The organism is Staphylococcus delphini, from assembly GCF_900636325.1.
GTDB lineage: Bacteria > Bacillota > Bacilli > Staphylococcales > Staphylococcaceae > Staphylococcus > Staphylococcus delphini.
This window is the reverse complement of sequence record NZ_LR134263.1, coordinates 403,701-519,043: the sequence shown is the minus strand read 5'-3', so window position 1 is coordinate 519,043 and position 115,343 is coordinate 403,701. Positions and strand designations below refer to the sequence as shown.

98 protein-coding genes and 3 pseudogenes (2 of these 101 cut by a window edge) are annotated in these 115,343 nt (G+C 39.2%); 24 read left to right on the top strand and 77 right to left on the bottom strand.

Features of this window, described 5'->3' with window-relative positions; translation table 11 throughout:
- From EL101_RS02195 to EL101_RS02180, 4 genes are all read right to left on the bottom strand, one after another.
- A protein-coding gene (locus EL101_RS02195) for a metallophosphoesterase (RefSeq protein ID WP_096598150.1) crosses the window boundary here: on the bottom strand, positions 1-559 show its 5' portion. It extends 263 nt beyond the left edge of the window; the window shows 559 of its 822 coding nt (coding positions 1-559); the start codon lies at positions 557-559; its stop codon lies beyond the left edge, outside the window.
- 430 nt (positions 560-989) lie between these two features.
- Positions 990-1,244, bottom strand: a complete 255-nt coding sequence (locus tag EL101_RS02190; protein ID WP_096598152.1) for a hypothetical protein — start codon at positions 1,242-1,244, stop codon at positions 990-992.
- 153 nt (positions 1,245-1,397) lie between these two features.
- Positions 1,398-1,799, bottom strand: coding sequence for a DUF6941 family protein (locus EL101_RS02185; RefSeq protein ID WP_096542795.1), 402 nt, complete (start codon positions 1,797-1,799; stop codon positions 1,398-1,400).
- 481 nt (positions 1,800-2,280) lie between these two features.
- Positions 2,281-2,460 carry a hypothetical protein gene (locus EL101_RS02180; protein ID WP_019166520.1) on the bottom strand — a complete coding sequence of 60 codons (180 nt, stop codon included), beginning with the start codon at positions 2,458-2,460 and terminating at the stop codon, positions 2,281-2,283.
- A 557-nt stretch (positions 2,461-3,017) separates the two neighbouring features.
- Between EL101_RS02180 and EL101_RS02175 the strand changes: the two genes are divergently transcribed.
- From EL101_RS02175 to sdaAA, 3 genes are read left to right on the top strand one after another with little or no spacing between them, the layout of a single operon-like run.
- Complete coding sequence (locus EL101_RS02175) at positions 3,018-4,049, top strand: PTS sugar transporter subunit IIC (RefSeq protein ID WP_096598154.1); 1,032 nt, start codon at positions 3,018-3,020, stop codon at positions 4,047-4,049.
- 14 nt (positions 4,050-4,063) lie between these two features.
- Positions 4,064-4,741, top strand: coding sequence for an L-serine ammonia-lyase, iron-sulfur-dependent subunit beta (gene sdaAB, locus EL101_RS02170; protein WP_096598156.1), 678 nt, complete (start codon positions 4,064-4,066; stop codon positions 4,739-4,741).
- Between the two features lie 15 nt (positions 4,742-4,756).
- On the top strand, positions 4,757-5,656 hold the full coding sequence (gene sdaAA / locus EL101_RS02165; RefSeq protein WP_096598158.1) for an L-serine ammonia-lyase, iron-sulfur-dependent, subunit alpha: 900 nt from the start codon (positions 4,757-4,759) through the stop codon (positions 5,654-5,656).
- Positions 5,657-6,824: 1,168 nt separating this feature from the next.
- Here sdaAA and EL101_RS02160 read toward each other — a convergent pair.
- The 17 genes from EL101_RS02160 to EL101_RS02080 all read right to left on the bottom strand — a co-directional run bounded on the left by EL101_RS02160 (position 6,825) and on the right by EL101_RS02080 (position 28,203).
- Positions 6,825-7,082: a hypothetical protein gene (locus EL101_RS02160; RefSeq protein WP_096598160.1), complete on the bottom strand. Its 258-nt coding sequence runs from the start codon at positions 7,080-7,082 to the stop codon at positions 6,825-6,827.
- Between the two features lie 78 nt (positions 7,083-7,160).
- Complete coding sequence (locus tag EL101_RS02155) at positions 7,161-8,327, bottom strand: hypothetical protein (RefSeq protein WP_096598162.1); 1,167 nt, start codon at positions 8,325-8,327, stop codon at positions 7,161-7,163.
- Positions 8,328-8,444: 117 nt separating this feature from the next.
- Positions 8,445-9,338: an oligopeptide ABC transporter permease gene (opp4C, locus tag EL101_RS02150; protein ID WP_096598164.1), complete on the bottom strand. Its 894-nt coding sequence runs from the start codon at positions 9,336-9,338 to the stop codon at positions 8,445-8,447.
- 11 nt (positions 9,339-9,349) lie between these two features.
- Positions 9,350-10,312 (bottom strand): oligopeptide ABC transporter permease, encoded by a 963-nt coding sequence (opp4B, locus tag EL101_RS02145; protein WP_086428025.1) that lies wholly within the window; start codon positions 10,310-10,312, stop codon positions 9,350-9,352.
- Positions 10,309-11,295 carry an ABC transporter ATP-binding protein gene (locus EL101_RS02140; RefSeq protein WP_096598166.1) on the bottom strand — a complete coding sequence of 329 codons (987 nt, stop codon included), beginning with the start codon at positions 11,293-11,295 and terminating at the stop codon, positions 10,309-10,311. The genes opp4B (EL101_RS02145) and EL101_RS02140 overlap by 4 nt, the downstream gene beginning before the upstream one ends.
- Positions 11,288-12,298: an ABC transporter ATP-binding protein gene (locus EL101_RS02135; protein ID WP_096598168.1), complete on the bottom strand. Its 1,011-nt coding sequence runs from the start codon at positions 12,296-12,298 to the stop codon at positions 11,288-11,290. The genes EL101_RS02140 and EL101_RS02135 overlap by 8 nt, the downstream gene beginning before the upstream one ends.
- Positions 12,299-12,403: 105 nt before the next feature.
- Positions 12,404-14,125, bottom strand: coding sequence for an oligopeptide ABC transporter substrate-binding protein (gene opp4A / locus EL101_RS02130; protein ID WP_096598170.1), 1,722 nt, complete (start codon positions 14,123-14,125; stop codon positions 12,404-12,406).
- A gap of 229 nt (positions 14,126-14,354) precedes the next feature.
- Entirely contained in the window at positions 14,355-15,248 is an 894-nt protein-coding gene (opp4C, locus tag EL101_RS02125; protein WP_096542814.1) for an oligopeptide ABC transporter permease, read from the bottom strand.
- A gap of 11 nt (positions 15,249-15,259) precedes the next feature.
- The gene (opp4B, locus tag EL101_RS02120) at positions 15,260-16,222 is read right to left on the bottom strand and encodes an oligopeptide ABC transporter permease (protein ID WP_096598172.1); all 963 of its coding nucleotides are present in this window, start codon (positions 16,220-16,222) and stop codon (positions 15,260-15,262) included.
- Positions 16,219-17,208 (bottom strand): ABC transporter ATP-binding protein, encoded by a 990-nt coding sequence (locus EL101_RS02115; RefSeq protein ID WP_096598174.1) that lies wholly within the window; start codon positions 17,206-17,208, stop codon positions 16,219-16,221. Before EL101_RS02115 ends, opp4B (EL101_RS02120) begins: the two co-directional genes overlap by 4 nt.
- Positions 17,205-18,212, bottom strand: coding sequence for an ABC transporter ATP-binding protein (locus EL101_RS02110; protein ID WP_096598176.1), 1,008 nt, complete (start codon positions 18,210-18,212; stop codon positions 17,205-17,207). Before EL101_RS02110 ends, EL101_RS02115 begins: the two co-directional genes overlap by 4 nt.
- A gap of 116 nt (positions 18,213-18,328) precedes the next feature.
- A complete protein-coding gene (gene opp4A / locus EL101_RS02105) occupies positions 18,329-20,053 on the bottom strand; it encodes an oligopeptide ABC transporter substrate-binding protein (RefSeq protein ID WP_096598178.1) in 1,725 nt (574 codons plus the stop codon).
- 283 nt (positions 20,054-20,336) lie between these two features.
- Complete coding sequence (locus EL101_RS02100; RefSeq protein ID WP_096598180.1) at positions 20,337-20,996, bottom strand: SDR family oxidoreductase; 660 nt, start codon at positions 20,994-20,996, stop codon at positions 20,337-20,339.
- Between the two features lie 798 nt (positions 20,997-21,794).
- The gene (pflA, locus tag EL101_RS02095; protein ID WP_096598182.1) at positions 21,795-22,556 is read right to left on the bottom strand and encodes a pyruvate formate-lyase-activating protein; all 762 of its coding nucleotides are present in this window, start codon (positions 22,554-22,556) and stop codon (positions 21,795-21,797) included.
- Between the two features lie 58 nt (positions 22,557-22,614).
- Positions 22,615-24,864, bottom strand: coding sequence for a formate C-acetyltransferase (gene pflB / locus EL101_RS02090; protein WP_096598184.1), 2,250 nt, complete (start codon positions 24,862-24,864; stop codon positions 22,615-22,617).
- A gap of 869 nt (positions 24,865-25,733) precedes the next feature.
- Positions 25,734-26,804, bottom strand: coding sequence for a PTS sugar transporter subunit IIC (locus EL101_RS02085; RefSeq protein ID WP_096542830.1), 1,071 nt, complete (start codon positions 26,802-26,804; stop codon positions 25,734-25,736).
- A 319-nt stretch (positions 26,805-27,123) separates the two neighbouring features.
- Positions 27,124-28,203, bottom strand: a complete 1,080-nt coding sequence (locus EL101_RS02080) for a Glu/Leu/Phe/Val family dehydrogenase (RefSeq protein WP_096598186.1) — start codon at positions 28,201-28,203, stop codon at positions 27,124-27,126.
- Between the two features lie 526 nt (positions 28,204-28,729).
- Between EL101_RS02080 and scdA the strand changes: the two genes are divergently transcribed.
- Positions 28,730-29,404 carry an iron-sulfur cluster repair di-iron protein ScdA gene (gene scdA, locus EL101_RS02075; RefSeq protein WP_096598188.1) on the top strand — a complete coding sequence of 225 codons (675 nt, stop codon included), beginning with the start codon at positions 28,730-28,732 and terminating at the stop codon, positions 29,402-29,404.
- Positions 29,405-29,475: 71 nt separating this feature from the next.
- On the opposite strand, the gene EL101_RS02070 is transcribed toward scdA, so the two are convergent.
- From EL101_RS02070 to EL101_RS02050, 5 genes are all read right to left on the bottom strand, one after another.
- Entirely contained in the window at positions 29,476-30,009 is a 534-nt protein-coding gene (locus EL101_RS02070; protein WP_096598190.1) for a hypothetical protein, read from the bottom strand.
- Positions 30,010-30,013: 4 nt separating this feature from the next.
- Entirely contained in the window at positions 30,014-31,159 is a 1,146-nt protein-coding gene (locus EL101_RS02065) for a glycerate kinase family protein (protein ID WP_096598192.1), read from the bottom strand.
- 168 nt (positions 31,160-31,327) lie between these two features.
- Entirely contained in the window at positions 31,328-31,924 is a 597-nt protein-coding gene (gene srtA, locus EL101_RS02060) for a class A sortase SrtA (protein ID WP_096542838.1), read from the bottom strand.
- A gap of 279 nt (positions 31,925-32,203) precedes the next feature.
- Positions 32,204-33,469 (bottom strand): pyruvate MFS transporter, encoded by a 1,266-nt coding sequence (locus EL101_RS02055; RefSeq protein ID WP_096598194.1) that lies wholly within the window; start codon positions 33,467-33,469, stop codon positions 32,204-32,206.
- Positions 33,470-33,709: 240 nt separating this feature from the next.
- Positions 33,710-34,891, bottom strand: coding sequence for an MFS transporter (locus EL101_RS02050; protein ID WP_096598196.1), 1,182 nt, complete (start codon positions 34,889-34,891; stop codon positions 33,710-33,712).
- 516 nt (positions 34,892-35,407) lie between these two features.
- On the opposite strand from EL101_RS02050, the gene EL101_RS02045 reads away from it, so the two are divergent.
- The 5 genes from EL101_RS02045 (at position 35,408) to EL101_RS02025 (ending at position 41,686) form a co-directional block, all read left to right on the top strand.
- Positions 35,408-37,363, top strand: coding sequence for a fructose-1,6-bisphosphatase (locus EL101_RS02045; RefSeq protein WP_096598198.1), 1,956 nt, complete (start codon positions 35,408-35,410; stop codon positions 37,361-37,363).
- Positions 37,364-38,375: 1,012 nt separating this feature from the next.
- Positions 38,376-39,764, top strand: a complete 1,389-nt coding sequence (locus tag EL101_RS02040) for an alanine/glycine:cation symporter family protein (protein ID WP_096598200.1) — start codon at positions 38,376-38,378, stop codon at positions 39,762-39,764.
- Between the two features lie 197 nt (positions 39,765-39,961).
- The gene (locus EL101_RS02035) at positions 39,962-40,393 is read left to right on the top strand and encodes a pyridoxamine 5'-phosphate oxidase family protein (RefSeq protein WP_236653899.1); all 432 of its coding nucleotides are present in this window, start codon (positions 39,962-39,964) and stop codon (positions 40,391-40,393) included.
- A gap of 20 nt (positions 40,394-40,413) precedes the next feature.
- Entirely contained in the window at positions 40,414-40,797 is a 384-nt protein-coding gene (locus EL101_RS02030; RefSeq protein WP_096598204.1) for a VOC family protein, read from the top strand.
- Positions 40,798-40,945: 148 nt separating this feature from the next.
- The gene (locus EL101_RS02025; RefSeq protein ID WP_096598206.1) at positions 40,946-41,686 is read left to right on the top strand and encodes a MerR family transcriptional regulator; all 741 of its coding nucleotides are present in this window, start codon (positions 40,946-40,948) and stop codon (positions 41,684-41,686) included.
- 910 nt (positions 41,687-42,596) lie between these two features.
- On the opposite strand, the gene EL101_RS02020 is transcribed toward EL101_RS02025, so the two are convergent.
- The 4 genes from EL101_RS02020 to EL101_RS02005 all read right to left on the bottom strand — a co-directional run bounded on the left by EL101_RS02020 (position 42,597) and on the right by EL101_RS02005 (position 48,994).
- On the bottom strand, positions 42,597-44,375 hold the full coding sequence (locus EL101_RS02020) for an ABC transporter ATP-binding protein (protein ID WP_096598208.1): 1,779 nt from the start codon (positions 44,373-44,375) through the stop codon (positions 42,597-42,599).
- Positions 44,356-46,149 (bottom strand): ABC transporter ATP-binding protein, encoded by a 1,794-nt coding sequence (locus EL101_RS02015; protein ID WP_096598210.1) that lies wholly within the window; start codon positions 46,147-46,149, stop codon positions 44,356-44,358. The genes EL101_RS02020 and EL101_RS02015 overlap by 20 nt, the downstream gene beginning before the upstream one ends.
- Before the next feature lie 153 nt (positions 46,150-46,302).
- Positions 46,303-47,583, bottom strand: coding sequence for a (Fe-S)-binding protein (locus EL101_RS02010; RefSeq protein WP_096598212.1), 1,281 nt, complete (start codon positions 47,581-47,583; stop codon positions 46,303-46,305).
- Entirely contained in the window at positions 47,573-48,994 is a 1,422-nt protein-coding gene (locus EL101_RS02005; RefSeq protein ID WP_096598214.1) for an FAD-binding oxidoreductase, read from the bottom strand. The genes EL101_RS02010 and EL101_RS02005 overlap by 11 nt, the downstream gene beginning before the upstream one ends.
- Before the next feature lie 221 nt (positions 48,995-49,215).
- On the opposite strand from EL101_RS02005, the gene EL101_RS02000 reads away from it, so the two are divergent.
- Positions 49,216-49,644 (top strand): 6-pyruvoyl trahydropterin synthase family protein, encoded by a 429-nt coding sequence (locus EL101_RS02000; protein WP_019165920.1) that lies wholly within the window; start codon positions 49,216-49,218, stop codon positions 49,642-49,644.
- Between the two features lie 256 nt (positions 49,645-49,900).
- On the opposite strand, the gene EL101_RS13440 is transcribed toward EL101_RS02000, so the two are convergent.
- The 10 genes from EL101_RS13440 to EL101_RS01950 all read right to left on the bottom strand — a co-directional run bounded on the left by EL101_RS13440 (position 49,901) and on the right by EL101_RS01950 (position 60,493).
- Positions 49,901-50,332, bottom strand: coding sequence for a serine protease (locus tag EL101_RS13440; RefSeq protein WP_240622764.1), 432 nt, complete (start codon positions 50,330-50,332; stop codon positions 49,901-49,903).
- A gap of 574 nt (positions 50,333-50,906) precedes the next feature.
- Positions 50,907-51,617: an HAD family hydrolase gene (locus tag EL101_RS01990; protein ID WP_096598216.1), complete on the bottom strand. Its 711-nt coding sequence runs from the start codon at positions 51,615-51,617 to the stop codon at positions 50,907-50,909.
- Positions 51,618-51,737: 120 nt separating this feature from the next.
- On the bottom strand, positions 51,738-52,487 hold the full coding sequence (trpA, locus tag EL101_RS01985) for a tryptophan synthase subunit alpha (protein ID WP_096598218.1): 750 nt from the start codon (positions 52,485-52,487) through the stop codon (positions 51,738-51,740).
- 2 nt (positions 52,488-52,489) lie between these two features.
- Positions 52,490-53,695 carry a tryptophan synthase subunit beta gene (gene trpB / locus EL101_RS01980; RefSeq protein WP_096598220.1) on the bottom strand — a complete coding sequence of 402 codons (1,206 nt, stop codon included), beginning with the start codon at positions 53,693-53,695 and terminating at the stop codon, positions 52,490-52,492.
- Between the two features lie 2 nt (positions 53,696-53,697).
- Complete coding sequence (locus EL101_RS01975; RefSeq protein WP_096598222.1) at positions 53,698-54,321, bottom strand: phosphoribosylanthranilate isomerase; 624 nt, start codon at positions 54,319-54,321, stop codon at positions 53,698-53,700.
- A gap of 1 nt (position 54,322) precedes the next feature.
- Entirely contained in the window at positions 54,323-55,102 is a 780-nt protein-coding gene (trpC, locus tag EL101_RS01970) for an indole-3-glycerol phosphate synthase TrpC (RefSeq protein ID WP_096598224.1), read from the bottom strand.
- Positions 55,099-56,103, bottom strand: coding sequence for an anthranilate phosphoribosyltransferase (gene trpD / locus EL101_RS01965; RefSeq protein ID WP_096598225.1), 1,005 nt, complete (start codon positions 56,101-56,103; stop codon positions 55,099-55,101). The genes trpC and trpD overlap by 4 nt, the downstream gene beginning before the upstream one ends.
- Positions 56,087-56,671, bottom strand: coding sequence for an anthranilate synthase component II (locus EL101_RS01960; RefSeq protein ID WP_019165911.1), 585 nt, complete (start codon positions 56,669-56,671; stop codon positions 56,087-56,089). Before EL101_RS01960 ends, trpD begins: the two co-directional genes overlap by 17 nt.
- Positions 56,668-58,071 carry an anthranilate synthase component I gene (locus EL101_RS01955; protein WP_096598227.1) on the bottom strand — a complete coding sequence of 468 codons (1,404 nt, stop codon included), beginning with the start codon at positions 58,069-58,071 and terminating at the stop codon, positions 56,668-56,670. Before EL101_RS01955 ends, EL101_RS01960 begins: the two co-directional genes overlap by 4 nt.
- 775 nt (positions 58,072-58,846) lie before the next feature.
- Positions 58,847-60,493, bottom strand: coding sequence for an alpha-keto acid decarboxylase family protein (locus EL101_RS01950; RefSeq protein WP_096598229.1), 1,647 nt, complete (start codon positions 60,491-60,493; stop codon positions 58,847-58,849).
- 234 nt (positions 60,494-60,727) lie between these two features.
- Here EL101_RS01950 and EL101_RS01945 point away from each other — a divergent pair, with 234 nt between their 5' ends.
- From EL101_RS01945 to EL101_RS01930, 3 genes are all read left to right on the top strand, one after another.
- Positions 60,728-61,717: a YeiH family protein gene (locus tag EL101_RS01945; RefSeq protein WP_096598231.1), complete on the top strand. Its 990-nt coding sequence runs from the start codon at positions 60,728-60,730 to the stop codon at positions 61,715-61,717.
- Positions 61,718-62,741: 1,024 nt separating this feature from the next.
- A complete protein-coding gene (locus EL101_RS01935; protein WP_338419000.1) occupies positions 62,742-63,941 on the top strand; it encodes an IS110 family RNA-guided transposase in 1,200 nt (399 codons plus the stop codon).
- Between the two features lie 127 nt (positions 63,942-64,068).
- A complete protein-coding gene (locus EL101_RS01930) occupies positions 64,069-65,199 on the top strand; it encodes a sugar diacid recognition domain-containing protein (protein WP_096596456.1) in 1,131 nt (376 codons plus the stop codon).
- 486 nt (positions 65,200-65,685) lie between these two features.
- Here the strand turns inward: EL101_RS01930 and EL101_RS01925 are convergent, their stop codons facing one another.
- The 3 genes from EL101_RS01925 to EL101_RS01915 form a co-directional block, all read right to left on the bottom strand.
- On the bottom strand, positions 65,686-66,081 hold the full coding sequence (locus EL101_RS01925; RefSeq protein ID WP_096596455.1) for a hypothetical protein: 396 nt from the start codon (positions 66,079-66,081) through the stop codon (positions 65,686-65,688).
- 71 nt (positions 66,082-66,152) lie between these two features.
- On the bottom strand, positions 66,153-67,310 hold the full coding sequence (locus tag EL101_RS01920) for an FAD/NAD(P)-binding protein (protein WP_096596454.1): 1,158 nt from the start codon (positions 67,308-67,310) through the stop codon (positions 66,153-66,155).
- Positions 67,311-67,536: 226 nt separating this feature from the next.
- A complete protein-coding gene (locus EL101_RS01915; protein WP_096596458.1) occupies positions 67,537-68,421 on the bottom strand; it encodes an SDR family oxidoreductase in 885 nt (294 codons plus the stop codon).
- 734 nt (positions 68,422-69,155) lie between these two features.
- On the opposite strand from EL101_RS01915, the gene EL101_RS01910 reads away from it, so the two are divergent.
- Positions 69,156-70,673, top strand: a complete 1,518-nt coding sequence (locus tag EL101_RS01910) for a M4 family metallopeptidase (protein WP_096596453.1) — start codon at positions 69,156-69,158, stop codon at positions 70,671-70,673.
- Between the two features lie 204 nt (positions 70,674-70,877).
- Here EL101_RS01910 and aldA read toward each other — a convergent pair whose 3' ends face one another.
- From aldA to EL101_RS01880, 6 genes and pseudogenes are all read right to left on the bottom strand, one after another.
- Entirely contained in the window at positions 70,878-72,311 is a 1,434-nt protein-coding gene (aldA, locus tag EL101_RS01905) for an aldehyde dehydrogenase (protein ID WP_096596452.1), read from the bottom strand.
- Between the two features lie 31 nt (positions 72,312-72,342).
- Positions 72,343-73,707, bottom strand: a complete 1,365-nt coding sequence (locus EL101_RS01900) for an alpha-L-fucosidase (RefSeq protein WP_096596451.1) — start codon at positions 73,705-73,707, stop codon at positions 72,343-72,345.
- Between the two features lie 29 nt (positions 73,708-73,736).
- Positions 73,737-75,098 carry an MFS transporter gene (locus EL101_RS01895; protein ID WP_096596450.1) on the bottom strand — a complete coding sequence of 454 codons (1,362 nt, stop codon included), beginning with the start codon at positions 75,096-75,098 and terminating at the stop codon, positions 73,737-73,739.
- Between the two features lie 26 nt (positions 75,099-75,124).
- Positions 75,125-75,778: a class II aldolase/adducin family protein gene (locus EL101_RS01890; protein WP_096596449.1), complete on the bottom strand. Its 654-nt coding sequence runs from the start codon at positions 75,776-75,778 to the stop codon at positions 75,125-75,127.
- A gap of 16 nt (positions 75,779-75,794) precedes the next feature.
- The gene (locus EL101_RS01885; RefSeq protein ID WP_096596448.1) at positions 75,795-77,204 is read right to left on the bottom strand and encodes a rhamnulokinase; all 1,410 of its coding nucleotides are present in this window, start codon (positions 77,202-77,204) and stop codon (positions 75,795-75,797) included.
- An 11-nt stretch (positions 77,205-77,215) separates the two neighbouring features.
- Positions 77,216-78,985: pseudogene (locus EL101_RS01880) on the bottom strand (L-fucose isomerase).
- A 166-nt stretch (positions 78,986-79,151) separates the two neighbouring features.
- Here EL101_RS01880 and EL101_RS01875 point away from each other — a divergent pair.
- Positions 79,152-79,904: a DeoR/GlpR family DNA-binding transcription regulator gene (locus tag EL101_RS01875; RefSeq protein ID WP_096596447.1), complete on the top strand. Its 753-nt coding sequence runs from the start codon at positions 79,152-79,154 to the stop codon at positions 79,902-79,904.
- A 61-nt stretch (positions 79,905-79,965) separates the two neighbouring features.
- Here EL101_RS01875 and EL101_RS01870 read toward each other — a convergent pair whose 3' ends face one another.
- Positions 79,966-81,090, bottom strand: coding sequence for a hypothetical protein (locus EL101_RS01870; protein WP_096596446.1), 1,125 nt, complete (start codon positions 81,088-81,090; stop codon positions 79,966-79,968).
- Between the two features lie 186 nt (positions 81,091-81,276).
- On the opposite strand from EL101_RS01870, the gene EL101_RS01865 reads away from it, so the two are divergent.
- Positions 81,277-81,486, top strand: a complete 210-nt coding sequence (locus tag EL101_RS01865; protein WP_019164952.1) for a hypothetical protein — start codon at positions 81,277-81,279, stop codon at positions 81,484-81,486.
- A gap of 81 nt (positions 81,487-81,567) precedes the next feature.
- Here the strand turns inward: EL101_RS01865 and EL101_RS01860 are convergent, their stop codons facing one another.
- Both EL101_RS01860 and EL101_RS01855 read right to left on the bottom strand, forming a co-directional pair.
- Positions 81,568-82,443, bottom strand: coding sequence for an alpha/beta hydrolase (locus EL101_RS01860; RefSeq protein ID WP_096596445.1), 876 nt, complete (start codon positions 82,441-82,443; stop codon positions 81,568-81,570).
- Positions 82,444-82,560: 117 nt separating this feature from the next.
- Complete coding sequence (locus tag EL101_RS01855) at positions 82,561-83,979, bottom strand: phosphate--AMP phosphotransferase (protein WP_164715561.1); 1,419 nt, start codon at positions 83,977-83,979, stop codon at positions 82,561-82,563.
- 421 nt (positions 83,980-84,400) lie between these two features.
- On the opposite strand from EL101_RS01855, the gene EL101_RS01850 reads away from it, so the two are divergent.
- The gene (locus tag EL101_RS01850; protein WP_096596443.1) at positions 84,401-85,111 is read left to right on the top strand and encodes a transglycosylase SLT domain-containing protein; all 711 of its coding nucleotides are present in this window, start codon (positions 84,401-84,403) and stop codon (positions 85,109-85,111) included.
- Between the two features lie 158 nt (positions 85,112-85,269).
- Positions 85,270-85,827: a M23 family metallopeptidase gene (locus tag EL101_RS01845; protein WP_096596442.1), complete on the top strand. Its 558-nt coding sequence runs from the start codon at positions 85,270-85,272 to the stop codon at positions 85,825-85,827.
- Between the two features lie 309 nt (positions 85,828-86,136).
- Here EL101_RS01845 and EL101_RS01840 read toward each other — a convergent pair whose 3' ends face one another.
- Complete coding sequence (locus EL101_RS01840) at positions 86,137-86,856, bottom strand: GTP pyrophosphokinase (protein ID WP_096596441.1); 720 nt, start codon at positions 86,854-86,856, stop codon at positions 86,137-86,139.
- A gap of 334 nt (positions 86,857-87,190) precedes the next feature.
- Positions 87,191-87,820, bottom strand: a complete 630-nt coding sequence (locus EL101_RS01835) for a nitroreductase family protein (protein WP_096596440.1) — start codon at positions 87,818-87,820, stop codon at positions 87,191-87,193.
- Between the two features lie 141 nt (positions 87,821-87,961).
- Between EL101_RS01835 and EL101_RS01830 the strand changes: the two genes are divergently transcribed.
- On the top strand, positions 87,962-88,411 hold the full coding sequence (locus EL101_RS01830; RefSeq protein ID WP_096596439.1) for a MarR family winged helix-turn-helix transcriptional regulator: 450 nt from the start codon (positions 87,962-87,964) through the stop codon (positions 88,409-88,411).
- Positions 88,412-88,629: 218 nt separating this feature from the next.
- Here EL101_RS01830 and EL101_RS01825 read toward each other — a convergent pair whose 3' ends face one another.
- From EL101_RS01825 to cidR, 8 genes are all read right to left on the bottom strand, one after another.
- Positions 88,630-89,454 (bottom strand): hypothetical protein, encoded by an 825-nt coding sequence (locus EL101_RS01825; RefSeq protein ID WP_096596457.1) that lies wholly within the window; start codon positions 89,452-89,454, stop codon positions 88,630-88,632.
- A 268-nt stretch (positions 89,455-89,722) separates the two neighbouring features.
- Positions 89,723-89,908, bottom strand: coding sequence for a hypothetical protein (locus EL101_RS13180; RefSeq protein WP_201748773.1), 186 nt, complete (start codon positions 89,906-89,908; stop codon positions 89,723-89,725).
- 433 nt (positions 89,909-90,341) lie between these two features.
- Entirely contained in the window at positions 90,342-91,100 is a 759-nt protein-coding gene (locus EL101_RS01820) for a nucleotidyl transferase AbiEii/AbiGii toxin family protein (RefSeq protein ID WP_241971472.1), read from the bottom strand.
- 77 nt (positions 91,101-91,177) lie between these two features.
- Positions 91,178-91,777, bottom strand: a complete 600-nt coding sequence (locus EL101_RS01815; protein WP_096543313.1) for a type IV toxin-antitoxin system AbiEi family antitoxin domain-containing protein — start codon at positions 91,775-91,777, stop codon at positions 91,178-91,180.
- Positions 91,778-91,932: 155 nt separating this feature from the next.
- On the bottom strand, positions 91,933-92,334 hold the full coding sequence (locus tag EL101_RS01810; RefSeq protein ID WP_096596437.1) for a transposase: 402 nt from the start codon (positions 92,332-92,334) through the stop codon (positions 91,933-91,935).
- Between the two features lie 335 nt (positions 92,335-92,669).
- Positions 92,670-93,356, bottom strand: a complete 687-nt coding sequence (locus EL101_RS01805; RefSeq protein ID WP_096596436.1) for an LrgB family protein — start codon at positions 93,354-93,356, stop codon at positions 92,670-92,672.
- Positions 93,353-93,745 carry a CidA/LrgA family protein gene (locus EL101_RS01800; RefSeq protein ID WP_019164941.1) on the bottom strand — a complete coding sequence of 131 codons (393 nt, stop codon included), beginning with the start codon at positions 93,743-93,745 and terminating at the stop codon, positions 93,353-93,355. The genes EL101_RS01805 and EL101_RS01800 overlap by 4 nt, the downstream gene beginning before the upstream one ends.
- 77 nt (positions 93,746-93,822) lie before the next feature.
- Entirely contained in the window at positions 93,823-94,752 is a 930-nt protein-coding gene (cidR, locus tag EL101_RS01795; protein ID WP_096596435.1) for a cidABC operon transcriptional activator CidR, read from the bottom strand.
- 157 nt (positions 94,753-94,909) lie between these two features.
- Here cidR and EL101_RS01790 point away from each other — a divergent pair, with 157 nt between their 5' ends.
- On the top strand, positions 94,910-96,139 hold the full coding sequence (locus EL101_RS01790) for an MFS transporter (RefSeq protein WP_096596434.1): 1,230 nt from the start codon (positions 94,910-94,912) through the stop codon (positions 96,137-96,139).
- 636 nt (positions 96,140-96,775) lie between these two features.
- On the opposite strand, the gene EL101_RS01785 is transcribed toward EL101_RS01790, so the two are convergent.
- The 11 genes from EL101_RS01785 to EL101_RS01735 form a co-directional block, all read right to left on the bottom strand.
- Positions 96,776-96,973: a hypothetical protein gene (locus tag EL101_RS01785; RefSeq protein ID WP_096596433.1), complete on the bottom strand. Its 198-nt coding sequence runs from the start codon at positions 96,971-96,973 to the stop codon at positions 96,776-96,778.
- A 67-nt stretch (positions 96,974-97,040) separates the two neighbouring features.
- Positions 97,041-98,240, bottom strand: a complete 1,200-nt coding sequence (locus EL101_RS01780; protein WP_096596432.1) for an ATP-grasp domain-containing protein — start codon at positions 98,238-98,240, stop codon at positions 97,041-97,043.
- Complete coding sequence (locus EL101_RS01775; RefSeq protein ID WP_096596431.1) at positions 98,237-99,484, bottom strand: ATP-grasp domain-containing protein; 1,248 nt, start codon at positions 99,482-99,484, stop codon at positions 98,237-98,239. Before EL101_RS01775 ends, EL101_RS01780 begins: the two co-directional genes overlap by 4 nt.
- Positions 99,485-99,502: 18 nt before the next feature.
- Positions 99,503-101,188 carry a hypothetical protein gene (locus EL101_RS01770; protein WP_096596430.1) on the bottom strand — a complete coding sequence of 562 codons (1,686 nt, stop codon included), beginning with the start codon at positions 101,186-101,188 and terminating at the stop codon, positions 99,503-99,505.
- Positions 101,188-101,448, bottom strand: coding sequence for a ferredoxin (locus EL101_RS01765; RefSeq protein WP_096596429.1), 261 nt, complete (start codon positions 101,446-101,448; stop codon positions 101,188-101,190). Before EL101_RS01765 ends, EL101_RS01770 begins: the two co-directional genes overlap by 1 nt.
- 231 nt (positions 101,449-101,679) lie before the next feature.
- Positions 101,680-102,102, bottom strand: a complete 423-nt coding sequence (locus EL101_RS01760) for a universal stress protein (protein ID WP_096543304.1) — start codon at positions 102,100-102,102, stop codon at positions 101,680-101,682.
- A 262-nt stretch (positions 102,103-102,364) separates the two neighbouring features.
- Entirely contained in the window at positions 102,365-103,267 is a 903-nt protein-coding gene (locus EL101_RS01755; protein ID WP_096596428.1) for a CobW family GTP-binding protein, read from the bottom strand.
- A complete protein-coding gene (gene dcd, locus EL101_RS01750) occupies positions 103,268-103,813 on the bottom strand; it encodes a dCTP deaminase (RefSeq protein WP_096596427.1) in 546 nt (181 codons plus the stop codon).
- A gap of 339 nt (positions 103,814-104,152) precedes the next feature.
- Positions 104,153-105,868, bottom strand: a complete 1,716-nt coding sequence (gene ureC, locus EL101_RS01745) for an urease subunit alpha (protein ID WP_096596426.1) — start codon at positions 105,866-105,868, stop codon at positions 104,153-104,155.
- Positions 105,865-106,221 (bottom strand): urease subunit beta, encoded by a 357-nt coding sequence (locus tag EL101_RS01740; protein ID WP_096596425.1) that lies wholly within the window; start codon positions 106,219-106,221, stop codon positions 105,865-105,867. Before EL101_RS01740 ends, ureC begins: the two co-directional genes overlap by 4 nt.
- Positions 106,222-106,233: 12 nt before the next feature.
- Entirely contained in the window at positions 106,234-106,536 is a 303-nt protein-coding gene (locus EL101_RS01735) for an urease subunit gamma (RefSeq protein ID WP_014612952.1), read from the bottom strand.
- A 248-nt stretch (positions 106,537-106,784) separates the two neighbouring features.
- Here EL101_RS01735 and yut point away from each other — a divergent pair, with 248 nt between their 5' ends.
- Positions 106,785-107,702: an urea transporter gene (yut, locus tag EL101_RS01730; RefSeq protein ID WP_096596424.1), complete on the top strand. Its 918-nt coding sequence runs from the start codon at positions 106,785-106,787 to the stop codon at positions 107,700-107,702.
- A gap of 146 nt (positions 107,703-107,848) precedes the next feature.
- On the opposite strand, the gene EL101_RS01725 is transcribed toward yut, so the two are convergent.
- Both EL101_RS01725 and EL101_RS13175 read right to left on the bottom strand, forming a co-directional pair.
- Positions 107,849-108,793, bottom strand: coding sequence for a cation diffusion facilitator family transporter (locus tag EL101_RS01725; RefSeq protein WP_019166332.1), 945 nt, complete (start codon positions 108,791-108,793; stop codon positions 107,849-107,851).
- A gap of 84 nt (positions 108,794-108,877) precedes the next feature.
- Positions 108,878-109,021, bottom strand: a complete 144-nt coding sequence (locus EL101_RS13175; protein WP_164715559.1) for a hypothetical protein — start codon at positions 109,019-109,021, stop codon at positions 108,878-108,880.
- A 346-nt stretch (positions 109,022-109,367) separates the two neighbouring features.
- Between EL101_RS13175 and EL101_RS13780 the strand changes: the two are divergent.
- From EL101_RS13780 to lip (EL101_RS01715), 3 genes and pseudogenes are all read left to right on the top strand, one after another.
- Positions 109,368-109,421, top strand: a pseudogene (locus EL101_RS13780) (hypothetical protein); the annotation flags it as partial.
- 24 nt (positions 109,422-109,445) lie between these two features.
- Positions 109,446-110,834, top strand: a pseudogene (gene lip / locus EL101_RS01720) (YSIRK-targeted triacylglycerol lipase); the annotation flags it as partial.
- Positions 110,835-111,308: 474 nt separating this feature from the next.
- The gene (lip, locus tag EL101_RS01715) at positions 111,309-113,399 is read left to right on the top strand and encodes a YSIRK-targeted triacylglycerol lipase (protein WP_096596422.1); all 2,091 of its coding nucleotides are present in this window, start codon (positions 111,309-111,311) and stop codon (positions 113,397-113,399) included.
- Positions 113,400-114,164: 765 nt separating this feature from the next.
- Here lip (EL101_RS01715) and EL101_RS01710 read toward each other — a convergent pair.
- A complete protein-coding gene (locus EL101_RS01710) occupies positions 114,165-115,340 on the bottom strand; it encodes an ABC transporter permease (protein WP_019166330.1) in 1,176 nt (391 codons plus the stop codon).
- A protein-coding gene (locus EL101_RS01705; protein WP_096596421.1) for an ABC transporter ATP-binding protein crosses the window boundary here: on the bottom strand, positions 115,324-115,343 show its end. Its footprint extends 676 nt past the window's final position; only the last 20 of its 696 coding nucleotides appear in the window; its start codon lies off the right edge, out of view — the gene reads right to left on this strand; its stop codon occupies positions 115,324-115,326. The genes EL101_RS01710 and EL101_RS01705 overlap by 17 nt, the downstream gene beginning before the upstream one ends.

Genomic DNA, 115,343 nt, shown 5'->3' with positions numbered 1-115,343 from the left:
GATGGGTCACGACATGGGTCACTAAAATGACTTGACGATCTGTATAAGCCGCCAAATCTTGCCACACTTCATCGGCAAAACATTGCGAAAGTTGTGGATCAGACACGCCAAAAGCGGTATGTACTTTATCTTGCCAAGTCGCACCATAATGCTTGCCTTTTGCTAACTTGTCATACGTAAAGCGATCAGCGGCAAAACTATAGTCATACCAGCCGATATGTCCGGCAATCACATAATCGCCGACTTCCACAGGCGTCCCCATCAAACATTGCGGATGGTCTTGATACAATCGCAATATCTCTGCTGTCGTCAAATGTTTATCAGATTGGCGCCATAAATCATGATTCCCCGGTATGAAGTAAATCGGAATCGTTGCATTTGATGTCAGTTGCGCGATAAACTCAAATGTCGTCGAATGATGGTTGGAAATATCACCCGCAATGATGAGCATGTTTAATGTTTCTTGATCAATGAGATTCACTACCGCTTCAAGATAATCTTGCATCGTTAACTGTTGATGTCGATCAAAATGCAAATCTGCTATCGTTCCTATTCTCATCAGTCGCCCTCCTATCTTCCTCATTATCTCAAAAGAAACGATCACCTGTGTAGTCGAATGCTTTACGTCTTGTTTTCAATAGAGTTGTCTACGTGGCTAAACATGCGTGCGTTTTGAAGAGGACCATGCCATATCAGTCTTTAAGAAATCGTATGAATAGGTATTTTTTCTCTTATATAAACGAAAGTAGGTAGTGATAAAATCCCTTGCTGTAGTTGTAAAGTAAATTTATTAGCCGTACATATTCTTATAGTCTATGATTCGAATTGTAACGATCAAAGGTTTTTATTAAATTGAATCATTTTTAATTTATTTTTTCAATATGTTAAAAATGTGTCCTTATGAGTTTCTTTATCATTTGCAAGGTGATTTTTCATTCGATTAGCCTGTTTTTTTTCTGTACTAAAAAACCACACCTATTAAAGTGTGGTTAGAAAATAAAATTAAATAGAAATGTTAATAATGCAACGATGATACCTGTTCCTGTCAAACTCCAAGTGATAATTGACTTTTTGTCGTCTTTTCTCTCTTTTCTTATTTTCTCTAATTGTTGATTTAAGGCTATTTCCATTTTATCACTAAATCTATCAGGTAAGGAGTCAATTTTAGAATTTAAATGCTTAAAGTTGTCCTCTATACGTTTTTCTAATTGTTCAAACTCTTGTCTACTTATATACTCACTCATATTAATCACCTCTTCATAAGTAGAACTTGAATTTTGATAAAACTCGTAACTACCGCTCGCTTTTGTTAAATGTTTTGAATCAAATGTTACTCTCTCATCTTTGGTTTATAAATTAAACACATCTAGTCTACTCACTTTTTCATAACCCATAATTTATGACACCAAATTTACATTAAAATTAGACTGGGCTTGTGAGTCATCTATAGATAATTTAATAGTATATAACCCTTCTTTTTGAAATTTAAAATTGTTAAAATTTGCATTTGATTCAAAGACATTATTAATTTGCTTATTTGTATTATCCTGTATTAATTTTTGATGATCAATACCAACATGAGTATCAAATATAATTTGGTCTTCAGGGTCTAAAATTTGAAAATTCAAATCATATTGCTTTGTCTCTTCTACATTAATTATCCCAAAAGATATATTAAAAGAAAAATTATTTGGTAGTGCCTCTAATTCAATAAAGGATAATGGTTTTTCAATGACTAAGCCTCCTTGATGATTATTAAATACTCCCTGAGATGGTATCATCCATGCTATTTTTGCCATTTAAATACACCCTCTTACTATAATTAAATATATAATACATCAAAATTGAATTGGACAAAAGTCAGAATATTTCTAAACCATTCTCCACTTTTTATTTAGTTGGGTGTTCATTTAAAAAAAGGAAATATTAAGCTTTTGAATAGCCATTGTGCAGAAGCTTAAATGAGCTTAGTGTAAACCACTTATCCATATGATAACACGAAAAAAGAGGATCCAGCTGTAAAAATCGCTCTCAAAATTATAGAGTATGAACATTTTAACTTCTGGCTTTCAATGTTCTTTAGATTAATTGAACGAGTAACCAGAGACTTTTGATAATTCTACTCATTCTCGCGAGGGGAGACTTAACAGTCTACATGTAGCCCTTTTAAACACACAAAAGCACCAAACAACCCACGTTGCCTGATGCTTTATCAGTCGAACTTTACAAAAAGCTCAATCATCTATTAAAGTCTCCTTAAATCCTCGCTTCTGCATCCCTTTATGCCGCAACACTTTTGGCATAATCATATAAACGTTCTGCATCTTTTAAAGACACATCATCAAGTGTACGATAACCAGATCTCAAATCAGAAATCACACCTTGACTGACACCTGTGTGAATGTAAATATCGTAGCAACTTTGGTTAGAACGGATTAATCTTAATATTGATTCTCTCATGTTTAACACATCCTTTAGTTATTACTTCTTTCTTACTTTCATTATACCCCTTATTCGCAAAATCACTACATTTTTGTGATGTTTTTCACATAATCATCACAATTGCAAATCAGCACCTATTACTTCCGAAATTCAAAATTGAAACTATTCAAAAATAGCGATAAAACTTCAATCCTCTAGTCCTTTAATCCTCATTATTATGCTTATATACATATAACGTTTTGTACAATTATTATTTTACACTTTATCTATGTTTGAAAATTTATAAAATTTGAACTTTAAATCTTTCACAAATACGCCATATTATAAAATTTACTCTGATACTTTAATATTTTAATGTGAAATAGAACTAAAAATCGTTTTATACCAGTTCTTTTGTATAAACTATATTTTCACAATCTATATTTTTTTGTTTTCAAATAATTATTTTCACACAATAAACCGCATTCCACTCCAATGTAAGGGCTTGCATAAGCAAAATGAAGCACTTAGAATGGTGGTTGTTTGGGATAGCTATCTAATTAAAACATAAAAACAAAAGAGAGAAGGAACTAAATATGGATTTTATTTTGGGAATCGGGACATTACTCGTTGTTTTACTTGCAATGACTTTATTCTTAAAATTTGCCCCGAATGGTAAAGTCAGTTTACAGGCTTTATCCGGCGCTGCTTGTGCTTCGTTTTTACCGGAAGCATTCTTAAAATACGCAATCGGTGGCGTGTTTCACTCAGACTATTTTATTAAACTAGGGGATGTTGCAGGAAGTTTAAGTGGTGTTGCTGTGGGCATTCTCACTTGTTTAAAATTCGGTATTAATCCTGTATTCGCCGTTTTAACAGGACTCGTTTTATTTGATTTTAAACTATTGCCTGCTTTTATTGCGGCATATGTCGTTGCTTTTGGTATTAAAGCACTTGAAAAATATGTGCCTGAAGGGTTAGACCTAATCGTGGTGATCTTATTATCTCCTGCCATTGCATATGGTATTGCGTCTATCGTATCACCTAGTGTCACTGCCGTATTGAAACAAATCGGTACTGCCATCACAGCTGTAGGTGATAATAATCCGTACGCCCTTGCACTTGTTATCGGTGCGATTGTACCCGTTGTAGGTATGACACCATTAAGTTCAATGGTTTTCACAAGTTTGTTAGGACTTACGGGTATTCCAATGGCAATTGGTGCACTCGGTTGTATGGGTAGTTCATTTGTCAACTTTGTGATGTTTAGAAAACTTAGAATCGGCAATGCAGGAAAAGCCTTTGCCGTTGCTGTCGAACCATTAACACAAATCGATACGATCGCAAAATATCCACTTCAGCTTTATGGTACGAATGCAGTGGTAGGTATGGTCAATGGCTTATTTATCACATACATGGGTATCGTTGTGAACCAACCAGGCATGGCGACACCTATTGCCGGTCCGATTGTAGCGTTAGGCTTTAATGAAGTGGTGCCTACCGTGATTACGATTATCATCGTAGCAATCATCAGTATTATTATGAGCTTTTTCATCGGCACATTCATCAGTAAGAAACGACCAACGCTGGACATTAAAGTGCCTCATGTTAACCAACAAACAAATTAAGGAGCGGATGAATTATGGCACGTACAAAAGATTACCAAAGTGCGTTTGATATTATCGGCCCAGTGATGATGGGGCCATCGAGTTCACATACAGCAGGTGCAGTAAAAATTGGTCAGGCCGCTCGTGCTGTCCTTGGTGATACACCTGAGAAAATCGTTGTGAACTATTACGAATCTTTTGCAGAAACGCATAAAGGTCACGGCACGGATTTAGCGATTATCGGTGGCTTATTAGGTTTTAGTACTTTCGATTCTCGTATTAAAACATCGACAAAAATTGCAAGAAGCGAAGGCATTGACTTTGAATTTATCGAAAAATCAGGTTCAAGTTTAGGTGAACATCCAAATTGTGCAGTCATCGAAATTGATCACGGTGACCGTCATGTCGAGTTAAATGGCATTTCAATTGGCGGTGGCGCATTCAAAGTGAAAAGTATTCACGTTAACCAAATGTGTATTTTGATGGCACATACACCCCCTATTCTTGTCATTGATGGGGAATGTCAAATTGCAGAAGTCAATCATTTAATTAACGATTTAATCGAGCATGAAGTCGACATCAATGAAGAGATTAAAACGATGACAAAAGGCCATTGCTTACTTGCCTTACATTTGAATAAACCGATTAAAAGTGAACTACTTGAATCAATCAAAGAAAAATATGCGTTTTTAAACTTTTCATATATAGATTAAATTGGAGGGACTCCCATGTTTGATACAATGAAAGAATTAATCGACTATGCGACTGAAAATAACACAACTTTTTCAGAAATTATGATTAAACATGAAATGGAAACACGTGGTATGACGCGCGAAGAAGTCATGGACATGATGCAACAAAATCTTGACACAATGCGTGAAGCTGTTCAAAAAGGCACGACAGGTGAAGGGGTTAAAAGTGTGACAGGTTATACGGGTCAAGACGCGATTAAAGTCCACAAATATAACCAAAACAATAAAGCCCTCTCTGGATATGATATGATGTCAGCTGTTGAAGGCGCGGTTGCCACTAATGAAGTGAACGCAGCAATGGGCATTATTTGTGCGACACCGACTGCTGGTTCTTCAGGGACTATTCCAGGGATACTCTTTAAACTAGAGCAATCACACGACTTAACGAATGACCAAATGCTTGAATTTCTATTTGCTGCCTCGATGTGCGGTATGATTATCGCGAACAATGCATCCGTTGCTGGTGCAACAGGGGGCTGTCAAGCAGAAGTGGGTTCAGCATCCGCAATGGCTGCCGCTGCTGCTGTGCAAACATTCGGTGGTACGCCAGAACAAGCTGGACACGCCCTTGCGATTAGTATTAGTAACTTGCTTGGTTTAGTGTGTGACCCTGTCGCAGGTTTAGTAGAAATTCCTTGTGTGATGCGCAATGCGATTGGTTCAGGCAATGGATTGATTTCAGCTGACCTGGCACTTGCCGGTGTGGAAAGTCGCATCCCAGTAGATGAAGTCATTGGGGCTATGGATAAAGTGGGTCGTAACCTTCCTGCATCATTACGCGAAACAGGTTTAGGTGGTCTTGCTGGTACGCCAACAGGTGAAGCAATTAAAGCTAAAATCTTTGGTGATTCCAAACGATCCGAAGTGTTCTCTTAATATAGGAGGAAAAAAGCTCGAAGTGAGATGACTACTGTCGTCTTCACTTCGAGTTTTTTGATGTGAATAATCGATGATGTTGTTGAATAATTCAGGATGTTGTACACATGACATTTCGGGTTAACACACTTGCATATTGCATATCACATTTCAATTTTTTAAACTTGTGTATCACTTTTCTTAGTTTACACAATGGATTGCTATCTTGGACTCGCGTTCCTAGGCGCCTCGCCTCAACTCAATTTGGCTTGATTGAACTGTTCACTTGAAGGAAGCCAAATTGGATTTTCGTCTTCGGCTCTATGCCTCAGGAGTCTCGTCCTGATTTGCAATCCATTCTTGAACATTTCGGATTGAAAGAATTAGAAATGATGAATCACTTATTTGTATTAACAACAATCACGAAGAAACATATCAATAGCATAATGTAACAAACATCATAAACAATGCCACTTAAAAACTTACTCTATTAGATACATTTCCATTAAAATACAATTGCTAAAATGGTCGTGACTCCTGAGGGAATGTATGCATACTGTCATCCCCCTTTTTCACTTGAATAGTGGGTGCTGTTTATCGCAGTAGTTCTCTGACTTGCGAGGGACAAGTACGACGATATCTTTGTTACACATGAGATTTCTGTACTGCTCCCAAAATCTACTAATCCCTCAACAAGCGTAACATTTTAACCAAGCGTGAGTGAGTTGAAAGGTCATAACACTCCTAAGAAACGCGAGTCCATGAGGCAATTGGATTAAAATATATCAAATTAAAAAACGAGAATGGGACATTATGTTTCCCAGTTCCTCTCCTACGATGAACGAAAAGCAAAATATAGAAATATAAAACAATTAAGGTAAATGGGGATAAAATTTTTGGGTTTTATCACCTTATAAAGATAGCTTCATTGATTCACAGCATTTAAATTCAAATTGCTAAAATGGACGAGACTCCTGAGGGATCAGACGCAGCCGAAAATCCGCCAACGCTTCATTTATGTAACAGTTCAATCAAGCGTTGGCTAGTTGAGGCAAGTCCCCTAGGAACGCGAGTCCATGATAGCAATTGTGAAAATTTAAAAAGGTGATCAATGAAGCAATTTGATGAAAATATATCAAGGTAGGACAATTGAAAAATTTCAATGGCCCATCTCCATTTTATTATAAATTTATTTACGAACTAACCGTTTCTTTACTCTTTCATCATCTGGTTCTTCTTTAACGACAAATTGACGTTCCTGATGACGGTCTTCTTGCCGCCTTTCTTGCAATTGGAAAACGACAAAATGATAAATAAAAAACAATATCAATGCGAGCGATATCGATTGCATGAATAAATATTGCCAAGTACCTGCAATCAAATACGTTTCTGCAATCGTTGTCGTGATGACCATTCCAAAAAACAATAGCATTAATTTTTTTAGCATTGCACTCATCCCCTTGGTCGCGACAATCGCTAGTTGTCTTTTTATACGCTTCTCATGACTTGAACACTGAATCGACAGTTACTTTTTACGTTGTTGATATTGATGAAAGTCTACCACATTTTCATACTTTTCGCTTGAATGATTTAAAATATTCTCAAATTCTTCTGATGTATGACCTAAATACAACCAACTTCTCATATGTTTCAACATCTCTTCAAAGAGGACCAAACCCGTTGAGAAAGCATCTTCATCTAATTCACCGTCTTCAATCCAGCCTTCAAGCACTGGTGCAAAATCATCAGGCTCACTGATATGCTTTAACAATAATAGTAATTCTGTTCCAAGTTCTTCGGCCTCTAAGTTACGGTCGATAAAATCCATGTATTCATACTCAATAAAATGGTCTTTTACCCATTCAATGACACGATCACATCGCTCGGGGTCAATCCCATAAAGGCGCTTGCTATATGTCAGCATCTCTTCTTTTGTTTCAGGTAAATAATAGGTCACCTTTGACGCAATTTCTACCATTTGTGTCTGGTCGAACTGAAAATCTATATGTGTGATGACATCATCTTTAACTTCATAATTTTTGAAATCAGGATTCACTTCTTCTACTAAATCAAGCCAGTCTTTCAATGCGTCCAATGTTAATGTTTGATCCATATATTTTTGGTAAACCACTTGGAGCTGCTCTAACGGGAGTGAACCGTATAATTCCACACTCGCAATCAATAAACGATACTGATCAGATAGTGCTTTCAAAATCTCCTCTGTTTGAACCGCTTCTTTCATTTTCTCATCAATCTCATGAGGAATTAAAATTTCGCCCGTGTCATCAAACGACATTCTTGGTTTATACATCAAAAATGACTGTGGGACATCCAGCGTTGTTTCGAAAGGAATGCCGACTTCAATCATTTGCTGTGTCAACACGAGTAGCAGTTGATGCGCCCGACTCATGTGTGCAACACTTTCTCGAATATACTCAGGCGTCACTAAATGTGTAATGAAATGAACGAGTAACTCTGATTTATTCATGCCAGAGTATCCCGTGATATCATGCTGCTTACATAACGCCTTAATGTCTTCAATAGTGTAACGATTTAATAGCGTAACGATACTTCTTTCTTCATCCGCTTCTCCTAGTGTCATCGCGATCACTTCATGGAGTAATTCGTCTCGTTCATCTTCAGTTAAGTTAGAAAAAAACGCTTCAAATTCTTCATCACTGTATCTCATCATTTTCACCTACTCATGTCATTTTAGTTATCATTATTGTATCCGTAAATACATGAATTGTGAAATTATTTCTTATCACCATTTATATGATTTGTGTTCTTTTCGATACGTTCCACATTTTTACCTTCTTGATTTTGGATTAAGGGCGTCTTTTAATCCTTCACCGATAAAGTTAATACATAAAATTGTGACTGTAATAATGAGCGCGGGTGGCATCCAAATCCATGGCTTGCTTCTTAAAATGTCGCCTTCTTGCGCATCTGTTAACATATTCCCCCATGTCGGCACACTTTTACTAATCCCAAACCCGAGGAAACTGAGTCCCGCTTCGGCCACGATTTGTACGGCAAATACGAGTGTTGCTTGCACGATGACCACACTTAAAATATTCGGTAATAAATGCTTAAATAAAATCTTATATACAGGCGTTCCGATTGATTGTGCCGCCAAGAAATATTCATTCTCTTTCTCTTGCATCACTTTACCGCGAACAATCCTTGCGACACCAACCCAAGATAAGGCGATGAGCACTAAACCTAACACAATAGCTGAACCGTATTGATTTTCGATTTTACCACTGAACGTCGCATTTAATACGACTGCGAATGGAATAAATGGAAATAACATGACAAACTCTGTAAAACGCATGAGCACGGTATCCACCCAGCCACCGTAATAGCCAGAAATCATGCCGATCAATACGCCGATTGTCATAAGTCCAATAGAAGTAAAAAATCCAAATAGTAACGATACACGCCCCGCATACAACAAGCGGCTTAAAATATCTCGACCACCAGAATCTGTACCGAGCCAGTGTTCTGCTGACATCTCGCCCTTAATCAACACTAAATTTTGTAAGTTCGGATCATAAGGTGCAAGCAGTGGTGCTAAAAATGAAATGATCGCGATGAGACCCAGTATCACAGTCGCTATCATTGCCGGTTTGTTTTTAAGAAATTTCTTACGCGCCATTGTGAGTGGCGATTTACTTTTTGCTTTTTTCAACTTATCCATCTGTATCCCCCCTAATTACTCTTAATTCTCGGATCGACTATGCTATACGTAATATCTGAAATTAAGTTAGCGAGTAATCCTAAAAATGAGAAAAATAGTAATAGTGCCATCATTAATGGATAATCTTTACCACTAATCGCATCAATGAGCAGTTTTCCGATACCGGGATATGAAAAAATCGTTTCTGTAATGACCGCACCACCAAATACAGACAATACATCCGCACCAAAAAACGTCACAATCGGAATAATCGAGTTTCTTAAAATATGTTTGTTATATACTGTAGACTCTGATAAACCTTTTGCGCGTGCGGTACGAATATAATCTTTACGTGCGTTTTCGATGATATCATTTCTTAAAAATTGAACATAACTCGCTGTTGATAATAAACCGAGCACGGTCCCTGGCAAAATCGTATGATAAATCTTACTGATATAATATGCCGCAGAACCAGGTTCGACACCGAGTGCAACGGAACCTGAAAATGGAAAGAGTCCGAGCTGAAACGCAAAAATATAAATGGCGAATACCCCTGCAACAAATGACGGGATGGCGAGCATCAAATAATTTAAAAATTGAATGCTGTAATCGTATAAACTATACGGCTTGCGTCCTGAGAGTATGCCGAGCGGAAATGCAATGAGATATGTAATGACTAAACTTGTGACTCCTAACAAAATGGTATTCGGCATACGTTCTTTCACTAAATCCATGACCGGACGTTTATAGCGAATAGAATCACCAAAATCGCCATGGAGGACACGTTCGCCCCACTTCATATATTGCACAGGGAGCGGGTCGTTTAAGCCTAAGCGTTCACGTTCTTGTTCGTAATATTTCGCGCCAGCTTTTGGGTCCATATTACCTGAAAATGCGTCACCGGGTTGTAATTTAGAAATGGTAAAGATGACGACTGACATTAAAATGAGCATCGGAATCATTAATAAAATACGTCGAATGATTAATGTTGTCATTGCGCGACACCCCCATTTTCTAACAACACACATGCTGCATAATGATTGGCACTGACTTCCACTGATGGCGGCTTCACTTCTGCACATCGCGCCTCAGCTACCGGACATCGCGTATGAAATGGACATCCAGATGGCGGGTCACTTGGCGACGGTAAATCACCCTCGAGTAAAATGCGTTCCTTACGCTGACGTGGATCAATTTCTGGGATCGCTGAAATGAGTGCTTTCGTATAAGGATGACTCGGATTTTCATAAATCGCTTCAGCAGGACCTTGCTCTAAAATATGACCTAAATACATCACACAAATATAGTCACTGACATGCTTAACGACACTTAAATCATGCGCAATAAACAAATAGCTGAGTCCAAACTCTTCTTGTAACTCTGCCATAATATTGAGCACTTGAGACTGTACAGAAACGTCTAACGCACTGACTGGTTCATCGGCAATAATAAGTTTCGGTTTGAGCGCTAAAGCACGCGCAATCCCGACACGTTGGCGTTGTCCACCTGAAAACTCATGCGCATATTTATAGTAGTCCGCTTCGTTCAGTCCGACACGTTTTAACAAGTCTTTCACTTCATCTTCAATGTCACGCTGCTTTTTATGGTAATAATTACGAATCGGTTCACCGACAATATCGCCCACCATTTGCATCGGATTCAATGACGCATACGGGTCTTGGAACACCATTTGAAAACCTTTTCGCGCTTCTCTTAATGCACGTCCTCTCAGTTTTGTGATGTCTTGCCCGCAAAATTTAACCTCTCCTGAATGGGCTTGCTGCAACTGTAAAATTGTACGTCCAGCCGAAGATTTCCCACAACCTGACTCGCCTACTAGTCCGACAGTTTGCCCAGGTTCAATCACAAAAGAAATGCCATCTACAGCTTTCACTTCGCCAATTTTACGTTGAAATACGCCACCTTTAATCGGATAATACTGCTTTAAATCATTCACTTCTAAAATGTAATTAGTCATGTTGTCCTACCCCCTTCAGTTGTGTTTCATTTTGATATAAATGACAAAACACGTGATGCGCATCTGCCACTTGAACGCTACTGACATCTTGCGTTTGACACATTTCCATCGCATGTGGACAGCGATTGACAAAACGACATCCTTGTTGAGGTAAATGAACTAAACTCGGTACAGAACCATTGATTGTTTCAAGCGTGTCTTGTTGCACATCTAACCGCGGTATCGCCTTTAATAACAACTGTGTATAAGGATGTTTAGGATGTGTAAAAATCTCTTCTACAGGTGCGAGTTCTACAATTTTTCCCGCATACATGACTGCTACACGGTCGCACAATTCTGAAATGACACCTAAATCATGTGAAATGAAAATGACACCCATTTGCGTTTCTGCTTGAATCCGTTTTAACAGCGCTAAAATTTGTGCTTGCACCGTTACATCGAGTGCGGTCGTCGGTTCGTCAGCAATGAGCAGATGTGGGGCACATGAAATCGCCATCGCAATCATGACCCGTTGACGCATCCCACCTGATAATTGATGTGGATATTCATCGACCACTTTATTCGCACGTGGAATACCGACATCTTGAAGTAATTGAATCGCTTTAGCCCGTGCCTCACTTTTGGATAGCTTTAAATGCAACATGATCATTTCCATTAACTGATTGCCAATCGTAAATACAGGATTGAGTGAGGTCATCGGCTCTTGGAAAATCATCGCCACCTCGTTACCCCGTACTTTGTTGAATGCTTCGTGTGACATATTATCAATGCGTTGACCTTTATAGCGGACTTCACCTGAACGAATCGTCGCAATCTTCTCAGGTAATAAATTCAAAATGGATAAACTTAGCACTGATTTGCCAGAGCCAGATTCACCTACAATACCTAAAATTTCTCCTTCGTTAATTTCTAAATCAATATTAGAAATCGCATCGTACTGTTGTCCCTCTATTTCAAATGCGGTAGACAAATTTTTAACTTCTAGTAATTTGCTCTCATTCATATTTTCACCCCTATGCCCGTATCAAAAATAAAAATGAATCTCTTTCTTTATATAAGAAAAGGGGACGGACGTTCGCCGCCACGTATCCCTTTTCTCAACCATTTGTTATTTCTTGTCTTCAACTGACCATTCATAAATCGGGTTAGAACCTTTCAGTGACACTTCAAAGTTTTTCACTCTACTGTTCACTGCAGTGACGTCTTCTAACTCTACAATCGGAATGACAGGTACATCTTCAGCCATGATTTTTTGCCATTCTAAATATTTTGCTTTACGTTTATCATTGTCGTCGCCCACTACTTTTGTATCGACGGCTTCATCTAAAATTTTGTCTGCTTTCGGATTGTCGTAACGTGATTCATTCCAAAGTGCTGTCGATCTGTATAACTCAGATGGATCAGGGTCTGCCCCTTGTACCCATGTTCTAAAATACACTTCCATATCTTTAGAAGCATTTTCTAAGTCACTGCTGTACTTACCGAATTCTTCCATTTCAACTTTTGTTTTGAGTCCGACCTTTTCCCAATAACCTTTAAGTGCTGCTGAACGTGGTTCGAAGGTTGGGTTAGAACCAGCATAGTGCTTCAGATTCACGACGAATGGCTTGCCTTGAGGGTCTTCACGGAAACCGTCACCATCTTTATCTTTATAACCCGCTTCGTCTAATAATTGTTTCGCTTTATCTACGTCATATTTATATTCTTTAACATCGCCTTCTTTCGCACCACTCCAATGTGCGGAAGGGATTAAACCGTTAAGTGGTTTGCCGTAGCCATAGTAAAATGCGTCAATCCACTCTTTTCGATTAATCGCGTAAGCCATTGCTTGACGTAACTTTTTATCTTGATATTTCGGTCTTTCTTTACCGATTTTTTGTGCTTTTTTATCATAATCATTTAACACGAAACCGACGATCGCATAAGATGTTGACGGTGCTTGTAGCAATTGTAAGTTTTCGCTACCACTATCTTTAATTTCTTTCGCGATTGGTGCTGTAATTGTTGCCATATCAATATCGCCATTTTCAAGCGCTTGTGTCATCGATGTTTGTTCTACGACACGTAAGTTGATATTGTTAATATTTGGTTCCCCGCGCCAGTAATCTTTATTTTTAACAAGTTCCACTGATTCACCATCGACAATACGCTTCACTTTATAAGGTCCGATGCCGATTGGATTTTTACGTACGGCGTCTGATTTCGCCATATCTTTAACTGGAATATCTTTAAATACTTTTTCGCTGATAGGTGCAGATGTCCACAATTCTAATAAATTATTCGCTTTATGTTCTTTAAATGTGATTTCTGCTGTGTAATCATCAATTTTTTTGATACCACTAATGCTGTCCGCTTCACCATTACGTTTTTCTTCCGCACCTTGAATGACCGCGACACCACTATAACGCGGGCCATCGTAGTCAGGATCTGCTAGTGTCTCTAAAGTAAAAATCCAGTCATTCATTGTAAATGGGTTACCGTCTTGCCACTTAATCCCTTTTTTAACTTTGAATGTATATTTCAAGTCATCATTTTTGTCTTTTTCCCATGACAAAATTTTGGGTTTAATCTTTAAATCATCACCGACATCAATCAGTGAATCATTAAAGAAATCAATCACATTAGAGTCACCTATACTCCCTGCAAAAATAGATTGGAAGTTCCCCTCAGGCGGTTCCGCTATCCCTACTGTCAATGTCCCGCCTTTCGTATCGCTTTTGCCGGTTTTATTCGACGTATTCGATGGCTCATTTCCACCTTTTCCACATGCTGAAAGTACAACGACAACAATTAATGATAAAAACCATAAATATCGATAAGCTTTTTTCATCCCATTTCCTCCCTAATTGTTAAATGTTTAAAAACTCCTTTCTCTTATTATTGTATTTTTCCAAATTTTTTGTCAATGAAATTTTGCAAAAATCTAAAATTTTCAAACATTTTATATTGAAAAGTTTAAAACAAATACAGGAAAGGAAACAGGATGTGTCATCGCATCAAAAATAAGAGCCCAACTATGTCAATAACATAATTGAGCTCTTACCTTTAGTTATATTGGTTTAACGCTTCGATTTTGGATTGAGTGCGTCTTTCAATCCTTCACCAATAAAGTTAATACATAGAATGGTTACTGTAATAATTGCGGCAGGTGGCATCCAAATCCAAGGCTTGCCTCTTAATACATCACCTTCTTGTGAGTCTGTCAACATGTTTCCCCATGTAGGTACTTCTTTACTAATCCCAAAGCCAAGGAAACTGAGACCCGCTTCTGCGACAATTTGTACGGCAAAGACGAGTGTCGCTTGAACGATAATGACACTTAAAATATTGGGTAATAAATGCTTCAATAAAATTTTGTATACTGGTGTCCCAATTGATTGTGCGGCTAAAAAGTATTCATTTTCTTTCTCTTGCATTACTTTACCACGGACGACACGCGCGATACCCACCCATGATAACAAGACGAGCACCGTTCCTAGTACAATCGCAGAACCGTATTTACTTTCAATATCGTGACTGAACGTTGCATTTAATACGACCGCAAATGGGATAAATGGGAATAACATCACAAATTCTGTAAAACGCATCAATATCGTATCAACTATGCCACCGTAGTAGCCCGAAATCATGCCGATAATGATACCGATGACCATTAATCCAATCGATGTAAATAATCCAAATGACAGAGACACACGCCCCGCATATAATAGTCGACTGAAAATATCACGTCCGCCTGAATCTGTGCCAAGCCAATGTTCAGGAGACATATCACCTTTAATCAACACTAAATTTTGAACGTTTGGATCGTGAGGCGCAATGAATGGTGCCAAAAATGAAATGATCACAATGACGCCGAGTATCAGTGTCGCAGCCATAGCGGACTTGTTTTTCAAAAATTTTTGACGTGCAATTTGTAACGGTGACTTACTTTTTCTAAATTGTGTTTTTTCCATAATGGCCCCTCCTAGTTACTCTTAATTCTTGGGTCAACAATACTGTACGTAATGTCCGAAATGAGATTGGCGAGTAATCCTAAGAATGAAAAGAATAACAGAAGTGCCATCATTAATGGATAATCTTTACCTGTGATAGATTCAATGAGTAATTTACCGATACCAGGGAATGAAAAAATACTTTCTGTAATGACTGCACCTCCGAATACTGATAATACATCTGCGCCGAAAAATGTCACGATAGGAATAATTGAGTTTCGTAAAATATGTTTGTTATAGATTTTAGACTCAGATAACCCCTTTGCTCGTGCTGTACGAATATAGTCTCTACGGGCATTTTCGATAATATCGTTACGTAAAAATTGAATATAGCCGGCTGTTGACAGTAATCCAAGTACAGTCCCAGGTAATATGACGTGATACAACTTGCTGACATAATATTCGAAAGATCCGGGTTCGAGACCGATTTCAACGGAACCTGAAAATGGAAAAATCCCAATTTGAAACGCAAACACATAGATTGCAAAAACCCCTGCAACAAACGATGGAATGGCGAGCATTAAATAATTGAGCAATTGAATACTATAATCATAGAGACTATACGGCTTTCTACCAGCAAGAATACCGAGTGGAAAAGCAAGTAAATACGTAATGATCAAGCTGACTGTCCCTAACAAAACTGTGTTCGGCATACGTTCTTTAATTAAATCCATCACCGGTCGTTTGTAGCGAATCGAATCACCCAACTCACCGTGAAGCACGCGATTGCCCCATTTCATATATTGCATTGGGATCGGATCATTTAAGCCTAGTTTTTCACGTTGCTCTTCATAATATTTTGCCCCAAGTTTTGGATCCATATTACCTGTGAATGCGTCTCCAGGTTGCAATTTCGCAATGGTAAAAATGACAACAGACATCAACAACAACATCGGTATCATGAGTAATAAACGACGAATGATTAAGCTGATCATAGTTTCACCTCTCCCTCTTCAAGTAATAAGCATGACGCATAATGTTCTTTGCCGACCTCGATTGCTTGTGGTTTTTGTTGTGCACATCGCGCCTCAGCTACCGGACAACGCGTATGAAATGGACACCCCACTGGTGGGTTGCTTGGTGATGGTAAATCTCCTTCTAATAAAATGCGCTTCTTACGCTGTGATGGATTAATATCCGGAATCGCTGAAATAAGTGATTGTGTATACGGATGTTGCGGATTCTCGTAAATTGCATCAGCTGGTCCTTGTTCTAAAATATGCCCTAAATACATCACGCAAATATAGTCACTCACATGTTTTACCACACTTAAGTCATGGGCAATAAATAAATAACTCAACCCCATTTCTTCTTGTAATTCATCCATAATGTTCAACACCTGAGATTGTACCGAGACATCGAGCGCACTCACCGGTTCATCCGCGATAATCAATTTCGGCTTTAATGCTAATGCACGCGCAATCCCGACACGTTGACGTTGCCCGCCTGAAAATTCGTGTGCATATTTGTAGTAATCTCGTTCATTCAAACCGACACGTTTCAACAAATCTTTCACTTCATCTTCAATCTCTTTTTGTTTTTTATTGTAATAATTACGAATCGGCTCTCCCACAATGTCTCCAATCATTTGCATTGGGTTCAATGACGCATATGGATCTTGAAATACCATTTGAAAACCTTTACGCGCCTCACGTAACGCCTTGCCTTTTAATTTCGTCAAATCTTGCCCACAAAATACAATTTCGCCCGCTGTCGCTTTTTGTAGACATAAAATAGTACGCCCGGCTGAAGACTTCCCACAACCTGATTCCCCTACAAGGCCAACCGTCTGACCCTTTTTAATCTTGAACGAAATATCATCCACTGCTTTCACTTCGCCTACTTTCCTTTGGAAGACCCCTGCCTTAATCGGATAATACTGTTTTAAATTTTTCACTTCTAAAACATAGGATTCTGTCATGAGATATTCGCCTCCTTCAATGCCTCATCTTGCGTATAGAGATGACATTTCACTTGATGATGAGCGTCAATATTTTGAAGTTCAGTATCTTTTAATGTACAAACTGTCATCGCATGCGGACACCGGTTCGCAAAACGACATCCTACTTTCGGAAACGCATCTATACTCGGTACCGACCCTTGAATCGTCTCTAGTTTATCCTGTTTAACATCCAGTCTAGGAATCGCTTTTAACAATAATTGTGTGTACGGATGCTTCGGTTGATTAAAAATCGACGTCACGTTAGCTGTTTCAACGATTTCACCTGCATACATGACAGCGACACGATCACAAATTTCAGAAATAACGCCTAAATCATGTGAAATAAAGATGACGCTCATGGCCGTCTCTTCTTGAATTCGTTTCAATAAATCGAGAATTTGAGCTTGTACCGTCACATCCAGGGCAGTCGTCGGCTCATCTGCAATAAGCAATTGCGGTGAACATGAAATCGCCATCGCAATCATGACACGTTGACGCATCCCACCCGATAATTGATGGGGATATTCATCCACAACTTTTTCAGCCCGTGGAATCCCTACTTGCTTCAACAATGAAATCGCTTTTTCTTTTGCTTCCGTTTTCGACAATTTTAAATGTAGCATTAACATTTCCCTTAATTGATTACCGATCGTAAATACTGGATTTAGAGAAGTCATCGGCTCTTGAAAAATCATCGCAATCTCTTTGCCCCGTATTTGATTCATTTGTTCTCTGCCATAGTCGTCAATCCGTTGTCCTTGATAAATAATCTCTCCAGACGCGATGTTGGCGATTTTTTCCGGTAAGAGCTTTAATACTGATAGACTGAGCACAGACTTACCTGATCCAGATTCACCTACAATCCCCATCACTTCACCTTGTTTAACGGTTAAATTAATATTCGAAATGGCAGCGTAATCTTGCCCTTCAATATCAAAAGTAGTCGTTAAATGGTTGATTTCTAATACGTTATTCTTGTTCATAAGCGCACCCCTTTTCCTGTTCATTCATTTAGAAATCTAATTTTATCCATAATCAATCCATTAAAAAAAGGGAAGAGACAGTTCTGTCATCATTCCCTTTCTCCGTTTATGTGCTATTATTTTTTATCTTCAACTGACCATTGATAGATTGGGTTATAACCTTTTAATGAAACTTCAAAGTTTTTCAGTCTATTGCTCACCGCTGTTGTTTCTATTAATTCCGTAAGAGGAATAACTGGAAGATCTTCAGCCATAATTTTTTGCCATTCAATATATTTTTTACGACGTTTATCATTATCATCACCAACGATTTTACTGTCGATTGCTTCATCTAACAGTTTGTCAGCTTTCGGGTTATTGTAGCGTGATTCATTCCATAGTGCTGTCGATTTGTATAAATCTGATGGATCAGGATCAGAACCTTGTTGCCAACTTCGGAAATACACTTCCATATCTTTTGAGCCATTTTCTAAGTCCTTATTGTATTTACCGAACTCTTCCATTTCAACTTTTGTTTTAAGGCCGACTTTTTCCCAGTAGCCTTTGAGTGCTGCTGTCCGTGGCTCAAACGTCGGGTTAGAGCCTGAATAGTGATTTAACTTGATTACGAAAGGTTTACCATTCGGATCTTCACGGAAGCCATCACCATCTTTATCTTTATAACCCGCTTCGTCTAATAATTTTTTCGCTTTCTCTACGTTATATTCGTATTCTTTTACTTCACCTTTTTTCGCACCGCTCCAATGCTCAGATGGAATAAGACCAATGAGTGGCTTCGCATAACCATAGAAGAAAGCGTCATTCCATTCTTTACGGTTAATCGCATAAGCCATCGCTTGACGTAAACGCTTATCTTGATATTTAGGACGTGGAGCACCGATTTTTTCAGCTTTTCTATCATAATCATTTAATACAAAGCCGATAATCGCGTAAGAAGTAGACGGTGCTTCTAACACCTTCACATTTTCTGCTTTACGATCTTTTATTTCTTTAGCGATAGGGCCAGTCACTTCTGCCAAATCGATATCGCCTTTTTCAAGCGCTTGTGCTAAGGCTGTTTGTTCAACGACACGTATGTTCACCTTGTCAATGTTCGGTTCACCTTGCCAGTAGTCTTTATTTTTTACAAGTTCTACAGATTCGCCATCGACAATATTTTTCACGATGAATGGTCCGATACCGATTGGATGTTTACGAACAGCGTCAGACTTCGCCATATCTTTAATCGGAATATCTTTAAAGATTTTTTCACTAATAACTGATGACGTCCATAATTTAAGCAAGTTGTTCGCTTTATGTGCTTTAAACGTCAATTTCGCAGTATAATCATCAATCTTTTTAAGACCGCTAATTGTTTTCGCTTGTCCTTTATGCTTTTCTTCTGCACCTTTAATCACTTCAGCACCACTATAACGTGGCCCATCATAGTCTGGATCTGCAATTGTTTCTAAAGTGAAAATCCAGTCATTAATAGTGAATGGATTACCATCTTGCCATTTGATACCTTTTTTCACTTTAAATGTATAGGTTAAATCATCATCTTTACTTTTTTCCCATGATAAAATTTTCGGTTTCATATTCAGATGCTCATCTGTCTCTGTAAGGTCATCATTAAAATAAGCTATAACATCAGAATCGATTTTCGAACTTGAAAATATGCTTTGGAAACTACCATCTGCTGCTTCTGGAAGCGCTACATTTAAAGTTCCTCCTTTCGCATTACTTTTTTCAGTTTTGCTATGATCATTGCTCGAAGTTTGCGAGTTATTTTTTCCACATGCTGATAAAACAAGAGTGACAACTAACACTAATATCAACGCGTAACGCCAAGTCTTATTCATCCATGTTCCTCCTTCATTGATGTACTTATTTATTTCATTATTATATTTTTCTGAATACTTTGTCAACAACTAAATTTACAACATAATCTAGTTTCTTTTAAAATTAGAATCTGTCACACTTTTTTAATTTCATCATAAGAGAAAGAGTGTCACATTTGAATAAGACTTGATCATATGCAAATGCTGAGAGGCGTAAAAGATAAAAGCAAAAAAAGATATGTGAGGGAGGCACTCAAATTGATAGCCTACTCACATATCTTTGAACCATTAATATTTCTAAATTTTATAGAGAAGCAAGGGCAGTCGAAATCGCCGTATCTCCCGTCAGCACTTGAAACTCTTTTCCTTGATGTTCCGTATTAGTAGCCACTTCATACAAGACAGCTGCCACATCTTCACGCGGAATTTGACGGAGATCTGGTTGCGTAAATAATTTTGCTACTTTCACTTTTCCTGTTCCTTGATCGTTTGTCAATGCACCCGGATGCACAATAGTCGCGGTTAATCGGCTATGTCTTAAATAATCATCGGCATAATGTTTCGCAATCGTATATGGTTTCAAGTCACCACTTGCGTCAAATGCTTCACGACGAGCGTCATACGTAGACACCATAATGAAGTGCTCAATGTTCGCTGCTTCACTCGCTTTAATCGCTTTGACCGCGCCATCTAAATCTACAATGATTGTTTTGTCTGCACCTGTGCTTCCGCCAGAACCGACTGAAAAAATGACTTGATCATAAGGGAGAAAGGCTTCTGTTAAAGCGTCAATCGTTGCTGTTTCTAAATCAATCAATGTTGCAGAAATGCCTTGTGATGCTAACGCTTGCTGTTGTTCTTCTTTTCTCACAGCCGCAGTAAAATCTTCACCTTGTGCGCGCATTTGCTTCACAAGATGTTGTCCTACGCCACCGTTCGCACCTAAAATTAATGTTCGTGTCATCCAACATCCTCCTCTTTCTCTTTCATACGTGATTAATCATTGTAATTCCCTTTATCTCACTTTCAAAACACCATATAGTTGCACACCATACTTTTACTAACGTCATTTTCACTTTGAATCACTTTTAAATGACATTGAACTGGCTCGATGCAATTAACATTGACGTCCTCAACTTCTCACGCTTTATGTTTAGTTACACTTTTGTATCGACACATCCACATAGGACTGAGTGACTTCCCATCACCTCTGACAAAAGAATCCAGAGTGATGCGCATTGACTGTGTTGGACATATCTTGCTATTCTTATTTTTGTACTTTCAACAATATCCCTCGCCATACCTCAGATTGCAAGAACCTTGCAAGACTCCCGAGGGATACGTGCATATTACTAACAGTTACTTCTTTACTCTAATAGTGGTTACTGTTTAACGCAGTAGCTGTCTGACTTCTCAATACTGATGCTTTTGAGAAGTCTAGTCAGCCTTGCGGGGGCAGTACGACGAAATCTTTGAGACACATGAGATTTCTGTACTGCTCCCGAAAATCCAATTTGGCTTCCATTCAGTTTACACTTCAATCAAACCAAATTTAGTTGAGGCAAGTCCCCTGGGAAAGCGCAGCACGGTTCTTGCAATCGGCTGATGGACACCTTTTCAAAATCAAATACTACAGCATATTCCCAAAACAACCCAAAAAGCTGAGACGCAACATCACATCGCATCCCAGCCATCTCTTCAATATCATTTAAAGTCAAAAAGTTATTCATAGCGAAAATAGAATCATGTCATTTTTTATTATTTAGCTTACAGGTGTCAGAGGGGTTACACCTGTAAAGCCGACGTATGCATATGCACGTTCTACATCTTCATCTGTCGGGGGTTCAACATCATTCAATGCATACGGTACACCTAAGGCCTCCCATTTGTGCACACCGAGTTGGTGATAAGGTAAGATTTCAAATTTCTCAACGTTGCCAAGTTGGTTGATAAATGTGCCAAGTGCTTTCAAGTCTTCGGGGGCGTCGGTAAGACCTGGTACGAGCACATGGCGAATCCATATCGGTTGGCCTTTGTCTGCTAAATATTGAATATATTTGAGTATATGAGTATTAGGTTTTCCGGTTAATTGTTGATGCTTTTCATTATCGATATGCTTAATGTCCACCATCAATAAGTCTGTATGTGCTAACACTTGATCGAAATGTTTCTTAAAAGCTTCCGTATCGTTTGCACAGCCAAGTGAGGTATCGATACACGTATGAATCCCTTGTGCGTGAAGCTTTTCAAACAGTTCTTCGATAAACGGCATTTGCAAGAGAGGTTCACCACCACTGATCGTGACGCCCCCTCCTGATGCCTGAAAGTAAGGGAGATACGGAACAATTTCATTCACGAGTTCATCTGCTGTTGCTGTACGAGAGGGCTCATTGACTTTCCAAGTATCTGGATTATGGCAATAAAGACATCTCAGTAAGCAACCTTGTGTAAAGATAATGTAGCGTAAGCCTGGGCCATCGACTGTACCTAAGCTTTCTATTGAATGAATGTGTCCTTTAATCATCGTTCTCCCCCATTTAATCATGTCAAATTAAGACTGTTAGTGTTGTGTTGCTGACTCGTTACATAGATTCGTGGAATGTACGAGAAATAACGTCGAGTTGTTGCTCGCGTGTTAATTTAATAAAGTTTACTGCATAACCTGATACACGTACTGTGAGTTGTGGGTATTCTTCTGGGTGTTCCATAGCATCAAGTAATGTTTCTCTGTTAAAGACATTGATGTTCAAGTGATGACCGTGTTGTAATGCATAGCCATCTAAAATGCTGACTAAGTTTTGTTCTTGTGTTGCTTCTTCTTTACCTAATGATTTTGGTACGATACTAAATGTGTTAGAAATACCGTCTTTACAGCAGTCATAAGGTAATTTTGATACTGATGATAATGATGCCAGTGCACCGTGATCATCGCGTCCGTGCATTGGGTTCGCACCTGGCGCAAATGGTTCGCCTGCTTTACGTCCGTCTGGTGTGTTACCTGTTTTCTTACCGTAAACAACATTTGATGTGATTGTGAGTACACTCATCGTATGTTCAGAGTCACGGTACGTTTGATGTTTACGTAATTTTTTCATGAAGCTTTCAACTAACTGCACTGCGATGTCGTCTACACGTGGATCGTTGTTACCATACTTTGGATAATCGCCTGTTGTTTCAAAGTCAACTACGAGTCCGTTTTCATCGCGAATTGTGCGAACTTGACCATATTTAATGGCAGAAAGTGAGTCCGCTGCAACTGATAAACCTGCAATACCTGTTGCCATTGTACGGTGCACATCTGTATCATGAAGTGCCATTTCGATACGTTCATAGCTGTATTTATCGTGCATGTAGTGAATGACATTTAATGAGTTGATGTAAACCCCTGCTAGCCATTCCATCATTTCATCAAATTGACGGTACACTTCATCGTAATCTAAAATTTCAGATTGAATTGGAGCGAAGTTTGGCGCAACTTGAGCACCTGATTTTTCGTCTTTACCACCATTGATCGCATACAATAATGTCTTCGCTAAGTTGGCACGTGCACCGAAGAATTGCATTTGTTTACCGATACGCATTGCAGACACACAACATGCAATACCATAATCGTCACCGTAGCTTTCACGCATTAAGTCATCATTTTCGTACTGAATTGAGCTTGTTTTAATACTCATTTTCGTACAGTAGCGTTTGAAGTTTTCAGGTAAACGTGTTGACCATAATACTGTCAAGTTTGGTTCTGGTGCTGGTCCTAAGTTGTCGAGTGAATGTAAGAAACGGAATGAGTTTTTCGTTACCATTGAGCGTCCGTCAATCCCCACACCACCGATAGATTCTGTTACCCAAGTCGGGTCACCTGAGAATAATGCATTGTAGTCAGGTGTACGCGCAAATTTTACTAAACGTAATTTCATGATGAAGTGGTCAATGATTTCTTGTACTTCTGTTTCAGTAATCGTACCTGCTTGTAAGTCACGTTCTGCATAAATGTCTAAGAATGTAGATGTACGTCCTAGACTCATTGCGGCTCCGTTTTGTTCTTTAATTGCAGCAAGATAAGCAAGGTATAACCATTGTACCGCTTCTTTAAAGTTTTCAGCTGGACGACTTAAATCAAATCCGTAACGTTCACCAAGTTGTTTTAATTCGTTTAATGAACGATATTGCTCTGACACTTCTTCGCGTAAACGAATCACATCTTCAGTCATTGTTGATGATAAGTCATTGAAGTCTTTTTGTTTTTCTGCCATTAAGAAATCAACACCGTATAATGCGACACGACGATAATCTCCAATAATACGACCACGGCCATAAGCATCTGGTAAACCTGTAATAATCCCTGCTTTACGACATGCTAACATTTCTTTTGAATACGCATCGAATACACCTTGGTTATGTGTTTTACGATACTCTGTAAAAATGTGTTCTGTTTCTTTATCTAATTCATAACCGTACGCTTCACATGCTGCTTTTGCCATACGGATACCGCCAAATGGTTGCATCGAACGTTTGAATGGTTTGTCTGTTTGCACACCAACAATTTGTTCTAATGATTCATCCAAGTAACCTGCATCATGAGATAAAATAGTTGATGGCACTTTTGTATCCATATCCCAAATACCACCACGTTCACGCTCTTCTTTCGATAACGCCATCACTTGATCCCACAATTTCGTCGTTGCTTCAGTTGGACCGGCTAAAAAACTGTCGTCGCCTTGATAACCTGTGAAGTTTAATTGTATGAATTCACGAACGTCCACATGGCGTGTCCAACGTCCAGTTTTAAAACCTTCCCATGCATTATGTGTAGTTTGAGTGTCTTTAATCATATCTTTACCTCCAATTAGGTTTGTTCATCATTTCACAAGTAGTATACCAAGAATTGTGAATACAATCACTTAAAATTGAAAGCGTTTTATAAAATGTCATGATTTCGCTTTATTTTGTATAATATTTTGTCACAATCTATAAAAATTTCAAAAAGAACTTTTTTGTTGTGTAACTATTTTTATACATTTTCAGGTAACTTGATTGGTCGGTATCAAGGCGTAAATGCTTATGTTTTCTAAAGGTTTACACCCCAAAATTAAAAAGCGGGGACGGGACATAAAAATTTCAAGTCTCAATCCATTCATATATTTTTGACTGATTAAATGATTTTAAAGTAGTTGGAAAATGAGGATGAATGGATAAAACATTGATGCTATTGATTTATTGATTTCATAAACTTGCCCTCAGTTTCGCTGTGTTTAATATAAGATTGCCCAGAAGGCTGAGACTCCTGAGGGAATGCGTGCATACTGCTGACGGTCGCTTCTTTACTTTAATAGTGGTTGCTGTTTATCGCAGTAGCTGTCTGACTTCTCAACGTATACACTTTTGAGAAGTCTAGTCAGCCTTGCGGGGGCAGTACGACGAAATCTTTGTTACACATGAGATTTCTGTACTGCTCCCAAAATCCAATTCGGCATCGATCAAGTGTTCATTTCAATCAAGCCGAATTTAGTTGAAGGGCCAGCCCCTAGGAACGCGAAGCCATGAAGGCAATCTAAAGCCACAAGACATAGGGAGGGCAAGTTTAACAAAAATATTGCATCAATAGCATCAAAAGTTTTCAAGCCCCATCCCTTGGTATACACAACAAAATATAGTAAAGGAGCTGAGGAATCTTAATTTCCCAGCTCCACTTTCAATAACTTTATTTATTATCTTCTGTTGCAGTAAAACGATAGATCTCAGAGTCATACAATTTTAAAACTTTCCACAAAATGTAATCGACAATAAAACCGACAACTAACGGAATGACGAAAAATACCGCAAGGACAATCAGTAAGTTGGTCATACCGTTGCCATCCATTAATTCTAACGCTTTAATTGGACCGACTAAGCCGACAATACCGAATCCCGCTGTTTCTTTCACACCTGAAATACCGAGCAACGCACCTGCTGCCCCTGTTACGGCTGCTGTAATGCCGATCGGTAAGAGTATAATAGGATAGCGAATAACGTTAGGAATCATCATTTTCATACCACCTAGTAAAATCGCAATTGGGACACCAATTTTATTCACACGTAATGTCCCGATGAACAGAACGACAGCTGCAACGGCAACACCAATCGCTGCTGATCCTGCTGCTAAACCTGAAATACCAATCGCTAAGCCAACGCCGATTGTTGAAATTGGGGAAACAATAATGAATGAAAATAAGACTGCAATCAAAACGCCCATCAACACGGGTTGTAACGTCGTAAATGTATTCACTAAACTACCGATAGCTAATGTAATCTTGCTGACATAAGGTAATGTCCAAACACCAATCAATCCAGCGCCACCGCCTACGATAATCGGTAATAAAATTACGTTCAAACTGCCTAAGCGATTACCCAACCATAATACAATGAGCACTGCAATAGATGCCGTAATCATTGTATTGATTAAATCACCAATACCGACCAATTGCCAACCAGCCGGCGTCACTTTAGCGGCCCCTGAACCTACAAACGCTGCTGCGCCCACTAACGCTGTTGCCATTGGATTTAAATTGAATTGTAACGCGATGAGGACACCGACCATAATCGGTAGCGCAAATTGTACCCCTAAGACAACTTGATTCATCGTTGCGAAAATATCAGCGTATTGACTTAAGTATTTAAACAATCCACCTAACACTGCATTCGGAATAAGCCCAGCAATAATTGCGATGGCTAAACCATTTAATACTTTGAACATAAATGTTTTAAATGTCATTCTCTGCTCTGCTGCTTCCATTTCCTTTACCACCTCACTGTTGAATTACATTTGAATCAATGAACTTCAAATGGTTTTCGAGGTACGACGTTCATTCTACTTTTCCACTTTTTCTGTCCCCCTTCAAATGCGCTTCGTACCACAATAGTGATAGCGTAACTGAACAAAGATCATTTATCAATACCATTTTTTAAAATATTCGCAATTTAATGTGACTTAATTCAATCCCACTTCATTTTATTTTAACTTGTCGTTTATCCCACACATCATTCATTTTCCACGCAAAAAGAAGAGACAAGGACACATTAAAGTTTCCCTGCCTCTTGTTATGCTTGTATGATTATTTTTGAGTTGCTGAATATTTACTATGTACACGCATCATCGTATCAATTCGTGATTCTGCAAGATGTTCCGCTGCTTGTAATGGTAAAATACCTTCTTCTTTTGAGATCGTGAAAATTTTGTCCATTTGCTCGTAAATGTTTTTCACTTTCTTTTCAGCACGTTCACGATTGTATTGACCGTACAACTCGTCTGCTACGTTGATGACACCACCGCTGTTCACAACAAAGTCAGGTGCATAAATAATGCCGCGTTCTTTTAACATTTGACCGTGCTTGTCATCTTCTAGCAATTGGTTGTTGGCACTACCGCAAACCATTTTCACTTTTAACTCTGGAATCGTTTTATCGTTTAAAATACCACCCAGTGCACATGGCGCAAAAATGTCAGCGTCAACTTGATAGATATCGTTAATTCCTACCGCTTCTGCATTAAAGTCATTCACTGCACGTTGCACGGCTTCTTCATTGATATCAGTCACGATGAGTTTCGCGCCTTCTTCATGTAAGTATTTACACATATGATAGGCAACGTTACCTACACCTTGTACAGCAACAGTTTTCCCGTCTAAACTGTCAGAGCCAAACGCTTCTTTTGCCGTACGCTTCATCGCATAATAAACACCTAATGCCGTCATCGGACTTGGGTTACCACTTGAACCGTAAGACTCACTGACACCTGTCACATATGGTGTTTCTAAACGAATGAAATCCATATCTTCTACCGTAGTTCCTACATCTTCGGCAGTAATGTAACGGCCATCTAAACTATGGATGTAACGACCGAGTGCTCTAAAGAATGCTTCAGATTTATCTGTTTTCGGATCACCGATGACAACAGTTTTTGCGCCACCTAAATTAAGGCCGGCAGTTGCATTTTTATATGTCATTCCTTTAGCCAAGCGCATCACGTCGACAATCGCATCTTCTTCACTTTCGTAATTCCAGAAGCGACAACCTCCTAACGCTGGACCTAAAGTTGTGTCATGAATACAAATAATTGCTTTTAAACCTGTTGTTTCGTCGTGGCAAAAAACTAACTGCTCGTAATCAGCTTGTGCCATCTTTTCGAAAATCATTGCCATTCCTCCTTTGTGTTTCACATTTCCCGTCATGAAACCACATATTATCAGAATGGAACGTCTTATCTATTCAATTAAGTGAGATATCCGTCCCACTCCACATTATCCAATATATCATATTTGCTATTTTTTGACCCCTTCAGCAAATGCAACACAATGGCGTAAGCGGTTCCAATTCTATATTATAGCACATTCAAAAATTTTTGTATCCTTACACATTTGCTTTTTTGAGATATTTTTAAAATTAAAATTTATGTAGCGATGCTCGTTTTTCCTTTCATTGACACAAACCCCTATTTTACCAGTGTCATTAAAGTTTCTATCCTCTTGCATTGCGCTGGGTCTCTGTAAAAAGGTGACCTGTGTACTTTTCCGTTATTTGCAATTCTAAAATTTTTGAACTAAGGAGATCATCACGTCAAATATATCCATTTTTTGAAGTAAACACCTCCTTTTCCCTAATGTTCATTTTTTCACATTTTCAATATAATGAAGGTATTACAAGACGAAAGGAAGTTTTAGTATGATCGCTACCCAAGATAAAGTTGCCGATATCGTTACACACTATCCTAAAACAGCAGACGTTTTCCGCAAACATGGCATCGATTTTTGCTGTGGTGGACAAATCTCTCTTGAAGAAGCTGTTTCAAACCATCCTAAGCTATCACTCACACCACTTCTTCAAGAATTAGAAGATGCAAGTCAACACCAAGGTGAAGGGATGCAACCACAATATTTATCCGTTCCTTCTTTAATTCAATATATTCAAGCGCGCTATCACGACACATTAAGAGAAGAGTTCAAGCAGCTGACACCATATGTGACAAAACTCTCACGTGTGCATGGTCCAAACCATCCGAATTTAGTGACATTAAAATCAACATTTGATGCATTTAAATCAGCAATGTTGACACATACAGATGAAGAAGACCAAAATGCTTTTCCTAAATTGGTGCGTTCTGCCAATGGTGAAGCTGTTGAAGATATAGATGCCGTCATTCAATCGCTCGTTGATGATCATGATGAGGCGGGCGCATTACTTCAACAGATGCGTGAATTGACGCATGATTTTCAACCGCCAGCTGAAGCATGTGGGACTTGGCGACTCGTTTACGATCGGATTACACATTTAGAACGAGAAACACATGCGCATGTCCACTTAGAAAACCATGTGCTCTTTCCTAAAATAACAGGTTGACGACACCCACGACCACACGTGAAGGTATCACCAACCTTTTTGAATACGAAATCACTGAGACATCTTTTGTTTCAGTGATTTTTTCTTGCGATTGAAATGAATTCTTGTCCTGCTTGGAAGAGTAAAATCAACAGCGCTGGATGAATCATACTGTCATGAATTTCAATACGGTATTCGGGCTTAAACTTAAAAATCGACGCCTCCACAGACATCACATCACGCCCCGATGCATCGCGCACTTCAGCATTGTATGTAAAAAAGCGAAATTTAAACTTAAAACGGTCGCCCTCCGCTGTATCATAGTAAAAGCGTATCGGCAAAAGATAACTCGCACGAAAACGCCCCATATACTGTTCATTGTGATACACTTGCCACGTCGGTAATAACCAACTGAATCCACCTTTATCGCGCGTTAAATAAAAATGATTTTCGCCATCTGCAATTTCATACTCTTGCCATAAATAATTGAAAAGTAATGACAACTTAAACCGCTGTTGACCGCGGCCTAACTTCAATTGATATACGGGTTCGTCTTTGTCATTAAAGACCGTCATGATTTTTTTCGTAACATCCCAAAAGTGTTCTTTGTAATGAAATTTTTGCATCGGTTTACCTCTTCTCTTTCATCAGTTGATAAAATTTTGCCATATGTCGTGCCCACTGTTTTAAGTGTACAGGTCCTTCATTGATCGCTTGTTCTAGAGACATCGGCCCTGTTGACATACTGTATACCGCATCAATCCCGTGTTTTTCAACCGCTTCATACCCTGTACCCAATTTACCAGCGACCGCGATCACAGGCTTTCCATACTTTTTCGCTGCTTTTGCGACGCCCACTGGAGTTTTACCGTACACTGTTTGTCCATCAATCGCACCTTCCCCAGTAATGACAAGGTCTGCGCGTTTCACATGCGCGTCAAATTGCGTCACCGAGAGGACAATATCAATGCCACGTTTTAAGTCGACCGGAAGACATGCTAACAAGCCTGCACCTAATCCCCCTGCAGCACCTGCACCTGGAATGTCGGCCACTTGTCGCTTTAAATCTCGTTCAATTACGGTATGAAAATGTGACAAAGCGGCTTCTAATATCAGTTGATCTGCTTGACTTGCCCCCTTTTGCGCACTATAAACCGCAGTTGCCCCATTCGGACCGAGCAATGGATTATCAACATCACAAGCGATTTCAAGTTGCACATTTTGAAATCTCGTATCTATGTGCGACATGTCGATGTGATTTAATTGGGCCAAAGCTTCACCGCCACGAGAAATCGGCTGACCCTTTGCATCTAAGAGTTGAACCCCTATCGCTTGGAGTAACCCAGCACCTCCGTCATTCGTCGCACTGCCGCCAATCCCTAAAATGATACGTGACACCCCTTGTTCAAGCGCATCCAACAACAATTGTCCCGTGCCATACGTAGAGGTGATACGTGGATTACGTTCATTTAGCATTACTAAATCTAATCCAGAAGCTGCCGCCATTTCAATGATTGCGGTCTGTCCTTCATTCGCGAGGCTGTACGTCGCTGAAATAGAACGCCCTAATGGATCTTGAACCGAAATCGTTCGACACGTACCTCGTAGTGCATCGTGAAGTGACTGGGTCGTGCCCTCTCCCCCATCTGCCATAGGAATTTTATGAAACGTTGTCGTATCACCCGTAACGTTACGCCAACCTTGTTCAATCGCTGCTGCAGCTTCCATGGCGGTCATAGATTCTTTAAATGAGTCAGGTGCAATGAGTATATGCATCAGTGATCCTCCCTTAACTATAGTACTTCTTATATTATAGGGCAGGTGACGAGAATTCAAAAGAAGTATGAAATCGTTTGCAGTAACATGGACATGCCAAATAAAAAAAGGCAATGCCTCGCACATGCGATATGACATCACCTTTAAGTTTAAATATACATTTGACGATTACACACGTTCTGCTACATAAATTTTACGTGTCAGCCATTGACCTGTTTTCTCATCGTAATCATCACAAGTAATCAGTGTCAGTTGGTCTTTATCTTTCTTCATCTCATCCAACACTTCCACTTGATACGGGTCGACATCTTTAATCGACGTAATTTGATATTTGCGCGTTTCCTTGCCCACTTTAAAAGTCACTTCTGCACCCTTTTTCGCTTTGTGTAACTCTGTAAATTGATAGTTCAAACTATAATTTGTATGTCCGGCAATAGCGATATTTTGGTCTTTGAGTGATTCATCCTTTTCCGCCAAACTCACACCGCGCTCCAATTGTTCAGGTGTCGCTGGACCAGGGTACACAGCTTCTTTTATACCGACTGACGGCACTTCTAATATCCCCACGACTTTCGACGGGTCTTTCGGAATTTCAGGCACTTTTGATGGTGCGTTTTGTTGACTTTCTTCATATGCTTCAATTTTTTGTTCATTTTCTTTATTCGTCAAATATGCATCAATTTTCGGCTTAAAGATTAAATATATGCCTGCTAAAATCAATGCGATACCCATAAGTGGAACCAGCCCACGTGTTAATTTTTGCATCAACTGACCTCTTTCACGATGATTTTATGCCTCTTATTATATCCCCTCAAGCCCAAATTGAAAATAAAAAGAGACCAACAAAGTTTTGATTATCTTAAAACACATGATTTTAACAAATTAGGTTTCATTGATAATCATTCTGAGTTTTCACAATTGCCATGATGGGTTCGCTTTCTTAGAGGCCGTGAGTAAGAAGAATTAGATTTTTTTATATTATAACTTTTCATAAAACGTAACAAAAGAGGATGAGATACTCAACATCTCAGCCTCTTCTAAATATTACGCTTCGTCTTTAACTAAAGGATGATCTGGTTTTACGAAGAACCATAATACAATCGCAACAACCACTAAAATTAGCATTGAACGTAATGTTGGAATCCAACCAATCATTTCTGCAAGATACCCTGCAAAAATCGGGCTCAATACCGCACCGATATTACCCCATAAGTTCATCCAACCTGAAACTGTCCCCGAATAGTTGCGTCCTAAATCTGTCGCTGAAGCCCAGCTCATAACCATCGCTAAACCAATACTACTCAAACAAAGTGACATCCAGACAATATTTTTCACTAAAGAATCTGAAATAATAGCGAAGTTTAACGCCACGCCAAACATCACAAAACCTGCAATCGCAATAATGCCACGTGCCGCAAAACGTGACTTACCACTGCTCAAAATCTTATCTGAAATCGTACCACCACTTAAAATGAACACGAACATGACTAACCAAGGAATTCCTGCAATTTTACTCATTGTATCACGATCAACGTTGAACTGTTCCATTAAGTACGTTGGATACCAATATAAAAACAATGTAATCGTAAATTGAACTACAAAATACTGTAGTGCAATCGCATAAAAGCTAAATCTTGAGAAAAAAGTCCCCCATGGGGGCGTACTCTTATTTGTTTTTACTACGTCACGATTTTCCATAATAAAGCTTTTCTCTGCTTCATTAACCATTTTATGATGTTCAGGTAAGTCTTTCGCAATAATTACCCATAATATCGCAATCAAGAAGCCAATTGCACCGAAAATATAAAATACAGCTTGCCAACCCAATGCATTATAAATTGAGATTGTGATAATCGGTGCAATAACAGGTCCAAAATAAGAACCTGCCAATAATGTACTCGCAGCACGCCCTTTTTCATGTTTACTGAACCAATATGTATTGAATACAGCGTTAGACGGAAACATTGGTGATTCACCCGCACCAAATAGAAAACGGACAAAGAATATTAAACCATGATTTTTTATCATACCTGTAAAAATTGTAAAAGCACTCCACCATACTAACGCAATCGTAATCATTTTTTTAGGACCATATTTCTCTGCTAAAAATCCTGATGGAACTTGCATAAGGGCATAACCCAAGTAAAAAAATGAACCGAGTAGTCCGAATTGCCCTTTTGTAAGATGTAAGTCTTCCATCATTGGTGCAGCGATGTAAGAAATATTTGTACGATCCATATAGGCAATAACACCAATTAAGAAAAATAGACCTGCAAACAGCCAGCGGACATTTGTTTTCTTTTGACTCATAATTTTGACCTTCTTTCATTTGGTCATCTGATGACCTTTTGTGTAGCTCTATGAATATACCACACGAAGAAAGCGGTTACAATATAAATTTGAACATTTTTTGAACGTTTTTAGAAAATTATTTAATAAATTACACTTTAATTAACAAAAATGGCTTAAATCTCCATCATTACAAGAGATTAAGCCGTTTTTTTAAAATACTACTTTATTATTTTTTTGGTTATTTACTATGCATCACAACTATTGCGTCACTTCTGGTTGACGACGACCATGAATGAAGGCATATAAAATGATGCATAACAATAAAATGACACCTATCGCTACATACATCATACGATAGCCGATAGCAGGTAAAATTATGCCGAGTAGCGCTGGACCAAAACCAACACCAACATCTAGTCCGATGAAAAATGTGGAAGTTGCAAGACCGACTTGATCTGCACGTGATACTATGACAGCTACAATATTACCGACAGCCGTCATACTCCCATAACCAATACCGACTAACGCACCAGACAATAACAATGCCCATCCACTATGCGCCATCGCTAATATTAAAATACCTATACCAAATATCACTAAAGCAGGATACGCGACCCAATTTTCATGGAAGCGATCCAAAATACGACCGACAAATGGACGTGTTAAAACTGAAGTGATGGCATAAAAGATAAAATAATAGCTCGCCACTGCAGATAAATCAATTTCTACAGCATACAATTGTAAAAATGATAACACAGAAGCGTAACCTAAACCACAAATGAGGACAACAAGCGCAATCGGAATCGCAGGTACTGAAATAAATTGTGAAATATGAAAGCCTTGATGCTTAGATTGTTGTTCAGCCATTTTAACATTGACTTTTAAAAACAATGCAAAGACGAACGCTAAAATCGCAACAACAAGACAGACGGTAAATAAAACGAATGTCGGATAAAGCCCTGCTAAATCTAATCCTAAAAACGGACCAATCGCGGCACCTATCACTAAACTCAAGCTAAACAGACTAATCGCTACACCTCGACGTTCAATAGGTGCAATGAGCGGCACAATCGTTCCTGTCGCAGTTGTTGCAATCGCAAGCGCCACCCCATTTAAAAAACGAGTCACGAATAAAAAGATAAGACTCCCTTCAATGAAATAAAAACATTGCGTGATGATGAATAACACTAATCCAATCATCAACAAACGTTTAGGTCCCACTTCATGAATGTAACGTCCACCTACAAAACGTCCGATCAATGCGCCGACGATAAAAATACCTGTAATCAGTCCTGCAACACCGGTAGACACGTCATAACGTTGAATGGCGTATTGTGCGATGACAACAATGAGTAAATACATCGCAAAATAAACAAAAAAACTGACTAAAAAGTTGAAGATGTAATTTTTTATAAACGCTTGATGCTCTTGATTTTCCACTCAAATACCCCTTCCTCAATTTGGTAAGCTAAGCTAACTAATAACTTTGATATTATATCGCGCCAAGGTCATAAAATCAAGGGCATGACATACAAAATGCAAAGTGTATCAATAATATTCAAAAAGTTGCGCAGCTTCATTGCAGACAACCTACATAGAAACAGGTTCGTTTAACTTCTATCCTTAATATGGTTTAATAGAGTTGAAACGGTTAGACACAGGTCAACTTCATATTCGATAAATAAGGGCATCTTGGCTTGTCATGGTGATTGAAGACGGGTGAGAAAGATTCGTATTGTGCTGGCCGTACAACTTTCATTGAACGTGCTATTGAACACAAGATCGTGTGCTTTCCTGATTCATGCACATCAAGTACGCGGAACACCATTTCCCACTGACGATCTTCCTCTATCACACAAGTTCATCCATTTTGAGTTACCTTAAACAAAGAGCATCATCATTCATGCCCTGCGATGATTTAAAAACGAACAATTTATGGGTAAAGGAGAAATTCATATGTCATCTCAAACAGAAAAAGAGTTAAAAAGGCAGTATTTAGATTTAATCGCTGAAAAATTCGATTCAGAAGAAAAAGTTGCGACTAAAATTATCCATTTAGAGTCGATTTTGGATTTACCTAAAGGCACAGAACACTTTGTCAGTGACTTGCACGGTGAATATCACGCATTTCAACACGTGTTGCGTAATGGATCTGGTAATTTACAACAAAAGATCCATGACATTTTCCAATCACGATTAGATCCCCAAGAAATGAATGAATTGATTGCGTTAGTCTACTATCCAGAAGAAAAAATTAGGCGCATTAAAAATGGTTTTAACTCGAAAGCTGAACGTCACACATGGTATAAAAAAACGATTAATCGGTTACTAGAATTAGTGAAATATACCTCTTCCAAATATACACGTTCAAAATTGCGTAAATCATTAGCGCCAGAATATACATTTATCATTGAAGAATTACTCTATAAAAGTAACCAATTCAACAACAAAAAAGATTATTATGATGCGATTCTGAAACAAATTATCCAATTGAACCAAGCGGATAAACTCATTATCAGTCTCGCAAATACGACACAAAGATTAGTTGTAGACCATCTCCACGTCGTTGGTGATATTTACGACCGTGGTCCTCACCCAGACAAAATTATGGATACACTCATTGATTACCATTCTGTCGATATTCAATGGGGGAACCATGACGTTTTATGGATGGGTGCGTACTCTGGTTCAAAAGTGTGCCTCGCGAACTTACTCCGCATTTGTGCACGTTACGACAATCTCGACATTATTGAAGATGCTTACGGTATTAACTTGCGTCCATTATTAACGCTAGCCGAAAAGTATTACGATGATAATGAGGCATTTCGTCCGAAAAAACATCCTGAGAAAAATCCATCAGAGTCAGAAATTTTACAGATTACTAAAATTCATCAAGCAATTGCGATGATTCAATTTAAATTGGAAGGACCGATTATTAAACGTCGCCCTGAATTTGAAATGAATGAACGTTTATTGCTCGATCGTGTGAATTATCGTGATCATACTCTCGAACTGAACGGCAAAGTCCATACGATTGAAAATACATGTTTTAGAACTGTAGACCGTCGCCAACCTACTGCACTCCTTGAAGAAGAACAAGAAGTGATGGATAAGTTACTCACATCTGTACAAGAATCTGAAAAATTGCGTCGTCATGTAGACTTCTTGATGAAAAAAGGAAACTTATATTTACGTTACAATGGCAACTTACTCATTCATGGCTGCATTCCTATCGACGAGCAAGGTGAAATGGAAGGTATGACCATTGATGGGCATTTCGTGACTGGACGTGAACTGATTGATGAATTTGAAAAACACGTCCGTTATGCCTATGAACATAAAGAAGTAGAAGACGATCTTTCAACGGATTTAGTCTGGTATTTATGGACAGGTAAATATTCATCATTATTCGGTAAACGTGCGATGACAACATTTGAGCGTTACTTCATTAAAGACAAAAGCACGCATAAAGAAGTTAAAAATCCGTACTATCGATTACGTGAAAACGAAGACGTCGTAAGAAAAATGTTAGAAGAATTCGACATGAATCCTGAGCAAGGTCGGATTATTAACGGACATACACCTGTGAAAGAGCGCGATGGTGAGAATCCTATTAAAGCAAACGGTAAAATGCTTGTTATTGACGGTGGTTTCTCTAAAGCGTATCAATCGACGACAGGTATCGCGGGCTACACGTTGTTGTATAACTCGTTTGGTATGCAGCTTGTGGCGCACCAACATTTTAATTCAAAAGAGAAGTTGCTAGAGACGGGTGAAGATGAGTTGTCTATTCGTCGTGTTGTGGATAAAGAGTTGGAGCGTAAGTTAATTCGAGATACAAATGACGGGGCCGAGTTGCAGAAAGAGATTGACATGTTGAAGGCGTTGATGTCGTATCGTTATATGAAGTGATGTGGTGTTTAATAAAAACAAGTAGGGGGTGGGGCTTGAAAACTTTTGATGCTATTGATGCGATATTTTTGTTAAACTTGCCCTCCCTATGTCTTGTGGCTTTAGATTGCCTTCATGGCTTCGCGTTTCCTAGGGGCTGAGGGGAGGTTGTGACAAAAGCGCTTAGGATTTGAGCAGAACCGAGCGATGAGCAAAATTGATTTCCAAATTTTGCCGAAATCGCGGGAGTTCTGTCGAAAATCCTGCTTTTGGAACACCGTTTATTAATTCCCAGCGCACCCATTCATTGTCGGTTTTGGGAGCAGTACAGAAATCTCATGTGTTACAAAGATTCCGTCGTACTGCCCCCGCAAGGCTGACTAGACTTCTCAAAAGTGTATACGTTGAGAAGTCAAACAGCTACTGCGATAAACAGTAACCACTAGTTAAGTAAAGAAGCGACTGTCAGCGGTATGCACGCATTCCCTCAAGAGTCTCGCATGATTTACAATTCAATAAGGCAGCTTTTTTAACGAATCGTTCGTTCATTCTTTCATTTGATCCCAAAACAAACACACCTCTCTCCTTCTATTTCCATACAACTTCACTTTTATGGGTTGCATGCGAAAAGGTCTACTGTCACTTTTGCAGTCACTATTCAACTCTCCAAATATGGAATGTCCCCTCACCTATAACACTCGTTTTCATCTGCATGATTCATATATTTTCGAGTAAGAAGAATACTATCTGTTGATTTCTCTAATGTTTGGAAATGAAAATTCAAATAAAAGTGGTAATGTTTGAAAGAAAGGTGTAAAATTTGGGAGTGCGTTTTTAAATCACTTGCACGCAATCAACAAGGTGTAATGTGGTAACATGCGACGTGTTATGGGAAATGGCATTGCGATGTTGATATCTATTTAATTTAAAAGAGCAATAATTAGATTTTAGTATTATTTTACATTTCAAATCTATGTGTATTATAATGGTGAAAGCGTTTACTTGAGAGATGCAAATATTGGAGGGGTACAGTGTGATGAATATCCTAGAAAAATTAAATGCGATATTATGGGGCGCACCGAGTCTCATTTTATTAACGGGAACGGGGTTGTTTTTAACCTTTGTGTTGAAAGGCATGCAGTTCACCAAACTGATTCATGCATTCAAACTTGCCTTTGTTCCTAATAAAAAAGAAGCCGAGAGTGAGGGTGACATTAGTAACTTTAAAGCGCTAATGACGTCACTTGCCGGTATGATTGGTAACGGGAATATCGCAGGTGTTGCGACAGCTGTCACTTTAGGTGGTCCTGGTGCGATTTTTTGGATGTGGGTCGTGGGTTTGCTCGGTATGACAACGAAATATGCCGAGGCGTTGTTAGCGATGAAGTTCCGCGTTCAAAATGATAAAGGTGAATATTCAAGTGGTCCGATGTATTACATAGAAAAAGGATTGGGACATCGTTTCAAATTTTTAGCGATTGCCTTTGCGATTTTCGGTGCCTTTGCTGCATTAGGTATCGGGAATAGTGTACAGTCCAATACGATTGCTGACGTCATGACGAATAGTTTTAACGTGAGTGGTTTCATCACTGGGATTGTATTAGTCATTCTCATCTCACTCATTATTTTTGGTGGGCTGAAACGGATTAGTAACGTGGCAGGGTTCTTCGTTCCAATGATGGCGATTTTTTACATCGGTGCATCTGTGACAATTCTCATCATTAATTACGATCAAATTTTACCGGCATTCGGTTTAATTTTTAAATATGCGTTCACACCGGTATCTGCTGCCGGCGGATTTACTGGCATTATGGTCATGCAAGCGATTCAAAATGGTGTATCTAAAGGGATCTTTTCAAACGAAGCTGGTTTAGGTACGGTCGCATTGATTTCTGGTAATGCCAAAGCCGGACATCCAGCAACACAAGCACTTGTCGCTATGACAGGTACATTTATCGTGACAATTATTGTTTGTACGATGACAGGTCTTGTTTTACTCGTAACAGGCTATTGGGATCCAACAGGTGGTTTATTGTCTGGTGTATCACATGATCCAAAATTAGAAGCTGGTGCACTGACAAGTATGGCATTCGGCGCAAGTTTGGGCACTTTAGGCGAATATGTCGTATCACTTTCGGTTATTTTCTTCGGATTTTCTACCATTATCGCTTGGTTCGTATACGGTGCGAAATGTTTCGAATATTTATTTGGTGTAAAATATGTCATGCTTTACGGTGTCATTTATGTCATTGCTACGTTTGTAGGAACGATTGCTAACCTTAAAACAGTGTGGCTGTTTGCAGATACGGCTAACGCGATGATGATGATTCCAAACTTAATCGGTATTTTATTCTTATATAAAGTCATTAAGCAAGAAACTGAATCCTATTTCAAACCAACTACGAAAAACTATTCTAAATAAAATCCTTTTCGAAACGATAGGATCTGTCATTTTTGATAGGTCGTATCGTTTTTTATTGCACTATGAAATGATTTTCACTAAAAAACGCTATTCAGCCGATGAACGTGATACAAAGGATGATAAGTTTTGTCGTCATACTCAGCAATGCAGCTTCGTTTGTCATCATTGATACAGGGTAAACTAACTTTGAGGTGATAATGATGAAACAACAAGCAATTGAAAAAATCAATCAAGTGATCGAACAGTCACGTATTGGTGTACTCTCTACTGCTGTCAATAACAAACCAAATAGCCGTTATATGATTTTTTATAACGATGGCTTAGATTTATATACAAAAACGAGTCGTTCTACACGCAAATTTGAAGAACTGACACAAAACCCAGATGCTCATGTATTATTAGGATATGAAGAAGGTTCAGGTCAGCCTTACGTCGAAATTGAAGGTCAAGTCGATATCATCACCAACTCAAAAGAAATCGATTGGTTGTGGCAAGAACAAGACCGTACATTTTTCGACTCTAAAAATGATCCTGATTTAGTGGTGTTACGTATTATTCCATCACATATTACATTATTGAATAGTGATGAAACAGCAACCCCATTTGAAATTGATGTGAGCCAACTGTAACTAAAAAAGGACGTGTTTAAATGATTCAACGTTTACAAGAAGTCATGTTATACGTGCAAGACCAAGAAAAAGCCAAACAATTTTGGACATCGCATTTTGATTTCCAAGTTGCATCAGATGAAACATTTCAAGGGATGCGCGTCATAACGTTAAAGCCAACAGACGTAGCACAAACTGCCATCGTCCTCCAAGACAAAGCCAAAGTTGAAGCGATGGGCATGGGCGTCAATACAGGAACCCCTTCTCTCATGTTCGGGACAACCGATATTGACGCGTTGTATGATGACTTAAAATCAAAAGGCATTCAAGTCGGCGAAAAAATGACTTTACCAACAGGCAGCGTGTTTAACTTTGCGGATGATGAAAACAACTATTTTGCAGTCCGCCAAATCGAACAATCATAAAAAACAAACACTATTCCTCAACAGCGCATTTTCAACCCTTAGCGCTATGGAGAATAGTGTTTTTTATATTTAATTACAAATTGCGCTTGACCTTCACGTTACGTCAACCATTACACTGACATTATTCCAAAGAGAAAGGAGGTTCAAGATGTATACCATTAAAGTTGTGTCCGAATTGACAGGATTATCTACACGCACTTTACGCTATTATGACGAAATCGGGCTTCTACATCCGAGCAACTCGAGTGAAGCAGGTTATCGTCTTTACAGCGAGAAAGATATTGAGCAATTACAACAAATTATGATTTATAAAAATATGCAATTGCCACTTGAACAAATTAAAGCTGTTTTAGAGGAAACAACTTGTATTGAAGATACACTTAACAGGCATTTGCACTATTTAGAACAGCAACAACAGCAGATTGACAAACAAATCAAACTCATCGAAAAACAACTTGGAGGGATCGAAATGACACAAAAAGAAAAATTCAGTCAGTTAAAAGCAGATACACTCTCAAAAATTAACACAAAATATGGTGAAGAACTTGCACAAAAATACACTTCAGCACAAGTTAAAGCGCAACATGAACATTTTAAAAATTTAACAAAAGACGAATATCAATCAGCAGAATCAGCCGAAACAACACTATTTTTATTGTTAAAAACGATTGAGGAACAAGAATTGCCTATCGCGCATCCAACAGCAGAACAAGCCTTTCTAGCACATCAAAATTGGCTCAAGCACATGGTTCCTAACTATTCGACAGACTATCATCAGCAACTCGCAGACCTTTATATTCAAGACTCACGATTCAGTGCCTATTACCAACAATATGCAGGAGAACAGGCTCCTTATATTTTAAACAAACTCATCAAACATTATACGTAAACATAAAAAAACAGACGTCACCTTGGTCCTTTCCAATTGACGTCTATTGTTACTAACCTTTGCAATCCATTTAAGACGCATTTCTAATAAAGACTCGTGCAGCACTCACCTATCCTACAAACCAAAAATGAGACTTTGAAATGCATTAAGGTTTCATTTATAAAATGTTCAGTAAGCCTTAACGTGAAAGTGATTTGTATATCATTAACATGCACACATTTGCGTCTTGAGGTTCAACCACAGATCGCAAGAACCTGTGCTCGCTTTTAACAGACAAGTAAAAATGGATTGTTAAGCCGGGCGAGACTCCTGAGGGAATGAGTTAATGGCAAAATAATGTCATTTAACTTTAATAGTGGCTAACGTTTAACGCAGTAGCTGTCTGACTTCTCAATGCGCATGCTTTTGAGAAGTCTAGTCAGCCTTGCGGGGGCAGTACGACGAAATCTTTGGTGCACATGAGATTTCTGTACTGCTCCCAAAATCCACCAACGCTTCAACTCTGTCCCCTTCCAATGAAAGCGTTGGTTAGTTGTAGCGAGAGCGCCTAGGAACGCGAGCCCAAAGCGTGTAATCAGTAAGTAATCACCTATCCTACAAACCAAAAATGAGATTTTGAAATGCATTAAGGTATTATTCATGAAATGTTCAGTCTAACTCAATGTGAGAGTGATAATCATCATAAACGTAAATATTTGCGTCTTGAGGCTTAAACACAGATTGCAAAAAACGTGCAAGACTCCCGAGGGATAGAGCCGAAGCGGAAAATCCAATTTGGCTTCCATCAAGTGTAAACTTCAATCAAGCCAAATTTAGTTGTAGCGAGGCCCTGGGAAAGCGCAGCACGTTTCAGCAATCTGAAGGTAGATGTTCTCCTCACAATATGTTTCCCAAATGCTACTAATCCCCATCACTCACCTTTAAGCTGCAACTGATACATTTTATAATAAATGCCGCCTTTCGCAATCAAAGCCTCATGCGTACCTCGCTCGACAATCTCACCTTGATTCAACACTAAAATCTCATCTGCATCTTGAATGGTCGACAAACGATGCGCAATCGCAATGGTCGTCCGTCCAGCACGCATTCGATTCAATGACTGCTGAATTGCTTCTTCCGTTTCAGAATCAATATTCGCTGTTGCTTCATCTAAAATTAAAATTTTCGGGTTAATTGCCATCGTACGAGCAAATGCAATCAATTGACGTTGCCCACTTGAGAACGCACTGCCCTTTTCAATCACCTTATGATCATAGCCCCTGTCCAACTGCTCAATAAACGCATGCGCATGTACAAATTCCGCTGCTGCTTTCACTTCTGCTTCCGTCATTGTCGGGTGATACAACTTAATGTTAGAAGCAACCGTGCCATAAAACATAAATGGATCTTGTAACACGAGACCAATATTGCGCTTTAAATGTTCATGTGGAAAAGTCTTAATCGACTGACCATCAATGAAAATATTGCCTCGGTTAAACTCATAAAAACGCATAAACAAGTTAATAATTGAACTTTTCCCTGAACCAGTATGCCCGACTAATGCGACGGTTTGACCTGGCTCGACGGTAAACGAAATATTTTTCAACACATCATGCTCACCGTCATAACTAAAGGACACGTCATCAAACACGATGCGTCCTTCTGTTATTTCACTATGACCTTGTGGATCTTGTAATGGCGCGTGTGTCGGATTATCCATCATTTTAAATACACGACTGGCCGATACAATAGCTTGTTGGAAAATGTTTAAGTTTTGACTGACTTGGTTAACAGGTTCAAAAAAGCGTTGCATATATTGAATAAAGGCATAGACGACCCCTGCAGTCACCGTTGTCGAAAAACTCAAAATACCGAAATACGCCAAAATCATCACGGTTGAAAACGTTGATAACATCGTAATGGCTGGACGTAACAACATCCCGTCTAAGCGAATCGTTTTCATCGAGTATTGATAATGAGACGCGTTAATCTTTTCAAATTCGTCACGTAAGCGCGCTTCTTGATTAAACACTTGAATGATTTTCATACCTTCAATAGATTCACCGAGTTTCGCGTTCAAATCAGATAAGCGACGTCTCGTTTCATAAAAGTAAATCGATGCATATTTACGATAAACAGCGAGGACGATAAAAACTAATGGTGTAAACAATATCGCGAAAAATGCCATGCGGACATCTAATATGAACATCATCGTAAAACTTGCCAAAATCATGAAAAAGGCAATTAAAAATGATGATAAGACGCCTGTAAACATTTCAACAATCGCTTCTGTATCATTCGTCAATCGCGAAACAATACTCCCGCTCGGTGTCGCATCAAAAAATTTCATACCTAGTCGACTGATCCGTTTAAACGCATCAATTCTAAGTTGTTGAATGACTTTGAACGCTAAATATTGTAAATAATAAATACTTAAATAGGTCGTTACAGCACCGATCAGTTGGATGCCAATGAACACAATTAATAGCATCACGATATCATTACCTGGGAAATATCGTGGTGTTAAATATTGGTCGATAAAGATTTTAACTAAATATGGGACCGACATGCTCGCAGCCGTCGATAATGATAGCATCGTAATCGTTAAAAAGATCAATTTTTTAAACGGAAATGCATATCGGAGGAGTCGATATAACGTTCGCGCTTGTTCTTTCGTCGTCAATTGGGGATTACTTTCTTGTTGTTTCATTCGTGTCACCTCCATTGACTTCGCTTTCTAAATCTTGTGTTAAACGGCTTTGCATTGCTTGAGATTGGAATGTTTCAGCATACCAACCGTGCTGTTGCAACAATTCATCATGTGTACCACGTTCGATAATCGTACCGTCACGCATTACGATAATGAGATCTGCATGCATGACCGCACTCATTCGATGGGCAGTAATGATGTTCGTTTTACCTTGTCGTTCTTTTTTTAAATTACCTAAAATGGCAGTTTCAGTTTCGGCGTCCACAGCTGACAATGCATCATCTAAAATCAATACTTGCGGATGGGTCAATAATGCACGGGCAATCGAAATCCGCTGTTTCTGTCCACCTGATAGTGAGACGCCACGTTCACCCACCACTGTGTCATAAGCAAGGGGTAACGTTAAAATATCTTGGTGAATATGACTCATCGCACTCGCATGATGAACCGCTTCATCGTCAATATCGGGTTGACTAAACGCAATATTCCCTCGAATCGTTGAAGAAAATAAAAAGTGTTCTTGCGGGACATAACCGAACTGTGCGCGCAACTTTCGAATATCATAGTCACGTAACGGATGATGGCCATATTGAATATCTTCAGGTCGCTCAGTATCAAATTCACGCAACAACAAGCGAATGAGTAAACTTTTACCTGCGCCTGTATGACCGACAATCCCCACGGTCATCCCTTGTTGAATCGTAAAGTTGATATCATGTAAACTGTCATGCGCTGTATCTTCAAACTGAAATTGCTTTAAATTAAAATCAATATCGCCAGTCGGTGTGTCACTGATTTGGGATGTCGTTACAATACCACTGGGCACACTTTCAATTTCTTGTATACGGTCATATGACGCTGCCCCTCTTTGAATGATGTTAAAGAAAAAGCCTAACGCTAGGAGTGGCCAAACAAGCATCCCTAAGTAAGTCGTGAACGTAATCAACTGTCCAATCGTAATCGAATCGTCAATGACCATATAAGCCCCAAATACAACGCTCAGTAAATAACTCGCGCCAATGACCAACTCAATCGTCGGGTCAAACAGTGCATCAATTTTCGAAACGACTAAGTTTTTCGCTACGACACGATCACTTAATTGGCGAAAGTCATCTTCATCTGCAGTTTCATAGCCAAATGATTTGGTCACTTTCACACCTGCAATACTTTCTTGCGTTTTATCATTCAACTCACTAAACGCCCCTTGTGCCTCTTTAAAGCCTTTATGTAATAAGCGACCATAATAACTCGTTGAAATCACTAAAATCGGCAGTGGAATCATCGCAATGAGCGTTAACTTTGGACTAATCGTCACAAACATCATCACTAACGTCATTCCACCTGTAATCATTGCCTCTGAAATGGTCATCACACCAATGCCAGCCGTATTTTGCACAGCACGAATATCATTGGTTGCATGCGCCATCAAATCACCCGTTCGATATTTTTGGTAAAATGATGGGCTCATTTGTGTATATTTCTCGTACAATTGTTCTCTTAAAATGCGTCCTAATTTAGCACTGGCTCCGAAAAAGCGGGTGCGTAAAAAGTAACGTAATCCATAGACAAGCACACCAACTGAAAAAATAATGAGAAGGTACATCGTCAAGTTTTGCGGCGTTAATGTTTTCGCCGTAATATGGTCGATTACAAAACCTATAATTTGCGGTGGAATCAAACTCGATAATGCCGCGACGAACAACGCCATCAACGCGGTCACATATCGCCATTTCTCTTGTTTCAAAAACCACCCTAATTGTTTAAAAACTTTCATGCTGTCACCTACTTTCGGTTGTTCCGTGTCAATACTTATCCTTCACTATCGAAGTCTTTTAAAATACCATTCATTTCATATATTTTGCAATTTTGCTGTTTGTAAAAATGGATTGAGGCTAAAAACTTTTGATGACCCATCTCCACTTTTTCATTACGACGCACGTATGCCACATGCTTCTGCGATGACTTCAACGATATGTTTCACTGCCACGCGTTGACCTAAGCCTTCTCGTTCCACGCCTAACTTCATCTGTAAATGACAACCTGGATTAGACGTAATAATCAACTCTGGTCGGGCTTGTTTCACATTTTGCATTTTGTGATCTAAAATTTGCATCGAGGCATCATAATGCACAAGGTTATAAATCCCCGCTGAACCACAGCACATCTGTTGCGACTGCATGTCCACGAGCGTCAGCCCAGGTACACGTTTCAATACATTTTCAGGGGCTTCGAATACTTTTTGAACATTTTCGAGATGACATGACGGTTGATATACCGCCCGATACGCCACTTCATGCGTCATTTTCAACTCAATCTGTGTCATAATTTCAGAAATATCACGAACTTTTGCGACAAACTGTTCGGCACGTTGACGCCACATTGTCCCTTGCTCAAACAATAAATGGTATTCTTTCAATGCTGCGCCACAACCCCCAATCGTATTTACAATATAATCAAAATCGTACTGCTCATACGCAGCAATATTCGCTTTCGCCAATGCAATCGTATGTGCCGTCTCACCTGCATGATGTTGAAGTGCACCACAACACGTTTGTTGCGGCACATTCGTCACATGGACATCATGTTGGCGCATAATCCGCATCGCGAGTGCATTCACTTCACTGAAAAATGCATCCATCATACAGCCTTGAAAAAAGCCCACTTTCATTTGATGCGGACGTGCTTCATCACCGTTGTCCTCAATAGGATGCGTGAGTCGCACAGGGGGTAATATTTTTTGAAGTTGTGCGTATTTCGGGAGTGGTTTTAAAACTTTCGTCGCTGTGACCGCTCTTTCGATACCTGTCCGTTGATAAAAATAGAGCCCTTTGTTCACTAAACGTAACGCTTTCTTACTTTTTAACACACCTTCAAAGGCCACTGTTCGCATCACTTTCTCGACACGTGATTGCGGCCGCTCTTCATGGAGCACTTCAACAGCTGAACTTAAAATATCTCCGTAGCGCACATGCGTCGGACAAATCGTTTCGCACGCACGGCAACCTAAACACAAATCAATGCCAGATGCCATATCATCCAACGAAATTTTATCTTCTGCTGCCATTTTCACTAAATTAATGCGACCTCGTGGCGAATGTTTTTCACTTTTGAATGACACATACGTCGGGCACACCGGCAAACAATACCCACATTGTACACAGTCAAATGTCGCTTCATAGTCTAAACGTTCCTTTAAATCAGTCGTCATGGCTCAACACCAACCTTGTTTCACCTGCTGCCGGAAAAATCTTTCCAGGGTTAAGGCGATAATCTGGATCTAACGCATCTTTAATCGCTTTTTGGAATGCCAAACTTGCCGGGTCAAATTCACGCGTCATAAATGGCTTTTTCATCGTACCAATCCCATGCTCTCCCGAAAGCGTTCCTCCCAGTTCAATCGCATAATTAAAAATCTCCTCAACCGCACGTTCGACATTTTTTACAGCTTCAGGATCACGCATATTCGCACTAATCGTCGGATGTAAATTCCCATCTCCCGCATGACCAAATACGACCAAATTCAAATCGTATTTTCGTTTAATTTTATCAATTTTTTCAAACATGTGCGGAATTTTGCTCAGTGGTACCGTCGCATCTTCCGAAATTTTCGTAAAACCGCGCTCCACAACGGCGGGTGACACTGCTTTACGCACTTGCCATAACTCAGCTTCTTCTGCTTTGGACGCAGCAATTTCAACTTGAGTGACACCAATTTTGGCGAGTGCAGCTTTAATCGTTGCTAATTCTTTTGGTAAAATCGCTTCATCACCGTCTACTTCAACTAACAGTACTGCCGCAGCATCTCTAGGCAAATCAACGCCCGCATAGTCTACCACTTTATTAATCGCATGGTGATCGAGTATTTCCATTTTTGATGGTCGTACCCCTGACGTTAATATTTGTGAAATCGAACGTCCTGCTGAACCGAGATCTTCAAAAACAATCAATGCGGTTTGCGTCGCTGGCGGTTTCGGTATTAAACGTAACGTTGCTTCAGTAATAATGCCGAGTGTGCCTTCCGCGCCGATAAGTAATTTTGTTAAGTCGTAACCTGTCACGTTTTTGATCGTATTGCCTCCCGTCCGTATGATGTCCCCTTGTGCTGTCACGACCTCTAAACCAATGACATAATCTTTCGTAACGCCATATTTCACGCCATGAGGTCCACCTGCATTTTCAGCTAAATTGCCTCCAATCGTACATACAGAAGAAGAGGACGGATCAGGTGGGTACATGAGCTGATATTGTTCTGCCAGCGCATGAATATCCGCCGTTTTCACACCTGGTCTCGTTTTAATGATCAAATCATCAGGGTAAATCGTCAACTCGTCATTCCATTGTGAAAAATCAAGGACGATGCCCCCTTTCACTGGCAACGAACCGCCCGACAAGTTCGTCCCAGCACCCCTTGGATAAATCGGTAAATCATACACATTTGCAAGTTTTACAATTTGTTGCACTTCGCTCGTCGCTAACGGTTGCGTCACAAAATCAGGCAAATATTGTCCAAATGAACCGTCATAGCCGTAAGACACCCGCTCTGCAACATCGACAAACACACGCTCTCCCACAATGTCGCGCAATCGTCGTTCAATTTCAAGTTGACGTTGTTGTCGCATTGAAATCCCCCCTATTTCATTTGCTTGATGTCGGAATATTTTGATAAAGTCGTTATTTCTTATTCTATCACACTTCCAAAAATGTAACATGAGGAATATTTTTCTAAATAAAAATAAACAGTTTGATACAAAGTAGGGCAATGATTACATCAAAGCGCACATGCGACATCGCTGAAAACGTATGTTAAGCTAGTACAAAAGAGAAGAAAAGAGGAGAATTCATGTCAAAGTTTGATCATGTGCAACCACCGAAACATTTTGCGCGCCATCATAAAACATTAATCGTCACGACGCGCTATCAATTCACGAGTGATAACCGCATTTACTTTTCAAATACAGAACATGTCGATTTAGAAAACCATACGTATACATTGGAGGTCGAGCTATGGTCTAAAACAGATGAACACGGCATGGCAGTCGACTTTAAAGACATTGATAAAGTATACCGCGAACATTTGGAACCTTTATTAGACGGACAGTTGATTAATGATACATTACCAGATATGAATACAACGGTTGAAAATATCGCGCATTGGATTTGGTTACGCTTTAATGAATATTTGCCTGAAGGTGTATCGTTGAATACCATTGCGCTGTATGAGACACCTGAGCAAGGCATTAAATTAACACGTAATATTATGGCACAGTAAAGTGAGTACGATTGAATAACAAGGTTTAAGAAGATGAATAAGACTGGCATTGAGGTGGAATGGAAACTCAAATGTCAGTCTAATGATTTGTGCATAGGTTAGATTTGGGAATTGAACTTAAATGTGATTTGAATATTGCTTACTAGTAAGACAAAAGATGACTGAACTGAAGTCAATCGTTTCAGTTCAAGCCTCCTTTGTCTATGTGAGGAGACCTAATTCACTTTTTAGATTACTTTTAATCCCTTATTCTTTGTTATTCTGTGTTTGGATCAATCCACTTTTTTAACCGATGATCAATAGGATGGATTTTCGCACTCCTATAACCTATATTACTCTCATTGCTATAGAGTACACCTACCAAATGACTATTTTGTAGATAGACGCCAGAGCCCGATTGTCCCGGAAACGCAGGCATCGTCGTACGTAATTCCTTAGTGTGTTGATTCACTCGAATTATGACGCCTGTACTTAAATATTGCTTAAAGCCTTCTTTATCACCCGGGTAGCCGTAACTATAAATGGCTTGACCAATCATACTTTTAAGTTTTTCATAATTATATTCATATGTCGATGTCCCGAAACCTCTCATATCATACTTATAAGCAGTCGTTTTGTCTTTATCTCTCCCCTTAATTATCGCAATATCATCGGCACTATCAGGTAAAAAGTCTCTAATAATCATCATGCCAAAAGGTGTCGACCACCCAGATTGCCCCGGATAAACTTGACCTATGTAACCGATTTGTGGCTGTACCCCAGCACAATGTCTTGCGGTTAACTATGTATTGGGCGTAATTAACGTCGCAGAACAATAAACTGAATGACCCGGATCATATCTCGCATTTAATTTACCATTCGGATCCGTCGTCGTGTTGATTACTTTTTGAGTACCTGGTTTTGGATTAACGCCTGCACTGGCATTACCCATCATTAACAGCGAAATTAAAAATTATAAGTATAGTGTTATCGTTCTCTTTCTTTTCATTTTTGTTCCATCCTTGTTTTTTCTTTCGCCAAACTATCGCCTTTGCTTCTTATCCGAAATGTAATATTACAATTTTAAATCACCCCTATTGCATCCAAAAATATAAGGGGCTACACGTTGAAATATTACAGTTTACGGAACATTATGTAGCTCAATCTCTTTAGACAACACTCAAAAAATGTTGGACAATTTACGCTCTTGCAGTAGGTCCTCTAAATATTAGCAAAATAAAAAACATGTGAAAGAAACGTTAACCCTTCCACATGCTTTCATGTTATGCACTTTCTATAATATTTTGAATCGCTTCGAACAATGCTTTTTCCGTCATGACTGTTTTTGTCGGCTGTTGCGTCATATCGGTTTGCGGGCGATTGCGGCGATTGTACCAGATGGCCTTCCAACCGACTTGCATCGCACCTAAAATGTCGTTGTCAAAATGATCACCGATGAAGTATGTGTCACTCGCACCGACAGCCATCTGTTTGCCCACTGTTTCAAAGATTGCGGGATCAGGTTTCGATAAGCCCAGTTCGGCTGATACAAACATATTGGATTCTGGAATGTATTGATCGAGTTCTAAAGCTCTAATTTTGGCACGTTGACGGTCTGACTCCCCATTTGTCAGTAAACCTAATTGGACGTCTTTTTGAACTAAATACTGCAACATTTCAACAATCGTAGCTGACAATTCGATATGTTGTTGTGCATATTCGTATTCACGTTGAAAGGCACGTGCTTTCTCTTCAGGTAACTCGATATCAAAGTCCGCCACTGCTCGTGTGATGCGGATGACGTGCATGTCAGGCACCGACAATTCTCCTGTTTGTGTAGCTTCGAATAATTCTTCACTATATAAACGAAAATGACGATAAAGTCTTTCTACACCGATATCCGTATCACCAAAATGACGGTAATACGGATATTCAAAACTTGAAAGTTGATCATATAACGTATCGTCTAAATCAAAAATCATCACTTTATTCATTATTCAGCACCTCTTTATTTTAAAACTTACCCCTATAAGTATCATTTTTATACTGACACTTATTATATAACGGGTGTGTCTGAATGAATAGCGTTTGAACTTCACTGCTGATATGATGAATTACTGCGCAGTTGCACTGTCCTTATCAAGTACTTCACGTATCGTCGTTAAATATGCTTTCGTCGCTTCGATACCTTCTTCGTTAAAACGGCGAACGATTTCACTTCCGATAATGACACCATCAGCCACTTCGATGATGTCTTTTACGTGTTCAGGTGTACGAATACCAAATCCAGCCATCACTGGCACATCACTATGTTGTTTGATATCTGAAATATTTTGTTTCAATTCAGGATGGAAATTGCCGTTTTGACCTGTAATTTGATTCATTGTGATCGTATAAATAAACCCTTCTGCTGATTGAGCAATACGTTGACGTCGTTCAGGTGCAGCAGTCATCGCAATCAGTGAGATGAACTTCAACTGACGCTCTGGATAACGGGCTTTCAATTGTTCGATATATTCAAACGGCATGTCCGGAATGATGAGCCCTTCTACACCGGCTGCTTCTGCTTCAGCCATAAATGCCGCTTCTCCATAAGTTTCGATGGTATGATAATACGTCATTAGTAAATAGCGTGTGTTCAGCTGACCGTTCACTGTTTTCAGCTGATCAAAAATTTTCTGGGCCGTCATCCCTGCTCGAATCGCCGCTTGTCCTGCTTCCATAATGATTGGACCATCCGCGACAGGATCAGAAAATGGGATGCCGATTTCAACATAATCCGCGCCAACATCATCTAATGCTTTCAATTGTGCTGTAAACTCTGGACCACCCATAATGTACGCTACAAATTGTTTCGTATGCATCGTTACGCCTCCTTTCCTTCCATATAAGATTTAATTGTTTCCATATCTTTATCACCACGACCTGACACTGTTACGACGAGAATGTCATCTTTATTCATTTGCGGTGCGAGCTTTTCAACATAACTTAAAGCATGGGCACTTTCAATCGCTGGAATAATTCCTTCCGCTTTCGTGAAACGTACGAGTGCTTCCATCGCTTCTTTATCGTCAGCAGTGACATAATCGACGCGCCCAATGTCATGGTAATAACTATGCTCAGGGCCCACACCCGGGTAATCAAGACCTGCTGAAATAGAATGTGCCAATTTAATTTGATGATTGTCATCTTGAATCAAATACATTTTCGTTCCATGGAGCACACCTTTTTTCCCTTTATTAATCGCTAAAGCATGTCGTTCTGAATCGATACCTTCCCCTGCCGCTTCAACGCCGTACAATTTCACTGATGCATCTTCAATAAATGGATAGAACGTACCAATTGAATTGGAACCGCCACCGACACACGCGACGACGGCATCCGGTAAACGTCCTTCTTTTTCTTGAAGTTGTGCTTTAATTTCATCTCCAATGACACGTTGGAAGTCACGCACCATCGTCGGAAATGGATCCGGTCCGAGTGCTGAACCGAGTAAGTAATGTGTATCATCGACATGTGCGACCCAATATTGAAGGGCTTTATTCACCGCATCCGACAACGTCCCTTGTCCATCTGTTACGGGTACGACTTCTGCCCCGAGTAATTCCATCCGAAAGACATTCAGTTGTTGACGACGGATATCTTCTTCTCCCATAAAGACAACGAGTTCCATATCGAATAATGCTGCAATTGTTGCACTTGCGACACCATGTTGACCCGCACCAGTTTCAGCGACAAGCTTCTTCTTACCCATGCGTTTCGCGAGTAAAGCTTGACCAATCGCGTTATTGATTTTATGCGCCCCAGTATGATTCAAATCTTCACGTTTTAAATAAATTTTCGCGCCCCCTAATGTTTTCGTATAAGAATCGGCATACGTGAGTGGTGTTTCGCGACCGACATAATGTTTTAAATAATGATGATAATCACGTTGAAATTCAGGATCCTGTTTTGCCGCATCATACGCCTTTTTCAATTCTTCGATGGCTGGCATGAGCGTTTCGGGTACGTATTTGCCCCCATACTCTCCGAAAAATCCATGTTCATCTGCTTCTAATTGAATGTTTTTCATTGTCATTCTCCTTTCAAAAATTTTGCAATATATGCCATTTTGTCATGATCTTTTTGCCCTTTTGCCTTTTCAATGCCACTTGCAATGTCAATGCCCGCAATATTCGGGTGCTGTTGGATTAACTGCTGTACATTGTCACTGTTGACGCCACCTGCCACCAAATAATTCGATGTCGACAATGCATCCAACACACGCCAATCAAATACTTGTCCTGTGCCTCCAAAAGCGCTAGACGGTGTATCAATTAACAGTCGCTCAACAGCATTCCCATAACGTTCGATGTTGTCCGACAATTTTTCATCGGCAGGAATCGCTTTAAACAGTTGTATGTCAGGATAGCGCGCTTTTAATGCAGCAATCATGTCTATAGATTCGGTACCATGAAATTGTATCGTATTAATAGCAGTTTGTTCGATGATGGCTTCTAGTTGTGCCATCGTTGCGTTTACCGTCACTGCCACGCGATCCATCGTTTCAGGAACGTGCGCAGACAGCTTTTGAAGTTGTGCTAAATCCACGTAGCGTGCACTTTTCGGGTACGTGATAAATCCGACTGCTTGTATATCGTGTTGGACTGCTTCTCGGACGTCCGCTTCTTGTGTGAAACCGCAAAATTTCAAATACATGTTACACCTCTTTACGCAATTTAAAGCTTTGGAGTTGTGCTTGAGGATCATCCGCTTTCATCAATGTTTCACCGACGAGGACGCCCGCAATCCCAGTTGGCACAAGCGTTTCGATATCCGCCACCGTTTTAATGCCACTTTCTGAAATGTAATGAATCCCTTGTTGTCGTGAAGTTAAAATTTGTCCGGTATGACTGACATCAGTCTTAAAACTTCGCAAATTACGGTTATTTATACCTACAAATTGCGGATGAACACGGTGCGCTCGTGCTAGCTCTTGTGGGTCGTGCACTTCCACGAGTACTTCTAAGCCAAGACCTGTCGCATAATCATGTAATCGTGCCAATGCTTCATCCGTTAAAATGTTGACGATGAGTAAAATCATCGACGCTCCCGCTTTTTTCGCCACATCGATTTGTCGTTCATCAACCATAAAGTCTTTACAGAGGACCGGCACATCCGTCTGTTTTGTCAAGGCTGCCATCCGTTCATAACTGCCGCCAAAATAATGTTCATCCGTTAAAATCGATATCGCCGACGCCCCTCCTGCTGTATACAGTCGTAATTGTTCCTCTAAATTGCGTTCCGGTATATCTGAAACGGTCGGGCTTTTTGACTTAATCTCCGCGATTACACCAATTGTACGGTCATTTTCAAATTGTTCCGCTACAGTCGGTTTGTGCGACACAGCCACTTCTTCTAAATTACTCAATAACGCTTCATAGTATCCTTCAGTGAGTAACTGCTTTTTATATTCGACAATATCATCTAAAATCGTCATACCACTACACCTCTTGCTTGTTCATATTGTTTGAATGCAGCGCCTGAATCAATGCATGAGGCTGCATGGGCAATCCCTGCTTCAATCGTGTCGACAATTTCTGCTGTGTAAAACGCAAGTCCTGCATTGAGTAACACGACGTCTCTTCTTACAGATTGGTCCGTTCCATTTAAAATGTTTAGTGTTATTTCCTTATTCTCTTCTGGTGTCCCACCTCGAAGCGCTGCATCCGGTGCATAACGTAATCCATAATCCGTCGCATTTACTGTATATTCACGAATCCCTGTCGTTTGGTCCATTTCAACGATTTGATTGTCACCCGATAACGTCGCTTCATCCATGCCGTTCGCCCCATGAATGACAATAGCTCTTTTACGCCCTAATCGCTGTAACACTTCAGCAATTTTCATCATTCTCGTCGGATCAAACACCCCCATCGACTGATAATCTAACGCAAACGGATTAATGATCGGGCCCACAAGGTTTAAAATCGTTGGACGCCCCACTTTCACACGGACCGGCTGCATATTTTTCATCACCGGATAAGATTCTGTCGCACTGACAAAAGCCAAATGTGTGTCTTTTAACTGTTGCATCACAGATTGTACAGGGGTCGTCGCTATGCCCATTGCTTGTAAAATATCCATGCCGCCTGATTGTGACGTGACACTTTTATTACCGTGCTTAACAACTTCTATACCACCACTTGCCGCCACAAATGATACGGTTGTAGAAATATTGAAACTATTCGAGCCATCGCCACCTGTCCCGCAGACACACATACTGCCTGGATATTGGGGTTGTTCTGGGTACATCGTATGAATCAAGTTTTCACATAACGCATACAATTCTTCTGATGTTTCACCTTTCATCGTGTAAGCGACAAGCAATGCGACTTTATCTTCTAACGGCGTCGTTTCAGATAATAACGTTGCTATATACGCGCCCATTTCTTCATGATTAAGTGCTTCAAAGTTCATCATTTTATTCAGTAACGTCATGTGTCAACACACCTTTCTTTACGATTGTTAAAAAGTTTTCTACAATGCCTGCTACCGCGATACTTGCGAATGATTCCGGATGATATTGAATGCCGTAATGCGGTCGGACTTGATGTTCAAACGATTGAATACTGTCGCTTGTTCTACCGGTAATATGGATCACTTCAGGTAACGACTTTTCTTCACAAATGAGTGAGTGATAACGCATAATATCAGAATGTTCTGAAATTCCTTCGTATAACAATGTCGGCTTTTCAAATTGTAACGTATCAATTTTGCCATGCATGACTTTTTCCGCGACGACGACTCGGCCACCATAATACCGATACAATGCTTGTGCACCGAGACAAATTCCTAAAATCGGTATACCTTTAAAATGATCGATAATCTCATGGAGCCGCGTCGTATCATCGGGATGACCTGGACCAGGCGAAATAACAAGTGCATCTGGTTGAAGGTCATACAATGTGTCGTCATCCGGATACTTCACCACAACATCTTCCTTTAACCGAAACATATCGACGAGGTTATACGTAAACGAATCATAATTATCAATGACTAAAATCATAGCGTGACCTCCAATAAACTTTTTGCTTTCAGTTGTGTTTCTGCCAATTCTTTCTCTGGAACTGAATCGTAAACGACACCACATCCCGCTTCAGCATGCACATGGGTCTCATCAATGACCATCGTCCGAATCGCGAGTGCTAAATCTAACGTATGGTCGCAATTAATATAACCGACGCCACCACTATATACCCCACGTTTCAAAGGTTGTGTTTCATAAATGCGTTGAATCGCACGTAATTTCGGCGCACCTGATACTGTTCCGGTCGGTAGTAAACTCGCAATGACATCAATAGGTGAAAGTGTGGGGTCCACATCACCAATGACTTCACTAACAATATGCATCACATGTTCATAACGTTCTATCGTCATCAGTTTCGTCAATTCCAAACTTCCCGGTCGTGCAATACGTAAAATATCATTCCGTCCTAAGTCGACAAGCATTCGGTGTTCACTCAACTCTTTTTCATCACTCAACAAGGTTTCTGCTAATTGTTGATCTTCCTCATCTGTAGCGCCCCGTTTAATGGTTCCTGCAATAGGGTTCGTCATCACTTTGCCTGCTTTCACTTTCACAAAACTTTCAGGAGAACTGCCCACTAAAATAGGACCGCCCATATTAAAATAAAACATGTAAGGACTTGGATTGTTCCGCTTCAATTTTTGATATAACTGATACGTCAATGGATGCAACTGTTCACCAAAATGATGTGCATAACGATAAATGCGTGATGGGACGACTTGGAACATATCGCCTTGTTGAATGCGTCCTTTAAATTGCTGTACTTGTTCAATAAACGTTGCTTCATCAATGTTCGGCTCAATCACTTTGTTTGGCAAATCAGGCACTTGTGTCGTTTCAAACAACTCAATTTGATCGAACTCAGCAATCATCTCATCTAGACGTTCATACAACGCATTTTCCGATGCTTTAGAAAAAAGGTTGGTCGCAATCACGTAAATTTGTTCTTTATAGTGATCAAATACATATACCGATTCAATCATGTAAAAATGGACATCATGCGTTGTACCCGCTGCCGGATATTGTTGGAGCACTGGAAACGCGTGTCGGACTAAATCAAAACTACAATAACCGACAAAGCCTGAAATGAAAGGTAATACCTCAAGCTCTGGTTCAGAAATCTGTGCGTGATATTGCCCTACAAAAGCTTTCAATTGCTCAAACGGTGCAGTCGTTTCTTGAATCGTTTGATGCGGGGTTAAAATGCTTAATTCTGATTCTGTTAAAACGACTTCACCATAAGCATCAAAAGCAACAACAGAATATCGCCCTTTCGTTTGTGATGTTGTGGCACTTTCTAATACAATTTTATGTTGACGATGACGTGCTAAGGTTTCTGGGTTAATCGGTGCATCTAAAACGCGGTAAACAATGTTCATAGGGCTCCTCCTTCAATTTTCGGTAATAAAAAACGCGCATGATTGTCCTCCGAAAAGGACGCTCACACGCGGTACCACCTTTGTTAACAGTATTGTCACTGTTCGCTTTAAGTTATGATTCAGTTGGTTGCTTCAAGTAAGACCCAATTCATTTGAGGTCGGTATAGACTCGCATCAACCGTCTATTTTCTGGAACTACCGATTGTTCAAATTACTTATTCTTACCTCACAATTGTTGGTTTCGGTTGAAAGGAACACGATTCACTTTCTTCCGTTTATAAGACATTTCTTTAATTTTTGGAGATGGGAAACAAAAGCATCAATTTTTTGTCCTATTAATCCTCATTTTCTAACAGTTTTAAAATCATTAATAAACCATCAATCTATGCAGAAATTGATACTAAAAATTTTCATCTCTCAACGCCTCACTACAACTAAACGAAGGTCATTAATGGTTTTGTGATCCTTTTTGCTAGCTGACAAAAACAAAAAACACCACAGTAGACGTCTCTTCTGTAAGGACGCGTTACCGTGGTGCCACCTTAGTTAACATGAATTTCTATCCCATGTTCGCTCTTTTGATTACAATTCAATTGGTCGTATATTGCGATTGCCCAATTCATCTCTACATTGTGCTAACTTGCATCAACCGTTAGCTTTCTGCGTGCTACATCCGTAAAAACTACTTATCAATCATACGTTTTATGAAGTTATCCAACACTATACATGCATTTCAATTTCATGTCAACCATAAAATTTTGCCCTCTACAACAGATTATTTGTTTTGTGCAGCAAAGGCTTTAGAAATTTCGTTTAAGTTCGCTGGTGCATCTAATACATCCATGTGAACCTCAACAACATGCATCGTATCAGGGTTTTGATTGATTTGATCCATTGTTGCTTTTAAGTCATTGGATGTTTTGACGTCATACGTTGGGATGTCTTTGTTGCCGAATAATGCTGGTAATAATTTGTAGTCCCACATTTGAATGTCGTTATATTTGGCATTTTCACCGTGAATTTTTTTCTCAACTGTATAGCCATCATTGTTAATAATAAAGATAACTGGATTTAAGTTTTGACGTACCATTGTAGACATTTCTTGTGCTGTTAATTGTAATGAGCCGTCACCAATGAGTAACACATGACGACGTTCTGGCGCTGCAAGTAAAGTACCTAATGTTGATGGGAGCGTATAACCGATTGAGCCCCATAACGGTTGACCGATAAATGTCGTACCTTCTTGAAGTGCTAAACGGTATGCACCAAAGAATGATGTCCCTTGCTCGCCTAACACAACGTCACCTTTGCGTAAAAACTCTTGCATTAAGTTGAAATAGTTTTCTTGTGTTAATGGTTCATCGTTATATACTGCTGCGGATACATCTGGCCATTGATATTGTGGGAAGTGGCCTTCATATTTGAAATCAATGTCTTTGAACGCTTCTACAATTTCAAGCAATGACGGTTCAGTTGTTGTATAGTCGCCTACTTTAACGTCGCGATGATTCAACGTTACAATCGCATCATTTGAGAATTTTTGTGAGAATCCTGCTGTTGCTGAGTCAGTCAATTTGGCACCTAAAGTAATAACCAAATCACTACCATCAACGTAATCACGGATATTGTCTTCTGCAATATATCCATCGTATACACCCATATATTGTGGACTTTCTTCATTAAACGCGCCTTTACCGAGTGACAATTGTGCGACAGGTAAATTTAATTTTTCGGCTAATGCTTGGATATCTTTTTGTAAACCATAGCTATTGATTTGATGTCCGACAATGAGGGTCACTTGTTGTGCGGCTTGTAATCGTTTTGTTAATTTTTCTACTACAGTTGAAACATTTTCTGCTTTTTGAGTTGTAGGATATGTGACGTCATCTGGTACTTCAATTTCTTTAGCTGCGATGTCAATCGGTAAGTGAACGTGTACCGGACGTTTTTCTTCAGTTGCCACTTTAATGATACGTGGGATTTCTGTTAATGCATTGTCTACAGTTAATACTGTTTGTGCTTCAGTAATTTGTGCATACATTTTTTGATAGTCATCAAATTTGCCGTTACCTAAAGAATGGTGCACGTATTTGCCTGCTTCTTCAACCACTGTCGTCGGTGCACCTGTAATTTGTATCACAGGGACATTTTCTGCATATGAACCCGCGATACCGTTAACCGCACTTAATTCACCGACACCAAACGTCGTTACCATAGCGGCAAGTCCGTTCAAACGTGCATAACCGTCTGCGGCATAACTTGCATTCAATTCATTCGTATTGCCCACCCATTCTAACGTCTTATGCGCTTCAATATCATCTAAAAATGTTAAGTTGAAATCACCAGGAACGCCAAAAATTTTATCAACGCCTTGTTTTGCGATTTCATCTATCAAAAATTGCCCAATACGTTTTTTCATCATTATCCCGTCCTTTTTCTCTTTATTGATTACAATTTACATTTTATACGCATGCGATAACAAAGTCAACATTATTGACCTATAAGCGTATATGCCTATTGAAAAACGATTTTGATACGCCTATACTTGAAAACAAACGAGGATGACTTGTACCATTGTCACTTTACTGAACTTAGCGCAAAAAATGTACGTCATGTTCATATGTTGCGATGTCATTTCACGAAAGGATCGATCACTATGTCAAAAGTAAAAGGATTATGCCTAACGCTCACTATTGCCATTATCGCTACCCTCTTAGGTCACTTTTTTCCAATTGTAGGGAGTGCGATTTTTGCGATGGTCATCGGCATGATTTTGAATAATACGTTAAAACTATCCGAATCATTCAAACCCGGTATTCAGTATAGCAGCAAAAAAGTATTGCATTACAGCATCATATTGCTCGGTTTTACACTCAGTTTTCAATCAATCGGCACAGTGGGTCTCAAATCACTACCGATACTCATTGTGACTTTAATTGTTGCCTTTGTTGTGGTCACATTGTTAGTCAAGTTACTCCATATTGATTTACATACAGGGATTTTAATCGGTGTCGGCACGTCCATTTGTGGGGGTTCTGCGATTGCCGCAACAAGTCCCGTCATTAAAGCCAAAGACAATATCATTGCTTTCAGTCTTTCTACAGTGTTTTTATTTAACTTAATCGCGGTCATTATTTTCCCACCGATAGGCCACTTTTTTCATATGAGTCAAGAAGCATTTGGTTTTTTCAGTGGGACAGCGATTAACGATACATCGAGTGTCGTTGCAGCAAGTGCGTTGTATGGTTCAAAGGCACTTGAAGTCGCGACCATTGTTAAATTAACACGTACACTTTTTATTATTCCGATTACGATTGGTTTGGCATTTTGGATGGCTAAACGTCAACAAACGACAAATGACGGTGGCCAAAGTCAAAATATATGGGCGATGATTCCCAACTTTATTATTTGGTTTATTGTGGCATCACTGATCAGTACCGTTTTTAATTTTTCTGATGGTGTCATTACGATTTTCAAACAAGCAGCACTCTTTTTCATTACGATCGCACTTGCGGGGGTTGGTTTATCAGTCAAATTTAGCCAATTTAAACAAGCAGGTATTCGCCCTATCTTGTTAGGAATGATCACTTGGGTTGCTTTAATTGTGACAAGTTTGATTATTTTAGCGATGATTGGCATGTTGTAAAATCACTCTAAAGGGAGACATACTGTGCATTCGCACGATGGCCCTCCCTTCTTTTTCATTTTCTCCACCACGCAACAAACGTTGATTTCACGCCATTCTTAATCATATGCCTTCTTTTTTAACACTTAAAAATGCCACACTTTTTAACAAATCAGTTTAAAGAAGAAAAATTTTCCTACCCTACTTTAAAATTTAATTTTTATTGTTATAATATAAAATAATGTAACTTTTTCCTAGTCATCATAACTATATTGTTAAATTAATAATATATAACTTCTAAGATAATTAGATATAAATTTGCATAAAAAGTAAAACGTGTTTTATTATAAAAGTACAGTTAACACTAAAATAAGAAAGATTGAATTGCATCTTTACATTGTAAATCAGAGTTAACAAAGTTCAAAAAAACTTAAAGAAAAGATTTCGGTAAACTTAATACAATTAATTCATTCTATGATATGATATATACATTTAATATCATTAAGTGAAAAATCAAGTGTAATAGGACAAAAAAATTATATTCTATTTTTTCTGTTGTTCGTTTAGATAACACGGTATGATATGACGATTGCCCTTTCTCAATATGTATGACAGCAGCCCTTTCACTATAAGCTAGGAAGTGGCGATATTTTGCCAGTCATGAAACGATGCAATCAAAAGTGTTCGTGTGACAAATACAACAGGCCGACTCATCTTCATCTTCTGATGTCCATTCCACTATTCAACAAAAGGGGACTGCTTTACCTTTGTTTAAGAATACATATAAAAAAACATACTAAGATTAGCTGTGAAGAAATTTATGACGATAGATTTCTTCACAGCTATTTTTTATAGTTGTAGAGAGAAGTAGATCGAGCAGCTCCGTGGATCTTTGAATCCGTAAAATAAACTGATCAGCTTTACTCTCCTTTTGAAATTCGATTGAAGTATGTTGGGTTCTAGAAACCGTGTATAGGAAAATGAAATGAAAAAGGCTAAGTAAAGTTAAAATCTTCTCAATTCAATAAAGAAAGGTATGATTTTTATCAACTGTTTAGGCATTGATGTAAGTAAGTCAGAAAGTGTGGTCGCACATTATAAGGATGAAGTTTTGGTTAAAGAATTGGTCATTCAAAATAATCAAAATGGCTATCGTCATCTTGAAAATTATATCAAGCATCTTGATTCCCTATTTATCCTCTTTGAATCAACAGGTATTTATTCAAGGGGCATGAAACGCTTCTGTGCAGTTCACAAAATAGATTACTTAGAAATGAATCCCCTAGAAGCCAAGTTCAAAATGAGTTCATTAAGGTCATGGAAAACAGATAAATCAGACGCACATAAACTTGCACTTCTTGCCTTTAGAATGAAAGATTCAAAGGTACAACGTCAGTCTGAAGAGATATACTTTGAACTGAGAGAACGTGCACGCTTTCACTTAGAAATGGAGACGAACCAAAATCGTCTCAAAGTTGAGTTAGTCGAAACACTACATCAAACATTTCCAGGGTTAGAAAAGTTATTTACTAACAGATATTCAAAAATCGCATTAAATATAGCTAAAACATTTCCTCATCCTGATTATGTAAGCATGTTGTCTGATGATGAATTAGTCGAAAAAGTGCTTCATTCAACTGATAAAGGCATTTCAGTTAATAAAGCTCACAAGTATGCCCAAAAATTAATTGAGATCAAGAATAATAGTTTTCCGAATGTGGACAAGTCTTCTTTTCTAATAAAAAAAGTCCAATACCTATGTGACAAACTGCTTATTGCGATAGAAGAAAAGAAAGTATTTGATCAGGAAATGATTGATCTAGCAAAAAAAACGACTGAGTTTGAAAACATTATTTCAATTCCTGGCATCGGAGAACTCACAGCTGCATTGCTTATTGGGGAGCTTGGTGATATTAGAAATTTTAAAACAAATAAACAACTGAATGCATTTGTAGGTATTGATATTAAACGTTATCAATCAGGAACTTCAAAAAGTAGAGATACAATCAACAAAAGAGGAAATAAAAAAGCGAGACGTTTATTGTATTTGATCATTATGAACATTATTAGGGGAAGAAATCATTATCAAAGCCATATTGTGGATTATTATTACAAATTAAGAGAGCAGCCTCATGGGAAACCCCACAAGACTGCCGTAATAGCGAGTATCAATCGCTTATTAAAGACCATTCACTACTTGATAGTCAATGATAAATTATATGATTATCAGAAAGCACCCCACTAACGAAACCATATAATCATATACATCATAACACCTTATTCAAAAAAGTAAAAATTGGACGGTCTAGTTCAGTAATGTCATTTTTAATTAACACGCCCTTGACAAATCGTAGGAATAGGAGCTGGAGTAAATGATAAAACAACATTGGGCTCAAAAAGTCGTAAAAAAAGCGTCATCTATCATTAAAGCTGAAGTACTGATTACGAATCGGGGCGGTCAAATTATCGCAACGTCTAACCCTGATCGTGTGGGTGAAGTACATCAAGCTGCGCGTCACTCGATTGAACGTAACCTGCCCATCGATATTGAATTAGAAGATATGTCTTTTTGGAACGTACAACACCCCGGTGTTATTCTGCCTATTGAACTACATGGGAGGGTTTACGGCGCCTTACTCGTTAGTGGGAATCCTGACGAAATTCGTGCTTATTCACATTTATTAAAACTACATGCCGAATTTATCGTTGAAGAAGAGTTAGAACATTATTCTCGTTTTCAAGAAACTTTGTCACGTACACAAATGTTGGCACATATTTTATTCAATCCTGACGTTTACTTTCAAAATTACCAACGCAAAAGTTTGGTTGAGCGCTTAGGTTTAAATGATGAATTTACTGTTGCACTCATTTCTATGCAAAGTTCAAGCAAATCTAAAACAACCGCTTTACGAGATGCGTTACTAGCGTTGAGGTTGCCAGGGGATGACGTTGTCGAAATTTCGCCTCAGGAATACGTCTATATTGTCAAAGCGAACCCCAATCGTGGTAAATCTCATGAAGCATTGATTGAAGGCTTTGATAAAAATGTCCAAAATGAAGTGTTTGACCGTACACTCATTACACTAGGCTCATTTACAACTGGCATCAAAGGATTAGTCCAGTCCTATCATGAAGCGCGTTCGTTACAGTCCCTATTACACGATTTAAAAATCCAAGAAGGACTACATACTTATAAATCGCATGAACTCGCAACCATTTGTAATAATATTAAAAAGTTTACACCAGAAAACGAAACAACATTAGTCGCAAATTATAAAAAACTACTGCATTTAGGGGAAGATAAGTATTTAGGAGAAACTGTGGAAGCTTATTTTAGAAACCATGGCAAATTAGTCAAAACTGCGAACGATTTGTTTATCCACCGTAACACATTGAATTATCGTATTAAGAAAATCCATGAAATTACAGGTTGGGATCCGAATACGATTGATGGGATTGTGTTATTAAGAATTGCACAGTTGCTTTATGAAGGTTCGGAATAAATTTTTTATCCCATTTACCTCCATTTTTCAACTGTTTTATCACCAATAATGATATTAGTCCGAAAAAGGTAGGGGATGGGACATTAAAATTTTTGATGCTATTGATGAAGTATTTTTGTTGAACTTGCCCTCTCTCCACTAATTCTGCTTTTGATTGCCATCGTGGCTTCGCTTTCCTAGGGGCTGGCCCTTCAACTAAATTCGGCTTGATTGAAGTGTACACTAGATGGATGCCGAATTGGATTTTCCGGACCAGCTGATCCCTCAGGAGTCTCAGCCCTCTGGACAATCTTATATGAAATACAGCGAAACTGAGGGCAAGTTTATGAAATCAAGAAAACAATAGCATCAATTTTTTCTATCCCATTAGCCATCATTTTCCGACTGTTCTAAAGTCATTAATGAACCATCAACCTATGAATGGATTGAGGCTTGAAATTTTCTATGTCCTAACCCCTACTTTTTTGTGTCTCATTAAAAAAATGGTTATTGCTTAATTTGATACAAGTTCGGATGGATGCCAAGACTAGGTACGTCAAATCCAATCGTATGCACGGTCGCCTTCTCACCTTCACGAATGTCTTTTTGTACCGCCTGACTATCCCATTTGCCATGTAATAAAATATCACTGTTCTCTATCTTAATCGTACGATTGCCTTGTTTCAGTTCAATAAATTGTGTTGTGCCTGTCGTCATTCCATGATTTTCTCTATATTTTTCTACGACGACACCTTCATACGTGTGGCGGTTAAGTTCTGGAATGACAGTCCCCATACCGATAAATAAAATGAGTAAAATGATGCCAAATGCAAAGATCACCTGCATCACGCGATGACTGATTTTACGATATTTTGGAGATTTTTCGCCTTTAGTTTTTTTCATAGTTATCGCTCCTATCACTCGCATTATATCGGATATGCGAATCATTTCATAGTGCGATTACAAAATCATCATTATACTGCGTTCTGATAAGCTGTCGTACTTTCGATATACGCTTGACCGATACGTAACGCCGCTTGTCGACCACCCATAATATTGCGGGCAAAAGGACCTAATGCCAAGTCCGCTAACATGCCTGAAACATATAAACGAGGCACCCATTCCAGCTGTGTTGTCGTTTTCGGGTAACCTGCGACGAGTTGTGCTTCAGGTAATCGTAAAATGTCTTGAATAAGTGGTTGTGTCATTACATCAAGAACAAAGCCCGTTGCCAAATAAATGCCATCGTATGCCACGCGCGTCTCTCCAACAACGATACAATGATCTTCTAGTCGTTCGATAGGCGTATGGTGCACGATCAAACGGCCTGCTTTTTCATAATTTTTCAATGTCATATACATATCTCTCGGCATGGAGCCTTTATGACGTTCTTGTTTGTTAACGTGAATTCTTTCCGCTAACGGCATCGCTTCAAAAGGCTTCATATTTTTCGGACCTAACCACGCCGGATCCGCATCGAAATGATGGACATCAAAAGGCTTCTTCATCCATAAATGAACAGTTTTATCTGGACTTTCTGTGAGCAATTTAATAGCAAGATGCCCTGCCGAAATCCCACTTCCGACCACATGAGAACCTTGCATCGTTGTATCGAGGTCACGACTGTGAATATGTTGCACGTGCGGTTGATCTTGAAATGCAGGTGGAATGAACGGCGTATGGTGTGTCCCCATAGCTAAAACGACGTGTTGTGTTCGAATTTGTTGCTGATTGTCTAATGTAATTTCCCAATCTTCACAGCAACGACATAGATGTATTGCCTTTTGACAAATATGACATGTCTCTAAACCGTAATGACGTATCCAATGACGTGTATGGTCGAAAAACATATCTAATCTTGGGCGTTGATACGGACCAATCATTGGTTGTGTATAGCCTTCTTGTTTCGCGAATTTTTTCAAATCAAAAGGTTCAGGATGACAATGATGCACTAATGGCGAACGTAAATAAGGCATCTCGATACGCGCTGTTTGTCTATCAAATTGATCTAATAAATGAGGATGTGGATCAATCATTCTCAGTTGTTCCACGGGTAATCCGAGTTGTCGGAGTTGTAATGCAATCGTCGTCGCATGCACACCCCCACCGATAATAACCCATTCGTATGTCATAGGACTCACTCTTTCTAAATAGTAATAATTACGATTTATAATAAAGGACTTTGACGTACGAATCAAATGTTTTCTTAAAAAGAGATGTCGGATTTCCTCGTTATAAAAAGGAATGTATGACATTTAATATACCTTCTTCAAAAATCGCGATACCTCTCAACTCAAAAAAGAGTTAAGACGTCATTTACTTAACGCCCTAACTCTTTTAATACTCACTCTCATTCAATTAATTAATCGGTGCACCACCCGTGATACCATAAACTTGCCCTGTAATATAGCTTGCGTTATCAGAAGCAAGAAGAACATAAACATCCGCGAGTTCAACTGGTTGACCTGCACGCTGTAACGGTTGATTTTGACCAAATTCAGGGATACTTTCTTGCGGTTGACCTCCTGAAATTTGCAATGCCGTCCAAATCGGACCAGGCGCCACTGCATTGACACGAATGCCTTTAGGTCCTAGTTGCGCCGCGAGACTTTTCGTTAATGAAATGTTACATGATTTGGTCATCGCATAATCTACTAAATGTGCGCTTGGTTTCACACCTTGAATCGATGACGTTAAAATAATGCTCGCACCTGTTTCGAAGTATTCTAACGCTTGTTGGATTGAATAAATTGTTGAGAACACATTCACTTCGAACGTATCCGTCAATTGTTCGGCAGATAAGTTTTCAATTTTATGTTCGAATTGTTGCATCCCCGCATTTAATACGAGAATATCTAAACCATTGAGTTGTTCATATGCATCTTTAACCATTTGTTTCGCATATGTTGCATCTCGCAAGTCACCTGGTAACAAGACAGCTTTTTGACCTGCTTTTTCGATGACGGCTTTCACTTCATCCGCATCGGCTTGTTCGTCAGGATGATAAGCAATAGCAACATCCGCGCCTTCTTTCGCATAAGCAATCGCTGCTGCTCTACCAATACCTGAGTCGCCACCTGTCACTAATGCTTTTTTGCCCACTAATTTGTTTGCACCTACATACGTTTCTTCTCCACAATCAGGTACAGGCGTCATTTGATTTTGTAAGCCTGGATAAGGTTGATATTGTTTTGGAAAGTCTTCATTGTAAAAGCGGTTTGTCGGATTATTTTGAGTCATGATAAAACTCCTTTTCAATCGTTTACTGTTGAAATTCCCGCTATCCCCTCGAAAGAAACATTCATTTTGAAGAGGATGGGGAAAAATTTTTGATGCTATTGATAAGATATGTTGTTCAACTTGCCCTCAATGATTTTAGGTTTTGATTGCCTTCATGGCTTCCCTTTCCTAGGGGCTGGCCCTTCAACTAAATTCGGCTTGATTGAAATGAACACTTGATCGATGCCGAATTGGATTTTCCGGACCAGCTGATCCCTCAGGAGTCTCAGCCTTCTGGGCAATCTTATATCAAAAACAGCGAAACTGAGGGCAAGTTTATGAAAGTAAGAAATATAATAGCATCAATTTTTCCATCCCATTCATCCTCATTTTCCGACTGTTTTAAAGTCATTAATGGATCTTCAATCTATGAATGGCTCGGGCCCAGAATTTTCAATATCCTAACCTCTATTCCTATTGTTCCTCCTGTTATGTTCAACGTCTCAACGCTAATTTAAACTCACTCTTTTTAACACCTTTTACATAAACGATTTTTTTATTTATAGCAGCATTTTTAAATGATACTCTTTTTAATTGCAAATTCTAACGAAAAGGCATACCCTAACTGTCGAAAATCGCGCCTCAAAATAAGTCATTTTACACTTAGGAATAAAAATATAACACTTAGGCAAAAATATACTTTACAATTTATCAATTTATTAAAATTTAAACATACCAAAAGTTAAGGAGTTGTTTAAATGTTTAAATTGTCAAAAAAAGTTTTATTCGGTACTTTATGTTTATCAGTATTATCTTTATCTCCAAATGTATATGCTGAATCGTCGTCGGAAAAGCCACTAGAGAAAAACTTTAAAACCACAGTCAAATCAAAAGCAGATGCAAACAAAGCCTTGAAAGAATTGCCAAGTGATGTGAAAGACAATTATAAGGATTACGATGTAGTCGATGCACTCACTGACGACCTGGGTTACACACACTACACGCTTCAACCTGTTGTTGATGGTGTTCATGCGAAAGATCAAGAAGTGAAAGTCCACGTTGATAAAGAAGGACAAGTTGTTCTTATTAACGGTGCAGTTAAAGCAGAGAAAGTCGATCCAACAAACAGCGTATCTATTTCTAAAGATGCTGCCCTGTCAACTGCCTTCAAAGCGGTAGATATGAAACAATCTGAAGCATCAAACTTAGATGAAGATGTCGTTAAAGTCAATGATGTCGAAATTGATGGTGAAGACAACAAATACATTTATCACGTAGAATTAGTAACAATGGAACCCGATGTATCGCACTGGGATCTTAAAATTGATGCCCAAACAGGAGAAGTTGTAGAAAAAACAGACTTAGTTGCCCATGCAGCTGCAACAGGTACTGGTCGTGGTGTTCTAGGTGACACGAAACGTATTAATATCAACTCTATTGATGGTGGCTATTCATTAGAAGATGTGACAGGTTCTGCAGTAATGGCTACGTATACGTTTAATCCTGCTACAGGTTCTGCAGACTTAATTACAGACAGAGACACAAACTTTACAGATGACTACCAACGCGCAGGTGTCGACGCAAACTATTACGCGAAAAAAGTATATGACTACTACGCATCAAAATTTGATCGTCGTTCTTATGACAACAGAGACAGTGATATTATGTCAATTGTGCATGTCAATAACTTCCAAGGTCAAGACAACCGTAACAATGCCGCTTGGATTGGTGACAAAATGATTTACGGTGATGGCGATGGCACTACATTTACAGCATTATCTGGTGCAGATGACGTCGTTGCACATGAAATTACACACGGTGTGACACAAGAGACAGCTGGACTTGTTTACCGTGGCCAACCAGGTGCTTTGAACGAAAGTATGTCTGACACATTTGCTTACTTTATGGATCCAGACGATGCCTTAATCGGTGAAGATGTGTATACACCAGGTCGCCCGGGTGATGCATTACGCAGCATGTCAAATCCAGAACAATTTAACCAACCGGGCCATATGAGAGACTATGTCAACACATCAAGTGACCATGGTGGTGTACATACGAACTCAGGTATTCCGAATAAAGCTGCTTACCTTACTGTTGATAAAATCGGTCAACAACAAGCTGAACAAATTTATTACAGAGCATTAACAACTTACTTAACTTCTACTTCAAACTTTGCAGATGCCAAAGTGTCATTAGTACGTTCAGCATTAGACTTATATGGTGAAGACGTAGCAAGTCAAGTCGAAGCTGCATGGGAAGAAGTAGGCGTATAATTGTTTGCCTTAACCTTGACAACTGAGTTACAACACAAATTATCCGATGAATTCCAATGCCACAATTCAACGAGATGACGCTAAGATTAAAAGTGACATCGTAGCATTGTTGACAAATTCTCGGACGGTCATACCCACCATACCTTAACCCCCTTAAACATGAAGAGGACTGGGACATTTCATAAGTGCCCAGCCCTCGCTTTTTTATAATTGCATGTAGACGATATGCGTACGTAAATATTCTTCTAAACCATGCTTACCATCAGCACCACCGATACCAGAATGTTTCACCCCAGCATGGAAACCTTGCATCGCTTCAAAATTTTCACGGTTAATGTACGTTTCACCAAATTCAAGACGATCCACTGCTTTAAATGCAGTTTGTAAATCTTTCGTATATACAGAAGATGTTAAACCGTATTTCGTATCGTTCGCTTTTTCAATTACTTCATCAAAAGTTTTGAACGTAATTAATGGTAAAACTGGACCAAAAATTTCTTCTTGGACAATCTCCATATCGTTCGAACAACCATCAATCACTGTTGGTGGATAATAGTAACCTTTTTCTGTCGGCAACTCACCACCGAGTAAAAGTTTGCCTCCCGCTTCAATCGCACCTTCGACGAGACGATGGACATTCGCTTGTGCCTTTTTGCTGATCAATGGTCCCATTGCACTGTCTTGATGCACGTTTGGATCGCTGTATTGCACACTTGCCATTTTTTCAACAAGCTTTTCTGTAAATGCTGCCTTCACATTTTCATGCACATATACACGTTCTGCACAGTTACACACTTGACCTGTATTGATGATACGAGATGCGACAATATTTTCAACCGCAGCATCTAAATCTGCATCTTCAAATACGATAGCCGGCGCTTTACCACCAAGTTCTAAATTGACTTTCGTTAACGTTTTACTTGCAGAAGCCATCACTGCTTTACCAGCTGGCTCACTTCCTGTTAACGACACGAGTGCAACTTTGTCATTGTTCGCTAACACTTCACCAAGGATACGACCTGAACCGTTAATTAAGTTGAAGACCCCTTTCGGCAAACCAGACGCATGCACAATTTCAGCAAAAATTTGTGCATTAATCGGCGTTTCCACAGACGGCTTAATGACAATCGTATTCCCTGTTAATAAAGCAGGTGCCATTTTACGCGCAATTAGGAAAAATGGGAAGTTCCACGGTAAAATACCCGTCGTCACACCAAGCGGCTTCTTATACAAGAAAATATGTTCATCTTGGCGATCACTTTGAATAATTTCACCTTCATAACGACGTGCCCACTCAGCCATATAATCTAAGTAATCCGCAGTAAAATACACTTCAGTTTCCGCTAGCGCATGCACTTTACCGCCCTCTTGAATAATTGTTTGCGTAATTTCTGCAGCACGTTCACGAATGCCTTTTGCGATTTCACGTAAATAAGCACCACGTTCCACAGCAGCTAACGTCGCCCAAGCTTGTTGCGCCACATCAGCATGTTCAATCGCTTCATGAACTAGCGCCACATCCCCTGTCGGCACTTGCGCAATCACTGCTTCAGTCGATGGATTCACAACATCAATCACTTCATCTGCATGACCTTCTAAAAATTCACCATTAACATAGTTTTTTAATACCTCAACCATACGATGACCTCCCTTTAGTCAAACATCATTTTTAATGTATCAATTTAAAGCCGTGTGCTACTGTATCTGCTTGTTGTTTGAATCGAATCGTAACAGTTGTACCGTGTATTCCCGCTTCAATATCATCACCTGGATTTAAAGCTTCTACTTTATGAACTGCTTGTAATTCGTCCAACTCAAGTGTCAATTGTTGCGTCACTTTTCCTGTTAAAAATGCAAATGTCACATCTTCTTTTTGTGTAAAGAACACTGTTGTTTCTTCGTCTAATTTGATAGAAGGTTGTACACTTGGACGTGTTTCGTAAATCCCTTCGCCATTCATTTCTAACCATGCACCAAGTTGATGAAGACGTTCCACTTGAATTTCAGGAATGGTACCGTCAGGACGCGGACCGACATTTAATAATAAGTTACCGTTTTTACTGACCACTTCAATGAGTAAGCTGACAAGTTCTTCTTCTGAAATCGTTTCTTCTTCCCCTTCATTACTATTGAAAGCAAAAGAATAACCCATACCACGCGTATATTCCCATTTCTTTTGAGCAGCTTGATGATCATTGGAATACTCTTTCGTATCAAAGTCTTCCCATGTTTCAAACGCCTCTGGTGGATGATTCCAGTTCGGCGCATTTTTCTCAATATGCCAACGATCATTTACGACCCCTTCAGGCACTTTATTGTAATAATAAGCAAATAAATGCTTCACATCTTCTAACCCTTTATCCGGCCAACCGATGTCATTCCATAAAATATCTGGTTGGTAGTTTTCAATCAGTTCAGCAAATTGTTTATACGCATAATCTGCAAAATCATACGTAATCGGACGCACATATTTCACATCTTCAAATGTTACAATCGGTTCAAACGTAAAGCGCCAGTTCAAACCACCAGAGTAATAGTGTCCCATTTTCAGCTTTCTTTGACGTACCGCATTAGTCAATTCACCCACCAAATCACGTTTTGGTCCTTTAGTTGCCACGCTGTAATCTTGATTGTAGCGACTTGGCCAAAGGTTGAATCCGTCATGATGCATCGTTGTTAAAACAACATATTTCGCACCTGCTTTTTCGAACAATGCTGCCCATGCTTCAGGATCCCATTTTTCAGCTTTCCATAAATCTGCAAATTGCTCATATTCAAAATCTTCACCATACGTTTTCGCATGATATTCAGCAGTGGGACTTCCCGCAATACGTAAAGTGTTTTGGTACCACTCAGAATAAGGATTTAATGTGAAATGCATATCACGGTCAATTTCTCCAAATTTCCCCTCTGTATTTGCCCAATGTGGTACGGAATAAGGACCCCAATGGATAAAAATACCAAACTTCGCATCATCAAACCATTTTGGTAATGGATGTTGCTTTAATGATTCCCAACTCGGTGTATAATACATGTTTATTGTACCTCCACAGTTTTATATTTTTAATTGCGTACACGATTCTCTAAATCTTTAACAATTTGTGGGTAAATTTTATCGAGTTTGTAGAACAACATAATGATAAAAATGATTACCGCTAAAATAATGGGTAAATGAATGAATATAAATTCAATCACTGTGTACACACTTTCCGGTTGTTGCGCATGATCTTTACCACTAATATGACCACCGAATTCTAAAATCCAACCTGTAATTGCACCTGAAAGACCACCCGCTAATGTTGTACTAAATGTACCCCCACTATAAATCATACCTTCATTACGGATACCTTGTTTCCACTCACCGTATTCAATCGTATCAGCTAGCATCGCATATGCACTTCCCATCATTGGCGCAAAACCTAAACCTCTAATGATTGAAGCACCGTAAATGAGCGGTAAGCTATCTGTTTTAATCAACATCATCGCGCTGCCGACAATGACCAAAATTAAACCAATTAAAATCAATGGTCTTCTATCAAAAAACTTTAATAGGTAAGGCATACTGAAGAACCCTGCCAACATTGGGATCGTAAAGAACAGTGACATCGCACCAACAACGCTTGCATCCTTTAAAATATAGTCTGCATAATACACATTTGTCCCTGTCATCATACCAAGTAAAACCCACGACAATAACATAATGCCAAAGATCATAATCCAGTATTTATTCGTAATTAGTAATTTAAATGATTTCATCAGCTTAATTTCTCTATCTTTTTTCGTTTGTGTCACGCGCTCTTTCGTAAATTTAAATGTAAACATGAAAATGGCTACCATGAATACACCATAGATTATCGCAACTAATTGCCATGCACGTGCACCACCGCCGAACGCATTAACTGCTGGAATTGTCACGTTCGAAATCACTAGCATCATCACAAAAAACGAAATCATACGGAATAAGTTCAAATTGTTACGCTCTTTAGAATCTTGCGTGATTAATGCGCCTAAAGTCCCGTATGGAATGTTACTTGTTGTGTAAATTAAGAAATATAAGTTCAAAATAATGACGACATACCAATTCAGTGCCGTCTCACTCCATCCACTTGGCATACTGAAGACAAGAATGGTTGAAATCGCTAGTGGAATGGCTGACCATAATACCCACGGCCGCGCTTTCCCCCAACGTGTACTCGTTTTATCTACCACATAACCCATTAAAATGTTTGTAATTGCGTCAAAAATACGTGTAAAAAACAATACACTCCCTAAAAATGCTGCTGAAATCCCAATGACATCTGTGAAATAATACATAGAGAAACTTCCTACCATTACAGCTGCAAATGCCGTTGCACCGTCTCCTGAACCGTAAGCTAGTTTTTCTCTCACTGACGCTTTGTAATTCGCCCCTGATTGTTTTGACATACTAATCTCCTCACTTCATTTAAAGCTTAGGCCATTCCGTAAAATGATCTTAATTTTATTAATTCATCAATTCTGTCTTGCGGTAATTCACGTTCACCATTGATTTGTCTCGTAATGTACGTTAATTTCGCGATATACTCTAAACGTTCCATATTCAAGTAAGCCGACATTAAATCTTTGCCCCATGTAATTGCGCCGTGACTCTCTAATAACACCGCTTCACTTTGATTGAAGTATGGCTCGATTGAATCCGGAACTTCTTCAGTTGATGGACAACCATAATGCGCTAATGGAATTTCCGGCATCGCGATTACCACTTCAGGCATCGTCGCCTTATTCAATACTTCTCCTTTAATCGCAAATGCAGTCGCATAAGGTGGATGAGCATGAACCACGCCTTGGCACTGTGGCATTTTTTGATAACAACGTAAGTGCATTTTCACTTCTGTAGACGGTTTAACGCCCTCTTTGCTATCCAAAATATTGCCTTCTAAATCCAGTTTGACAATATTTTCAGGTCGCAAATAACCTTTACTTGTCGCAGTGGGTGTAGCTAAAATTTCGTTTTCTGATAAACGTGCTGAAATATTGCCGTCATTTGCTGCGACATAATCTTTGTTAAATAAATTTCTTCCTATGTCACAAATTAACTCTCGTAATTGTTGTTCTTTTTCAATCATCTGATCTACCCCCTTCTTATTCGTTTGGTTGATAGCTGGTTAGCTCAACTGATGTATCAATCACTTGTTGCACCGCTGATTTGTCAATACGTTTTAATGTGAGCAATTGACCTAAAATATTCCCCATGGCACTTGCTTCTATAGGACCTGTTATCACTTCTTTATTCGTAAAATCAGCCGTTAATTGACACAACAATCGGTTTTTTATCCCACCACCGACCATATGTACTTTGTCGTATTGTTGACCAGATAATTGCTCAATTGCTGAAATCGTTCGTTGATAATTTAATGCAATACTTTGAATCACGACGCGTGTCCATTCTCCTACACCATCAGGGATACGTTGACCTGTCGCGATTAAGTGCTGTCGGATGAGTTCATGCATATTTTCATGCTTCAGAAAAATGGGATCCTCTACATCGATATAACTGTCAATTTTACATGTGACCGCACATTTAACGAGTTCATTGTAGCTATATAGATGGCCTTGTTCTGACCAATAGCGTTGTAGCTCTTGTAATACCCAAAGTGCATTTAAATTTTTTAGACATTTAATGTAGCCTTCACTCGTTCCTTCATTCGTTATCCGATGCTCGTACGCGGCTTCAGAAATAATCGGGCTTTCGAGTTGAATTCCGATGACTGACCAAGTGCCACATGAAATAAATATGGCATCTGATGCGACTGTTAAAATACTCGCCGCCGTATCATGCCCTGCTGAAGCAATGACTTGTAAATCTTTGAGTCCTGTTTCTTTCACGAGTGATGGTGTGAGTGGGCCGAGTATCGTGTGCAATGTCATGTCAGTTTGTTGGAACCAATGTTGCGGAATGCCGAGTGTCTCCAATACTTTCGTTGACCACTTTTGTTCTGTAGATAACAAACCACTTGTACTCGCAATCGCATAGTTCACATTCGTTTGTTGTGTTAAGAAATAGTTGAACAAGTCCGGCATAAAGAGGACATGTGCGACTGTCTCTTTCAACCAAGGATGCTCTTGCAAGTCTGCATAAAGTTGCACGTAAGAATTAATCGAACTCGGTAATACGCCAGTTTCTTCATAAAATTCAAGTTCTGATAATCGGTTGTAGATGGCTTCTTGGTACTTTAATTTCGTTTCGTTCCGGTAGTTTTTAGGCAACAACAATAGATGGCCATTTTGATCAATGTAACCAAAGTCGACGCCCCACGTATCAATCGCTAAACTTTCCACTTCTGTAGTGATACGACTGACCGCTTTCAATCCGTTTTTTATTTCTTGAAATAACTTTGGAAAGTCCCAATACAAGACGCCGTTCATCTCAACAGGTGTATTTGCAAAACGGTACACTTCTTCCAATTCCACTTTGTGACCGTCAAACGTCCCTAAAATCACTCTGCCTGAGCTTGCGCCAAAATCAATCGCGATATGCTTTGTTTCGCTCATAAAGTCACCACCTAGCGATATACTGGACCATATGTTGCACAAGCACGATAATCCGCACTTTCAAGCGACTCTGTACCAAAATGTTGCCATACACGTGGTCTGAAAATGTCTGTTTCATCCACATTGTGCATGCTCACTGGAATTCTTAACATTGACGCCAGTGTAATCAACTCTTGACCGATATGACCGTAACTGATGGCACCGTGATTCGCACCCCAATGATTCATCACATCATATACAGATTTAAAGGCACCTTGACCTGTTAAACGTGGCGCAAACCAAGTCGTTGGCCAAGTTGGATCTGTACGTTCATCTAAAGTACGGTGAATGTCTTCATCTAATGTCACTGAATATCCTTCCGCAATTTGTAACACTGGACCTAATCCTGCAACGAGATTCAAACGGACCATTGTTAAAGGTATGTCACCCTCTGTTAAGAAGTTTGTCGAGAAGCCGCCTCCACGGAAATATTCTTGTGTCGCTGGTCTGAATTCTGTCGCGTTCAAACATGCTTCGACTTCTTCGTTTGTAATTTCCCAATACGGTTTCATCACAGGTTGACCGTCACGTCGTTGTTGACCTGTGCCATCTAACGCCGCTGAACCTGAGTTGATCAGATGTAAAATACCATCTTTCGCACGACCTTCTAATGGCTTACCTGTTACACGTTCGACCGCTTCAGGACTCCAATATGTACGCACGTCCGCAAAAATTTGCGCTGTATTCGTTAATAAATAGTTGAATAACATCGATACCCCATTGAGCGTGTCATTTTCAGTCGCTAAAATGTATGGCGTACGCGTACCGTCCCAATCAAATGACGTGTTCAAAATCGTTTCAGTAAAGTCGCCGTTCGGATAAAAATCGGTCCATTGACGTTGACCTTGGAAACCTGCTGCAATCGCAAAATGGCCTTCCGCTTCTTCTTCATAACCGAGTACCGCTAATTTTGGATTACCGACCATCAAATCACGACTAATCAATGTCATCTTCACAATGAATTCAACTTGTTGCGCCTTTTCTTCATCACTAATTTGATTTTCAGGGGCATTGTTATCTTTGCCGAAGTGACATTTTTCTTTCGTCCAAGCGAGTGCACGTTCGTATTCTTCATGGTCATAAATACCTAACTCCATACGACGAATCAGTTCAGTAGAATCGACATATTCATTGCGCATACCTAAATACTGTTGGAAAAAACTTTCATCTACCATCGAACCTGCAATCCCCATCGATACACTGCCGATTGATAAATATGCTTTACCTTTCATCAGTCCTTTTGCGAGTGCCGCTTTACTAAACAGTAATAATTTTTCTTTCACGTCTTCAGGAATGTGACGGTCCCTTGCGTCTTGAACATCTTTACCATAAATGCCAAATGCCGGAATACCTTTTTGTGCATGTGCAGATAGGACTGCCGCTAAATAAACCGCACCTGGACGCTCAGTTCCATTCAATCCCCAAATCGCATGTGGGATATTGTGGTTCATATCCATCGTTTCTGAACCGTAACATCAACAAGGCGTAACAGTGATCGTTGCACACACTTGATGTTGTTCAAACTTTTCTTTTGCTTTATTCGCTTCAGTCACGCCACCAATTGTTGTATCCGCAATCACACATTGTACGGCCTCACCATTTGGGTATTTCAACGTCTTTGAAATCAATTGTGCCACGGCTTTCGCCATATCCATCGTCTGTGCCTCGAGCGACTCTCTTACTCCTTTTCGACGTCCATCAATCGTTGGACGAATCCCAATTTTAGGTAACTGTGTAAACATCATGAACCCTCCTTTAATGAATGGTTTCTCTCTATTTCAAAATTATTATATGATAACGCTTACATAAAGTAAAGATTTTCTCACATTATTTGTGGTATTTTGAGTGTTTAAGTTTTGGTTTTTTGTGAGATTTTTCGTTATAATGTGAGAAAAGGAGATGGACGGAATGAAAAAATTTCAACGTTACAGCGAAATTATGAATCGTTTGCATACATTTAAGCATGTGAACGTTAAAGATTTAGCAGATACTTTTAAAGTGAGCGAAGAAACGATTCGTCGTGATTTGGAACAGTTAGAAAAAGATGGCGTTGTTAAAAGAAAACATGGCGGGGCGTCGTTAGTTGCGGAGAGTGACTTTCCTTATGCATTTCGTGCAACGCGTAACTCTGACAAGAAAAAAGTCATCGCCAAAAAAATACTGCCACTTTTAAAAGATAGTTATAGCATTATGGCGGACTCGAGTTCAACCGTGTTAGAGGCCATACGATTACTTTCCATTCAAGGGCAGTCGTTCAAAGTGATTACGAACTCCATTAATATGCTGTACGAATTGTCATCCACACCGCTCGACTTTATTTCAACAGGCGGGATGTTAAAACCTGATTCAGCTACTTTAGTCGGCTCCCAAGCGATTAATACGATTCATCATTATTATACGGATGTCACATTATTAAGCTGTCGTTCATTTTCGGTTAACGGGGCTTCAGTAAATGGGGAACATGAAGGATTTACTAAGAAAGAAATGGTACGCCAAGGACGAAAAGTGATCATGCTTGTCGATTCGAGCAAACTGATCCCCTATGAAGATGCATTGTTTCAATTCGCATCGTTTGATGACATTGACTATGTAGTGAGTGACGTGCCACTTCCAGAAGCGTATCGTGAAGTGCTCGAACAGCATCACGTCGAAGTGCTTTAATGCAACCTTAAAAGCGGATGGGACATAAAAATTTTTACATCCCATCCGCTTACTTCCTATTTTATCTTCTTGTTTGTTGTATCCACGTTCTGACCGTCATAAAATTTTGCCAATCCGACTCACTCATCATCACAATGCCATATGTTTCTAACCGTTGTTGGACTGCCTCACGTATAGACTTATCCATATAGTGCAATACACCGGGGTAGTAACGCTCATAAAATTGAAAATCGCATTGTTGAACGAGGGCATCCGCTTCTAACGGGATATGTTGGACTAACTTTTCTGCTTGCACCCTCCCCCCAAATTTCAATAGATAAAGTGCTAAAAAGTCCAATCGTTCGTCCGTTCCCCAAGCGACCCCTGTCGGCTGCACTTGCTTGGCATATGCACCTAATCCGAGACGACCCCGTTCATTTTCTACATCGATGAGCAGACGTTGTTGTACACCGATATGCGGTTGCGACGTTCTCACCGCACGACACGCCTGTTCAAGTATATGGGGCCAACGTTGACAGGCAATTTTCGTATGTCCCACCGCAGTTAACCCTAGTGAATGCGGCAAGTTCACCATACCAGCAATCGCCTGTTCAGCCTCCATTTTCGTCATGTTCACTGTCAATGGATTCAACTGCATCCCTGTCACCATATAAGTCGTATTGAAAAAGTCTTTGTACAAAATACTGCCTATCATATAATAATCCGAAGTAATCAAAGGAAAGTGCGTCTCCATCACATTCGTTTTCACGATACGACTTTGCCATTCATCAAACATGTCATACATATGTGCAGATTCCTGACCAAAATCAAGTGACACTGCATTCACATCACCCGGCGTCAGTGCAAATGCGGACAAATTATATACGTCACCGTTGAAATTGAGTGTTTTGATATCATGTCGCATCATTGTATTAATATTCCAAAAGAGCATTCGCACTTTACAAATGAGCTTGGCACCCGTGCGTTGTTCAATCTGTTGTTTCGTTCGTTGAGAGACTTTCCACGCCATCTCGATCGTGTCATAGTACTGACCACAAAGCGCTGCCAATGCTTCCGCTACCAAATCATCGCGCACTTCGATAGGGTCTGCCATTTCAAATCGAATCGTACCTTCATGCCTCTCATCATAATAAACCGCTTCAATCCACCCTTGCTGATGTCGAATCGCTTCGAACGTCACTTTCACATCATGCGCCTCCTTTGATGCTTCTTTTCTTTTATCGTAACGTAATGATGTTAATTTGATGTAAATCAACGTTGGATTGCCGTATGCTCATGCTAAAGTTGGAGAGTGAATTGTTACTCTAGACGCATGTCACATGATAGCGATTCATGTATGCTTAAATTATCATGCGACAAGGAGGTTTCTACAATGCGAGTTCTTTTACGTGCTGCCATTGCGATCGGTGTGATCCTATTTGCCGCACACTATTTCCAAGATAGCGATAACTTAGCGGCTGTCGAAAATTACAAAAATGATATCGTTCAGTCTTCTTATGTACAAGACTTTTTAAACAGCCAAGCGCTGCAAAAAATAGAGCAGTTGGAATTTGAAGATTTATTACCTTCTGATTTCTTTTAACTGAATATCAAATCAAAAAAATGCGCATTGACACTTTGTTAAACAAAGCTCAAATGCGCATTTTTGATTTCAACTTACTCATCATTCTGCCAACAGCTGATTAATGTGATAAGTCATACTGTCTTGTTCTGCGATACTCGAATCATCAAGCACGCGTAAAAAGTCTAAATGCCCCACATCCGGATAAATGATCGATTGGACGTCAGCACCTAATGCCTCGAATTTTTCATGGGTCATTTTCGAGTCTTTGTTCGGAAAGATGACGTCATCTTCACCGAGTAAAAAGAGCACTTTGGGCATTTCTTTAATTTCATCAATATCTGCCAAATAATCTGCACGCAATGTGTACATTAAATCTGTAATCATCGTTTCCATTGGCGCGAAATATTGAGAAAAGTTAAAGCCTTCTTTCTGTTTTTTAGAAACGCCTTGAGACAACACGAACTCAGGAATACTGTTGATCATTTCATTTTGCTCACCAGGTTTGACGTCTTTCATAATTTCATATAACAATTTAGAAAAACGCAACTCTTTATAATCGATTTTAGCCGCACTATTTAAATAAATGAGATGTTTAATCGGTAGCGTGTTGTATCCCGCAAGTTTTGTCGCAATTAATCCGCCCATTGAATAGCCAATCATAGACATTTCTGAAATATGAGAAGCCTCAACCATATTGACGAGCGCTTCGTTAATTCGTCTCGCATATTCAGACAGGTCATAATTTTGTCGTTCAAGACTCGTACTTTTCCCACGACCCGGACAGTTGATAAAAATCAATTTGACATCATGAATGTATTTCGCAAAAATCGTCATAATTTTATAATTCATAATCGCACCATGAAGGAGTACAACAGCTTTATCTGTCTCTTGTTCCCCCATGATGGCGACTTCTAATTCTCCATCGTTTGACTGTGATAATTTCATAATATTTGTTTCATAATTAGCTAGTGACATATTTTTTCCTCTATCTCAGTTCTATTCTTTTACGCATGCGCGATACGGTGTGGGTGATATGCCTCTATATTATAGTAGAAAACCATCACAATGAAAAAGGCCTTGAGTCTGATTTTCTTAATATTGTTGCACACCCCACAGCTTTTCTTCACATTTTTGAATGATGTACTTCAACACTTCAATACGGGCTGTCTTTTTATGATCCGCAGCCACGACCAGCCACGGTGCATTTGCAGTATCTGTTTTTTGAATCATATCATAACTCGCTTCAAGATATTGATCCCACTTGTCACGGTTACGCCAATCTTCATCCGTAATTTTCCACTGTTTATCCACGTCTGTCTCACGCGCTTTAAATCGTTTCAATTGCTCGTCTTTATCTAAAGAAAGGAAGCATTTCAAAATAATTGCGCCATCATCCGTCCACATTTTTTCGAACGCATTAATTTCATCATATGCGCGAGACCACTCTTTTTCAGTCGCAAAACCTTCCACACGCTCGACTAATACACGGCCATACCAACTGCGGTCAAAAATTCCGATGTGACCACTTTTCGGCATCGCTTTTGCGAAACGCCATAAATAATGATGATTTAACTCAACATCTGTCGGCGCACTCACGGCATTGACTTCATAACCCGTTGGATCGAGCAACTCACGGACACGTTTAATGTTGCCCCCTTTACCAGCTGCATCCATACCTTCATATACAAGCACGAGTGGAATTTTTCGTTCATATAAAGCAAATTGAAGTTCGCGCATACGTTTTTGTAAGGCTGTCAACTTCTCTTTATAGTCCTCTTTCGAAATTTTAGTTTGCGTATTATCAAATAAATCGGTTGCAAATGTATCAGAAAAACGGCCGTCTCGATGGGTATCGCGTTGTTCATGACGTAAAATGGCTTGTGTCAAACGCTCATGAATATGGGTATACATTTGAACGAGCGCTTTTTCACGTTCATCGTAATCAATCACTTCCCATGAATCATCCAATAACGGTTGCATGTACTCTAAATAGGTATCCGGTGCAACAACTTGTTCATATTCTTGTGCTTTCCAACTCGTTAATGGGTTCGTCTTCATTTGCGCAATATGTTCTTGACGCTTGTCTTCATTAATTTGAATGAAAAACTTAATCATTTCATGGTGAGCATGGTCGAGCATCGTTTCAAAGTCATCCATTTCAGACTTTAAAATTTGTGGGTTTTTGAACAACGGATATTTGATTTGATGCACTTGATAATCCACGTAATGTGAATACCAACTTCTAAAATAAATATGAATGTGCCCTTTTTCAGGCAAAGTTTCCCAAAAACGTTGTAAAAATGGGTACCTTAAATCATAATCTGATGGTGTTTTCGTCGCGATAAACTTGGTGTACTTGGCATCTAAATTGAGCAACAACTCATTCGTTAACCTCGTTTTTCCCGAAGCAGGCACCCCCTCAAAAATAATCATCATCGGTATGCCAAGTGCGTGTGTTTGTCGTGTTAATCTTGCAATTTCTAAACGTAACGTATCCAGTTTTTTCATCATTCTCACCTCATTACTCTTATTATATATAAGTCATTTCAAAACGAGCAATGGAATATCCTTTTTTATGTGATGAATATCTTGACAGTTTTTTTTTATTCAAAAACCCCCCCTTATTTCATTACAATTCAACTTCACTCTGTAACATTTGTAATATATGTCAATTTTTATTTGTTTACAAAAAGTTTCAATAAACCCCGTTGAAATAGCGATTTCACAGCATAATTCATCACACCCCCCTTTTAAGAACATGACATTTATGTTACAAAACAACAAAATGAAAAGCGATTGTAATGTTTTGTTATTTACGCGTAATTTACAAAAAGTCGTTTCATTGGTAGAGTGTGATTGTTGAATTTTTTAATTACGCATACTTTTGAAAATGAATATATAAAAACTTACTTTACTGGAGGACTTATTTACTATGAAAAAATCATTACTCTTAACTACTACACTTGCAGCAACAATCGGAGCAACAGGATTCGCAGCAAGCGCAAATGATGCAAATGCAGCAGAACAAGGGATTGATCAAGTTAAATTAGCAGAAATGGCTCAAAATAACGACCCATCATTAAACCAACACCCAATTGAAGACGGTGCATACGACTACCACTTCACTTTAAACGGTGTATCATATGACTTCTGGTCAAACGGTGTACAATTTGGTTGGTCATACAATGGTTATGGTGAAACAGCAACACATGATCATTCATCAATTGCACAACCAACACAAATGGCTGACTTCAGTCAACAAGCTTCACAACAATCATACAGCTACAGCCCATCAGCAACACAACAATCAACGGGTCAAGCACCAAGACAACAAGCCGCACCATCATACACTACACAAGCAACATCAACAGGTTCAGTGAGATTAGCAAATGGTAACACTGCTGGTGCTATTGGTACAAGAGCTGCGCAAGAAATGGCAAGCCGTACAGGTGTTTCTGCATCAGTATGGGAAACAATTATTGCACGTGAATCAAATGGTCAATTAAATGCTTATAATCCTTCTGGTGCATCTGGTTTATTCCAAACAATGCCAGGTTGGGGTTCAACAAACACTTATGAAGAACAAATTGCTGCAGCTACAAAAGCATACAATGCACAAGGTTTATCTGCTTGGGGTATGTAAGCCTCATATTTAAAAAGAACTTGAAGGGACGACCTTCAAGTTCTTTTTTCGCTATATCTTTCTCTTCAAACAACACAAGTCACATGGTAAACAAAATCGTTGCATTGTCATACAGTGCCTTATACAATAGAAAACAATCTTAAAAACAAGGTGAGCTTATGAAGCAATGGTTTTTTACTCTTCTCTTTTTGGGCATCGTTATTGTGATAGCTGTCAAAGTTGTCATGCATTACGATTCCATTCAGCACGAAACATCGAACAGATATCATACCTTATCTGACTCATTTTTCAATCAAGACCGTAAAACACACGGCTTTGGCACGTACAATCGCGATTTATCTTTCAACGGCGACAATCGACATTATGGTAACGACTACCGTTTACCCGAAGATACACCCGTCCTTGCACCTACGAATGGTACTGTGACAAGAACTTTCAAAGACAAACTCGGTGGCAATGTGTTAGAAATCCGTGAAGATAATGGGCAATATTTCCAATGGTTCATGCATTTAAACGATTTCAAAGTGAAGGCGGGAGAGTCAGTCACTGCCGGTGATGTCGTCGCATTGTCGGGAAATACGGGTGAACAAACGACAGGCCCTCACTTACATTTTCAACGGATGAAAGGTGGGGTCGGCAATCGTTTTGCTGAAGACCCCGATGACTTTATCGACCAACTTCCAGATCAACAGAGGAGCCTTTACCGATTGAACTGAAGGAATAATGATGAAATGAAAAACAGGCGCTTTGAGGCGAAATACCTCTGAGCACCTGTTTTTTCATGTTTCTTACTTCCCATTCTATTCACTGAAAATAAAATATAAGACAGAATCAACAACATGGCTGTAACGCTTCAACTCTCATGCCGAGAATGGTGAGAAACTTGATTGAATTTAAATTGACGATTAAAGAAAATTGGAATGCATGGTTGATACCTATACCTTCATAAGTTTGAGTCCACCCAGATTGCCAAAACCGAGCACGTCCCCTGAGAAAGGGAGAATGTTTAAGGAAATCTACATATCTCAACACGTCCCTAACTTTGCTCTGTCACGTTGTATACTCAAATGGATACGTTGCATTTTCTCCTCCACATCACCAATCTCCATCGCGCATGCTTTCAACGTATCACAATACATCTCTGAATCACCACGTTGATTTTTATAATGCAACTTGTGCTCTAAACTCGCCCACATGTCCATGCCAATGGTGCGCAATTGGATTTCTACAGGCGTATCAATCATGCCATCCGTAAGAAAAATCGGGACAGAAATGACAATATGCAAACTTCTATAGCCATTTTTCTTTGGATTTTCAACATAATCTTTACGCGTCAATAATTGAATATCGGTTTGTTTCAGCAACAATTGTTCGACGGTGTAAATGTCATCAATATAGTTACAAACTACGCGAATACCGGCAATATCCATAATATTTTCTCTTGCGGCTTGTGCTGTGAGTGGATAGCCTTTTCTTTTTAGTTTTTGTAATAAGCTTGGAATCTCTTTGACCCGACGCTCCATATGATGAATTGGGTTATGTGCGTATTTAATTTGGAAATCTTCGTCCAAAATACGCAACTTTGTACTAATTTCTTCTAAAGCGGCACGATATAAATGTTCTAGTTCTATAAATGCGACAATTTCTTCAATACTGCCAATATCCTTCAAATCACGGTTCATATATTTAGCGATTTCTTGTCTTAAGCTTTCTTCATTAAAAGGTGTGTTTTTATCTACGAACATTTCTTTCACCTCAACATAACTGTATTTAAAATCAAAGTCCTAAATGCTATGTTATCTTTCATCATCATATCAGGTTCAATAGCCCTTTACTACTTTTCCTTAAAGCTCGAGTGAAAATTAAAAATGCGATAAAAACTTGTCCTTGAACAACTGAATTTTTCGATAAAGTCACGTTTTTTCATTATTTGAAGGTGCTTAAGCCGTTGTGCATTCGACTAAAAAATATTGTCTTTTCGTGTAGTATGTATCATGTTTGTTACTTTAGATAAAGCGTTGCAAAAAAATACAGTTGAATGGACATCACTCAACTGCATTTCTTAAAATATGCTTATTTTTAACGATATTGTACAATTCTTTCAACATCTAAGCGTGATGTTGGACGACCTTCTTCAGCTGCTTTACCGATAGCAATAATCATGACTGGAACATAACGTTCAGGATCTAAACCAAGACCTGCTGCAATGTCTTCACGGTTAAAGCCACCGATTGGATTTGTTTCATAGCCATGTTCACGTGCAACGAGCATAAATTGCATTGCCGCTAAACTACTATCAACTTTCACGATATCGTTCATCGATTGTTGGTCAAGTCCTTCATACATCGCGACAAATCGGCCAACTAAATCCTCTTTCACTTTTTGTGGCATATATCCTTTTTCAACAGCTGCACCGTAAATTTCTTCAGCATGTTCATAATTCAACATATCACCGAAAATGACAACCATCGCTGCTGAAGTATCATTTTGACGACTATTAAATTGTACGAGTGGACGTAATGTATCTTTACCTTCTGGCGTATCCACAACAACAAAACGCCAAGGTTGCATGTTAATTGATGATGGTGCTAATGTTGCCTTTCTAATCATTTCATTCATTTCTTCACGTGGAATTTTTACTTCTGTATCGAATAACTTAACAGAGCGACGGCCTGTAAGGATTGTTTGAAAATCTTGTTCGTGTGCCATAACAGTCACCTTTCCTTTTATAATGTAAACATTTCATTAAATAAAGCACGATTCAATTATATTTTATACATAGTTTTGAATCAAGAAAAAAGTATGTATAATAGTAGTAACTATTCTTTAAAAGTATTGGGGGTCTACAACATGACAAAACATCCGAAAGCGTTGCATGACGAATTATGTTTTTTATTTTATGTTGCATCGAAGGAAGTTATCAAAAAATATAGTGCTTGTTTAAAAGAATATGATCTCACTTACACAGGCTATATTACACTCATTTCAATTGGGGACGATGAGGTTGTCAATATCAAACGTCTCGGTGATCGCATTTATTTGAATTCTGGCACTTTGACACCACTCACTAAAAAATTAGTCGCACAAGGTTTGATTAAAAAGGTCCGCAAGCCTGAAGATGAACGAAACCTGAACATTTCACTCACTGATAAAGGACGCGAACTGAAGCAACAACTCGCACATTTAAATGAAGAGGTGCATGCGTCATTATCAATGGAAGGGACAGACATGACAGAATTAATTGGTATTTTACAACGATTCCTCGAAAACAACTTCCCTTCTCACCCTATAACAGTTTAATTTGACAACTGCATAACCATGATGTTGACGACGGGACTATGCTCTACAGAAATAAATATCGCGCCATCCCCAGTATCATCGCAGTTATTTCTTTTAGCGATATTATTCATAATAGCGCCATCTCCATTTACAGTCGGACACATGGAGTAGAATCATGACCATCACATTTCTACTCCTCCGATGCCGTTGTAGCCTAATATGCCCTATCATTTCTCCTCTTACTTAAATTGATGCCAATATTGACGGAATAAATAAGAAACGAATCGATGCATTGGTGCTTGTGTCACGCGATATACGCCCCAAGGTAATCGCGGAACAAAGTCATGCAATGCGATTAAACAAGTCGTCGTATCACCTTCTAAACGTCGAAACTCCATACGCGCTGTACGTCCACTTTGTTGTGCAAGCCATCCTCCTGTAATATTCAAAATCACGCGTTGTGTATAGTCGCTGCTTGGATGATGACGCATTTGGATCAGTGGTATTTTAAATGGCATGAGCACAATTGTAAACTGTTGTCCATCATAAATGCCATTCACAAGTCGCCCATTCAACGTTTTTAAAAATCGACCGTACATGGCAGTGACGGCTTCCATTGATACATTTTGCGGGATATCCAATGCTTGAATCGAACGTACTGTTTGTCGCTCCTCACTCCATTGATAAAGGACACGGCGTTTGGGAAACCATTTCGTCGTTTTCAAAGCATGATGAGTCACTTCAATTTGAAAAGCCTCCATCGTTTGTTTAAGTACAGGCTGCAATTGCGATTGCCAAACGATACATTGCTGAATATTCGCCTGCTTCATCGCGTAACCTAAATTGTCATACATCAATCGTTGCAATTGTATTGGATGACTTTGCGTGAGCCTCGTATTTGAAAATAGCGGATTTCCGATCACGACAACGAGCGCAATATCTTCTAATGCAGTGACGACATTCGACAAATCAAACAAGTCAATCTCTCGTGTTTGTGCAACAGTCGTTTGTCTCATCGTCGGCGGTGTTTGGACAAAGACGTCATGTCCTTCAGCAACCAACATGGCTACATAATTATGGGTATAGGGGTGACCATCCGTAATCACTAAAATATTCACTATGTCTTTCACTCTCTCATCTGTTTCATTTTTTAGTATTATACCACTTCTCCACTTTCATACACTGAATTATAGTAAATTCTCAATAAAAATTAACAAATGATTCATGTCTACTGCTGCATCAAAATTAAAAAAGACAAAGGTTTAAAACTGCCCACGCAATTCCCCACTTTTGTCTTTCATTTCTATTATCAACATGCATACGATGACATGTTTAATTTTGACTGAAAATAAACATCATCATAATCGTCAATGTTGTCAATACTGCACCGATGATGACCCATGTATTGGGATTGATTTTGCCCTTTTGTCCCGTCTGACGAAATGCACAAATCGCCGTAATCCAAGTAATGACGGTCAGCACTGTCAAAATAATTAATATGATATACACCGTTAGCATCTCCCGTGTTCCATCATGCATAACTTCATATTATAATAGAAAAATATAAAGTGCGAATGTCACCAAAATATCGAATTCTTAAAGTTTTGGTATTCAGGCACAACGGTACTATCTCATTCTTATGTATTTCATTTGAAAGTATAAATTTGGTTGAACTCCCCTACATCACATGAATTATTTTATTTTTAACAACCCATATCTGAAACTATCAGAAGTTATTTTAAGTGTTTATATAATAACTACAAATCCCCAAAAAAGGAACTTGCCGTCGAGAAACACATCTTCGCCAAATGTGGAGTCCTAAATCAGGACTTCATGAAGAACATTTAGGTTATGACATATCTTTTCTAAGACTCTTCCCCTCAATCCAAGTTAAAAAGCTGACCCACTAAAACAGCAAATCAGCTCTTGATTATCATATTGAACGTTTCTTTTACATACTTATTTTTTGAAATATTTCTGTTAATACATCTAAGGTATCTTCTAATTTAATCTCTCCGACATAGGGGTTGTCTTGAAGGTAGTTCTGCCAATGCTGTTTAAGATAATCATCACTTGCTATATCCTCTAAAATTTCCTTGTAATCTGCTAAATCATCTAAAGACTCTCTTTTTCTAGACGTATTTTCAATGGCTTTTGCTAAGCTTTCAAAATTAATTTTATCTTCGTAAAGTTTATATAAGAGATAGACGTCATAGAAATCTCTCATCCTTGTTGTAGCGATATTTCTTCTGATAATGGTTTCAATCTTTTCTGCCAAAATGGTTTCCAAAGGATAGGCCATGACTTCAATGTGTCCTTCATCAAACATCAAAGGATATTCATAAATCATTTCCCTTGGGGTAATAGCATCGCCTGTTGTGATATCCATCTTCATGGGATTATTAATTCTTCCATAACGGGCTGAATAGCTGACACAATAATTTTCATACCCACCACTTTCTCTAATTTCTCTTATCCCTTCAAAGACAAAGTCAATCCCATCTTGAACGTCAATGGCTAAAATTTCTTTCACAATTTTAGTAATGTTTTCTTCTGTTAAAGCAATGCCTTTGACCGTTGCATCCATATCCATAGTAGTACGATTATCAATGCCAATAAGAGAAGAAATCAAAAGACCACCCTTGATAATAAAAGAGTGTCGATAAGAAGATTTTTCTAATCTTTCTAGGACTCTTTCAAAAAAATACATTTGAAAGACTTCCTGTGGTTTTAAGTCTTTTGTCTTTGCTAAATGTTTAATTTTTCCTTTTATTTGCTCGCTAGACCTCATACCATCACCTCTAAGTAACGTCGTATTTCTTCCTCAATTTTTAAAGCTCTAGCATACTTAATAAGTTTTCTGGAGTTTATATTTCCTCCACCAAAATATTCTTTAATAGCCCCTGTAAAAATTTGGGAATCCATATTTTTCTGGTCTTTTACAATATCACAAATAGTTCGCTCCACATCATAAAAAATAATCTCTCCACCAAGGGGACTTGTGCCTGTTTCCCTGCCCAACTCAAAAAGTTCTCTCTTTACATAATGAACGACTAGGTCACTGTATCTATCTTTTAGTCTGGAAGCATTATAACCTTGAGGAACAGAAATATGAATCTGAGAAGGTACTCTATCAGCTAAATCATGAAAATAAAGGGCGGTATGGTAAGAATAAATCACTCGTTTGCTATTACTCTGGAGCAAGACATATTCATCAATAATTTCATTTTTTAGGGCATAAACTCCATGGCTAACTCGATCTATTTTATCTTCCTTAGCCAAATAAGATAGTCTATATCGGTCAATACCTTTGGCTTCAGCCTCTCTTACAAAGATTAAGCCATTTTCATCAGATAATTTTTCTAGAAGTTCTTTTTCTTCATTCATGATTGTCCCCCCTATTTTACTCTTTCGCGCTTTAATTTTATATTATTAAAGCACGTTTGTAAATATGAGTTTTTCAATTTTTGTTCATCACTTCAGGGGTTTTAGGGTTCTCCCTAACAAGAAAAATAATTCTAGAATTTAATTAGCAGGCAAATTTACAGGGCTGGGACATAGACCTTCAGCTCCTTTAAGAAAAAGCCGTCAAAATTCATTTTTTTAGAATTTAACGGCTTTTTTCTTATGAGCGAACGAAAACGAGCACTGATTTTGGCTAGTTTTCGTATATTCACTGCCATGAGTGCGATGCCAAGTTCACACTCAACTTTTGATTGGGTACGAACCGATAATCTTTGAAAACCCAAATTAGCCTTCAGATTTCCAAAAGTTGATTCAACATCTATCTTTCTCTTTTGATAAATGTGCTTCGTTTTTGAATTTGAAAGCTGCTTATTTGTGAAGGCTTTAAAATAATCCCAAGTTAGATTTTTAAATAAACGTTTATTTGTGTTGGGATTAGTGCTGTGCTTCATACATTGACTTCGTAATGGACAGCCCACACATTCTTCACATGAATATAATTTAAAATCTCTTTGAAGACCGTACCCGTCTCCTACGACTTGTCAAGGGTTCAATAATTAAAATTGACATTACTGGACTAGACCGTCCAATTTTTCTTTTTATGGACATATATCGATGAATGATATCACAACAGCCAAAGATGAGGATAAGTTAAACTCAATCCTGCATCCATAGCATCAAAAATGATGACGCCCCATCCCCATTCCTACTACCAAGCCTGTAACGGACTTTCACCGTCAAGATGTTACCCATGCCGGACGCACTAAAAAACCACCATGGCATATATAGGGGTTGGCCATGATGGTCTTGAATATTAATAGAACAACATCAATAATAATGGAAGCATTACAGAACTCATGACGGCTGATAGAATCATACCGATCGAACTAAATGCGCCTGACTCTAAATCCATTTCCAATGCTCGTGCGGTTCCAAATGCATGAGAAGCGTTACCAAATGTCATGCCGCGTGCGATAGAAGATTGGAAGTTCGTCATACGCACAAGGGATGCGCCCATCATACTTCCTAATAAGCCCGTTGCGATGATAAAGAGAATCGTGACTGTATCCTCGCCACCGAGCTGATGTGACACTTGAATACCGACCGCTGCTGTAATCGAACGGGGAAGCAGTGTCACAATATCTTCGCGTCCATAGCCGAGTAATTTTAAAGAAAAATAAATTAGGGAGAAATTTAAAATTACCGCTGTGAATACACTGACGAAGATCGTTTTAAAATACTTTACAATCTTATGCCGGTTTAAATACAGTGGAAACGCAAGACACACTACTGTGGAACTCAATAGTTGATTGATCCATTGCCCTCCCACCATATAACTGTGATAGTCGATATTAAAAAGTAACAATATCGCAATAACGCCAAGAGATGTCACCAAAGCGGGGTTGAGTATTGGTGAATTAAACTTATGATATATTTTTTTAGACAATATAAACATCACGACCGTTAATACAATCATTGCAATGCCTTGTAAGATGATCATGATGGATTTTGTCCTTTCCGGAAGATACGACCTGTCACCATTTTTTCTGCTACTAATCCAGAACTATATGCGACGAGCACCGTACCGACAGCAACTAATGTAAAAAATATAATGAAGTTTAAGTTTAATTCAGAGACGACATCCATTAACCCTATCACAGACGGAACGAAGAAAAACACCATCGTCGCCAGTAGAAAATTCGCACCTTCTTTAATCCACTCTACTTTAATGATTTTAAATTGAAGTAAAATGAAAAATAAAAGTAACCCAATAATACTACCAGCTAGGGGGATGTTGAAAAACTGCTGTATTTGATTACCTAACATCGTAATCCCATAAATGATGCATAATTGTGTTACAGTTTTCAATAGCTGTTTCACTTTTGCCATTTCAATCATCCTTTCTTCGTTCGAATGATTCTATTGTAACGGGTAATTAATCATTATAAAAATATTGGTTTTTCATGTTATTCATTACTTTTATCTATGGAACGGCTTTCAGGTACTGTCGTTAACGGTAACTGAATGTTGAGATAGTCTAAAAATGTTTGCGTCGCATGGTTTAAATAGACGTCTTTCCGCCAAATGACCCCCATCGTCCAATCAACGGTACTGTCCTCAATTGACAACACACGAATTTCTGGATTGCGACTCATAATACGCACAATGTTGTCTGGCAAAATACTGATGCCCATTTTGGCTGTAATCAAATGTTCAATAAATTGCCACTGTGAAATTTTAGAAACGATGTGTGGCACGAAACCAGCTTGTCGAGTGAGCGCGATAATTTTGTCGTTAATATAAAAGTCTTCATTAAACATAATAAAATCTTCATCTTTTAAATCTTTGAACGTCACAGTTTCCTGTTGTGACAGTGGATGTGTGTGATGCATGACGACTTGGAACTCACCTTTATACAATGGGAATGAATCAAAAAGTTTACTATCAACAGGTAACGATGTCAGCCCGAGATGAATATCATTGTTCCGCACTTGGTTTTCAATCGTTTTCCCACCATTTTCATCTAAATTAAACACGACATTTGGATACTGTTGATGAAACTGTCCGAGCACTTGGACAAGGCGTTCCATATCCATCAATGCAGAAATGCCAATCGAAATATAGCCTTTCTCAAGCCCAAGCAGACTACTGATTTCATTCGGCAAACTTTCGTATAACTTTAAAATTTCAACCGCTTTATGGTAAAACACTTCCCCCACGTCCGTTAGCAACAATTGGCGACGTGTGCGATCAAACAACGGCTCACCGATTTCTGACTCCAACTCTTTAATTGCCTTACTCATCGTCGGTTGCGCGATATATAATGTCTCGGCTGCACGTGTCATCCCACCTTGACGGACAATCTCTATAAAATACTTCATCTGTTTAATATCCAATTGTCACCCTCCATTCTTTCTCTTCATTATAGCGCAATACTTCTTATAAATTGTATCGTGCACGGCGGTCTCACACAAATTTTGACACGCTTACATATTAAGGGTAATATAATACTAATTTTACATATTTTTTATCTTATACAATGGAGATATACTTATGACATTACATAAAAATGTGAAGTTGCGTTTACTCATGTTGTTTATTCAAAATGCCTCTGTGAATGCCGTGTTTCCATTTATGGCATTATTACTGACCCACTATTTAGGCGGTAAAAAAGCCGGACTCATGCTGATTATCGGGATTTTATTAAAATTTAGCGGTTCGATTATCGGTGGTTATTTGAGCGACCATTTACCACTCAAGAAGAACGTCATCGCTTGTTTGACGTTAATGAGCGCACTCCTTTTCTTAGGTATGGGCGCCGTATTAGCGCAGTTGAAAGGATCACAGTCATTTCAATTATTATTTGTGGTTTTCTTGGCCTGTTATCTTCTCAATGAGCTGTTGACTGCCTTAGCCAAGCCGATGTACAACGCATTAGCTTTAGATAGTATTGACGAGACACACCGACAACGCTATGCTCGCTTCAAATATTGGATTTCGAACACTTCTACTGCGCTCGGGATGCTGATGGGGGGATTATTTTACAGCTCGTTCAAAGTGAGTTTATTTGTGCTCATTTATATTTGTTTAACTGTGAATGTGTTGATTCTCTATTTTGGTGTACAAGAGGAACGACGCACAATTAGCCATCCATCAGCACGTCGCTTCGTGGCAATGTTTCAACGTTATCAAGTGGCATATCAGAATCGCCCCTTCGTCTTATTGCTCATCAGTAGTATGCTCATATTAAGTGCGGAAATGTCGCTCTCATCCTATGTTGCAGTGCGTTTAGAACATCAATTCAAAACGATTCAGTGGTTTGACTTTCCGATTGATGGCGTCCGTATGTTTTCAATTCTATTATTAATCAATACGTTAACGATTATTAGTTTAAGCTTTGCGATTTTACATTATTTCAAACGTTTCAAAGTCGCGACCATTTTAAATATTGGCTTCCTCTTTTTCGCGGGAGGCTATACGGTCGTCATGAGTAATAATCACGCACTCGTCCTCGTTCTCTTTATGTTGATGGCCACGATTGGTGAAATTTTGTTCACGCCGACTGTAGAAGCAGAAAAAATACGTTTTATCCCTGCTGACACACGCGGTGCCCATTCTGCATTGGACAGTTGGGTGCCGATTGGTGCAGAACTGATATCACGGCTATTTTTAATTATTGGTACCTTACTCACGCCGCTGATGATGTCTGGTTTAGTTTTAGCTACAGTCGTTACAGGTTTTCTGTTATTACTGTCAACTGTTAAACGTTACGAGGCAGTTTAAAAAGCATATTTAAAAGGATTGGGACATTAAGTTTCCTCAGCTCCTTTACTATATTTTGTTGTGTATACCAAGGGAGGGGGCTTGAAAAAATAAAGCCTCAAGCCATACATAGATTGCATATTCATTAATGACTTTAAAACAGTCGGAAAATGAGCGTGAATGGGATAAAAATTGATGCTATTGTTTTCTTGATTTCATAAACTTGCCTTCAGTTCTGTGTATTTGATATAAGATTGCCCAGAAGGCTGAGACTCCTGAGGGATAGTGTGGTATAATAGTGTGCTTCTCTTGTGTTTGAAAGTGGCTCATATTGATTGCTGTAGTGATTGAGGTGACGATGATTGGATGCACTGCGAAATCAATAAACGGTGTTCCAAAAGCAGGATTTTCGACAGAACTCCCGCGATTTCAACAAAATTTGGAAATCAATTTTGCTCATCGCTCGGTTCTGCTCAAATCCTAAGCGCTTTTGTCACAACCTCCCCTCAGCCCCTAGGAACGCGAAGCCATGAAGGCAATCTAAAGCCACAAATCATAGGGAGGGCAAGTTTAACAAAAATATTGCATCAATAGCATCAAAAATTTTTATGTCCCATCCCCCTTGTGTTATAAAAGCATGATTATTTTAAATCTCAATTACATCCCTTTTCGTTTGATTTGTCGACTGATAAATACGACTATTAGTAAGCCATGTACAATACTCAAACCTTTAAAAATAAATGAACTAAATGAAATGAAAAAGGCTGTTAATACAATTTCTAGTATCAAAATCAATAGAATCACTGCGAGCAAGATTTGCTGTGATTTTGGCATCGTGCGCTGACGTTCATTCATCCAATCTCCCTTTATCAACTGACGTGTCTACATATCGTACGTTATCATTACGTGTTGTGACTTGCAATTATTTCCACTGTATTTCTTGTTGGTACCATGTGATGACTTGATCAATTCGCGCAATCAATGTCGCCTCATCTTCTCCTTCAATTACAACTGACATGATATGATCCACACTCAGTTGCGCTGCTCCAAACGGTTGACCTGGTGTTGCTTTAAGAGATTGAAAAAGGACCCAATCTTCATCTAACGGTTGTTGTATTCCTTGAAATGTCGCATTTTGAGGTGGCAACAAAATAAATCCGCCATACCGCTGAATTTGGATGTGTGCCTCTACCTCTTCTACGCGCCCTGTTTGTAAGTAAAGACTCATTTGATTGAGCTGCATCCCAATAGCATGTTCTAGCGTACGACCAATTTCACCGCCTCCTGTACGACTCGCAATTTCACAAAAATAGATGTCGTTCGTCGGTGTCACGAAAAATTCGGCATGAAATGATCCGTTCGGCAAGGTCGGTAATGCTGCAACGACTTGCTTCACTTGCTGTTGTAGCGCTTGACTGAGTGGATTGTCTGCCTTCAACATATAACTCGCTAGTGGTTGATGGTCTTTAAAGGCTAAACATCCATTGTAATAGTGCGACACATAGGCACACTTCACTTCTCCATTGTGCACAAGTCCATCGACATGATACATCTCCCCATCAATAAACTGTTCAATTTCATATTTTCCTAAGTCGGGATGTGTCTGTAAAAACGTGTCAATATCCTGTTGCGTGCGTGCAATCACAACATCCGACGAACCTGACCCATCAATCGGTTTGAGTACGACAGGGTAGCCGTATTTTTCTACAAATCGTTGTATATTCGCGCCGTCTATCGCTTTGTCAAAGTGTGGTGTGTTCACTGATGTGCTTTGCAACAACTGTTTCATCAACACTTTATCGCGATACGCTTCTGCACTTATTAACGACTGGCCCTCTAAATTCAACAACGCTCTAATTTTGGCCGCTCTTATCACATCAAATTCCGAAATCGCTAGCACATGGGTCACGTCATATTGTTGACTTAATTCGAGCGCACGCATTTCAATGTCAGGATTTACCATATAATGTTCAAATGCTTCAATACGTAAATAATCCTTGTCCGCATAACTGTCTTTTTTCTCAGCTGGACAAAATAAAATCATTTGCTCTGCTGTATCCGGAAACCATTCATCATACGGTGTTTTAACATGGTCCGTACTTGATAACATCAGTATTGTCATGCCACAACCACCTCAATCACTTCATGAATCCAATCAATTTTTTGTTGCACCGCTTCAGTCGACTCAGCTTCAAAAACGATATTGAGCACAAAACAACTCGAAAAGTGTTCAGGAGGCAAAACCACCGAATCTCCGTAATTTTTTAAAGGCACGACATGGTGTATCCCTGGAATTTCAGCCAATCGCTCGACACCTTTAATCCCTTTAAACGTTCCAGCTTGCTCTGCCATGATGCTATAAAAACACATTTTCTTTGACGTTTGATCAAAAGTAGGCCAATTTTCAGTCACATCTTTTCCGACTGCAACATCTAATATTTTTTCAATGAATGAACGGCCAGATGCACCTGGAATTAAATGTGACGTAATAAAGCCACCCCCTGGTCTTGCCGCTGCTTCTATCACTTTAAAACCGTCTTTCGTCACTCTACCTTCCAGATGAAAAGCACAATGATTAATGCCTAAACTTTGAATCGCTTGCGTCGCTTTCGTCTTAATTTCTTGTTGTAAGGCTGCATGTTTATCAGACGGAAAAATCGCCATGTACTCCAGTGAATATTCAGGTGTGACCGCTTTGTCCGTAATCCCTGCAATGCGTACTTCTCCATTTTGCACGACACCTTCAACCGACACTTCTTCACCGACAAGATACCCTTCATAAATGTAATCATTCGGATAATAGCGATACACTTTGTCACGTTCTGGTGATGTCGCATGACGTAATGTTTCGTACACATAATCGATACATTCTTCACTTTCAATTTTAAAAATACCTTTACTTCCAGAAGCGCCCACCGGTTTCAATATTCCAGGCGTTCCAATACGTGCAACAGCATGACGTAAATCTGCTTCACTGCGCACATTTTCAAAATCTGGGGAAATGTTAGGCACTTGATCAAACGCCACACGCATTAAATATTTGTTGCGGGCATTTTTAACGTGCGACATCGGAATACCGGGTAATTGCAGACGGTCATTTAATTGTGCAACGAGCTCTACATCTTTATCAGACCACGTCAATATCCCACTTAAAGGGTGCTGTTGATGATACGCGAGCGCCGCTTCAACGACTGCTGTTTCGTCATACGTATCGATTTCAATCACTTCATCTAGACCACTGTCAATCAGTTGTGGATCATGGTCTGTCATCAATACGACACGATAGCCTTGTCTTTTTGCCTTAATGACCGGTGCGACTCGCTCGACTTTATGACTTCTCAAATTAATAAATAGTAATGTTTTCACGCACTTCACGCTCCTATGTTAAACCTCTATAAATTGCTGTTGATACCATTTGCGATCATATGCCGTCATATCAAGTTGACTCTGATGTTCACGACAATAATCAAACCACGCTTGATAAAGTGAACCGACAATTTCTTTATAATAAAGCGCTTTCATCAAGTCTGTTTCAGAATACACCACGCCAGACGTTTTCATCAACCGTAAATCGTAATAGGCGTTTAACGTATACGGCGGACATTGAATCACCCCCGGACAACGTATCGCATGTTTCACATTTGCAAATACATGCCCTTTATGATGTTGATTGCTCCATTCGGTAATATCACTCATCACTGGCGGAAAATAGTAATGTCGCTGAATACGATGGCGCTCATTCAAAAAATTTCCCGGCGTATAATGCCAACTATTGTATTCCATTCGTTTACTAATTGCCGTCAAAATACCTGCCAACATCTGACTTTGAGCGCGAAAAGCTTGTTTCATCGCTTCACTCGGTATCGCACAGCAAAAATACATTTGTTGTTTCCATTCAAAAATTGTTTCTAACTGATCGTGTTTTAATGCATCATGATACATCCAGGGCTGTCTAAACCCTCGCGTCATACCGACATCTGAATCCGTCGCCCGTATCGCATAACCTACCATTTTTTCGAGCAAAGTTTGGATCGTGGTCATATCCGGATGTTGCATTAAATCGTTTAAAAATGCATCGTAATACGTCTGTTCTGGTGCCATTCCTAATATTTGTACCAATTCATGCTCCATCGCTTCATCACGATACAATTCCACTTCTTGTTGATTTAAAAACTGTTCTTTTTTATGCAAATTGAGCCCATTGATTTTTCGATAAATGACATAGTTTTCGGCAACTTTTTCACGCAATTGACAAATCAATCGTGCTTTCGCTAAAAGAGATTTAGGCACAGGTTTGGACGGCGTATCAGTCATTTCTTGATAAACCGCTAACTTTTCTTCTAAATAGCGAGATAAATAATGCAGTGAAAAATGAACACCGTTGACCTCTTCTCCTCTAGCAGGCGGACCAGATTGCAACAATGTGTAGAGGTTAAAAATAAAAATGCGTTCATCTTTCGTCCACGTATCCTTATTTTTCTCAGCCAACTCATCCAATAAAAAGTGTGTTGTATCCCCTTCTAAACTTTTCAATAAATTGTTGTAATGATAAAACGTCGTATACGTATGGCTGTTATAATACAGGAGCACCGGTGCCATAAAGTCGACTTTTTCTTTAATCGCATCGATCACTTCTATAACGTCTTGCGGTTCGAGGTGTCGAAAAAATGGAACAACTTCTGTTTGATAGCGAAACATTTCCTCCGTATGCAAACGCGTCGTCAATTGTTCAACTTCAGTCATTACTTCTGTCGTCAATGTGAAATAACCCCAAATTTGCGTGTAGTCATCGTTAAAACTCGATCCAAGGTGGAGACGACCATAGGCTGACATTCCAAAACTGATGACTTGCTCTAATTCGGACGGTTTTTCATCGGTAAACAGACAAGTGGCATGCGCCAAACGTTGATAAATCCCCCATTGTTCAAAATTCATACTTTGTCGCGCAATCTCAAGCGGAATCTTTCCATCCAATGTCAGCATTGTATCAACCATTTCAATCGGTTGCTTGAGTTGTATTACTTTGGCATGTACCGCTTCCAACAATTGTTCAAAACCTTTTTGCTTCATTACAATTCCTTCTCTCTGTCTAATATGATAGGTAACGAAAAAGGCTGCTGCCCAACTGTGATCGCTGACGTGGGACAATTGTCAACTGCATCATCTAAATTTCCTAAGTCACATTCAGGTATTTGCGCTGTGCCACTATTACAATCTAAGCACATGTACGCTATCCCTTGCGCATCATACCGAAACAATCGGGGCGCCGCAGCACCACAAGCTGAACAAGAAATACACACTTCTCTGTCTACATACGCATAATAGCTCATCAACTTCCCCCCTTACTGTTCTCGAATAAAATTCATTATCGTAGCATTTTTGATACATTTAAAATTAATATTTTACTTTTTTATTATAATAAATTTATGCTTAAACCTCAATTTAAATCTCATTTTTCACTTTTAGAAAATTTAAACACAAAAAAAAGGCCGGGACCACACTGATCCCAACCTCTTCCTACTATTTTATTTCAATTTTGATATCGTACATCTATCCAATGTTTATTTTACAATGAGCACAGGAATATTCACACGTTTTGCAATTTTATGTGTCACGTGACCGAGTACATGCTTAATGTCCATTTCAGAACGCTTATTACTCATCACGACGACATCATAGTTTTCATTTGCAACTTCATTGACGATTTCTTTTGTCGGTGATCCTGTCGCAAATTTCACTTTGTAAGATAAGCCAACATCTTCAATCGTTTTCAAGAATGGCTTCATTTCTTTTTTCTTTTCTTCTACCACTTCTTCAAAATGTTTGCCTTGATAGCGGACGTAATTCGCTAATTCTGTCTCTGAAATGACGTTAAAAACGACAATTTCGTATGGTGCATCATTGCCTGTTAGTTTTTTTAATTGTTCAGGGACATTTTTAAAGCTGTTGCCAAAATCATATGGAACGAGAATATTGCTAAACATATCTAATCCCTCCTCATTTTTGGTGTCTCCTTTATTTTGATGTCGACATGACTATATCGGAGACGGCTTTCTTATCATCTTTATTTTAGCACTATGATAGCGCTTTCTCAAGGTGGCCCACTTTTATCATGGGGCGCATGCATAAAATTATTTTTCACACAAACACACATTTCAACTTCTAGAAAGTGCACCCCTCTGTAGCACAAAAAATGATACTGCAGTAAAAAAAGACACTTCAAAAAAAATGAAGTGTCTAAAAAATTTATGATGAAAATTCTATAATATCTAGCGTTTCAGTAATGTCAACATCATTTAAATCATGCCCTACCACGACTAAATAAGGTGACATTTCAATCGGACACGGTTTCAACTCTAAATGTCCAGGCGTATATTGTACGACATAGGGTGTTTCACAACCTTTAAAATAGACAAAGCCCTTCACTCTAAAGACATCTTTTAACCCTTTTAATCCTTCAATTAACGCACTTTGTTGGATAGGTGATTGAAATTCATACAACATATGTGACAAATGCCCATGATGGTGGACGGATGAACGTTCACCAATGTGATATTCCGACACATGTTGAATCTCTTGTAATGTAATTTCGCCGTAACGTGTAAGGATGTACGGTGTATCAGGATAGTGTTGTTGTATAGTTTGGACGACTGCTAACAACTGGTCACTTTCTAACAAATCAATTTTATTAATAATCAAATGACTACAGTAACGAATTTGTTCATCCATTAACGTTTGAATCGGTTCAGGTAAAGTGTCTCGACTTTCATAGGCTGCCGCATCGACAATGCCTAACATACTCAAGTCTTGAATGAATGGCGCAAGCACAGGTGTCATGCATGCATCAAACACTTCAACTGGATGTGCGGCCCCACTACATTCGATAAAGACAATGTCGGGTTGATGTGTTAAATACAATTCATGGAGTTGTTGTGAGACATTCGCCTTCAAATCACAACAAATACAGCCATTCGTCAACACTTCCATTTTCACATCTTCGGTCACGAGCTGTGCATCGACATTTTTAGCCCCAAAGTCATTCATCATCACAGCTGGTTTTAACTCTTGATCAATCGCATCTTGTATTAAAAAGTTCAGTGTAGACGTTTTACCGCCACCTAAGAAGCCTGCTAATATGACGATATCCATCTAATCTCCCCCATCTTTCATCCAATCACGAAATAACCGGCTTCCCGTTGTGGTATGTTGGCCTTGATATTTCCCTTGATATTTTGTTTCTGGTACCGTTTTTGTTTCAGCTAATACGATTTGGCAAATACGTTGGCCTTGTTCAATCTCTAACGGAAAGTCGTTGGCATTGTACAGTTCCAATGTGATTTTACCTTCAAATCCCGGATCGACCCAGCCTGCATTTTGTATGAAAAGTCCTGCTCGACCGACTGAACTCCGCCCTTCGATAAACCCAGTTAATTGTTGGGGTAATGTGATATATTCTTCTGTCGTAGCTAAAATAAAAGCGTGTGCAGGTATCACCACTCGAGGTTGTTCAATCGTCTCATAAGCAATCGGATCACTCATCCGTTGTATCCCTGTTTCGGGTGGTATCGGTTTTAAAAAGTGCGATCCTAATGTTAAATCAACAGATGCTGGTTCAATATGTGCTTCTACTAATGGTTCAATATTCAATAATTGACGTTCGAGATACGCCTTAATATCACTATCTGACAAAATCATACGATGCACCTCAGTTTCTTAAATATCAATCGTAACTTTTACGAAGTGTGATGCTTTCATAATTTATCATGTCCAGAAGATTCAGACAAGATTTTTTTGAATATTTTTCATTTTATTTTCGAGTAATGTTATCAAAATACAATAAATAAGCAATGTTATATAATAGTGAAACTTTTTTGACAACGTAACCAGATGAGATGTTCATACCCGTTGCGCACATTTCATAAACGCGCGATGAAGCAATACGAAAAAGCCTGCTCGAGTGTCATCGTTATACATTCGAACAAGCTTTCTCTCTATTTACATACCTAATTGGATTAATCTGTTGTCAAAGCCACTTTAGAATAAGAAATAACGTTGGGTCATTGGTAATTCTGTTGCTGCTTCACTCGTTATTTTTTTCCCATCCACGAAAACTTCATATGTTTCAGGATCAACGTCAAGTTTTGGTAAAGCACTATTATTTTTCATATCTTTTTTAGTTAATTGACGAATATGACGTACAGGTCTCACGTCACGTTTTAAGTCTAATGTACGACGAATACCGTTCATATAAGCCGCTTGTGATACGAAAGTGATGGCCGTACTTTGTAAGTTGCCACCATATTGCCCATACATATGACGATATTTAATGGGTTCAGATGTTGGAATCGAACCGTTCGCATCACCATTCGCCGCAACGTTAATCATGCCGCCTTTAACAACCATGTCCGGTTTCACACCAAAGAAACGTGGGTCCCAAATGACAAGGTCCGCTAATTTACCGGCATCAACAGAACCGACATATTCTGAAATACCGTGTGTAATAGCAGGATTAATCGTATATTTCGCAATATAACGACGGATGCGATTGTTATCATCATATTCACTGTCACCTTCAAGCGGTCCGCGTTGTTGTTTCATACGATGTGCGACTTGCCATGCACGCGTAATGACTTCACCGACACGTCCCATCGCTTGAGAGTCAGAACTGATCATACTGAAGACACCCATATCTTGTAAAACGTCTTCTGCAGCAATCGTTTCTTTACGAATACGAGAATCTGCGAAAGCCACGTCTTCTGGAATCGATGCATTTAAATGGTGTGTAATCATGACCATATCTAAATGTTCATCAATCGTATTGTGTGTATACGGTAATGTTGGGTTCGTCGATGAGGGTAATACATTCGGATAACCTGCTGACTTAATTAAGTCAGGTGCGTGTCCACCACCAGCTCCTTCTGTATGGTACATATGGATAACTTTATCACCGATTGCTTTCATCGTATCTTCCATAAAGCCCGCTTCATTCAATGTATCCGCGTGCAGTGCGATTTGAATATCGTAGTCATCTGCCACTTCAAGTGCATGACGTAATGCTGAAGGTGTCGCACCCCAGTCTTCATGCACTTTCAAACCGATGACCCCTGCATGAATTTGTTCAACTAATGCAGTCGGGTTCACCGCTTGACCTTTACCTGTAAAACCAATGTTTAGTGGTAAATTTTCTGCCGCTTGAAGCATGCGGTGAATATACCAAGAACCTGGTGTCACCGTTGTCGCTTTTGAGCCTTCTGAAGCACCTGTTCCACCACCGATATGTGTTGTAATCCCACTTTCTAATGCCACTTCTGCTTGTTCAGGGTTAATAAAGTGTACGTGTGTATCAATACCGCCTGCAGTAACAATCATCCCTTCTGCTGCTATCACATCTGTCGAGGAACCAATAATAATATCGACACCGTCCATAATATCCGGGTTGCCGGCTTTCCCTAATTTCATGATGTAGCCGTTTTTTACACCGATATCACATTTAATGACTTTATCGTGGTCAATCACGACAGCATTTGAAATGACTAAGTCCGCCACGGCTTTGTTATCACGTGTCGCATTCGGGTTTTGTCCCATACCATCACGGATTGATTTACCACCACCGAAAGTAACCTCATCACCATATCTTGCGTAATCTTTTTCGACTTTCGCAAATAAATCCGTGTCAGCTAAACGTATAGAATCGCCAACTGTTGGGCCGTACAAACTTGCATACTGTGATTCCGTCATTTTAAAACTCATTTGACTTCACTTCCCTCTACCATATTAGGCGCTGTAATACGAGATTGATCAAGTGGCCCATCGACTAAGCCGTGAAAACCATATACATGTTGTTTCCCTGCATAACGCACAAGACGTATTTCTTTTTCGTCACCTGGTTCGAATCTTACAGCTGCACCCGCTGGAATGTCTAAATGTTTTCCATACGCTTGTTCACGATCAAACGACAGTGCGGGATTCGCTTCAAAAAAATGATAATGTGAACCGACTTGAACAGGTCGATCCCCTGTATTTTTAACCAGTAATTTTGTATTTTCGCGTCCTTCATTAATCATAATTTCGGTTGAATTCACAATAATTTCTCCAGGTTGCATCATTGTCCCCTCCTACACAATTGGATGATGAATCGTAATTAATTTTGTACCATCTGGGAAAGTGGCTTCGATTTCGATATCTGTCACCATCGCTTCGACACCTTCCATAACATCATCTTTTGATAAAATTTCACGCCCGTAACTCATTAACTCAGCAACTGTTTTACCGTCACGCGCACCTTCTAATATTTCATAACTAATTAATGCGACTGCTTCAGGGTGATTTAATTTCAAGCCACGCGCTTTACGTCGTCGGGCTAAATCCGCAGCAACAACAATCATCAGTTTGTCTTGTTCTCGTTGTGTAAAGTGCATCCCATTCACTCCTTATTCTCATAATTAAATTGGCTTAGACCTTTATTATAATCCTACCTATCCGTACTTTCAAATCATAATATTATACGGTAATAATAAAATCGATCCCAGAAGCAGTTTAAAACTCAACTCCAAAAGTGCTATACTCTTATTAATATTATGACGATATAGTTGTTAATTGAAATGTTCAAATGTTAAAATATGAACAGAGAATTGTGTTTTAGTAACAGAGAAAGAAGTGAACTTTAATGTCAAAATGGATACATACTTTTTTCAAAAACATTTCTCAAGTCGTCCTACTCGAAAATACATGGACAGGTTTACTCATTTTAATCGCGCTATGGATTGGCAATTGGAAAATCGGACTCGCCGCGATGATTGGGAGTGTCATTAGCCTCTTAACCGCACGATTTTTCAATTATACCGACGAAGAGATTCATTCCGGTCTCGCAGGCTTCAATCCTGTACTGATTGCGATTGACTTAACTTTATTTCTACTCTGGTCTTGGCAAAGCATACTCGTCATTTTAATCAGTATTGTATTAGCGATGCCTATTGCACAAGCCATCAAAAACTTTTTAAAACCATTCCGTCTACCCGAACTCACTACACCTTTTGTCATTATCACATGGGTCGTTCTCTTGATGTCACAACAGTTCAAATTTGTTAAAACGAACGTCGATGTCTTACCGTTAACTGCAGATGTGCATGTCAATTTAAATTCAACTTTCCATCCGATACATGCCTTTTTTAGTGACGTGAGCCAAATCTTTTTAATCGAACATACAATCAGCGGTATTCTAATGGTGATCGCCTGTTTTATCGCTTCAAGACGCGCGGGCATTTATCTTTTAATTGCCAACTTCTTAGGTTTATTATTGGAATTTTTCTTTGGCGCAGATATTGGCACACTGAATGAGGGTCTCTTCGGCTTTAACTTGATGCTATCTATCATCGCAATTGGCGTGACATTCCGTTCTGCCAATCATCTCAAAGCAGCGATCGCCTTTATTTTAACGGTAGTTATGACGCCTATGATGTATGCAGCAACCGCAACATTTTTAGAACCGATCGGCATCCCATCACTGACATTTCCATTTATTATCACAACATGGACCTTACTTTTAGCCGGACAATCAACAGCCCATCCAGACATTGCCAAATAAAATAATAAAAAAGTGCACCTACCGCCTTGATGCGAGCGATGCGTGCACTTTATTGATCATATTCAACTTATTCTACGTTTGCTAGTGAAACCATTCCCTATTGAAAGTAACACACAAGTGGCGAGTCAAGTATGTGCTATCCACCATCATCCATCATGCTTTACGTCTTCAAAATACGCCTCATCCAAATGATTAATATCCAAATGCTCAATCTGTAATGTTGTATGTGCCAATCCATACTTTTCTTTCAACAACCGTTCCAATCGATTAATCGTACGGTACGCGTCTTCACTATTTCTACTATCCAACACGACATGCGCACTGAGCGAATAATGGTCCGTCGTAATTGACCACAAATGAAACTCATGGACGTCCAACACTTGGTCTACTGATTTCATCGTCTCCATAATCTCATCAGTCTCCAAATGTTCAGGTACGGATTCCATCAAAATCAACCATGCATTGCGCATAATTTTATAACCGCCGCGCAAAATGACTAAGGCAATGACCATACTTAAAATCGGGTCAATCAACTGAATCCCCGTTAAATAAATCAAACCGACCGCGACGATAACACCAACAGAATTCAATAAGTCCCCAATGAAATGCCATAATGCACTTTGAATATTAATATTGTTTTCACTCTTCAATGAGCGCATTAAAATGACGGTTAAAATAATATTCACAATCAACCCAATCGTCGCAATGACAAGCATTAAACCACTTTCGACGGGTTGTGGAAAAATAATACGCATGATCGCTTCATAAAAAATCCATGCAGAAATCACTGCAAGCGCAAGCCCATTTAAAAACGCTGCGAGAATTTCAAACCTTAAAAATCCAAATGTATAACGTGCGGTTGGTCGGCGGCTCGCAAAATAAACCGCGACCATCGATAAACCTAACGCAATGACGTCACTCAACATGTGAAATGAATCTGATAACAGCGCGAGTGAGTTAGAAACAAGTCCCCCTACAAACTCAACAACTGTAAAAAAGAGTGTGATAATGAGTGAAAGCCATAATGTCGTTTTCGAATGTGCTTGGGTTTTACGATGCTCAACATGATGAAAATATGTTCTTCTAGCCATAAATATACTCCTTTGATAATTTTTCTCAGTTCCTATAAACGACGCGAGGTGAATACGACCACTGCCGCATTCACCTCATGAGTTCTACTTGCTATATGTTATGAAATCGTCATTCACTAAACTTTCGTCTGCTTGATATTGTCGATAAGTTAAACATGCCACCCCAGAGAGCACTGCCACAGCCACGCCTCCGAAAATGTACGCTGAAACTTTATAAAACTGAGTCATTTTATTAAGCCTCCATGTTGAATTTTATTTTATCATACCCTGCCACATATTGCTTATAAACATGCTTTATCTATCTGCTAAAGAACATTTACAATATGTTATAAAAATTTAAAAATAAAAAACAATTTTTTGAATTAATCGTTTTGACAATTTTTTAAAATTATTGTATCCTATCACTGAATTGATGAAAACCCTTACAAAACACTAGGGTATCACTTTTAAAAGTAAAGGAGGGATACGCATGTCAGCGATTTCAGCCAAAATTTTCAGCTTTTTGCCAAGACTCATTATTAATATTTTTGTATAACCGTTACAAATTCAACTCACTAAACAAAGAGGTGGAAAAATGAAAGATCAAAAACAACTTTTTAGTATTCGTAAATTTAAAAGCGGTGTCTCATCAGTCGTTATCGCATCTTTGTTTTTCACAATCTTATCAAGCACACCCGCTTTAGCCGATTCAGAAACGATGCACCCTTCTTCTACAAAAGCACAACAAGCAGCACCATCTTTAGCAAGTAATAGATCATATGACGCATTACACTCCAAAACAACAAGCAATGTACAAACGCTCAATTCTGAAAATAAAATGACATCCCACTTACAAAATCAAAACATCCACACTGAACAAGTCAAAACAGAAGCCGATCAAAAAGCAAAACATGGCTTTTACAAAAATAGAGACCCGATTGTTTTAGTCCATGGGTTTAATGGCTTTACAGATAATTTACTCCCCTCGGTCTATCCACATTATTGGGGTGGAGAAAAGTTGAATATTAGGCAAGATTTAGAAGAAAATGGTTACAACACATATGAAGCCAGTGTGAGTGCATTTGGTAGTAACCATGACCGCGCTGTTGAACTTTATTACTATATCAAAGGGGGGACTGTCGATTATGGTGCAGCTCATGCAGCGAAATATGGACACTCCCGTTATGGCAAAACATATGAAGGCATCGACAAAGATTGGAAACCTGGTAAAAAAATCCACTTAGTCGGCCATAGTATGGGTGGACAAACCATCCGTCAACTTGAAGAATATTTGCGTAATGGAGACCCTGAAGAAATTGCTTACCAAAAAACGCATGGGGGTGAAATTTCTCCAGTCTTCAAAGGCGGTCATGATGGGATGATTTCATCTATCACAACATTAGGTACACCACACAACGGTTCACATGCGGCCGACGAACTCGGTAACGAAGCCATTGTACGCCAAGTCGTATTTGATGCCGCACAATATCTTGCTAAAAATAAAGGTCGCGTAGATTTTGGATTAAAACAATGGGGTCTTGAGCGTAAAGAAGGCGAATCACTCGATGCTTATTTTGAGCGCATTTTGAATAACGATCAGTTATGGCGTACAGAGGATCAAGGTTTCTATGACCTCACACTCGAAGGTTCAGCAAAATTGAACAAAAAGACATCATTGAACCCCAATATTGTCTACAAAACGTACACAGGCGAAGCGACACACCCGTCACTTTCAGGCAAGCAAAAAGCGGACTACGACATGTTCTTCTTATTAACATTGACAGCGAATGTGATCGGTAAAACTGCTGAAAAAGATTGGCGCGTCAATGATGGTGTCGTCTCTGTTGTTTCTTCTCAACATCCGTACAACCAAGACTGGGTGGACGCGTCAGATGAAATACAAAAAGGGGTTTGGCAAGTCATGCCTGTACAAGAAGGTTGGGACCATTTAGACTTTATCGGCCTAGATAAAAATGACACATCGCGCTCACAAGATGAATTAAAAGATTTTTGGCATGGTATTGCTGAAGATCTCGTTAAGTCAGAAGAAACAACAATATAAGGAGGTGGTGTAGATGGCAGGTACACCTTTAGAACTTTTACTTTCAATTTTTAAGTTATTAAGAAATATTTTCAAATTTTGATCAGTCAAATACCTATGCATGGATTGAGGCTGGGGATATTCCATCATGTCCTAGCCCCTCTCCCTTGTTTTGCTTCAAAAAATTTTAGGCTTCATATCGAACATCAAAATTAACGCCTCATTTCCCTTCAAATTCACATCTCAGTGCATTTAAAGCAAAAAAATAAAAAATCAATTTTTGAATTAATCGTTTTGACAATTTTTTAAAATTATTGTATCCTTTCACTAAATTAATGAAAGCCTTTGCAAATTATATTTCTTGGTTTTCAAAATAAAGGGGGAAAACTAATGTCTGCTATTTTAGCTAAAATATTCGGTTTCTTACCACGTCTACTGATTAACATTTTTGTTTGATCAATATCCATTTAATTTAATAAACAAAGAGGTGGAAAAATGAAAGATCAAAAACAACTTTTTAGTATTCGTAAATTTAAAAGCGGTGCCTCATCAGTCGTTATCGCATCTTTATTTTTCATAGGTTTATCTCACGCACCTGCTTTAGCTGATACAGAATCAACGACCGCTTCATCAGAACAAAAGTCGACTGAACAAGCGACCAATCAAGAAGCGCCCGTGACCAAAGATGCTACGCAAGCAAAAGCGACTGCTGAAACAAATCGCACGCAAGAAGATACACCCGCTTCTCCTCAAGCTACAGAAGCAGCGACACCAACACCCGAGAAAACAACAAAAGACACATCCGTACCGTCAGCTTCAGTAACACCTTCTGATGCACCATCAACTGAAACAAAAGACTTACATAACAACAAATTGCAAGATGACACGGTTTCTGAAACAGATCAAGCACCATCATCCAAATCAGTAGCAGAAGCACCTAATGAAACTGCTGATTTGAAAGAAGCTTCGGAACAATCACCATCAAAAGCAGACACAATTGCTGATTCCGATGCACAAGCGGATAATGACGCACAAAAAGACGCGCTAAATACAGTTCAAAATAGTGAAAACAGTGCACAACAAACAGAAGAGACTGTATCTAGAAACGAATCCACTCAGTCACAGAAGCAACAGTTAACATCTGGCGAAAATCATGTACCTACCACAATGGATTTATCTGCTGACGAAACATATCAACGTCACAAATTGACAGAACAATCTGACAATAACACAAAAACATTCAACGCACAAGTCGCGCCTCAAACAGTGACAACGAAAAGCGTGGACAAAAATGCGCTCGTGAATACAAAAGCACCAAAACCTACAAAAGATGATGTGAAAACATTAACGACAGCCAATGTAGCGACGACACAACCACAAAATCAACAACGTCAAGCTGAGCAAGTGAAGTCACAAGCAGATAAAAAAGCGAAACAAGGCTTCTATAAAAATGGCGATCCTATCATTTTAGTACACGGTTTTAATGGCTTTACAGACAATTTAAATCCTTCTGTCTTATCTCACTATTGGGGCGGAGAGAAACTGAACATTAGACAAGACTTGGAAGAAAACGGTTATAACACATATGAAGCAAGCATTAGTGCATTCGGTAGTAACTATGACCGTGCAGTAGAACTTTATTACTACATTAAAGGCGGTACTGTGGATTACGGTGCAGCACACGCCGCAAAATACGGCCATTCACGTTATGGTAAAACATATGAAGGTGTTTACAAAGATTGGAAGCCAGGTCAAAAAGTTCATCTCGTCGGTCACAGCATGGGTGGACAAACGATTCGCCAATTAGAAGAACTGTTACGCAATGGAAATCCTGAAGAAATTGCCTACCAAAAAGAACACGGTGGCGACATTTCTCCACTGTTCACTGGTAATAACGACAACATGGTGTCTTCTATTACAACACTCGGCACACCACATAATGGGACACACGCGTCAGATCAACTCGGTAATGAGCCGATTGTACGTCAAGTCGTTTTCGATGTCGCACAAGTCCTTGCTAAAAATAAAGCACGCGTGGACTTTGGCTTAAATCAATGGGGTCTACAGCGTAAAGAAGGCGAGTCATTGGATGATTACTTTGATCGCGTTGCAAATAATGACCAATTGTGGCGCACAGAAGATAACGGATTCTATGATTTAACACGTGAAGGCGCATCAAAATTGAACAAAAAGACTTCACTCAATCCAAATATCGTCTATAAAACATATACAGGTGAAGCCACACATCCATCACTATCAGGTAAACAAAAAGCTGATTACAACCTGTTTTTCCCATTCGCTCTCACAGCTAATGTCATCGGTAAAGCTGCTGAAAAAGAATGGCGTGAAAATGATGGTCTCGTGTCAGTCGTTTCATCACAACATCCATATAACCAAGCATGGGTCGATGCTACAGATGAAGTGAAAAAAGGTGTATGGCAAGTGATGCCTGTACAACACGGTTGGGACCATGTCGACTTTGTGGGTCAAGATACAAACGATACCGCACATTCACAAGACGAACTGAAAGACTTCTGGCACAAACTCGCGGAAGACTTAGTCAAATCAGAGGCTCAAACAGCATAAGGAGGTTGAGAACAATGGCAGGAACACCATTAGAACTCTTATTATCCATTTTCAACGTCATTAAAACGATTTTCAAATTTTAATCAAATATGACGTATACAGCATTTTTAATAGTAGATTCAATTCAATGATTAGCCTTTCTAAAATGCTCATGAACATGTAACCATTGAAGATAGACTAGAAACACAAATCGCATACCCATTCATCATAAATGAGGTAGATGGGACACAAAAAAATTTTTGATGCTATTGATACGGTATTTTGTTTAACTTGCCCTCTGTATGATTTGTAGCTTTTGATTGCCTTCATGGCTTCTTCCTAGGGGCTGGTCCTTCAACTCAATTTGGCTTGATTGAAATGAACACTTGATTGATGCCGAATTGGATTCTGGGAGCAGTACAGAAATCCACCAACGCTTCCACCTCTGCTACTGTAAAATCAAGCGTTGGTTAGTTGAAACGAGGCGCCTAGGAACGCGAAGCCCCACTCTTACTCTCTTTTGCTTTCTCCCCCATCACACGACGATGATGCTGAAATCTATACATTCGAAAGTAGCAATATGACTGCAAAAACGCCCCCGAGACTCCCGAGGGATCAGACGTAGCCGAAAATCCAATTTGGCTTCCTTCAAGTGTATACTTGAATCTAGCCAAATTTAGTTGAGGCAAGTCCCCTGGGAACGCGAGGGGGCGTTCAGCAGTCTATATTGATTTTTATTTGCAATGTCTTTCGTAACGAACATTTCAGCATCATCAAAATGCGGGATTACTTAATAATATCAATCAACTCTTTCTTCGCTGCGGCACGTGCGGGTATCCAACCAAACACAATCCCAATCAAAGTTGACACACCGACTGCTAAAATAATCGAACCTAAACTCACTGCACTTTGAATATATTCAGGTGTCACCACATCGACAAGTTTCGCAATCAAAATACCGATGATTAAACCGATAATCCCACCAATTAAACAAAGCACGACACTTTCGATTAAAAACTGAAACTCAATGTCTCTCGCTTTTGCCCCGAATGCACGGCGAATGGCAATCTCTTCGGTACGTTCTGCCACCGAAATATACATCACGTTCATCACACCGATACCTGCAATGAAAAGTGAAATCCCCGCCACCGCTGCGACAAAGTACGTAATGGAGTCAAAGATTTTACCGATACTCTTCATCAACGCTTCAGTATCTGCATATTCATAACTTCCTTGTGAAACTGCTGAACCGCGCTGATTCAATTGATCCGCAACTTTTGTCGCAATTTCTTTTTTGTCCGCATCTTCACCGACTTTTAACATCATTTGTGGATAGTCAGATTTTAAGTTAGGTAAGTCCGCTTCAACTGTCTTTGTCGGAATTTGCACAGCATTCGGAACCTGTGCCTTTTCTTTCACACCGACAACTTCAAAACCAATATCGTCAATATACAGTGTTTGACCAACTGCATCGCCTTTAAACAATGTTTCTGCCACTTCCGAAGACACCGTTGCAACACGTTGTTTCAATGCATTGTCTTCTTTACTAAAACCTTCCCCTTCGTCTGGTTCCGTGACAGTTTCACTTTTAACGACGGCCACATCCGCTTTCTTTTTCACGGTGCGCGCTTCAGCCGTTAAGCCAAGTGTATCATCTTCTTTAATACTCGCATCTTGTACCCCTTCGACTTGGCGTGCAATCTCAATATCCTCAGTCGTAAAAGGCGGTTCCTTCACTGTATCAAAGTTGTTCGGTAAAAAGCTGACCAAAGCACTATCTTTCGACGCACCTGCATCACTGAACTGTTCGTCGGCTGTCTTTTTAAAACCATTACCTAATGACATAATCGTAATAACGGCCGCAATCCCAATAATAATCCCTATCATCGTAAAAATATTACGGCGTTTATTTTTCATAATCGAACGTAATGAAACGTGGATAATATTAGCGATGTACGCCATGCG

Excerpts from the sequence above, each read along its gene's own strand:
- EL101_RS01950 (WP_096598229.1), bottom strand. The coding sequence starts at position 60,493 with ATGATGAAAAAACGTATTGGGCAATTTTTGATAGATGAAATCGCAAAA.
- EL101_RS01845 (WP_096596442.1), top strand. The coding sequence starts at position 85,270 with ATGAAGCAATGGTTTTTTACTCTTCTCTTTTTGGGCATCGTTATTGTG.
- EL101_RS01945 (WP_096598231.1), top strand. The coding sequence starts at position 60,728 with ATGTCAAAAGTAAAAGGATTATGCCTAACGCTCACTATTGCCATTATC.
- EL101_RS01925 (WP_096596455.1), bottom strand. The coding sequence starts at position 66,081 with ATGAAAAAAACTAAAGGCGAAAAATCTCCAAAATATCGTAAAATCAGT.
- EL101_RS02155 (WP_096598162.1), bottom strand. The coding sequence starts at position 8,327 with ATGATGAGATACAGTGATGAAGAATTTGAAGCGTTTTTTTCTAACTTA.
- EL101_RS13440 (WP_240622764.1), bottom strand. The coding sequence starts at position 50,332 with ATGATGATTATTAGAGACTTTTTACCTGATAGTGCCGATGATATTGCG.
- EL101_RS01825 (WP_096596457.1), bottom strand. The coding sequence starts at position 89,454 with ATGTTGGTTGCTGAAGGACATGACGTCTTTGTCCAAACACCGCCGACG.
- EL101_RS01800 (WP_019164941.1), bottom strand. The coding sequence starts at position 93,745 with ATGGCAAAAGTGAAACAGCTATTGAAAACTGTAACACAATTATGCATC.
- EL101_RS01835 (WP_096596440.1), bottom strand. The coding sequence starts at position 87,820 with ATGGCACACGAACAAGATTTTCAAACAATCCTTACAGGCCGTCGCTCT.
- opp4B (WP_096598172.1), bottom strand. The coding sequence starts at position 16,222 with ATGATCAGCTTAATCATTCGTCGTTTATTACTCATGATACCGATGTTG.
- EL101_RS01910 (WP_096596453.1), top strand. The coding sequence starts at position 69,156 with ATGTTTAAATTGTCAAAAAAAGTTTTATTCGGTACTTTATGTTTATCA.
- opp4C (WP_096598164.1), bottom strand. The coding sequence starts at position 9,338 with ATGGATAAGTTGAAAAAAGCAAAAAGTAAATCGCCACTCACAATGGCG.
- EL101_RS02180 (WP_019166520.1), bottom strand. The coding sequence starts at position 2,460 with ATGAGAGAATCAATATTAAGATTAATCCGTTCTAACCAAAGTTGCTAC.
- sdaAA (WP_096598158.1), top strand. The coding sequence starts at position 4,757 with ATGTTTGATACAATGAAAGAATTAATCGACTATGCGACTGAAAATAAC.
- EL101_RS01735 (WP_014612952.1), bottom strand. The coding sequence starts at position 106,536 with ATGCACTTTACACAACGAGAACAAGACAAACTGATGATTGTTGTTGCT.
- EL101_RS02100 (WP_096598180.1), bottom strand. The coding sequence starts at position 20,996 with ATGACACGAACATTAATTTTAGGTGCGAACGGTGGCGTAGGACAACAT.
- EL101_RS02065 (WP_096598192.1), bottom strand. The coding sequence starts at position 31,159 with ATGCATATACTCATTGCACCTGACTCATTTAAAGAATCTATGACCGCC.
- aldA (WP_096596452.1), bottom strand. The coding sequence starts at position 72,311 with ATGGTTGAGGTATTAAAAAACTATGTTAATGGTGAATTTTTAGAAGGT.
- EL101_RS01710 (WP_019166330.1), bottom strand. The coding sequence starts at position 115,340 with ATGGCGTACATCGCTAATATTATCCACGTTTCATTACGTTCGATTATG.
- pflB (WP_096598184.1), bottom strand. The coding sequence starts at position 24,864 with ATGATTAAAGACACTCAAACTACACATAATGCATGGGAAGGTTTTAAA.
- opp4C (WP_096542814.1), bottom strand. The coding sequence starts at position 15,248 with ATGGAAAAAACACAATTTAGAAAAAGTAAGTCACCGTTACAAATTGCA.
- EL101_RS02185 (WP_096542795.1), bottom strand. The coding sequence starts at position 1,799 with ATGGCAAAAATAGCATGGATGATACCATCTCAGGGAGTATTTAATAAT.
- EL101_RS01740 (WP_096596425.1), bottom strand. The coding sequence starts at position 106,221 with ATGCAACCTGGAGAAATTATTGTGAATTCAACCGAAATTATGATTAAT.
- EL101_RS01850 (WP_096596443.1), top strand. The coding sequence starts at position 84,401 with ATGAAAAAATCATTACTCTTAACTACTACACTTGCAGCAACAATCGGA.
- EL101_RS02175 (WP_096598154.1), top strand. The coding sequence starts at position 3,018 with ATGGATTTTATTTTGGGAATCGGGACATTACTCGTTGTTTTACTTGCA.
- EL101_RS01785 (WP_096596433.1), bottom strand. The coding sequence starts at position 96,973 with ATGAATGAACGTCAGCGCACGATGCCAAAATCACAGCAAATCTTGCTC.
- dcd (WP_096596427.1), bottom strand. The coding sequence starts at position 103,813 with ATGATTTTGTCAGATAGTGATATTAAGGCGTATCTCGAACGTCAATTA.
- sdaAB (WP_096598156.1), top strand. The coding sequence starts at position 4,064 with ATGGCACGTACAAAAGATTACCAAAGTGCGTTTGATATTATCGGCCCA.
- EL101_RS02160 (WP_096598160.1), bottom strand. The coding sequence starts at position 7,082 with ATGCTAAAAAAATTAATGCTATTGTTTTTTGGAATGGTCATCACGACA.
- EL101_RS01765 (WP_096596429.1), bottom strand. The coding sequence starts at position 101,448 with ATGAGCTATTATGCGTATGTAGACAGAGAAGTGTGTATTTCTTGTTCA.
- EL101_RS01805 (WP_096596436.1), bottom strand. The coding sequence starts at position 93,356 with ATGATCATCTTACAAGGCATTGCAATGATTGTATTAACGGTCGTGATG.
- EL101_RS02015 (WP_096598210.1), bottom strand. The coding sequence starts at position 46,149 with ATGAAAGTTTTTAAACAATTAGGGTGGTTTTTGAAACAAGAGAAATGG.
- trpC (WP_096598224.1), bottom strand. The coding sequence starts at position 55,102 with ATGACGATTTTAGATGATATTGTCGAATATAAAAAGCAGTTACTCACT.
- EL101_RS01855 (WP_164715561.1), bottom strand. The coding sequence starts at position 83,979 with ATGATGAAAAAACTGGATACGTTACGTTTAGAAATTGCAAGATTAACA.
- EL101_RS01930 (WP_096596456.1), top strand. The coding sequence starts at position 64,069 with ATGATAAAACAACATTGGGCTCAAAAAGTCGTAAAAAAAGCGTCATCT.
- EL101_RS02000 (WP_019165920.1), top strand. The coding sequence starts at position 49,216 with ATGTCAAAGTTTGATCATGTGCAACCACCGAAACATTTTGCGCGCCAT.
- EL101_RS02080 (WP_096598186.1), bottom strand. The coding sequence starts at position 28,203 with ATGATTTTCGAAAAGATGGCACAAGCTGATTACGAGCAGTTAGTTTTT.
- EL101_RS02070 (WP_096598190.1), bottom strand. The coding sequence starts at position 30,009 with ATGCAAAAATTTCATTACAAAGAACACTTTTGGGATGTTACGAAAAAA.
- EL101_RS02010 (WP_096598212.1), bottom strand. The coding sequence starts at position 47,583 with ATGACGACTGATTTAAAGGAACGTTTAGACTATGAAGCGACATTTGAC.
- EL101_RS01725 (WP_019166332.1), bottom strand. The coding sequence starts at position 108,793 with ATGGCTAGAAGAACATATTTTCATCATGTTGAGCATCGTAAAACCCAA.
- ureC (WP_096596426.1), bottom strand. The coding sequence starts at position 105,868 with ATGAGTTTTAAAATGACGGAATCACAGTATGCAAGTTTGTACGGCCCA.
- trpD (WP_096598225.1), bottom strand. The coding sequence starts at position 56,103 with ATGACGTTACTGAATAAAATGATGAACTTTGAAGCACTTAATCATGAA.
- opp4B (WP_086428025.1), bottom strand. The coding sequence starts at position 10,312 with ATGACAACATTAATCATTCGACGTATTTTATTAATGATTCCGATGCTC.
- trpB (WP_096598220.1), bottom strand. The coding sequence starts at position 53,695 with ATGAAAAACATTCAATTAGAAGCAGATGAACATGGATTTTTCGGAGAG.
- EL101_RS02190 (WP_096598152.1), bottom strand. The coding sequence starts at position 1,244 with ATGAGTGAGTATATAAGTAGACAAGAGTTTGAACAATTAGAAAAACGT.
- yut (WP_096596424.1), top strand. The coding sequence starts at position 106,785 with ATGTCAAAATGGATACATACTTTTTTCAAAAACATTTCTCAAGTCGTC.
- scdA (WP_096598188.1), top strand. The coding sequence starts at position 28,730 with ATGATCGCTACCCAAGATAAAGTTGCCGATATCGTTACACACTATCCT.
- EL101_RS02025 (WP_096598206.1), top strand. The coding sequence starts at position 40,946 with ATGTATACCATTAAAGTTGTGTCCGAATTGACAGGATTATCTACACGC.
- lip (WP_096596422.1), top strand. The coding sequence starts at position 111,309 with ATGAAAGATCAAAAACAACTTTTTAGTATTCGTAAATTTAAAAGCGGT.
- EL101_RS13180 (WP_201748773.1), bottom strand. The coding sequence starts at position 89,908 with ATGCTAACGGTGTATATCATATTAATTATTTTGACAGTGCTGACCGTC.
- EL101_RS02115 (WP_096598174.1), bottom strand. The coding sequence starts at position 17,208 with ATGACAGAATCCTATGTTTTAGAAGTGAAAAATTTAAAACAGTATTAT.
- EL101_RS02030 (WP_096598204.1), top strand. The coding sequence starts at position 40,414 with ATGATTCAACGTTTACAAGAAGTCATGTTATACGTGCAAGACCAAGAA.
- EL101_RS01885 (WP_096596448.1), bottom strand. The coding sequence starts at position 77,204 with ATGAGCGAAACAAAGCATATCGCGATTGATTTTGGCGCAAGCTCAGGC.
- EL101_RS01975 (WP_096598222.1), bottom strand. The coding sequence starts at position 54,321 with ATGTATTTGAAATTTTGCGGTTTCACACAAGAAGCGGACGTCCGAGAA.
- srtA (WP_096542838.1), bottom strand. The coding sequence starts at position 31,924 with ATGCAAAAATTAACACGTGGGCTGGTTCCACTTATGGGTATCGCATTG.
- pflA (WP_096598182.1), bottom strand. The coding sequence starts at position 22,556 with ATGATTAAAGGACACATTCATTCAATAGAAAGCTTAGGTACAGTCGAT.
- EL101_RS01900 (WP_096596451.1), bottom strand. The coding sequence starts at position 73,707 with ATGTATTATACACCGAGTTGGGAATCATTAAAGCAACATCCATTACCA.
- trpA (WP_096598218.1), bottom strand. The coding sequence starts at position 52,487 with ATGCATACGAAACAATTTGTAGCGTACATTATGGGTGGTCCAGAGTTT.
- opp4A (WP_096598170.1), bottom strand. The coding sequence starts at position 14,125 with ATGAAAAAAGCTTATCGATATTTATGGTTTTTATCATTAATTGTTGTC.
- EL101_RS02045 (WP_096598198.1), top strand. The coding sequence starts at position 35,408 with ATGTCATCTCAAACAGAAAAAGAGTTAAAAAGGCAGTATTTAGATTTA.
- EL101_RS01820 (WP_241971472.1), bottom strand. The coding sequence starts at position 91,100 with ATGTATTTTTTTGAAAGAGTCCTAGAAAGATTAGAAAAATCTTCTTAT.
- EL101_RS02055 (WP_096598194.1), bottom strand. The coding sequence starts at position 33,469 with ATGAGTCAAAAGAAAACAAATGTCCGCTGGCTGTTTGCAGGTCTATTT.
- EL101_RS02140 (WP_096598166.1), bottom strand. The coding sequence starts at position 11,295 with ATGACTAATTACATTTTAGAAGTGAATGATTTAAAGCAGTATTATCCG.
- EL101_RS01815 (WP_096543313.1), bottom strand. The coding sequence starts at position 91,777 with ATGAATGAAGAAAAAGAACTTCTAGAAAAATTATCTGATGAAAATGGC.
- EL101_RS01990 (WP_096598216.1), bottom strand. The coding sequence starts at position 51,617 with ATGAATAAAGTGATGATTTTTGATTTAGACGATACGTTATATGATCAA.
- EL101_RS01875 (WP_096596447.1), top strand. The coding sequence starts at position 79,152 with ATGAAAAAATTTCAACGTTACAGCGAAATTATGAATCGTTTGCATACA.
- EL101_RS01840 (WP_096596441.1), bottom strand. The coding sequence starts at position 86,856 with ATGTTCGTAGATAAAAACACACCTTTTAATGAAGAAAGCTTAAGACAA.
- EL101_RS13175 (WP_164715559.1), bottom strand. The coding sequence starts at position 109,021 with ATGACTCAGTTTTATAAAGTTTCAGCGTACATTTTCGGAGGCGTGGCT.
- EL101_RS01770 (WP_096596430.1), bottom strand. The coding sequence starts at position 101,188 with ATGAAGCAAAAAGGTTTTGAACAATTGTTGGAAGCGGTACATGCCAAA.
- EL101_RS01865 (WP_019164952.1), top strand. The coding sequence starts at position 81,277 with ATGCGAGTTCTTTTACGTGCTGCCATTGCGATCGGTGTGATCCTATTT.
- EL101_RS02110 (WP_096598176.1), bottom strand. The coding sequence starts at position 18,212 with ATGAACAAGAATAACGTATTAGAAATCAACCATTTAACGACTACTTTT.
- EL101_RS01860 (WP_096596445.1), bottom strand. The coding sequence starts at position 82,443 with ATGTCACTAGCTAATTATGAAACAAATATTATGAAATTATCACAGTCA.
- EL101_RS02135 (WP_096598168.1), bottom strand. The coding sequence starts at position 12,298 with ATGAATGAGAGCAAATTACTAGAAGTTAAAAATTTGTCTACCGCATTT.
- EL101_RS01790 (WP_096596434.1), top strand. The coding sequence starts at position 94,910 with ATGACATTACATAAAAATGTGAAGTTGCGTTTACTCATGTTGTTTATT.
- EL101_RS01755 (WP_096596428.1), bottom strand. The coding sequence starts at position 103,267 with ATGGATATCGTCATATTAGCAGGCTTCTTAGGTGGCGGTAAAACGTCT.
- EL101_RS01955 (WP_096598227.1), bottom strand. The coding sequence starts at position 58,071 with ATGAACATTGTTTACCGCGTTTTAGATGCACCGATTAACCCAGAAACC.
- EL101_RS02020 (WP_096598208.1), bottom strand. The coding sequence starts at position 44,375 with ATGAAACAACAAGAAAGTAATCCCCAATTGACGACGAAAGAACAAGCG.
- EL101_RS01920 (WP_096596454.1), bottom strand. The coding sequence starts at position 67,310 with ATGACATACGAATGGGTTATTATCGGTGGGGGTGTGCATGCGACGACG.
- EL101_RS01780 (WP_096596432.1), bottom strand. The coding sequence starts at position 98,240 with ATGACAATACTGATGTTATCAAGTACGGACCATGTTAAAACACCGTAT.
- EL101_RS01830 (WP_096596439.1), top strand. The coding sequence starts at position 87,962 with ATGACAAAACATCCGAAAGCGTTGCATGACGAATTATGTTTTTTATTT.
- EL101_RS02085 (WP_096542830.1), bottom strand. The coding sequence starts at position 26,804 with ATGGAAGCAGCAGAGCAGAGAATGACATTTAAAACATTTATGTTCAAA.
- EL101_RS01890 (WP_096596449.1), bottom strand. The coding sequence starts at position 75,778 with ATGATTGAAAAAGAACAACAATTACGAGAGTTAATTTGTGACATAGGA.
- EL101_RS01960 (WP_019165911.1), bottom strand. The coding sequence starts at position 56,671 with ATGATTTTAGTCATTGATAATTATGATTCGTTTACGTATAACCTCGTC.
- opp4A (WP_096598178.1), bottom strand. The coding sequence starts at position 20,053 with ATGAATAAGACTTGGCGTTACGCGTTGATATTAGTGTTAGTTGTCACT.
- EL101_RS01895 (WP_096596450.1), bottom strand. The coding sequence starts at position 75,098 with ATGTCAAAACAATCAGGGGCGAATTACAAAGCGTCAGTGAGAGAAAAA.
- EL101_RS01760 (WP_096543304.1), bottom strand. The coding sequence starts at position 102,102 with ATGTTTAGCAATATTCTCGTTCCATATGATTTTGGCAACAGCTTTAAA.
- EL101_RS02005 (WP_096598214.1), bottom strand. The coding sequence starts at position 48,994 with ATGCGACAACAACGTCAACTTGAAATTGAACGACGATTGCGCGACATT.
- EL101_RS02035 (WP_236653899.1), top strand. The coding sequence starts at position 39,962 with ATGATGAAACAACAAGCAATTGAAAAAATCAATCAAGTGATCGAACAG.